Annotated in this window: 90 protein-coding genes and 4 pseudogenes (2 of these 94 cut by a window edge); 54 read left to right on the top strand and 40 right to left on the bottom strand. The window is 59.9% G+C overall.

Annotation, left to right across the window (positions count from 1 at the left end; translation table 11 throughout):
* From MUN79_RS04135 to MUN79_RS04075, 14 genes and pseudogenes are all read left to right on the top strand, one after another.
* Positions 1 to 1,052: the 3' portion of a cellulase family glycosylhydrolase gene (locus tag MUN79_RS04135; protein ID WP_244676525.1), read on the top strand. 976 nt of this gene lie to the left of the window's left edge; only the last 1,052 of its 2,028 coding nucleotides appear in the window; the start codon falls outside the window, past its left edge; it ends in the stop codon at positions 1,050 to 1,052.
* 62 nt (positions 1,053 to 1,114) lie between these two features.
* Positions 1,115 to 1,609, top strand: coding sequence for a hypothetical protein (locus tag MUN79_RS04130; RefSeq protein ID WP_244676524.1), 495 nt, complete (start codon positions 1,115 to 1,117; stop codon positions 1,607 to 1,609).
* Positions 1,610 to 1,613: 4 nt separating this feature from the next.
* Positions 1,614 to 3,362 carry a glycosyl hydrolase 53 family protein gene (locus tag MUN79_RS04125; protein ID WP_244676523.1) on the top strand — a complete coding sequence of 583 codons (1,749 nt, stop codon included), beginning with the start codon at positions 1,614 to 1,616 and terminating at the stop codon, positions 3,360 to 3,362.
* 149 nt (positions 3,363 to 3,511) lie between these two features.
* Positions 3,512 to 5,983 carry a beta-galactosidase GalB gene (galB, locus tag MUN79_RS04120; protein WP_244676522.1) on the top strand — a complete coding sequence of 824 codons (2,472 nt, stop codon included), beginning with the start codon at positions 3,512 to 3,514 and terminating at the stop codon, positions 5,981 to 5,983.
* A 225-nt stretch (positions 5,984 to 6,208) separates the two neighbouring features.
* On the top strand, positions 6,209 to 6,646 hold the full coding sequence (locus tag MUN79_RS04115; RefSeq protein WP_244676521.1) for a DUF983 domain-containing protein: 438 nt from the start codon (positions 6,209 to 6,211) through the stop codon (positions 6,644 to 6,646).
* Between the two features lie 91 nt (positions 6,647 to 6,737).
* Positions 6,738 to 8,081 (top strand): cytochrome ubiquinol oxidase subunit I, encoded by a 1,344-nt coding sequence (locus tag MUN79_RS04110; RefSeq protein ID WP_244676520.1) that lies wholly within the window; start codon positions 6,738 to 6,740, stop codon positions 8,079 to 8,081.
* Between the two features lie 11 nt (positions 8,082 to 8,092).
* Positions 8,093 to 9,136, top strand: a complete 1,044-nt coding sequence (locus tag MUN79_RS04105) for a cytochrome d ubiquinol oxidase subunit II (RefSeq protein ID WP_244676519.1) — start codon at positions 8,093 to 8,095, stop codon at positions 9,134 to 9,136.
* 98 nt (positions 9,137 to 9,234) lie between these two features.
* Positions 9,235 to 9,456 (top strand): annotated as a pseudogene (locus tag MUN79_RS31690) (AraC family ligand binding domain-containing protein); the annotation flags it as partial.
* Between the two features lie 17 nt (positions 9,457 to 9,473).
* The gene (locus MUN79_RS04100) at positions 9,474 to 10,100 is read left to right on the top strand and encodes an AraC family transcriptional regulator (RefSeq protein ID WP_244676518.1); all 627 of its coding nucleotides are present in this window, start codon (positions 9,474 to 9,476) and stop codon (positions 10,098 to 10,100) included.
* A gap of 143 nt (positions 10,101 to 10,243) precedes the next feature.
* Complete coding sequence (locus MUN79_RS04095; RefSeq protein WP_244676517.1) at positions 10,244 to 10,759, top strand: hypothetical protein; 516 nt, start codon at positions 10,244 to 10,246, stop codon at positions 10,757 to 10,759.
* A 339-nt stretch (positions 10,760 to 11,098) separates the two neighbouring features.
* Entirely contained in the window at positions 11,099 to 11,665 is a 567-nt protein-coding gene (locus MUN79_RS04090; RefSeq protein WP_244676516.1) for a biliverdin-producing heme oxygenase, read from the top strand.
* Positions 11,666 to 11,696: 31 nt separating this feature from the next.
* On the top strand, positions 11,697 to 13,961 hold the full coding sequence (locus MUN79_RS04085) for an ATP-binding protein (protein WP_311136748.1): 2,265 nt from the start codon (positions 11,697 to 11,699) through the stop codon (positions 13,959 to 13,961).
* Positions 13,962 to 14,408, top strand: coding sequence for a response regulator (locus MUN79_RS04080; RefSeq protein WP_244676514.1), 447 nt, complete (start codon positions 13,962 to 13,964; stop codon positions 14,406 to 14,408).
* Between the two features lie 12 nt (positions 14,409 to 14,420).
* The gene (locus MUN79_RS04075; protein ID WP_244676513.1) at positions 14,421 to 15,659 is read left to right on the top strand and encodes a sensor histidine kinase; all 1,239 of its coding nucleotides are present in this window, start codon (positions 14,421 to 14,423) and stop codon (positions 15,657 to 15,659) included.
* Between the two features lie 18 nt (positions 15,660 to 15,677).
* On the opposite strand, the gene MUN79_RS04070 is transcribed toward MUN79_RS04075, so the two are convergent.
* Together MUN79_RS04070 and MUN79_RS04065 are read right to left on the bottom strand one after the other, a co-directional pair.
* Positions 15,678 to 17,249: an ABC transporter permease/substrate-binding protein gene (locus MUN79_RS04070; protein WP_244676512.1), complete on the bottom strand. Its 1,572-nt coding sequence runs from the start codon at positions 17,247 to 17,249 to the stop codon at positions 15,678 to 15,680.
* The gene (locus MUN79_RS04065; RefSeq protein WP_311136651.1) at positions 17,237 to 18,193 is read right to left on the bottom strand and encodes an ABC transporter ATP-binding protein; all 957 of its coding nucleotides are present in this window, start codon (positions 18,191 to 18,193) and stop codon (positions 17,237 to 17,239) included. The genes MUN79_RS04070 and MUN79_RS04065 overlap by 13 nt, the downstream gene beginning before the upstream one ends.
* A gap of 69 nt (positions 18,194 to 18,262) precedes the next feature.
* Here MUN79_RS04065 and MUN79_RS04060 point away from each other — a divergent pair, with 69 nt between their 5' ends.
* Positions 18,263 to 18,784: a GNAT family N-acetyltransferase gene (locus tag MUN79_RS04060; RefSeq protein ID WP_244676511.1), complete on the top strand. Its 522-nt coding sequence runs from the start codon at positions 18,263 to 18,265 to the stop codon at positions 18,782 to 18,784.
* 12 nt (positions 18,785 to 18,796) lie between these two features.
* Here the strand turns inward: MUN79_RS04060 and MUN79_RS04055 are convergent, their stop codons facing one another.
* The 3 genes from MUN79_RS04055 to MUN79_RS04045 form a co-directional block, all read right to left on the bottom strand.
* Positions 18,797 to 20,869 carry a tetratricopeptide repeat-containing sensor histidine kinase gene (locus MUN79_RS04055; protein WP_244676510.1) on the bottom strand — a complete coding sequence of 691 codons (2,073 nt, stop codon included), beginning with the start codon at positions 20,867 to 20,869 and terminating at the stop codon, positions 18,797 to 18,799.
* A gap of 102 nt (positions 20,870 to 20,971) precedes the next feature.
* Positions 20,972 to 23,773, bottom strand: a complete 2,802-nt coding sequence (locus MUN79_RS04050; protein WP_244676509.1) for an outer membrane beta-barrel protein — start codon at positions 23,771 to 23,773, stop codon at positions 20,972 to 20,974.
* A gap of 9 nt (positions 23,774 to 23,782) precedes the next feature.
* Positions 23,783 to 24,565, bottom strand: coding sequence for a GLPGLI family protein (locus tag MUN79_RS04045; protein WP_244676508.1), 783 nt, complete (start codon positions 24,563 to 24,565; stop codon positions 23,783 to 23,785).
* Positions 24,566 to 24,708: 143 nt separating this feature from the next.
* On the opposite strand from MUN79_RS04045, the gene MUN79_RS04040 reads away from it, so the two are divergent.
* From MUN79_RS04040 to MUN79_RS04020, 5 genes are all read left to right on the top strand, one after another.
* Complete coding sequence (locus MUN79_RS04040) at positions 24,709 to 25,446, top strand: hypothetical protein (protein WP_244676507.1); 738 nt, start codon at positions 24,709 to 24,711, stop codon at positions 25,444 to 25,446.
* A complete protein-coding gene (locus MUN79_RS04035; protein WP_244676506.1) occupies positions 25,383 to 25,748 on the top strand; it encodes a histidine kinase dimerization/phospho-acceptor domain-containing protein in 366 nt (121 codons plus the stop codon). The genes MUN79_RS04040 and MUN79_RS04035 overlap by 64 nt, the downstream gene beginning before the upstream one ends.
* A complete protein-coding gene (locus MUN79_RS04030) occupies positions 25,652 to 26,155 on the top strand; it encodes a sensor histidine kinase (RefSeq protein WP_244676505.1) in 504 nt (167 codons plus the stop codon). Before MUN79_RS04035 ends, MUN79_RS04030 begins: the two co-directional genes overlap by 97 nt.
* Before the next feature lie 73 nt (positions 26,156 to 26,228).
* A complete protein-coding gene (locus MUN79_RS04025) occupies positions 26,229 to 26,906 on the top strand; it encodes a response regulator transcription factor (RefSeq protein ID WP_244676504.1) in 678 nt (225 codons plus the stop codon).
* 104 nt (positions 26,907 to 27,010) lie between these two features.
* The gene (locus MUN79_RS04020) at positions 27,011 to 28,519 is read left to right on the top strand and encodes a M28 family metallopeptidase (protein WP_244676503.1); all 1,509 of its coding nucleotides are present in this window, start codon (positions 27,011 to 27,013) and stop codon (positions 28,517 to 28,519) included.
* 74 nt (positions 28,520 to 28,593) lie between these two features.
* Here the strand turns inward: MUN79_RS04020 and MUN79_RS04015 are convergent, their stop codons facing one another.
* The 6 genes from MUN79_RS04015 to MUN79_RS03990 form a co-directional block, all read right to left on the bottom strand.
* Positions 28,594 to 31,767, bottom strand: a complete 3,174-nt coding sequence (locus MUN79_RS04015; protein WP_244676502.1) for an efflux RND transporter permease subunit — start codon at positions 31,765 to 31,767, stop codon at positions 28,594 to 28,596.
* 122 nt (positions 31,768 to 31,889) lie between these two features.
* The gene (locus MUN79_RS04010) at positions 31,890 to 32,993 is read right to left on the bottom strand and encodes an efflux RND transporter periplasmic adaptor subunit (protein WP_244676501.1); all 1,104 of its coding nucleotides are present in this window, start codon (positions 32,991 to 32,993) and stop codon (positions 31,890 to 31,892) included.
* A 32-nt stretch (positions 32,994 to 33,025) separates the two neighbouring features.
* A complete protein-coding gene (locus MUN79_RS04005; protein ID WP_244676500.1) occupies positions 33,026 to 34,306 on the bottom strand; it encodes a TolC family protein in 1,281 nt (426 codons plus the stop codon).
* A gap of 169 nt (positions 34,307 to 34,475) precedes the next feature.
* On the bottom strand, positions 34,476 to 34,772 hold the full coding sequence (locus tag MUN79_RS04000) for a sensor histidine kinase (protein ID WP_244676499.1): 297 nt from the start codon (positions 34,770 to 34,772) through the stop codon (positions 34,476 to 34,478).
* Between the two features lie 17 nt (positions 34,773 to 34,789).
* Positions 34,790 to 35,773 carry a histidine kinase dimerization/phospho-acceptor domain-containing protein gene (locus tag MUN79_RS03995; protein WP_244676498.1) on the bottom strand — a complete coding sequence of 328 codons (984 nt, stop codon included), beginning with the start codon at positions 35,771 to 35,773 and terminating at the stop codon, positions 34,790 to 34,792.
* Positions 35,774 to 35,914: 141 nt separating this feature from the next.
* Complete coding sequence (locus MUN79_RS03990) at positions 35,915 to 36,592, bottom strand: response regulator transcription factor (protein WP_244676497.1); 678 nt, start codon at positions 36,590 to 36,592, stop codon at positions 35,915 to 35,917.
* A gap of 669 nt (positions 36,593 to 37,261) precedes the next feature.
* On the opposite strand from MUN79_RS03990, the gene MUN79_RS03985 reads away from it, so the two are divergent.
* The 14 genes and pseudogenes from MUN79_RS03985 to MUN79_RS03920 all read left to right on the top strand — a co-directional run bounded on the left by MUN79_RS03985 (position 37,262) and on the right by MUN79_RS03920 (position 57,095).
* Complete coding sequence (locus MUN79_RS03985) at positions 37,262 to 39,421, top strand: family 16 glycosylhydrolase (protein WP_244676496.1); 2,160 nt, start codon at positions 37,262 to 37,264, stop codon at positions 39,419 to 39,421.
* Positions 39,388 to 41,013 (top strand): Ig-like domain-containing protein, encoded by a 1,626-nt coding sequence (locus tag MUN79_RS03980; protein WP_244676495.1) that lies wholly within the window; start codon positions 39,388 to 39,390, stop codon positions 41,011 to 41,013. The genes MUN79_RS03985 and MUN79_RS03980 overlap by 34 nt, the downstream gene beginning before the upstream one ends.
* Positions 40,995 to 41,477, top strand: a complete 483-nt coding sequence (locus tag MUN79_RS03975) for a T9SS type A sorting domain-containing protein (protein ID WP_244676494.1) — start codon at positions 40,995 to 40,997, stop codon at positions 41,475 to 41,477. Before MUN79_RS03980 ends, MUN79_RS03975 begins: the two co-directional genes overlap by 19 nt.
* Positions 41,478 to 41,625: 148 nt before the next feature.
* On the top strand, positions 41,626 to 43,491 hold the full coding sequence (locus tag MUN79_RS03970; protein ID WP_244676493.1) for a cellulase family glycosylhydrolase: 1,866 nt from the start codon (positions 41,626 to 41,628) through the stop codon (positions 43,489 to 43,491).
* Positions 43,492 to 43,609: 118 nt separating this feature from the next.
* The gene (locus MUN79_RS03965) at positions 43,610 to 45,637 is read left to right on the top strand and encodes a 7TM diverse intracellular signaling domain-containing protein (RefSeq protein ID WP_244676492.1); all 2,028 of its coding nucleotides are present in this window, start codon (positions 43,610 to 43,612) and stop codon (positions 45,635 to 45,637) included.
* A 288-nt stretch (positions 45,638 to 45,925) separates the two neighbouring features.
* Positions 45,926 to 47,880 (top strand): annotated as a pseudogene (locus MUN79_RS03960) (glycoside hydrolase family 3 protein); the annotation flags it as partial.
* A gap of 93 nt (positions 47,881 to 47,973) precedes the next feature.
* Complete coding sequence (locus MUN79_RS03955; RefSeq protein ID WP_244676490.1) at positions 47,974 to 48,486, top strand: fibronectin type III-like domain-contianing protein; 513 nt, start codon at positions 47,974 to 47,976, stop codon at positions 48,484 to 48,486.
* Entirely contained in the window at positions 48,483 to 49,145 is a 663-nt protein-coding gene (locus tag MUN79_RS03950) for a carboxypeptidase-like regulatory domain-containing protein (protein WP_244676489.1), read from the top strand. Before MUN79_RS03955 ends, MUN79_RS03950 begins: the two co-directional genes overlap by 4 nt.
* The gene (locus MUN79_RS03945) at positions 49,067 to 49,882 is read left to right on the top strand and encodes a TonB-dependent receptor plug domain-containing protein (protein ID WP_311136747.1); all 816 of its coding nucleotides are present in this window, start codon (positions 49,067 to 49,069) and stop codon (positions 49,880 to 49,882) included. Before MUN79_RS03950 ends, MUN79_RS03945 begins: the two co-directional genes overlap by 79 nt.
* Complete coding sequence (locus MUN79_RS03940; protein WP_244676487.1) at positions 49,816 to 51,666, top strand: SusC/RagA family TonB-linked outer membrane protein; 1,851 nt, start codon at positions 49,816 to 49,818, stop codon at positions 51,664 to 51,666. Before MUN79_RS03945 ends, MUN79_RS03940 begins: the two co-directional genes overlap by 67 nt.
* A 21-nt stretch (positions 51,667 to 51,687) precedes the next feature.
* Entirely contained in the window at positions 51,688 to 53,166 is a 1,479-nt protein-coding gene (locus MUN79_RS03935; protein ID WP_244676486.1) for a RagB/SusD family nutrient uptake outer membrane protein, read from the top strand.
* Between the two features lie 80 nt (positions 53,167 to 53,246).
* Positions 53,247 to 54,506: a PKD domain-containing protein gene (locus MUN79_RS03930; RefSeq protein ID WP_244676485.1), complete on the top strand. Its 1,260-nt coding sequence runs from the start codon at positions 53,247 to 53,249 to the stop codon at positions 54,504 to 54,506.
* Positions 54,507 to 54,707: 201 nt separating this feature from the next.
* A complete protein-coding gene (locus MUN79_RS03925; RefSeq protein WP_244676484.1) occupies positions 54,708 to 55,595 on the top strand; it encodes a glycoside hydrolase family 16 protein in 888 nt (295 codons plus the stop codon).
* A gap of 207 nt (positions 55,596 to 55,802) precedes the next feature.
* A complete protein-coding gene (locus tag MUN79_RS03920; RefSeq protein ID WP_244676483.1) occupies positions 55,803 to 57,095 on the top strand; it encodes a sugar MFS transporter in 1,293 nt (430 codons plus the stop codon).
* Between the two features lie 75 nt (positions 57,096 to 57,170).
* Here MUN79_RS03920 and galK read toward each other — a convergent pair whose 3' ends face one another.
* Entirely contained in the window at positions 57,171 to 58,328 is a 1,158-nt protein-coding gene (gene galK / locus MUN79_RS03915) for a galactokinase (RefSeq protein WP_244676482.1), read from the bottom strand.
* A gap of 641 nt (positions 58,329 to 58,969) precedes the next feature.
* On the opposite strand from galK, the gene MUN79_RS03910 reads away from it, so the two are divergent.
* Positions 58,970 to 60,571, top strand: a complete 1,602-nt coding sequence (locus MUN79_RS03910) for a family 43 glycosylhydrolase (protein ID WP_244676481.1) — start codon at positions 58,970 to 58,972, stop codon at positions 60,569 to 60,571.
* A gap of 89 nt (positions 60,572 to 60,660) precedes the next feature.
* Here the strand turns inward: MUN79_RS03910 and MUN79_RS03905 are convergent, their stop codons facing one another.
* Positions 60,661 to 62,289 carry a DUF5686 family C-terminal domain-containing protein gene (locus tag MUN79_RS03905; protein ID WP_262922984.1) on the bottom strand — a complete coding sequence of 543 codons (1,629 nt, stop codon included), beginning with the start codon at positions 62,287 to 62,289 and terminating at the stop codon, positions 60,661 to 60,663.
* Positions 62,235 to 63,164, bottom strand: a complete 930-nt coding sequence (locus tag MUN79_RS29835) for a DUF5686 and carboxypeptidase-like regulatory domain-containing protein (protein WP_262922983.1) — start codon at positions 63,162 to 63,164, stop codon at positions 62,235 to 62,237. The genes MUN79_RS03905 and MUN79_RS29835 overlap by 55 nt, the downstream gene beginning before the upstream one ends.
* Before the next feature lie 547 nt (positions 63,165 to 63,711).
* On the opposite strand from MUN79_RS29835, the gene MUN79_RS03900 reads away from it, so the two are divergent.
* The 3 genes from MUN79_RS03900 to MUN79_RS03890 all read left to right on the top strand — a co-directional run bounded on the left by MUN79_RS03900 (position 63,712) and on the right by MUN79_RS03890 (position 65,538).
* Positions 63,712 to 64,371, top strand: a complete 660-nt coding sequence (locus MUN79_RS03900) for a carboxypeptidase-like regulatory domain-containing protein (RefSeq protein WP_244676480.1) — start codon at positions 63,712 to 63,714, stop codon at positions 64,369 to 64,371.
* 330 nt (positions 64,372 to 64,701) lie between these two features.
* Positions 64,702 to 65,124: a roadblock/LC7 domain-containing protein gene (locus MUN79_RS03895; RefSeq protein WP_244676479.1), complete on the top strand. Its 423-nt coding sequence runs from the start codon at positions 64,702 to 64,704 to the stop codon at positions 65,122 to 65,124.
* 48 nt (positions 65,125 to 65,172) lie between these two features.
* Complete coding sequence (locus MUN79_RS03890) at positions 65,173 to 65,538, top strand: hypothetical protein (RefSeq protein ID WP_244676478.1); 366 nt, start codon at positions 65,173 to 65,175, stop codon at positions 65,536 to 65,538.
* 98 nt (positions 65,539 to 65,636) lie between these two features.
* Here MUN79_RS03890 and MUN79_RS03885 read toward each other — a convergent pair whose 3' ends face one another.
* The 4 genes from MUN79_RS03885 to MUN79_RS03875 all read right to left on the bottom strand — a co-directional run bounded on the left by MUN79_RS03885 (position 65,637) and on the right by MUN79_RS03875 (position 73,310).
* Positions 65,637 to 66,419 (bottom strand): NAD(P)/FAD-dependent oxidoreductase, encoded by a 783-nt coding sequence (locus MUN79_RS03885; RefSeq protein WP_244676477.1) that lies wholly within the window; start codon positions 66,417 to 66,419, stop codon positions 65,637 to 65,639.
* Entirely contained in the window at positions 66,311 to 66,601 is a 291-nt protein-coding gene (locus MUN79_RS31685) for an FAD-dependent oxidoreductase (protein WP_375378208.1), read from the bottom strand. The genes MUN79_RS03885 and MUN79_RS31685 overlap by 109 nt, the downstream gene beginning before the upstream one ends.
* 132 nt (positions 66,602 to 66,733) lie before the next feature.
* A complete protein-coding gene (locus MUN79_RS03880) occupies positions 66,734 to 69,925 on the bottom strand; it encodes a T9SS type A sorting domain-containing protein (protein WP_244676476.1) in 3,192 nt (1,063 codons plus the stop codon).
* Positions 69,926 to 70,562: 637 nt separating this feature from the next.
* Positions 70,563 to 73,310: a 4-alpha-glucanotransferase gene (locus MUN79_RS03875; RefSeq protein ID WP_244676475.1), complete on the bottom strand. Its 2,748-nt coding sequence runs from the start codon at positions 73,308 to 73,310 to the stop codon at positions 70,563 to 70,565.
* 378 nt (positions 73,311 to 73,688) lie between these two features.
* On the opposite strand from MUN79_RS03875, the gene MUN79_RS03870 reads away from it, so the two are divergent.
* The 3 genes from MUN79_RS03870 (at position 73,689) to MUN79_RS03860 (ending at position 81,192) form a co-directional block, all read left to right on the top strand.
* Positions 73,689 to 78,830, top strand: coding sequence for a translocation/assembly module TamB domain-containing protein (locus MUN79_RS03870; RefSeq protein WP_244676474.1), 5,142 nt, complete (start codon positions 73,689 to 73,691; stop codon positions 78,828 to 78,830).
* Between the two features lie 86 nt (positions 78,831 to 78,916).
* Positions 78,917 to 81,040 (top strand): translocation and assembly module lipoprotein TamL, encoded by a 2,124-nt coding sequence (gene tamL, locus MUN79_RS03865; protein ID WP_244678274.1) that lies wholly within the window; start codon positions 78,917 to 78,919, stop codon positions 81,038 to 81,040.
* Positions 81,041 to 81,051: 11 nt separating this feature from the next.
* On the top strand, positions 81,052 to 81,192 hold the full coding sequence (locus MUN79_RS03860; RefSeq protein ID WP_244676473.1) for a hypothetical protein: 141 nt from the start codon (positions 81,052 to 81,054) through the stop codon (positions 81,190 to 81,192).
* Here MUN79_RS03860 and MUN79_RS03855 read toward each other — a convergent pair.
* The 8 genes and pseudogenes from MUN79_RS03855 to MUN79_RS03820 form a co-directional block, all read right to left on the bottom strand.
* On the bottom strand, positions 81,189 to 81,779 hold the full coding sequence (locus MUN79_RS03855; RefSeq protein WP_244676472.1) for a hypothetical protein: 591 nt from the start codon (positions 81,777 to 81,779) through the stop codon (positions 81,189 to 81,191). The genes MUN79_RS03860 and MUN79_RS03855 overlap by 4 nt on opposite strands.
* Positions 81,780 to 82,014: 235 nt before the next feature.
* A pseudogene (locus MUN79_RS03850) lies at positions 82,015 to 84,577 on the bottom strand (FdhF/YdeP family oxidoreductase).
* A gap of 365 nt (positions 84,578 to 84,942) precedes the next feature.
* Positions 84,943 to 85,782 (bottom strand): helix-turn-helix domain-containing protein, encoded by an 840-nt coding sequence (locus MUN79_RS03845; RefSeq protein ID WP_244676471.1) that lies wholly within the window; start codon positions 85,780 to 85,782, stop codon positions 84,943 to 84,945.
* A 146-nt stretch (positions 85,783 to 85,928) separates the two neighbouring features.
* Complete coding sequence (locus MUN79_RS03840) at positions 85,929 to 86,246, bottom strand: hypothetical protein (protein WP_244676470.1); 318 nt, start codon at positions 86,244 to 86,246, stop codon at positions 85,929 to 85,931.
* The gene (locus MUN79_RS03835) at positions 86,237 to 86,800 is read right to left on the bottom strand and encodes a hypothetical protein (RefSeq protein WP_244676469.1); all 564 of its coding nucleotides are present in this window, start codon (positions 86,798 to 86,800) and stop codon (positions 86,237 to 86,239) included. The genes MUN79_RS03840 and MUN79_RS03835 overlap by 10 nt, the downstream gene beginning before the upstream one ends.
* Positions 86,801 to 87,135: 335 nt before the next feature.
* On the bottom strand, positions 87,136 to 87,678 hold the full coding sequence (locus MUN79_RS03830; protein WP_244676468.1) for a YbhB/YbcL family Raf kinase inhibitor-like protein: 543 nt from the start codon (positions 87,676 to 87,678) through the stop codon (positions 87,136 to 87,138).
* A gap of 377 nt (positions 87,679 to 88,055) precedes the next feature.
* Entirely contained in the window at positions 88,056 to 90,629 is a 2,574-nt protein-coding gene (locus MUN79_RS03825; RefSeq protein WP_244676467.1) for an FdhF/YdeP family oxidoreductase, read from the bottom strand.
* Positions 90,630 to 90,674: 45 nt separating this feature from the next.
* Positions 90,675 to 90,998, bottom strand: coding sequence for a DUF7009 family protein (locus MUN79_RS03820; RefSeq protein ID WP_244676466.1), 324 nt, complete (start codon positions 90,996 to 90,998; stop codon positions 90,675 to 90,677).
* A gap of 326 nt (positions 90,999 to 91,324) precedes the next feature.
* Here MUN79_RS03820 and MUN79_RS30605 point away from each other — a divergent pair, with 326 nt between their 5' ends.
* The 6 genes from MUN79_RS30605 to MUN79_RS03795 are packed head-to-tail and all read left to right on the top strand — an operon-like array spanning position 91,325 to position 98,455.
* Complete coding sequence (locus tag MUN79_RS30605; protein WP_311136650.1) at positions 91,325 to 93,754, top strand: TonB-dependent receptor; 2,430 nt, start codon at positions 91,325 to 91,327, stop codon at positions 93,752 to 93,754.
* Positions 93,721 to 94,875 carry a TonB-dependent receptor plug domain-containing protein gene (locus MUN79_RS30600; RefSeq protein WP_311136649.1) on the top strand — a complete coding sequence of 385 codons (1,155 nt, stop codon included), beginning with the start codon at positions 93,721 to 93,723 and terminating at the stop codon, positions 94,873 to 94,875. Before MUN79_RS30605 ends, MUN79_RS30600 begins: the two co-directional genes overlap by 34 nt.
* Positions 94,876 to 94,886: 11 nt before the next feature.
* Positions 94,887 to 95,552, top strand: a complete 666-nt coding sequence (locus MUN79_RS03810) for a DUF4249 domain-containing protein (protein WP_244676465.1) — start codon at positions 94,887 to 94,889, stop codon at positions 95,550 to 95,552.
* A complete protein-coding gene (locus tag MUN79_RS03805) occupies positions 95,453 to 96,022 on the top strand; it encodes a DUF4249 domain-containing protein (RefSeq protein ID WP_311136746.1) in 570 nt (189 codons plus the stop codon). The genes MUN79_RS03810 and MUN79_RS03805 overlap by 100 nt, the downstream gene beginning before the upstream one ends.
* Before the next feature lie 37 nt (positions 96,023 to 96,059).
* Entirely contained in the window at positions 96,060 to 97,619 is a 1,560-nt protein-coding gene (locus tag MUN79_RS03800; RefSeq protein WP_244676464.1) for a hypothetical protein, read from the top strand.
* Positions 97,574 to 98,455 carry a hypothetical protein gene (locus tag MUN79_RS03795; protein ID WP_244676463.1) on the top strand — a complete coding sequence of 294 codons (882 nt, stop codon included), beginning with the start codon at positions 97,574 to 97,576 and terminating at the stop codon, positions 98,453 to 98,455. The genes MUN79_RS03800 and MUN79_RS03795 overlap by 46 nt, the downstream gene beginning before the upstream one ends.
* Before the next feature lie 202 nt (positions 98,456 to 98,657).
* Here the strand turns inward: MUN79_RS03795 and fdhD are convergent, their stop codons facing one another.
* Entirely contained in the window at positions 98,658 to 99,527 is an 870-nt protein-coding gene (fdhD, locus tag MUN79_RS03790; protein ID WP_244676462.1) for a formate dehydrogenase accessory sulfurtransferase FdhD, read from the bottom strand.
* Between the two features lie 177 nt (positions 99,528 to 99,704).
* Between fdhD and moeB the strand changes: the two genes are divergently transcribed.
* Together moeB and MUN79_RS03780 are read left to right on the top strand one after the other, a co-directional pair.
* Complete coding sequence (moeB, locus tag MUN79_RS03785) at positions 99,705 to 100,814, top strand: molybdopterin-synthase adenylyltransferase MoeB (protein ID WP_244676461.1); 1,110 nt, start codon at positions 99,705 to 99,707, stop codon at positions 100,812 to 100,814.
* Positions 100,815 to 100,899: 85 nt separating this feature from the next.
* Positions 100,900 to 102,108 carry a putative sulfate/molybdate transporter gene (locus MUN79_RS03780; RefSeq protein ID WP_244676460.1) on the top strand — a complete coding sequence of 403 codons (1,209 nt, stop codon included), beginning with the start codon at positions 100,900 to 100,902 and terminating at the stop codon, positions 102,106 to 102,108.
* Between the two features lie 352 nt (positions 102,109 to 102,460).
* Here the strand turns inward: MUN79_RS03780 and MUN79_RS03775 are convergent, their stop codons facing one another.
* The 6 genes and pseudogenes from MUN79_RS03775 to moaA form a co-directional block, all read right to left on the bottom strand.
* Positions 102,461 to 103,159 (bottom strand): ClpP family protease, encoded by a 699-nt coding sequence (locus tag MUN79_RS03775; protein ID WP_262922982.1) that lies wholly within the window; start codon positions 103,157 to 103,159, stop codon positions 102,461 to 102,463.
* 89 nt (positions 103,160 to 103,248) lie between these two features.
* The gene (locus MUN79_RS03770) at positions 103,249 to 103,539 is read right to left on the bottom strand and encodes a hypothetical protein (RefSeq protein WP_244676459.1); all 291 of its coding nucleotides are present in this window, start codon (positions 103,537 to 103,539) and stop codon (positions 103,249 to 103,251) included.
* A gap of 4 nt (positions 103,540 to 103,543) precedes the next feature.
* Entirely contained in the window at positions 103,544 to 104,101 is a 558-nt protein-coding gene (locus tag MUN79_RS03765) for an RNA polymerase sigma factor (RefSeq protein ID WP_244676458.1), read from the bottom strand.
* Between the two features lie 102 nt (positions 104,102 to 104,203).
* Positions 104,204 to 105,076 carry an alpha/beta hydrolase gene (locus MUN79_RS03760; protein WP_244676457.1) on the bottom strand — a complete coding sequence of 291 codons (873 nt, stop codon included), beginning with the start codon at positions 105,074 to 105,076 and terminating at the stop codon, positions 104,204 to 104,206.
* Between the two features lie 273 nt (positions 105,077 to 105,349).
* Positions 105,350 to 106,888, bottom strand: a complete 1,539-nt coding sequence (locus tag MUN79_RS03755) for a hypothetical protein (protein ID WP_244676456.1) — start codon at positions 106,886 to 106,888, stop codon at positions 105,350 to 105,352.
* Between the two features lie 421 nt (positions 106,889 to 107,309).
* Positions 107,310 to 108,316, bottom strand: a pseudogene (moaA, locus tag MUN79_RS03750) (GTP 3',8-cyclase MoaA).
* A 130-nt stretch (positions 108,317 to 108,446) separates the two neighbouring features.
* Here moaA and MUN79_RS03745 point away from each other — a divergent pair.
* The 3 genes from MUN79_RS03745 (at position 108,447) to MUN79_RS03735 (ending at position 109,732) form a co-directional block, all read left to right on the top strand.
* Complete coding sequence (locus tag MUN79_RS03745; RefSeq protein ID WP_244676455.1) at positions 108,447 to 108,689, top strand: MoaD/ThiS family protein; 243 nt, start codon at positions 108,447 to 108,449, stop codon at positions 108,687 to 108,689.
* A 131-nt stretch (positions 108,690 to 108,820) separates the two neighbouring features.
* A complete protein-coding gene (locus MUN79_RS03740; RefSeq protein ID WP_244676454.1) occupies positions 108,821 to 109,237 on the top strand; it encodes a molybdenum cofactor biosynthesis protein MoaE in 417 nt (138 codons plus the stop codon).
* Between the two features lie 3 nt (positions 109,238 to 109,240).
* Complete coding sequence (locus tag MUN79_RS03735) at positions 109,241 to 109,732, top strand: DUF1905 domain-containing protein (protein ID WP_244676453.1); 492 nt, start codon at positions 109,241 to 109,243, stop codon at positions 109,730 to 109,732.
* Here MUN79_RS03735 and MUN79_RS03730 read toward each other — a convergent pair.
* Together MUN79_RS03730 and moaC are read right to left on the bottom strand one after the other, a co-directional pair.
* Complete coding sequence (locus tag MUN79_RS03730; protein ID WP_244676452.1) at positions 109,729 to 110,259, bottom strand: NTP transferase domain-containing protein; 531 nt, start codon at positions 110,257 to 110,259, stop codon at positions 109,729 to 109,731. The two genes, MUN79_RS03735 and MUN79_RS03730, sit on opposite strands and share 4 nt — an antisense overlap.
* 642 nt (positions 110,260 to 110,901) lie before the next feature.
* Entirely contained in the window at positions 110,902 to 111,393 is a 492-nt protein-coding gene (gene moaC / locus MUN79_RS03725) for a cyclic pyranopterin monophosphate synthase MoaC (RefSeq protein WP_244676451.1), read from the bottom strand.
* A gap of 156 nt (positions 111,394 to 111,549) precedes the next feature.
* Between moaC and MUN79_RS03720 the strand changes: the two genes are divergently transcribed.
* Positions 111,550 to 112,428 (top strand): molybdopterin molybdotransferase MoeA, encoded by an 879-nt coding sequence (locus MUN79_RS03720; protein WP_244676450.1) that lies wholly within the window; start codon positions 111,550 to 111,552, stop codon positions 112,426 to 112,428.
* On the top strand, positions 112,428 to 112,760 hold the full coding sequence (locus MUN79_RS03715) for a MoeA family protein (RefSeq protein WP_244676449.1): 333 nt from the start codon (positions 112,428 to 112,430) through the stop codon (positions 112,758 to 112,760). The genes MUN79_RS03720 and MUN79_RS03715 overlap by 1 nt, the downstream gene beginning before the upstream one ends.
* 210 nt (positions 112,761 to 112,970) lie before the next feature.
* Here MUN79_RS03715 and MUN79_RS03710 read toward each other — a convergent pair whose 3' ends face one another.
* The 5 genes from MUN79_RS03710 to MUN79_RS03695 form a co-directional block, all read right to left on the bottom strand.
* The gene (locus MUN79_RS03710; protein ID WP_244676448.1) at positions 112,971 to 113,426 is read right to left on the bottom strand and encodes a putative signal transducing protein; all 456 of its coding nucleotides are present in this window, start codon (positions 113,424 to 113,426) and stop codon (positions 112,971 to 112,973) included.
* A gap of 101 nt (positions 113,427 to 113,527) precedes the next feature.
* Complete coding sequence (locus MUN79_RS32245; RefSeq protein ID WP_445991693.1) at positions 113,528 to 113,614, bottom strand: MFS transporter small subunit; 87 nt, start codon at positions 113,612 to 113,614, stop codon at positions 113,528 to 113,530.
* Positions 113,615 to 113,706: 92 nt separating this feature from the next.
* Positions 113,707 to 114,882, bottom strand: coding sequence for an OFA family MFS transporter (locus tag MUN79_RS03705; protein WP_244676447.1), 1,176 nt, complete (start codon positions 114,880 to 114,882; stop codon positions 113,707 to 113,709).
* Entirely contained in the window at positions 114,831 to 115,106 is a 276-nt protein-coding gene (locus MUN79_RS03700; RefSeq protein ID WP_244676446.1) for a hypothetical protein, read from the bottom strand. The genes MUN79_RS03705 and MUN79_RS03700 overlap by 52 nt, the downstream gene beginning before the upstream one ends.
* A 133-nt stretch (positions 115,107 to 115,239) precedes the next feature.
* Positions 115,240 to 115,343 carry the end of an N-acetylmuramoyl-L-alanine amidase gene (locus MUN79_RS03695; protein ID WP_244676445.1) on the bottom strand. The gene runs 1,423 nt beyond the window's last position, so the window shows 104 of its 1,527 coding nt (coding positions 1,424-1,527); its start codon lies beyond the right edge, outside the window — the gene reads right to left on this strand; its stop codon occupies positions 115,240 to 115,242.

Genomic DNA, 115,343 nt, shown 5'->3' with positions numbered 1-115,343 from the left:
ACACCGAGTACCAGACGCACTACCTCAACCTAGCCTACACGCCGGCCAAAGCCCTGAGTTTGCTGATTGCCAGCAAGGTATTTCACCGGGTGGGTCGGGGGCAAACCTTCAGCCGCTACCCTGCCGACTCCGTGTTTGACGCCTTCTGCGTCAGCTATCGGCAGGGGCTCAGTGAGATGAACACCGAGGAGGAATTTTATTACACCTCATCTACACAATCGTTTGCTAAAAAAGCCTCGAAATTACGCCACGTTGCCGGCGCAGGTAGCTCACCCGTAGTGCAATACGGCGGCTCCGGGGCCTATTTCCTGGACCGGCTGGCTCCTGGGGTGTGGCGCCTGGAAGTGCTGCCCGACGCGGTGCCTATCCGGGACCCGTTTGAAACAGCTTCCCTGAAAAAGCCGGTCACCCAGATTCTGTGGAACGACCAGCCCTTACGCCTGCTGCTGCCGGAACTGGGCCGCCGCTTCAGCCTGCGCGGGCTCAACGAAGGCAATACTGCCCAGGCCCAGGCCCAGGATGGGCGCGTTACGGTGCGGCCGGGCGTGTACCTGCTGGCCGCGGCCGGCAAGAAGACCAGCTCCTGGACGGCCGATTCGCGGCTGGGCAGTTTGCGCCTGGGCGAATATGCGGCTCCCGCGCCCACGGCGCTAGGGCCTCAGGTGCGGCACACGCCTTTCGCGCAAGCCGCGGCCGGCCAGCCCCTGACCATCCGGGCCACCATGACCGGAATTGCGCCTACCGACAGCGTTTTTCTGATTGCCCAACACTACTACGGCCGCACCCAGGTCCTGCCCATGCGGCAGCCGGCCTACGCCACCGTGGAAGCTACCGTGCCAGCCGAACTGACCTACGCCGGGTTGCTGCGCTACTGGATTGTGCTGAAAAAAGCCGGGCAGCCGCTCACGTTTCCCGGCGGCTTCGGCGGCTCCCCGCGCGACTGGGACTATTTCCCCCGGGAGCATTGGGAAGTGCCCTTAGTAGCGCCTAAAACCCCCTTGTTCTTGTTTCAGGCCGCTACTGACAAAGAGCAGGGGAAGCCCGCAGCCTGAGCCGCAGCAGCTGGACCGACTACGTTACCACGGAAGCGGCCGGCGCCCTGGCCCTGCGCTTTGTGCAGGATGCCACCAAGAGCGGAGCTTCGGCCGCGGAAATCGGGCCGGCTGCCAGCCTGCGCGCCTACTACGGCGACAAGCTACTGGGTCGCCTCGGCGACCTGAGCGGCTTTACGGAAGTGGTGGTAAAGGCCCGGGCTAGCCAGCCAATAGGCGTGCAGGTGGTGCTAGCCAACCAAGATGCCGCCGCTTTTGCCGCCCCGGTGCCTCTTACCACCGAGCTGCGCGAGGTGCGGGTTCCGCTGAGCGCCCTGCAGCCTGGCGCCCTGCTGCTTAGTCCGCGGCCGTATCCGGGCTTCCTGCCGCTGCGCTTCCAGAGTGGGGGAAGGGCCCGCTGCGGCTGGCCGATACCGAGGTACTGCAGGTGCTCGTCGACGCGGCTTCGCCCTCGGCAGCAGCTCCGGTACAGGTTGATATCGAAGCCGTTTACCTCCAATAAGCTCTTGCCTGTCACTGGCGGCTATGGTCACGGAATTCACTATCTGAACAGCTAAGATCATGAAAAACAGACTTGTACTCTTTCTGCTAATTCTGCTGCTGTACGCTGGCTTCGGCGCGGCGGTACGGGCCCAAAATCCGGCCTTTGCCAAAGGGGCCGATGTAGGCTGGCTGACCGAAATGGAAGCCGCGGGCCGCCAGTTCTACAACTCGGCCGGCACGCCCCAGGATTTGCTGCAGATTCTGGACGACTACGATATGAATACCATCCGGCTGCGGGTGTGGGTAAACCCTGCGGGCGGCTGGAACGGCAAAAACGACGTGGTAGCCAAAGCCATCCGGGCCCGCAACCGGGGCTTCCGGCTGCTGATTGACTTTCACTACAGCGACAGTTGGGCCGACCCGGGCCAGCAGGCCAAGCCCGCCGCCTGGCGCAACCTGGGCTTTGCCGACCTGAAAACGGCCCTCTACAACCATACTTATGACGTGCTGGACTCCCTCAAGGACAACGGCATCGTGCCGGAGTGGGTGCAGGTAGGCAACGAAACCAACGACGGAATGCTGTGGCCCGATGGCCGGCGCACTACCAACCCGCAGAATTTTGCCGCTCTGATTGACCAGGGCTACGCGGCCGTGAAAGCCGTGAATCCGACTTCTAAAGTCATTGTGCACATTTCCAACGGATTCAATAGCAGCTTATTCCGCAGCGTATTCGACGGGCTTACCACGCATGGGGCCCGCTACGACGTCATCGGCATGTCGCTCTACCCAACCACCACCGACTGGCCCCTGCTGACGGCCCAGTGCCAGGCCAACATGAACGACCTGGTGACGCGCTACCCCGGCAAGGAAGTTATGCTGGTAGAAACCGGCATGCCAGCTGATGCCCCCATTCCAGCCCGGCAAATGCTGCTGGATTTGATGAGCAAGGTGCGGGCCGTGCCCGGCAACAAGGGCCTGGGCGTGCTGTACTGGGAGCCCCAGGCCTACAACTGGCAGGGCTACAGTCTGAGCGCCTGGAGCAACACCGGCCGGCCCACCGCGGCTATGGATGCTTTCCGCGACACGCCGCCTTCCGACGGGCTGGTGTATAACCCCAGTTTCGAATACACGGCCGTGACCCAGACGCCGGTGGGCTGGAGTACCGCGGGCCCCAACGCCACCGCTAATTTTACCCAGAGCTACGGCCGCACCAGCCCCTTGCAGCTCGTGCACTATCAGGCTACGGCCTACCAGGTGCGCACCTACCAGCTGCTGACGGCGGTACCCAACGGCACGTACACGCTGCGCGCCTGGGTGCAGAGCAGCGGCGGCCAGAAGCTGTGCCAGCTCTACGCTTCGGGTTTCGGGGGCGCTGAGCGCACGGCGGCCATTGTCGGCACCAGCGGCACCTGGCAGCAGCTGCAGGTGCCTGGGGTAGTGGTAACCAACGGGCAGTGCGAAATCGGGCTGCGCTCCGACGCCAATGCCAACGACTTCTGCTCCCTCGACGACGTGGAGTTTGTGCCCAACGCCGTGACCGCCGTAGGTCAAACTGCCGCTGCCAACGGCCTCGACGCGCGGATTTTCCCCAACCCCGTAAGCCAGCAGTGCACGATTAGCTACACGCTGGCCCAACCCGAAACCGTGCAGCTGGACCTCTACAGCCTCACCGGCCAGCACCTGCGCACGCTGCAGCCCGCCCGGCGCATGGCATCTGGTACCCATCGGCAAGCGGTGGAGCTGGGCAGCGCGGTGGCGTCGGGCGTATATCTGCTCAGCATCTCCCACGGCGGCCAGCACACCGTCCAGCGCCTCATCAAATACTAGCTGACGCAATGCTGTTTGCCTGGTTCCCCGCCGCGGGCTCTTCTCCAACTTAAGCTTATATCAGACGCTGAACCTCGGCTGCAAAATCACCTGGCCTAACCCATGCAGGCCGGTATAGTGCTTGCCAGTTCGCGTCCAATCCCCAACTCATGCGCTTTTTTCCTTCCTTTCTGTCCCTGCCGGGCCTGGCCCTGCTGCTCACCCTGACCAACCCGGCCGCGGCCCAGTCGCGGCAGGATATTCTGCTGACTTCCAACTGGAAATTCACCAAGGGCGACGTGGCCAACGCGGCCCAGCCCGGCTTTAAAGACGACAAGTGGCAAACCGTGAGCGTGCCCCACGACTGGGCCATCTACGGTCCGTTTAGCAGCACCAACGACTTGCAGCAAGTCAAAATTGAGCAGAACAACGAGAAGCAGGCCACTACCAAGGCCGGCCGCACCGGCGGGCTGCCCTTTATCGGCACGGGCTGGTACCGGCGACGGTTGGCGGTGCCGGGCTTCGGACCGGGCAAGCGCGCCGAGCTGGTTTTCGACGGAGCCATGAGCAATGCCCACGTGTTTGTGAACGGCAAGGAAGTAGGCTACTGGCCCTACGGCTACAACTCGTTTCACTTCGACATTACCTCGTTTCTCAATCCCAGCGGCGACAATACCCTGGCCGTGCGCCTGGAAAACCAGCCGGAAGCCTCGCGCTGGTACCCCGGGGCCGGGCTGTACCGCAACGTGCATCTGCTGGTCACCGACGAGGTACATATTCCGGTGTGGGGCACTTACATCACGACGCCCGACATCACCGCCGACTTTGCTAAAGTGAAGCTGCGCACCGAAGTGGCCGGGGGCTCGGTAACCCAGAATCTGCGCCTCGACACCGAAATCCGGGACGCGGCGGGCACGGTAGTAGCTACGCTGAGCACCGCCTTGGCTGCTACCGACGGGCAGCAGTTTGAGCAAAACCTGGTGGTGCCCCAGCCCCGGCTTTGGTCGCCGGAAACGCCGGTGCTCTACACGGCTTCCTCGAAGCTGTACGCCGGCTCGGCGCTGAAAGACGAGTACCAGACCCGCTTCGGCATCCGCTCCTTTACCTTCGAGGCCAACAAGGGCTTCTCCCTGAACGGGCAGCTGCGCCGCTTCCGGGGCGTGTGCAACCACCACGACCTGGGCCCGCTGGGTGCCGCCATCAACACGGCGGCCCTGCGCCGGCAGCTGACCTTGCTCAAAGACCTGGGCGCCGACGCCATCCGGACGACGCACAACATGCCGGCGCCCGAGCTGGTGAGTTTGGCCGACGAAATGGGCTTTATGCTGATTGTCGAGTCGTTTGACGAGTGGAAAAAGCCCAAGGTCAAGAACGGCTACAGCCAGTATTTCGACGAGTGGTCGGAGCGCGACGTGGTAAACATGGTGCACCGGGACCGGAATCATCCGTCGGTGATTATGTGGAGCATCGGCAACGAGGTGCCCGACCAGTGGGCCCCCGGCGGCACCAAGATTGCCAAGCGCCTGCAGGACATTGTGCACCGCGAAGACCCGACCCGGCCCGTCACGGCCGGCATGGACCAGTTCGACGCGGTAGTCAACAACGGCTTTGCGGCCTTGCTCGACGTGCCGGGCTTCAACTACAAGCCCCACCGCTACCCCGAAGCTTACACCAAGCTGCCTCAAGCTTTGATGCTGGGCTCCGAAACGGCTTCTACGGTCAGCTCCCGCGGGGTGTACAAGTTTCCGGTGGTCGTGGCCAAGGACAAGAAATACCCCGATAACCAGTCGTCGTCCTACGACCTGGAAGCCTGCAACTGGTCCCAGACGCCGGACGAGGAATTTGTGCAGCAGGATGCGCTGAACTACCTGATGGGCGAATTCGTCTGGACCGGCTTCGATTACCTCGGCGAGCCGACTCCGTATGATGAGTCCTGGCCTTCGCACAGCTCCTACTTCGGCATTATGGACCTGGCCGGCTTGCCCAAAGACCGGTTTTACCTGTACCGCTCCCGCTGGAATCCCACCGCGCCCACGCTCCACCTGCTGCCCCACTGGACCTGGCCCGGCCGCGAAGGCCAGACTACGCCGGTGTTCTGCTACACGAACTACCCTTCGGCCGAGCTGTTCGTGAACGGCGTGAGCCAGGGCCGGCAAACCAAGGGCCCGTCCGACAAGCCCCAAACCCGCTACCGCCTGATGTGGAGCGACGTGAAATACGCACCCGGCAGTCTGAAAGTGGTGGCCTACGACGCCCAGGGCAAAGCCGTGGGTGAGGAAGAAGTGCGCACCGCCGGCAAGCCCCACCACATCAAGCTGGTCACGGACCGCAGCAGCCTGGTCGCCGACGGGCAGGATTTGGCCTACGTGACGGTGCGGGTGGAAGACGCCCAGGGCAACCTTTGCCCCGAAGCCGCCAACGAAGTGCAGTTCAAGGTCAGCGGCGCGGGCAAGTTCCGGGCCGCGGCCAACGGCAATGCCGCCAGCCTGGAGCTGTTTCACGAGCCCCACATGAAGGCGTTTCAGGGCCAGCTGGTAGCCGTAGTGCAAGCCTCCGACAAAGCCGGCAACGTGCAGCTGCAAGCCACCGGCAAAGGGCTGAAAAGCGCGGCCGTGACCATTCAGACCGGCAGCGCGAAGTAGTCTGTAGCACAAGCTTTTCCGGAAACTTGAATAACCTAAGAAAGGCCGTTGGGAAACTCCCGGCGGCCTTTCTTAGGTTATAACAATACGCCCGGCGGCCTGCTGCTGTAGTTGCCGGGGCCCGGCGCATCGTTGATTTGTGCGGTAGATACGCGGGTTTGTGTCTTACTTGGCGTGCGTGCCGTAGGTAGTTTTGTAGTGTTATCTGACTTCAGCCTCCGCGTTATGAAACCCATAGATTCGTCCACCCTGGCCTTGCTCGATTTGCGCTGCCCGCGCTGCCACCAGGGCCAGCTGTTTTCCTATCCGGCCTACAAGCTGACCAAGTACGCCGTGATGCCCGAGCGGTGCCCGGTGTGCAGCGTGGCCTACGAGCCCGAGCCCGGCTTCTACTGGGGCGCCATGTTCGTGAGCTACGCCTTTTCGGTTGCCTGGTTTGCCATCGGCGGGGTAGCGGCGTACTACCTCTTCAACAACCCCTCGGTGTGGGTATACATGCTGCTGGTCACGGTGCTGGTGCTCCTGACGGCCCCGGCCACGCTGCGCTACTCCCGGGCCATTATGCTGTACTTGTTTGGCGGCATCAAGTACGACCCGAGTTATCAACGGCTCGAACCAGATTCTTCCCAACGAAACCGGGCCAACGCCCCCGCTGCTTTGTAACCGTAGCCCCGCTGTCAGAAATTCTGGCGGCGGGGCTTTTTCTTGTTATCGGCCGGCTACCTTGCCTGCTTTCCGGCCCAGCCCCACCAGTATGGATGATTTTCTTGCTGCCCGCTCCCAAATGGCCCTGTCGCTGGGCTTTCACATCATCTTTTCCTGCATCGGCATGGTCATGCCGTTTTTTATGGCTGTGGCCCACTACTACTGGCTCCGGACCCAGGACGTGACTTACAAAAACGTGACCCGGGCCTGGAGCAAAGGCGTAGCTATTTTCTTCGCCACCGGCGCCGTGTCGGGCACGGTGCTGTCGTTTGAGCTAGGCTTGCTCTGGCCCAAGTTCATGGAGCACGCCGGACCTATTTTCGGGATGCCGTTTTCCCTGGAAGGCACGGCTTTCTTTATCGAGGCCATTGCCCTGGGCTTTTTCCTGTACGGCTGGGACCGGTTCAACCCCTGGTTTCACTGGTTTACGGGCGTCGTGGTGGGCGTGAGTGGGCTGGCCTCGGGCATCTTGGTGGTGGCCGCCAACGCCTGGATGAACAGCCCCGCCGGCTTCGACTACGTGAACGGCCAATACCTCAATATTGACCCCATTGCGGCCATGTTCAACGACGCCTGGCTTTCCCAGGCCCTGCACATGACCCTGGCCGCCTTTGCCGCCACCGGGTTTGCCGTGGCCGGCGTGCACGCCCTGATGCTGCGCCGGGGCCGCAACCTGGCCTTTCACACCCGCGCCTTCCGCATTGCCGCCGCCTTCGGGGCCGTGGCCGCCCTGCTTCAGCCCCTGAGCGGCGACTTTTCGGCCAAGGACGTGGCCCGCCGCCAGCCCGCCAAGCTGGCGGCTATGGAAGCTCACTTTCACACCGAAAAGTCGGCCTCCCTGGTGCTGGGCGGTTTGCCTAACGAGGATAAGCAGCGCGTAGACTACGCCCTTAAGATTCCCGGGATGCTGAGCTTTCTGGCCCACGGCAACTTCGAGCAGGAAGTCACCGGCCTCGACCGGATTGCTCCGGAAAACCGGCCGCCGGTAGTTGTGCCCCACATTGCGTTTCAACTCATGGTGGGCCTGGGCACGCTGATGATGGGCATAGCGGCGGTGTACTTCCTGGCTTTGTGGCGCAAAAAGCAGTGGCTCACGAGCCGCTGGCTTTTGGGCTTGTTTGTGGCCGCCACGCCCGCCGGCTTCATTGCCGTGGAAGCGGGCTGGACGGTAACCGAAGTTGGCCGGCAGCCCTGGATTATCAACGGGGTGATGCGCACGGCCGACGCCGTAACGCCCATGCCGGGCATTGCCTACTCGTTTTACCTGTTTACGGCCGTGTATCTGTCCTTGAGCCTGGTCGTTATCTTCCTGCTCTACCGCCAGATCCGGATGGTACCCGAGCTGTATGACGTGCCCGCCGGTACCCCCGAACCCGAACCCGCCCACGCCTAGCTGCTGCCTGTATGGACTACGTCGTTATCACCTTTCTCTACCTGGCCATTCTGCTTTACCTGCTGCTAGGCGGCGCCGACTTTGGCGCGGGCATCATCGAGCTGTTCACGTCCCGAAAAAACCGCCGCGTAACCCACGAAACGCTCTACCAGGCCATTGGGCCCATCTGGGAAGCCAACCACATGTGGCTCATCATTGCCATTGTGATTCTGTTCGTGGGCTTTCCGCGCGTCTACAGCGTGATGTCGGTAAGCCTGCACATTCCGCTGCTGCTCTTGCTGCTGGGTATTATTGCCCGGGGCACGGCCTTCGTCTTCCGCCACTACGACGCGGTGCACGACCGGATGCAGGGCATTTACGCCACCATTTTCGTGTATTCCAGCCTGGTCACCCCGCTCTTCATCGGCATTCTGGCCGGCAGCGCCCTGGCCGGCTACGTGGACCCCGCCGCCCCCGATTTTCTCTCGGCTTACGTCTGGAGCTGGATGCACTGGTTTGGAGTGGCCGTGGGCGTGTTCACCGTAGCCCTGTGCGGCTACCTGGCCTCGGTGTATACCATAGGAGAAGCCACTACCGAAGCCGACCGGCAACGCTTTATCCGCAAAACCCGCCTACTCACGATTATGGCCTTTGCCGCCGGGGCCCTGGTATTCGTGGCTGCTTATTACGAAGGCTTGCCGCTGCTAACCTGGATTTTCGGTAACCCAGTGGGCATAGCGGCTATTGGGCTGGCTACCATTTCGCTGGGGTTGCTGTGGTACGTGCTGGGCCGGGACAGCCGCACCTGGCTGCCCCGGGTGCTGGCCGGCTTTCAGGTCACGATGATTCTGCTGGCCGTCGGGTACGCCCACTTCCCCGACTTCATCCGCCTGCGCAACGGGGAGCACCTGTCGTTGTTTGAGCAGTTGGCCCCGGCCAAAACCATTGCGGCCCTGGGCTGGGCCCTGCTGCTGGGTAGCCTGTTTATTCTGCCTGCCCTGGGCTACTTGTACTACAGCTTCCAGCATGTGTCGAGGCCGCAGAGCGCGGCACCCGAAGCCGCGCCGGTGCCGTAGGCCGAACTTTCGCGGCGACGTGGCTCCGCAAACACTCCGTGCGTAGCTTGCGGCCCAGCAGGTTTCGGGCCGGGAAAAGGCCGGGACTTGCTTCCCGCATGAAAGCTCCCAACCTGCCCGTTCTGGCCCTCGACGCGTTTCCGCACGCCGGCAACAATCATTGGTACTACATTCAGCAGCTGGAAACCCATGTGCAGCAGTTTCCGCACGTGAGTGAGCCTCACGCCCACAACTTCTACCTGCTGCTCTACATCACCCACGGACAGGGCACCCATACCATTGACCTGGTTACCCACGATATCCGGCCCGGCGGCCTTTTCTTTCTGGCCCGGGACAGGTGCACGCCTGGGCGCTGTCGGCCGAGGCCCGAGGCTTTATTCTGTTTTTTACCGCCGAATTCTACCTGCAGCACTACCCGGCCAGCCGCCTGGCCGAATATCCGTTTTTCGCGCCCGGACAGGCGCCGGTGGTGTACCTGGAACCCGCCGAAACGCAGATTATACCCCTGTTTGAGCGGATTTACGGGGAAGAGCAGGCCGCTGCCTCCCACCGCGACGAAGTGGTGGGTGCCTACGTGTACCTGATTCTGGAACTGGCCGCCCGGGCGTATCCACCGCAGGAACCGGCCCAGCTGCCCGCCTACGGTCTGCAGCAGGTGCGCGAGTTCGGACAGCTGCTCGACGAGCATTTCCGGCAGGAAAAATCGGTGCGCTACTACGCCGACCAGCTGGCCCTGACGGCTAACCACCTCAACGCCATCTGCCGCCGGGTGCTCAACAAAACCGCCAGTGACCTGATTCACGAGCGGGTGGTGGCCGAGGCCAAGCGCCAGCTTACCCACTCGGCCCAGTCGGTGGCGCAGGTAGCTGACGCCGTGGGCTTTGAGGATGCCTCCTACTTTGCCCGCTACTTCAAAAAGTACGTGGGCCAGACGCCGGAGGCTTTCCGGCAGGGTGGCAGGTAGGTTGTTTAATAGCCAACTCGCAGCTCATACAAATAGCAGGATTGTGAGGCCATATCTTTGTTATGATAAAAAAAGAAGTGGAGTATATCTTTTCGGAGTGAATTAGATAAATTCCGAATAGGTGGGCGTGAGAAAAAAATTGAATGATGGAAAAAGATTTTTGGGAGCAAATATTGGGCGAAAAATACGTCGTTAGAGATGTAGTCGATGCAAAAGAGAATATTTACATTTTCTTTGTTTCAAAAGAATATCACGAAAGTGGTGGCAATGATCAATTTTTATTGATTGGATCAGGGCCTTTGTGTTATAATAAAAGCACAAGAACTCATAAGATATTAGGCGTGGTAGACTATATAGAGAATCATTCGCACATAGATGAGATACAGAAATATTTCAAAGAAGAGCCTGTGCCAAGTTTGGATGAAATTATTAGGTCTGTCAAAGCAAGGCAGCATCTTAATTTTGATGAACTAGAATATGTGATGAATCACCTGGGAATTGATTATGAGTTTGTGGAAATACGGTCTAATGATCTTATTCATGAATATTTCAATTCGTCTAAGTCGGAGTATATTCTTTTGTTCAGAAAATTTCTAGACGAAGCTGGACTAGCTTACGAAGTTGTTAACAATAATAGTCTTGTGTTTAAAAATAATTAGATCTAGCCTTCGGTATTTAACTTTTGCTGCATACGAAAGTAGGGCGCCGAGGTGTCGATTTTAACAAAATGGATAGTACTCAGTAAACCTTTGTTCGTGTTGTGGAAGATAAAAGTAATGTGCCTAATCATAACTTTAAAATAGTGTCAAAGCAATGGTAATTAAATAAAATAGAATGTTCTAGAATAACGGATTGCTAAATAATACGGGCTTGTTTTAAATATATCAGCTAGATTTTTCATTAAAAATCAACCGTAGCAAGGAAATGTCTTGAACTCACTTGGGCGGGAATTCCGTTGTCCTTGCTTTATCTTTACCTTCTATACCTGCCCGTACTGCATGCCCACTACCCTTCACCGCCCGGCTATTCTAGAGCAATTACGTACCGAAACCCGGCCGTACCACGATGCGCTGGAACAGAATAAGTTCAACCAGATGCTGCAGCAAGGTACGGTTACTGAGGCCGTTACCCGGCGGTTTCTGGCCAAGCTCTACGGCTTCCTGGTGCCTTACGAAGCCCGCCTGCGCCAGCTGGAGCTGGGCCCCGAGTGGCAGGTAGAGCAGCGGCTGCGGGCCCACCTCATCCCCCAGGACCTAGGTGTGGCCGCGGCCGAGTTGCCGCTGTGCCTGGCTATGCCCGAGCTTGGCACCCGAGCTCAACTGTTGGGCGCTATGTACGTATTGGAAGGCTCCACGCTCGGCGGGCAGGTATTAGCCCGCCAGCTGGCCAAGGCCGGAATAGAAAGCCGGACGTATTTTATGGGTAATGGTGACCAGACCGGCCCGCTATGGAAAAGTTTCTGCCAGCTGCTGGCTGAGGCCGCTACCGAAGATAATCAAGCGCAAATCGTGGCTTCGGCTGCCTCAACGTTTCAAACCCTGCACGCGTGGATCGAGAAACTGTAATCTACAGCGACGAGAGTCTGCTTAACTCCCCATTACGCTGACCAACTGCGACCGGGAGCCTATTCACATTCCTGGCTCGGTGCAGCCCTACGGCTTTCTGCTGTGCCTGTTGCCCGAAACCCGGCAGGTGGTGCACGCCAGCGAAAACACGCTGGCCCTCATTGGCGTGGCCGCCGAAGACCTCGTGGGCCGGGGCCTCGACCAAGTGCTGGGCGCCGCTACCATTGCCGAAATCGAGAAGCTGCTGCCTACGCTTACCGAAACGACCCGGCTGCTGGGTGCCCGCCTAGAGCAAGTAGCCGGGCAGCCGTTCTACAAAATCATCCTGCACTGCTACGACCAGTTGCTATGGCTGGAATTTGAGCCGGTGGAGGAAACGGCAGCCACGGGCGTCGACTTGTCTTCCCTCAACCAGAGTCTGGGCCAGATGATGGGGGCCTCCTCGGTGCTGGAGTTCTGCCAGTTGGCTGTGGAGCAGGTCCGCGAAATCACGGGCTTCGACCGGGTGTTGATGTACAAGTTTGCCGAAGACGCCAGCGGCGAAGTAGTGGCCGAAGCCAAGCGCGACGACCTGGAGCCCTTTATGGGCCTGCACTACCCCGCCACCGATATTCCGCAGCAGGCCCGGGCCCTGTACCTCAAAAACTGGCTGCGCTTTATTCCCAACGTGAATTACGAGCCGGCCAAGCTCGTGCCCGTGCTGCATCCGCAGGCCAACCGCCCGCCCGACATGACCTACGCCGTGCTGCGCAGCGTGTCGCCGATTCACCTGGAATACATGCGCAACATGGGCGTGGCCGCTACCATGACCATTTCCATCATTCAGGAAGGCGTGCTCTGGGGCCTCATTACCTGCCACCACATGGTGCCCCGCCTGGTGAGCTACGAGCTGCGCGAGCTGTGCCTGTTCCTGGGCAAAACCTTCTCGGCCCTGCTCAAAACCAAGCAGCAGCAGGACGAGCAGGCCTACCGCCTGCACATCCGCGACACCCAGGTGCGCCTGTTTGAGCTGGTCGGCCGGCACAGCAATTTCGTGGAAGGCCTCTACCAGCGCATGCCCACCATCCGCGACGCCTTTAGCTGCGGCGGGGCGGCCATCTGCTTCGAGGGCGACATTATCATGCTTGGCACTACGCCCAGCCAGGAGCAGATCAAAGAGCTAACCGAGTGGCTGAAGGCCAACGTGACGGACGACGTGTTCTACACCGATTCCTACGTGAAGCACAACCCGGAGGGCCTGGCCATTCGTGGGGTAGCCAGCGGCTTTATTGCCATTTCGCTGGCCCAGGAAGCCGGCGATTATATCATCTGGTTCCGCCCCGAGCAGATTCAGACCGTAACCTGGGCGGGTAAGGCGCAGAAAGCGGAAGTGCTGCAGGACGGGCAGCTCAAACTCTCGCCCCGGCAGTCGTTTGAGGCCTGGGCCCAAACGGTAGTCAATACCTCGGCTCCGTGGCAGCCCCTGGAAGTGGAGGCTGCCCAGGAAATTCGGCTGCACCTCTCGGATGTACGTCTGAAAGTGTTCAACGAGCTGCAAACCCGCGCTGCCAGTCTGGTGCGCCTCAATTCGCAGCTGGAGCGCAGCAACGACGAGCTGGATTCCTTTGCCTACGTGGCCTCCCACGACCTGAAAGAGCCCCTGCGCGGCATTCACAACTACTCCATCTTTCTGCTCGAAGATTACGCCGATAAGCTTGATGCTGAAGGCGTTGGTCGGCTCGAAACCCTGGTGCGCCTCAGCCAGCGCATGGAGTCTTTGATTGAGTCCTTGCTCCAGCTTTCCCGCGTGGGCCGCCAGGAAATGACCATCGAAGAGACCAACGTGCAGGAACTGGTGGAGGAAGTAGTTGACCTGCTGCACCCACGCTTCGAGCAAACCAGCACCCACGTCACCATCGTCGATGCGCTGCCCACCTTCCGCTGCGACCGAATCCGGGTACGGGAAGTGTTCAATAACCTGCTCACCAACGCGATGCGCTACAGCAACAATGCTGAGAAGCAGATTCGCGTGGGTTTGGCTCCCGAAGGTATTCTGGGACCGAAAGGAACAGGACGAAGGGAGGATTTTTATGTGTTTTATGTTCAGGACAACGGTATCGGTATCGATCCGAAGCATCATGAAGCCATCTTCAAGATTTTCAAGCGTTTGCACCCCCAGGAAAAGTACGGTGGGGGTACGGGCGCGGGCCTTGCAATAGCCCGGAAAATGGTGGAGAAGCAGGACGGTGAGCTCTGGGTCGACTCGGTGCTGGGCAATGGCGCCACATTCTATTTTTCCATCTCAAAGCACCTGTAAGTGATAGCCTCAACTCACAAGCCCATCTTGGTGGTGGAAGACAGCGTGGAAGACTTCACGGCTCTGGGCCGGGCCTTTCGCAAGCATGCCCTGCCCAACCAGCTGTTGCGCTGCGAAGACGGCGACCAGGCGCTGGAGTACCTGCAGGGCTATGGCAAGCACGCCGACTGGCCGCCCCAGCTGCCCGTGTTTGTGCTGCTGGACCTGAACCTGCCCGGCACAGACGGACGCACCGTGCTCGAAACCTTGAAGCGCGACCCTCGTTTGCAGTCAATTCCAGTGATTATCTTCAGCACCTCCACCAACAGTCGGGATATCGAAGATTGCTACCGGCTGGGGGCCAACAGCTACCTGACCAAACCCATTGAGTACGCGGCCCTGGAAGAAAAAACCCGACTATTGGTGCGCTACTGGCTCAATACCTCAGAATTACCCTCGACCAATTAGGTTATTGCTCGCGTGAAAAAAATCTTACTCGTTGACGACAACGAGCATGACCGGATGTTGTATAAGCGCTATCTGGGCAAGCAGATAGGGCATGAGCGGTTGGAAATAGTTGAGGCTACCTCGGGCGAGGAAGGCATTGCCCTGTTTCGGCGGGAACGGCCCGACTGTGTTCTGCTCGACCATAACCTGCTCGACACCGACGGCCTGACTCTGCTGCAGGATCTGAAGCAGTTTACCCCGGTCGATACCCTGTGCGTGGTCATGATTACGGGCGGCGGTAGCGAGGAGCTGGCCGTGCGCGCCCTCAATACCGGCGCCCTGGATTACCTGGTCAAGCAGCGCTTCGATCAGGAGCTGCTGTGCAAAACGGTGATGCACGCCATTGAGAAAAACGAGTGGCGCCAGTATGTGGCCCGCTACCACGGGCAACTGCAAACCGTGAATCAGCAGCTGCGCGAGTCGTTGGAGGAGCTTACCGAAGCCCGGCAGCAGGTGCAGCTTACAAACGCCCGGCTGCTGGCGGCCAATCAGGAAGTGGAGGCCCGCAACAAAGAGTTGGCCCGTACCAACCGCGACCTGGACAACTTTGTGTACGCCGCTTCCCACGACCTGAAGCAGCCCATCAACAACCTGCGGGGCCTGTTTGACGAGCTACGCCGCTCCGCCACCTTCGACGACCCCGAGGAAGCCGAAGTGCTGCGCCTGGTCGACGACTCCCTGCGCGACCTGACTACCACCGTTACTGATTTGTCGGCCGTGGTGCAGGTAGACCGCGCCCCGGGCGAGCAGGACACCGAGCCCGTGGCCCTGGCCGACCTCACCGCCGACGTGCTCCAAACCCTGCGCCCCCAGCTGCTCGACGCCCAGGGCACCGTGCGCACCGAATTTGAAGTTCTGCCCGAGGTAGTAGCTGTGCGCACTAGCTTACGGACCGTGCTCCTGAACCTATTGGCCAACGCAGTAAAGTACCGCCACCCGGAGCGCCCCCCGCAGATTTGGGTGCGCAGCCGTCTGGTAGAAGGCCAGGCCGTAGTGGAAGTGCAGGACAACGGCCTGGGCATCGACCTGGAGCGGGACGGCGCGGAGCTGTTTCACCTGTTTCGGCGCTTCCACCCCGAGGCCGGGGAAGGCACCGGCGTAGGCTTGTTCCTGGTAAACCGCTTGGTGCAGGCCCAGGGAGGTCATATAGCCGTAGAAAGTGAGCTGGGCGTGGGTACCACGTTCCGCATCTTTCTGAATCAACCGGCTTAGGGCGAAAAATGGCACCAGTCAGGGCTGCAGGTAGCGGCTGAGCTGCGAAATAGAGCTGATACCCAGCTCCCGGGCCTGCTGCTTCCGCATCAGCAGTGCATAGGTGTTGTTGAAGCCCAGCGGGGCCAGCCACTCCAGGCCGTAGCGCCGCCGAAACTCCTGCTGAACGTAGCGAAACACCGCCGGCGGCTGGCCCCCAAGCGAGTCAAGCACGGCGGGGGAGGGCTGCAGCAGCACCAGTAAGCCCGTGCCGGTGTACTCCGGGTACATGTCGATGGCGCCGGTACGCAGGGCTTCGAAGCAGATAGTGGTGCCGCCGAGCCCGGTTTTGGTTTCCACGGCTAGCTCCGTGTTGCCCCGAATAAGGGCCGCGTACATTTCCAGCAGAATATACTGTTCGGCAAAAATCTTGGAGCCCAGCCGCACTACCGGGGCCCCGGCCGGCAACGTGCGGGGCTCCCGCCACAACCCCCGCCGCCGCAGAAACGCTTGGGCTACAGCCCGCGGCTCCTGGTGCAGGTAGTCCACGCGGTAATTGAGGTTAGTCATTACCGAGTCCGAAATCTGCCCGGCCAGCTGGGCCAGTACGGCGCCAAGCTCCGGATGCTGCCGCAGCATGGCCGGCCGAATCACCGGGGCAGCATAGTAGGGCGGAAACACGCGCCTATCGTCCTGCAGCACCTGCAAGTGGTAAGCCCGGATGCGGCCATCGGTCGAGTAGCCGTCAATCAGGTCGACATCGTGGTGGCGGGCGGCTTCATACACCAGGGCCGGAGCCAGCACCACGCTGGGCAGGCGGCGCAGCCGGTAGGCGCTCTGCAAACCCGGCAGTCCGTCGGCCCGGCCCACAAACTCGGGACTGAAGCCCGCCAACAGCTTGCCCGCCGCCCGAGGCAGCAGATACAGGGCACCCAACAGCGGTAGCAAAACCAGCAGTACGGCGCCCACGCGCACCAGTCGCCGGGTGCTCAGCCGCTGCAAGCCCGCCAGGGCGGCATCAAAAGCCAGTGCCAACGCCGCGGCCGGCAGGGCCCCAGCCAGAATCATGACCGGGTTATTCAGCGCAATGCCGCCGAAGATAAACTCGCCCAGACCACCGGCCGCCACGTAGGCCGCCAGCGTAGCTACGCCCACGTTGATAACCGTGGCAGTACGAATACCGGCAAACAGCACCGGCAAGGCCAGCGGCAATTCCACCCGGCGCAGCACCTGTGCGTCGGTCAGGCCCAGGCCGCGGGCTGCTTCCACCGCCGCCGGACTCACGCCCTGAATACCGGTCAGCGTATTGCGGATGATGGGCAGCAAGGAGTACAGAAACAGCGCAAAAATGGCGGGCCGGGGCCCGATGCCCAGCAGTGGAATCAGGAAGCCGAGCAACGCAATGCTGGGCACGGTTTGCAGGGCTCCGGCCACTCCCAGCACGGCCGGGGCCCAGCGTGGCCGGCGGGTGAGCAGCAACCCCAGCGGCACGCCCAGCACCACGGCCAGCAGCAGGGAAGCCGCCGTCAGGCCAATGTGCTGCAGGGTTTGCTCGCCCAGCTTGCCGGCCTGGGTGTGCCAGAAAGAAAGCAGCTCGGTTAGCGTTTCCATGCGGTTTCGGTGTGTTGGAGGGCCTGTCCGAAAGCTGCCATCAGCTGGGCCAAGCTGAAAGGGTAGGAGCTTGGCTGGCCTGCAGTTAAGTGTTCCAGAGCTTCGTGCACGGTGGTTTCGGCCGCAGCCTGTGGTAGGCTTACGGCGGGTTCCAGATAGGGCTGCACGTCGGCCAGGGTAAACACGCGCAGCTGCAGAGCCAGGCGTTCAGCCGCAAAAAACTGGCGCACGAAGTCATTGGCGGGTTGTAGCAGCAGCTCGCGGGGTGTGCCCAGCTGCTGCACCTGGCCCTGATTGAGTAGTAGTATCCGGTCGGCCAGTTCAAAGGCTTCGGTTACGTCGTGGGTCACGAGCACCACGGTTTTATGGCGCAGCTCCTCCAGCTCCCGAAACTCCCGCCGGATGCTGGCCCGGGTGATGGGGTCGAGGGCCCCGAAAGGCTCATCCAGCAGAATAATGGGCGGGTCGGCGGCCAGGGCCCGGGCCAGGCCCACGCGCTGCTGCTGCCCGCCCGAAAGCTGGTGCGGATACTGCCGGGCGTAGCGTTCGGGCGGCAGGTGCAGGCGGGTCAGCAAGGCGTCAGTGCGTTGTTCTACCGCCGCTGCCGCTTGGCCCAGCAGCCGAGGCACCACCGCAATATTCTCAGCTACGGTATAATGCGGCAGCAAGCCGACCTGCTGAATGACGTAGCCCAGGCCCCGCCGTAGCTCGGCCGCGGGCTGGGTGCGCACGTCGCGCCCGTTGATTTCGATATGGCCTGCATCGGGCTCTACCAGGCGGTTAAGCATCTTGAGCAGGGTTGTCTTGCCGCAGCCGCTGGGCCCGAGCAGAACCAGGGTTTCGCCGGCGGCCAGCTCAAACGACACGTTCTGCACCACGGCGTGGGGCCCGTACTGCTTATACACCTGAGTTACGCGAATAGTAGGGGCAAGAGCAGATGACATGCGGAAGGGCGTAATCGGGAAAAACAGGCGGAAGTCGAGGCTACAACCGTCAAGGTATACTTTTGTGCTATGAACCCGACCCTGACTACCGCGCCGGCTGCGGCCAGCGACATTCCCGCCCTGGTTTCCTTTGTCAATAGCGTGTACCGCGGCGAAAACTCCAAGCAAGGCTGGACCACCGAGGCCCACCTGCTCGACGGCCCGCGTATCGATGCCGAATCCTTGGCGGAAATGCTGGTAGCCGAGGGTGCTACCCTGCTCATGAGCCGCAACGAGGTCGGGGAGCTGGTCGGCTCGGTATACCTGCAGAAACAAGCCGATGTCATGTACCTGGGCATGCTCTCAGTGGATGCCACGCGGCAAGGTGGGGGCATTGGCAAATTTCTGCTCGGAGCCGCCGACGACTACGCCCGCCGCCAGAAGTGTAGCCGTATGAAAATCACGGTAATAGCGGTGCGCCACGAGCTGCTGGCCTGGTATGAGCGGCACGGCTACCACCGCACCGGCGCCACCGTGCCCTTTCCCGACAATCCCCGGTTCGGCATTCCCCGGCAGCCGCTGGAGCTTCTGGTTCTGGAAAAAGAGCTGTAGAATAGGTTGGGTCTAGCTGATGGCCAGCGGCGCAGCGGAGTTGGCAAAACTGGGCTGAACGGTCAGGGGCAAGGTGATGACAAACTCGGTATACTCGCCCGGCTCGGTTTCCACCGTGAGCGTGCCGCCGTGACCTTTGGTTATCAAGTCGTGGCTCAGGGCCAGGCCCAGGCTGGTGCCTGCCTCGGGAGCTGTGGTCGAGAAAAACCGTTCGAATACCTTGGGCAGCAGCTCCGGCGGAATCCCCATGCCATTGTCGCGCACCCGGATTTCGATGTGGCTGCCAGCATTGCGCGTACTGACGGCCACCTGCGGGATGTAGCCCTCCTGACCCATCCGCTGGCGCTGCTGCACGGCCTGAAAGGCATTAGTAAACAGGCTGATAAGAACCCGGCCCAGGTCGTGGCGGATAATGGAGAGGTTGCCCACGGCTGGGTCCAGGGTAGGCAGCAGCGCCGAGTAGAAAGAGCGGCTCTTGGCCCGGGTGTCGTGGTAAGTCAGCCGGAGGTAATCTTCCACGAAGGCGTTGACGTCGGTAGGCTGGTGCGGGCCGGGGCTGGTGCTCGAATATTCCAGCATACCGCCCACAATGGACGCCGCCCGCTGGCTGGAGCGCACAATGTTGTGCTGGTATTGGCTTAGCGCCTGCAGGTTATCGGCTACGGTGTCGGGCTCGGCCACGGCTCCGAGGCGCACCAGTTCCCGGCGCAGATTTTCCACCAGATCGGCACTGACGCCAGCCAGGTCCCGCACATTATTGACGGGCGTCTGAATCTCGTGGGCCACGCCGGCCATCAACTCGCCCAGGGAGGCCATTTTTTCGCGCAGCACCAGCTGGCTTTGGGTAAGCTTGAGCTCGTGCAGCATCCGGCCCAGACTGTCGCGCTGGTTGGTAATTTCCTGATTTAAAGCCGATAATCGGGTATTAGCCCGCTGTTGCAGGCGGTTGTTGCGCCACAGCAGCAGGGCCACCAGTAGGAGGCTACCCAGCACGCCGGCCAGAATATAGAGCCGGTTGCGGGCCTCAAACTGAGCATGCTCCAGTTCCAGCTCCCGCAGGCGCTGCTGCTCGGCAAAGCCAATGGCGTCGAGCTGCTTGATTCGCTGCGGATTGTAAAGGCTGTCTTCGGCCTGCAGCATAATGCGCATGTACTTGAGCGTGCTGTCGGTGCGTTGCCGGGCCTGAAAAGCCTCGGTGAGCAGCTCGCTGGTGCGCACTACCCCGATGATAAACGGCAGCGACTGCGCCAGCATCAGGGACTTACGAGCGTAGAACACGCTGGAATCGAGCTGCTGCCGGCTGTAGTAAAGCTCGGCCATGTATTGGTAGGCCCGGCAGGCGCTACGCCGGTCATTCTCAGGAAAGGCGGCCTGGGCGCTGCGCCGGTAGTAAGCCAGACCCTCAGCGGGCTGGCCCCGGGAGGCGCGGAGCAGACCTATTTCCCGCAGCACATACGGCAGCGGGTTGCCCCAGCAGCTCTGGTTGACGGTTTTGGAGCTTCGGGTCAGCTCGTAGGCACGGTTCAGGAAATACTGGGCCGAATCAAGCTGCCCCCGGCCCTCGTAGCTGGCGCCCAGGTTGGTAAGCACGCTGATGAGTTGGGAATCGTCGCCGAATCCTTGCTCGTAAATCCTTTTAGCACGAAAATAATACGACAGGGCCGGGCGGTAGTCTTCCAGGGCGTGGTAGAGCAAGCCCATCTGGTTGAGGGTACGAGCCATGGCTTCCAGGTCGTGGCTTTGTTCGTGGAGCTGCAGGGCCTGCAAGTCGATGCGCAGGGCCTGGGGCAGGTTGCCCCGCTCTCCCATCAGAATGCCCAGGCGGGACAAGCAGCGTCCTTCGCCTTTGGCATACTCAATCTTGCGGGCCAGTTGCAGGCCCTGCCGGGCATACCATAGCACCGAGTCGAAGCGGGAGTAACGGTAGGTGGCGCTCAGGTCGGCCAGTAGCAGTACGCGGGTTGTGTCGTGCCGGGCCCCGGCCAGCGCTGCCCGTAGTCCCGCCGTCTGCGGACTTTGGGCCTGAGCCAGCGTGCCGAATAAGGTCCAGAAGCTGAAAAATAGTATGGGAAGTAGTTTCCGCATGTGTAAAAGTAAGAAACAACTATTAGCCAAACAGTATATTGTTTGGCTAACAGGTTCTTTCCTCTCACAATCAGCGAATACCGGGCCGGGAATCCACTGCCGCTACACCCCGAATTTGCGCAGAGTATATGTGAAGCTCAGCAGCACGTAGCGCGTGAGCACCCGGCTGCGCACGTCTTCCAGGTAGGTGTCCGTCACGTTGCGTACCACGCTGCGGTTCTGGTTCAGGATGTCGTACACCTGCAGCTTTAGCTCGCCCTGCTGGTTGGTTAAGAATTGCTTGGCCAGGCCCATGTTCCACAAGCCCACGCGCTGGTTATAGCCAGCGGCCCGGCCTGAGTTGTTCACAAACCACACGTCGGAAGTCAATACCACGTGGCCCGGCAGCTGGTAAAACCCATCGGCCGTGAGCGTCTGGGTGAAGTAGGCCGTATTCTGCTCGGGCAAGAGGGAATAGCGGGCATTCTGATAAGTCAGGTTGGCGCTGAAGCCGAATTCCAGCCGGTCGTTGTAAGTAGAGTTGAGGCTTAGGCCCTGGCCCAGGCTCCAGGTGCGGGCCACGTTCGGCGCATCGTTGACGAAGCTGCGGCCCCGGGTCAGGCTGCCGTTGGTGGTTAGGTTCAGGTTTACTTTGTGCGTTGCCAGCCGCTGCCCCCAGGCCAGAAAGCCATTCAGGACCCGGTAGCCGTCGGCATTCACGGGCCGGGTGGTTTGCACGCCGGCGGCGCTGAAATACGTGGAGGTTACAATCCGGTCCTGCACCTGGGCCGCGTCGAGGCGGGCAAACAGGCTGCGGTTAGTACGGGCATTGAATTGCGAAAAGGAGCCTACCAGGGCGTGCACGTACTCGGGCCGCAGCGCGGGGTTGCCCACCTGAATAGTGAGCGGGTTGGAGTTGTCGGCTACGGGCTGCAGCTGAGTGGCCGTGGGCGCGTTCAGCCGGGTGCGGTAGTTGAGGCGCAGCGTGCGGCTCTGGCTGCCGTTGTAGCTAAGCAGGGCGTTGGGCAGCAAGTGCTGAAAGCGGCGGCTGAGCACGGAGTCGGCCGTCTGGTTCTGCACCCGCAGGCCCGACTGTTGGGCATCGAGGCCCAGGCTGTAGGTGTAACGCAGGCGGCGCGTTTGCAGCAGCAGGCCGGCCCTGTTGGCCACAAACTGGCTGGTAAACTGATTGCTCAGCAGCGGGTTCAGGGCGTCGTAGCGGCCGGTAGCTTCGCGGTAGTCCAGCACGGTTCGGTTGGCGCGGTCCTGAGTAGCCGTCAGGTTGTAGTGGCTTTCCAGCTTGCGCGTTAAGGACAGCGGCTCGGTCCACGACAGGTTCAGCACATTGGTCAGGCCAGCCGTGCTTTCCCCGATCTGCTGGTCAAGGCTGCGGTTGCGGGCCGTTCCGTCTTCGGCATACAGCGTGTTGGCAGCCTGGTTGAGCGTTTGCTCGCGCTGGTCGTTGAGGGTCGTGTTCAGGTTCAGGGAAAAGGTGCGGCCCGTGGTTTGAAACCGGCGCATGAGCAGCAGGTTGTTGGCCCCGTTCCAGCCGGGCGTGCGGCTGGTGTAGCGCACCTGGCCCTGATTGAGCAGCTGCCCGGCGCGGGCGGTCTGCTGCTCGCTGCGGCGCTCCTGCTCCAGCCGCTGCCACGAGCCAAACGGCGTGAGGCGCACCGTGGTCAGGGAGTCGAAGGTGTAGTCGAGGCGCAGGTTGAAGCGGTGGCCGGGCGTGGTTTCGCGCGAATACAGATGCTGGTCGGTCAGCAGAGGGGCCGCCGCTTCGCCGGCCTGGTCGGGTCCGGCCGTGGCGTTCTGGCGCCGGCTCTGCTGGTCGGTTACCACGTTCGTGCGGCTGCCCAGGTAGCTGGTCGCCACCTCGGCCCGCTTGCCCCAGGCGTCGCGGTAGTTGAGCCCCACCGCCCCCGATTCCAGTATGTTATCAGGCTGCTCGTTGTCGGAGCTGGCGGCGCGGCTGCCTCCTCCCACCCGGACGCGGGCCGTGCCCCCGCCCGGCCCGTTGGCCGGCGGCCCCACAGAAACCGTGGCCGGGCCGCCATTGTCGGAAAAGCCCTGCTGGTTGATGTTATTGGCCATGCCCAGCGCCGAAATCTGCCGGCCGTTGTTGAAGCGGTTGATGCCCAGGCGGGTCTGGTAGCGGCCGTTGGTGCCTGCGCCCGCGCTGTTAGTGCCAAAGTAGCCCCGGCGCTTGTCGCGCTTGGTTACTAGGTTCAGGGTGCGCTGCTGGTTGCCGTCGTCGATGCCCGAAAAGGCGGCCTGGTCGCTGCGCTGGCTGTAGAGCTGCACCTGGTCGATGATGTCGGCGGGCAGGTTGCGGGTCGCCATTTTGGGGTCGTCGCCGAAGAAGGGCTTGCCATCGACCAGCACCCGGCTCACGGCCTGGCCCTGGGCCCGGATGTTGCCGGCCCGGTCGACTTCCACGCCCGGCAGCTTCTTAAGTAAAGCCTCCACGGCAGCGTTGGGCTGGGTTTTGAAAGCCCGGGCGCTAAAAGCCAGCGTGTCGCCCTGCACCGCCACCGGGGCCCGTTCCTGCTCCACTACCACCTCGCCCAGCGTGTGCGACTGGGCCCGTAGCGGCAGCACGCCCAGCGTTACGGTAGGGCTGCCTTCGGCCACGCGCACTGGCACGAGCCGGCTTTTGTAGCCCAGAAACGTGATGAGGACCAGATACTGACCCGGGGCTACGTTGCGCAGCCCAAACTGCCCGTCGCCGTCGGTGATAGTGAAGGTCAGGTACGAAGAGTCGCGGGCGGCCAGCAGCGACACCGACGCCTCGCGCAGCACCTTGCCGCTTACCGAGTCGACGACGGTACCGGTGATAGTGCCTTTGCCGGTCGGCGCTTTCTGGGCGCGGGCGGCCGGGCTGCCCAGGAGTCCGACCAGCAGGAGAAGCAGGAAAAAGCGCATTGCCGGAGCCTAGTTACCGCGCTGCTCCTGGTCGAAGAGGCGCTGCCGGAAGTCGGCCCGGGCTTTTTCGCGCAGGTCCTGCAGTTGGGCCGCCGTTACCAGCTGAGCCTCAGCGGTAGGCTTTACTTCGGCCTCGGCCACGGCTTTCAGATTCACCTTGGTGGCCCGGTACTGTTCCCGGGCTCCTTCCAGGGCCAGCACCACGCCTTTCTCGGGCAGTAGTTCTTTTACCGGCGAGTAGGTGAAGGGCAGCTCGGTGGTGTACCACACGGTGTAGGTTTCCTGCTTGAAGGGCACGGTGGCTTTGCGGCAGGTGTAGCCGGCAATTTTCTTGGTTTGGTCGGTCGTTTGCCAGCCGGGAGCTTTGCTGAAGGGCGCGTCGGTACGGTAGCTGGTCGTGACCTCACCTTTTTTGATGGTCAACACCGTGGTGAGCTTGTTTTCGGCCAGGTTCACGTACACCGCTTCCTCGTAGGGCCGGCCCAGGTTGGTGACCTGCGGGGCCGCGCCGGGGCCGCCTTCCACCACGGTGCGCATGGCCGCGTTCTGGCGTTCTTCCTTGGCAAAGCCTCCGGCGAAGCTCAGCGTCATGGGAAAGCTGCGCACGTCGGAAATGTCGGCGGGGAAATCGGGGCTGCCGGGCTTTACTGCCTGCCCGTTGATTACCACCCGCATTTGCGAAGGGTCCACCTTCTGGGTTACTTCGAACTGAATGAGGCCCGCCGTTTGGGCCTGGGCGCGGGTCAGCAGCAGCAAGGTGCTGGCGCTAAGTAGGAGGAAAAGCTTTTTCATGGGAAATGAGCAGATAGTTGATGGCTCAAACCTCCGGCTTTGGCGTGTTAAGCACTGTTATAGAATGTTAAACAGTGTTAACGGGCCACCAAAACCCCTCGGGACCAGCTATTTTCGTCCTCGACCTTTAGCCCTCCCGCCCCATGAAACGGCGCATCCGCTCCATCTTCTGGCTTATGACGCTCTGCATTCTGGGCATCAACGGCTTCCAGGCGTACTGGCTCTACAACACCTACCAGCTCACCAACTCCCAGCTGGAGCGCACCGCGCGCGAGGCGCTGCGCACCGTGCTGCTGCAGCAGCAGTTGCGTCAGGCCCGGGAGCTGCTGCCCGCCGGTGCCGGCAAAAAGCCCGTGCGCGTATTTGTGCGCCAGCTCGGCGAAGGTGGCCCCGACCAGCTAGAGCTGACTACTACCCGCCAAACCACCACTGCTGACGGCCAGCTGCAAACTGTGAGCGTGCAACGGGAGCTACGCCGCCGCCCCGGCCCGCTGCCCGCCGCCGACACGCTGGCCCGCAACCTGACCCAGCTACTGCTCCACGACTGGTCGGATAAGCGCCCCGTAAACCTGGCCGAGCTTACCCGGGCCTACCGGACCGAGCTGCGCCTGCGCCAGGCCGACGCGCCCTTCACCCTCGACACGCTCACCATTCGCCCCCAGCTCGCCCGAAGAGGGGGCGTACAAATAGTGCGGTTTGTACAGCCGCCTCAGTCGCCAAACAGGGCCTTCAGCACGCCGCCGATGCTGCTCAACCCCGTGCGCGACCAGTACGTGCAGGCCTCGTTTGGGGCCCCACTTCCTATGTGCTACGCCGCATGGGCGGGCTGCTGGCTGGCTCGGTGCTGCTGCTGGGCCTCACCACGGGCTGCTTTGGGCTGATGCTGACTACTATTCTCAAGCAGAAAAAGCTGTCGGAAGTCAAGAACGACTTCATCAACAACATGACCCACGAGCTGAAAACGCCCCTGGCGACGGTGTCGGCGGCGGTGGAGGCCCTGCAGCACTTCGGGCCCTGCACGACCCGCAGAAAACCGAGCAGTACCTGGCCATTTCCCGGCAGGAGCTCCAGCGCCTGTCCGACCTGGTGGAGAAGGTGCTCACCATTGCCGTGGAAGAGCGCCAGACCCTGGAGTTGCACCCCGAGCCGGTGCAGCCCGCCGAGTTGGTGCAGGAGCTGGTAGCCCGGCATCAGCTGAAGGCCCCCAAGCCGGTGCGCTTTCAGGTGAGCCTGCCCGCCACCGGCCCCGTGCGCTTCGACCGGCTGCACGTGGGCAACGTCATCAGCAACCTTATCGACAACGCCATCAAGTACTCCGGCGAGCAGGTTACCATCGGTATCCGGGGCGAGGCGGAAAACGGCGGCTGGCGCCTCACCGTTACCGACGACGGTATCGGCATTCCGCGGTCCTACCAGGAAGCAATTTTCGACCGGTTCTTCCGGGTGCCGACCGGTAACCTGCACGCCGTGAAGGGTTTCGGTCTGGGGCTTTACTACGTGCGTCAGGTAGTGGAGCGCCACGGGGGCCAGATTCAGGTGCGCAGTGAGCCGGAGCAGGGCAGCGAATTTTCCTTCTGGCTTCCGGCCTAAGGCACGACAACTCTCCTGCTTATCTTATAGGAGGGAAACCAGATTTCTACTGATTAAGTAACCTGCTCCGGAAATGCCTACCGTTCTGCTCATTGAAGACGAAGCCGCCTTGGGGCTTATTGTGAAAGACAGCCTGGAGGTGCGCGGCTTCCGGGTAGAATACGCCGCCGATGGGGAAGAAGGTCTGCGCCTGTTTCAGGCCGGCCCGCCCGACATTGTGGTGGCCGACGTGATGATGCCCAAGCTCGACGGGTTTGCGCTGGCCCGCCAGATTCGGACCCAGAACCAGACCGTGCCCATCATCTTCCTGACGGCCCGCTCCCAAACCGCCGACGTGGTGCACGGCTTCGAGCTGGGCGGCAACGACTACCTGAAAAAGCCCTTCAGCATGGACGAGCTCATCGTGCGCATCCATGCCCTGCTGAGCCGGCAGCCCGCCGCAGCCCCGGCACCGGTCGGCCCGCTGCCCATCGGCCGTTACCGCTTCGACTATCCCAAGCAGAAACTCTGCCTGGACGGCCACAGCGCCGACCTCTCCAACCGGGAGGCTGAGTTGCTCAAGCGCCTCTACGACCAGCGCAACCAGGTGCTGGAGCGCACCACCGTGCTGCGGGAGCTCTGGGGCGACGACAGTTTCTTTAATGGCCGCAGCCTCGACGTGTTTATTACCCGCCTGCGCCGCTACGTCAAGGATGACCCCCAGGTCCAAATTCTCAATATCCGCGGCATCGGCTACAAGCTTATCGTCTGAGCGGGGAGCAGTGGTCGGAACAAGCCTGGGTTGCGTACAACACTTTGGCGGTAGTAGCTTGCCGCTGCCTGCCTGGTCAGGCTCCACTTTCTGTCTGCTGCTCCGTGAAAAAACTTTCCTCGCCGTTGGCTGTGCCGGCGCAAATCCTGACCGCCCTGCTGCTGGTAGGCAGCCTGTTTGCCGGTTGTGCCCGCCTGCCCATTGCCGCCACTGCCCCACCCGCCTTCGACGCCATTCAGGAAGCCGAATTGCGCAAAGACCTCTTTGAGCTGGCCAGCGACAGTCTGCGGGGCCGCCGTGCCGGCACTGCCGATGAACTGCGGGCCGCCGTGTGGGTGGCTGAGCGGGCCCGGCAGCTTGGCCTGGAGCCCGCCGGCGACGACGGAACCTACTTTCAGTTTTACCCGCTGCGCCGGCTTACCGTGGCCGCTACCACCCAGGTGCGCATCAACGGGCAGCCCCTGGCCTTGTGGCAGGACGCCTGGGTGACGGCGCCCATCGAATCCCGCCTGGATGCCCCCGTCACCTGGCTCAACTCCTTGGCCGACACGGCCCGGGGAAGTCTGCGGGGCAAGGTGGTGGCCATGACGCTGCTGCCTCCCCGGCCGCTGCCCGCGCCCAAAATGAGCCTCTGGGGCTTCCGCTACATTCTGGCCGCCCTGAATCAGCAAACCACGGTGCTGCGACGGCAAGGAGTGGCCGCCATTGTGCTCGTGGCCGATAACACCGCCGAGCCGCAGCTGGGGTTTGTGGGGCACCGCTATAAGGATGGAGTTTACCAGCTGCCGGCCATGGCGACAGCCGCACCCACCGTGCCTGTGCTGTTGGTGCGGCAGGCCGCTGGGGCTCCGCTTAAGTCGGGCAAGGCCCAGCTCAAAGCCGAGCTCGATGCCAACACCTTCCTTTATCCGTCCGTGAACGTCATTGCCCGGGCTCCCGGGGCTGATGCCGCCCTGCGGCAGGAAAGCGTGCTGTTTAGCGGCCACCACGACCACGACGGCGTCGGGGACCCGGTAGAAGGCGACTCTATCTGGAACGGGGCCGACGACAATGCCACAGTGAGCGTGGCTATGCTGGCCATTGCCCGGGCCTGGAAACAGCGGCCCGGCCAACGCTCGGCGCTGTTTGTGTGGCACGGGGCCGAGGAGCGTGGTCTGCTGGGCTCGCGCTGGTACGCCGAACACCCCACCGTGCCCAAGTCGTCCATCGTAGCCGTGCTCAATGGCGACATGATCGGGCGCAACGCCCCCGATTCGGCAGCGCTGCTCGGCTCTACCGGTCCGCACCGCAACTCTACACCCCTGGTTGACATGGCGCTGAAAGCCAATGAGCAGTTCGCCAAGTTTACCATCGACACCTCCTGGGACGACCCCAAGCACCCCGAGGGCTGGTACTTTCGCAGCGACCATGTGCCCTACGTGCGGGCCGGCATTCCGGCCCTGTTCTTCACCACGCTGCTGCACCCCGACTACCACACGCCCAAGGACGAGGCTTCGCGCATCGACATCACCAAGCTGGCCCGCATGACGCGCTGGATGTACGCCACAGGCTGGGCCGTATCGAACACTGTCCAGCGGGTAACGGTAGACCCCGGGGCTAAGCTGGAGCGGTAAGGCTTCCTGGCCAGACTATAGACAACGAAAAAGGCCGACAGAGCAAATCTGTCGGCCTTTTTGATGATACTATACTACTGACAACTGCTAGTGGTGCAGCGCCAGCTCGGGCTCCGGTACTGTCTCGGGTTCCTGGGGGCCGTATTTGCTGTGCTCGGCGCGGTAAGCCCGCTCGAAAATGAGGGGAAGATAAACAGCGTCAGGATCGTGCCGGTAATCAGGCCGCCGATAACGACGATGGCCAGCGGCTTGGAGGTTTCGGAGCCGATGCCGGTGCTGAGCGCGGCCGGCAGCAGGCCGATAGTGGCCATCAGGGCCGTCATGACCACGGGCCTCACCCGGCTCGTCACGCCGTCCTGCAGGCTGGCGTCGAGGCTCATCTTGCGGAGCATATTTTGTTTGAAGACGGTGATGAGAATGACCCCGTTCTGAATGCAGATACCGAACAACGCAATGAAACCGATGCCGGCCGAAATCGAGAAATTGGTGTGGGTGAGCAGCAGCGAGGCGATGCCGCCGATGATGGCAAAGGGCACGTTCAGCAGCACCAGTCCGGCGTCCTTGAGGTTGCCGAAGAGAATGAACAGGATGAAGAAAATGAGGCCGAGCGAGATGGGCACCACCTGCATGAGGCGCTCGGTGGCACGGCGCTGGTTTTCGAAGTCGCCGGTCCACTTCATGGAGTAGCCTTTGGGCAAGTTCACCACCTGATTCACCTTTTTCTGGGCTTCCTCGATGGTCGAGCCCATGTCGCGGCCCCGGATGCTGAACTTGACGGCCGAAAACCGTTTGTTGTCGTCGCGGTAAATCAGGGAGGGGCCGTTGACGGGACCGATGTGGGAGATTTCCGAAATCGGGACCATTTTGCCCGACTGGGTAGGCACCATCAGGCGGCTGATTTCGGCCGGGGTCTGGCGGTATTGCTTCTCGTAGCGCACCCGCACCGGGAATTTTCGCTCGCCCTCGTAGAGCTGGGTGGCCTGCTTGCCGCCCACGGCCATTTCGAGCACGGCGTTGGCATCGGCCTTGTTCACGCCGTAGCTGGCCATGAGCTGCTCATCCAGTTCCACGTGCAGCTCGGGCTGCCCAATGTTGCGCAGCAAACCCAGGTCGTCGACGCCGTTGATGCTTTTCAGGACGTTGTAGACCTCGCCGGCCTTGTTTTCCATCAACTGCAGGTCGGTGCCGTAAATCTTGACGGCAATGGAGCCTTTCACGCCCGAAGCGGCTTCCTCCACGTTGTCCATGATGGGTTGGGAGAAGTTGAAGTTGACGCCGGGGAAGCGGGCCAGCTGGCCTTTCATGTTCTCGATAAGCTGCTCGCGGTAAGCGGCATGCTTCATCTTGTCCTGCACTTCCTTGGTGTGCTTGATCTGGACCAGGAACTCGTTGTTGTAGAAGCCTGTCGGGTCGGTGCCGTCGTTGGGGCGGCCGGTCTGGCTGACCACGTCCGACACCTCAGAATAGGACAGAAACACCTGGCGCATCTCGTTGCAAAGCTTGTTCGACTCATCCAGCCCGATGCTCAGCGGCAACTGGGCCCGCACGTAAATCGAGCCTTCGTTGAGCTCGGGCAAGAACTCCGAGCCCAGCAGCCGGAAAGCACCCAGGCCTCCGGCTACCACCACCGCCGCCAGCAGCAGGCTAAAGGTTTTGTGGCCATACGTCAGGCGGAAGAAGCGTTGGGCCCCACGATTGATGCCGCGAACGAAGAAGTTGTCTTTTTCCCGCACGTCTTTCTTCAGCAGAATGCTCGTCAGTACCGGCACCAGCGTGAGGGTGAAGATCAGGGCGCCGAGCAAGGCAAAGCCCAGGGTCCAGGCCAGGGGGGAGAACATCTTGCCTTCTACCTTTTCAAAGGAGAAAATCGGCAGCAAAGCGGTGATGATGATGGCCTTGGAAAAGAAAATGGCCTTGCCCATGTCGCGGCCGGTTTTCTTGATCAAGCCCAGCTTGGCCAGGTTGTTAAACTTCGGCATGCCCACCTTGTGCGCCCGGTGGTCGAGGGCCACGAAGAGTCCTTCCACCATGACCACGGCCCCGTCGATGATGATGCCGAAGTCGATGGCGCCCATGCTGAGCAGGTTGGCAGACATACCCTTGAGTCGCAGGCAGATGAAGGCAAACAGCAAAGCCAGCGGAATAATGACCGACACAATGACCGTGGTGCGCCAGTCGGCCATGAACAGGAACACGATGACGGTGACGAGCACAATGCCTTCGAGCAGGTTGTGGAGCACGGTTTCGGTGCTGAAGTCAATAAGCTGCTGCCGGTCGTAGAAGGTCTTGATCTGCACGTCGCGGGGCAGAATCTTCTCGTTGAGCTCCTGCACCTTGGCCTGCAGGCTGGCAATAACCTCGGACGGGTTTTCGCCCTTGCGCATCACCACGATGCCTTCCACCATGTCGTCGTTCAGGCCCCGGCCCACCTTGCCCAGCCGCGGCAAGGCCGATTCCTGCACCTCCGCCACGCTCTTTATCAGAATCGGGGCCCCGTGGACGTTCTTGATGACCGTATTGTTGATGTCGCCGATGTTGTTGAGCAGCCCGATGCCGCGCACCACGAAGTTCTGTTGGCCCTGCTGAATCACGTCGCCGCCCACGTTGATGTTGGAGCGCTGAATAGCCTCGTACACGTCGAGGGGCGTGATGCCGAAGGTTTGGAGCTTGGTGGGGTTCACGCTGATTTCGTAGCTTTTTACCTCGCCGCCAAAGCTGTTCACGTCGGCCACGCCGGGCACGGCTTTCAGATTGCGCTCCACCACCCAGTCCTGAATGGTTTTCAGCTCCCGGGCCGTTTTGCCGGGGCTTTCCAGGGTGTAGCGGTAAATTTCGCCGGTAGGCCCGTAGGGCGGCTGCACTTCCGGGTCGAGGCCGTCCGGCAAATCGACGCCGGCCAGCAGGTTGTTGACTTGCTGCCGGGCGAAAAAGTCTTCTACGCCGTCGTCGAATATGACCTTGACCACCGACAGGCCGAAGAGGGAGGTGGAACGTACACTCGTTTTCTTCTGCACCGGGTTGAGCCCGATTTCAATGGGCGCCGTCACGAACTTCTCAACCTCCTCGGCCGAGCGGCCGGGCCACTGGGTAATGATGGTGATTTCGGTGTTCGTCACGTCGGGAAAGGCCTCGATGGGCGTGTGGCGGTAGCTCACCACCCCGGCCACGATGGTCAAGATGGTCATCAGAAAGACGAACCCGCGGTTTTTAAGCGAAAAGGCGATGATGCCTTGAATGAACTTATTCATAGATCAGGACAGAGAGGTGGAAAGCCGGGAGCCGATGGGCGCAAGGGCTCCTGCACGGCACGGCAGTAGCCGTCAGCCCTGCGCGGGCGAGTACTGGCGGTGGGCTGCTGCCTGCTTAAAGGTTAGTTGTTCAGCTCGTTGTAGACGAGGAGCTGGTTTTTGGCGATAATCACGTCGCCGGCTTGCACGCCCGAGGTCAGGTAGCTGACCTCGCCCACGGTTTTATCCACCTTCACCTCACGGGTTTCTACCTGCTGGCGGTTTTTGTAGACCATCACGTAGTTTCGGTCCTTATCGAAGATGACGGCCTGGGCCGGTACGGCCAGCATCTTCCGGTTTTCGGTGTTCAGCACTTTGATCTGGGCGTACATCTCGGGCTTGAGCAGGTAGCCGGGATTGGCGAGCTTCACGCGCACCTTCATCACCTTCGAGTCGGGGTCGAGCACGTTGAAACCCTTGTCGATTTTGCCCGTGAAGTGCTGGTCGGGGTAGGAGAGGGTGGTCACGTCGGCGGCGTAGCCTTCCTTGACCTTGGCAATGTCCGACTCGAACACGTTGGCCATAATCCAGACCTCGTCGAGGTTGGCGATGGTGAAGAAGTTGCTGACGTTGTCGTCGTTGTACTGCATGTTCTCCGTTACATTCTTCTCCGTGATAAAGCCCGAAATCGGGGCCTTGATGGTGTACTTGCCGTCGGCCGAAACGCCGTAGACGCCCAGCTGCTTGCGCGACTTGCCCACATTGCCCTGGGCCTTCTGCAACTCCTTGCGGGCCAGGGTCACGTCGCGCTCCGAGGCCAGGCCAGCCTGATACTGGTCTTCGAGCACCTCCAGATTTTTGCGGGCAATGTCGAGGTCGGTGCCGGCGGCGCTGCCTTGGTTTTGCAGGTCGGCAATTTCGCCCGAGCGAATAATGGCCAGCACCTGCCCTTTCTGCACGTAGTCGCCGAGTTCCACGCGCAGGTCTTCCACCACGCCGCCTACCAGCGGAAATACCTTGGCGGTTTTGTCGCCGTCGGTGGCAATCTGGCCCGAAAGCGTCAGCTCGTTGCGGACCGGCTCGGCGCGCACCGTGTCCGTCTTCAGCTCGCGCAGCATGGTATCCGACAACGAAAAGCCTGCTTCCGGCTTGGGTTGAACTTCGGCTTCGGATTGGGAGCAGCCGGTCAGCGCAAGGCTCAGGGCAAGGGGCAGGAGAGGGGCAAAGCGGTTCATAGGAGTTGGCATGAAATGTCGGTTAGAAGAAATCAGGAGGCAGGCTATTCGGCTTTGAACACCGGCCGGCCCACGGCAAAGTTGAGCTGCTCGAAGGCCCGCACCCGGCTGGCCCGCAGGTTGTTGAGCTGCACGAGGTTGTTTTTGTAGCTCTCGTAGAAGTCCAGAAACTCCACGGTGGTCAGGTTGCGCTTGGCGTAGCTCTGCTCGATGCCGCCGATGAGCCGGTCAAAGTCGCCGGTGTCGCGGCTGGAGCTTTGGTAGAGCTGGTCGGTTTGGCGGGCCAGCTGGTAGGCCTGGCGCACGTCGGTTTGCACCACGAGCTGCTGCTGGTCGGCCTGGGCCTTGCTGCCCTCAATGAGGGCCCGGGCGGTGCGGATATTGCCCTGGTTGCGGTTGAACAGGGGCACGGCCAGCCCTACGGTCACGGCGTTGTAGTTCTGGATATAGTTACCGGCCCGGTCGTAGGCGTAGCCCAGGGCCAGGTCCGGAGTAGCCAGGGCGCGCTGCAGGCGCAGGTTTCGGGCTTGCTGCTCGGCATAGGCCTGACGGGCTTTCAGGTCGGCGCGCTGCACCAGGGCCGAATCGGTGAGTTGCTGCTCGGTATAGGCGCCCAGCGTCAGGCTGCGCAGGGCATTCGGGGCCGCCACCGGCCGGTAGTAAGTGCCCGAGTCGTCGCGCAGCAGCACATGGAAATCAGCCTGCTGCCGGGCAAGGTCGGCCAGCAGGGCTTGCTTTTCGTTCTGAAGCTGAAACAGGAAGGCTTTGAGGCGAATCACCTCCTTCAGGGCAATGTTGCCTTTGTCGTACTGGCTCTGGTACTGGGCCACAGTGCGCTGGAACGTACTGATTTCCAGGTCGTACACCCCGATGGTCTGCTGCTTGAAGTACAGATCATAGAAGGTAGTACGCAGCTGGTAGCGCAGATTGCGCTGCAGGTCTTCAAAGGTGAACTGCTCGACCAGAGCGTTTTGCTGGGCCACGCCCGCGGCGGCTTTGCGGCGGCCGGCCAGCGCAAAAAGCTGCTGCACCTGCACGGTGGTGTTGCCGGTGCGCGTCACGTCCAGCACCTTGCGGGTCTGGGGGTTGTAGGTGTTCTGCTCGACGCTGACCGTGGGGTTGTCCCAGAGGCGGGCCTGCACAATCTGAGCCTCGGCCGCCGTGACGTTGTAGCGCTGGGCCAGCAGGGCCAGGTTGTTTTGCACGAAGCGCTGCTCGGCCTGGGGTAGGGTCAGCTGAGTTGTGTCGGGGGCGGCAACCGGCCCGGCGGCGTAGGTGGCGCTGGTCAGCAGCAGAGCCGGCAGCAGAGAGAGGAGGCGTTGCATATCCTGGTTAGGAAGATTGATATGCAAGAGTACGCCGGCCGTATTAGGCCCGAATTAGAGGGGCATTAGAAACAGGTTAGAAGCCAAATATTTTACCGAAAAGCCGATTATTACCCGTTTAGGGGCGGTTTTTACAGCAAATAAAATCGAGTGGCAACCGAAAAGCCGATTAGCGCCCTGGTGAAAATACTGCTTCGGCTACCGTTCCGGCTCCCAGCCGGGACCGAATGAGCAGCTTGCCCCCGTGCAGCTCGATAATGCGCCGGGCCAGGGGCAGTCCCACGCCGTGACCTACCACAGACCGCGCGTTGTCGGCGCGAAAGAAAGGCTGAAAGATGTGACTCATATCGGTGGGCGCAATACCGATTCCCCGGTCCTCAATACGGATATGGACCTGAGCACCCTCATAGCCGAAACGCACGAGCACCAGCTGGTTGTCGGAATACTTTAGCGCGTTGTCGAGCAAGTTGGTCAGGGCCCGGCTTAGCAGCTGACGGTTGCCCCTGAGTTCCAGCTGCTCGGGCGTTGGGGCAGTTCGCCCATCGTAATCTGGACCCGGCGGCGCACTGCCGGGGGCAAGGCTTCCCGGGCCTCCCAGAGCAGCTCGTCAAGCCGGATTTCCTCGCCTGACCCCGCGGCACCTTCGGTTTGGGTAAGCTCCAGCAGGTTATTGAGCAAGGACTTAAGGTGTTGCAGCTCCTGCAGCACGGAAGTCAGCGCCTCCCGGTAGGCGGCCGGCTCCCGGTCCCGGTTAAGCAGCACCTGAATTTCGCCGATAGTGGCCGTCAGGGGAGTACGCAGCTCGTGGGAGGCGTTGCTGACGAAGGTGCGCTGACCTTGGAAGCCTTCCTCCAGCCGCTCGAGCATTCTATTAAAGGTGCGGGCTAGGCGGGTTATTTCGTCCTGCTCACTGCGGCTCAGGCCTTGCTCATCCACGCGCAGGTGTAAGTCGTGGGCCGTAATCCGGTCTACCTGGTCGTTGACGGCCGCAATGGGCGCAAGGGCCCGGCCGGCAAATACCCGTCCGGCCACGTAAATAACGGCCAGGCTACCCGCGAAGATACAGGCTAGAATAGTGGTCAAGTGTTCCAGCCGCTTGCGGCCTGACAGGTTTTCGGCTGCCGCCACAATAATATACTCGCCCTGATTGTCGCGGTAGAAAATACCTACTGCCTGCCGCGGCCCAATATCGAAGTACACTTCCTTCTCGGTCAGGATGCGGGCCAGAATATGGTCGGGAATATTGATGCGGCGGTCCTGCTCAATAAAGCGGGGCTGCAGCCGGGCATCATAAATCTGTAGCACCTCGCCCACCAGGGTGCGGAGGTAACGGCGCTGAAACTCCCGAAAGGCCTCGGCCCGCAGCTCATCCTGTTCCAGAAACACGTAGCCCGTCACTTCGGCCCGGTCGCGCAGGCGCTGGTGAAACTCCTCGTGCGTGTAGTCGGCCTGCAGAATATATACCACCCCATAGCCGCCAGCAAAATCACGGCAACAATTCCCAAAAATAGCCAGGTCAGGCGGTTGCGGATTGTCACGGTTTATGGCGCCAAGGTGAAGAGTGTGCTACAAAGATGAATGGGTTCCGGCCGGGCCCTAGTGAATAGTCTATGCTTCCTCGCGCATCACGTAGCCCATTCCTACCACGGTATGAATTAGCTTTGAGTCGAAGCCTTTGTCGATTTTGTTGCGCAAGTAGTTGACGTACACGTCAATAACGTTGGAGCCGGAATCGAGGGAGTCTTCCCAGGAGTTCTCCGCAATTTCGGCCCGGCTCAGGACCCGGCCCTTGTGCCGCATAAACAACTCGAGTAAACCAAACTCCCGAGCTGTAAGCTTGATGGGCTGCCCACTGCGGGTAACGGTTTTGGCGGCAGTATCCAGGATTAGGTCAGCCAAAGTAAGCGTGGCCCCTTTGGATTCGTGGCCGCGTCGGCGGGTCAGGGCCCGCACCCGGGCCAAGAGTTCCGAAAAGTCGAAGGGCTTGACGAGGTAGTCATCGGCGCCCCCATCGAAGCCTTGCAGCTTGTCGGTGGTAGTGCCCAGAGCCGTGAGCATCAGGATGGGAACCTGCTGGTCCTGGGCCCGGATAGCTTGCAAGACCTCCAAGCCGCTGAAGTGGGGAAGAATGACATCCAGAATAATCAACTCGTAAGCGTGAGACAATGCCAGCTGCCGGCCGAAACGACCGTCGTAGGCTACTTCAACCTCATAGTTCTCCTCTTCCAGGCCGCGCCGGATGAAGGCGGAAACTTTCGGCTCGTCTTCCACGAGTAGGATTTTCATGAGTCCAAGGTACTATAGGTGCCGGATAATCTCTTGTTACCTAAGGTCAAAACAGAATCCAGATATAAGGAACAGGAAAAGTGAAAGCCACGGACCACGCTACTGCAGTTCCAAACAATTACTGCCAAGAAGGAAGGAAATTGGAGGGCACGAAAAATTAATTGCATAAAAATCAGGCGAAACAGGGAGGAATTTCATTGTTTTTTATCTGGGGCAGGAAGCAAAGACAGAACCGGGTGGAAAGAAGCAAGAAGGGACTTTGCGTGTGCTATAAGTGTATAGGTTACGTGTGATGCAAGTTTAAAAACGTCGTTTAAAGGCAAAAGAGAGGGTTTTTAGGTTTGCATTTCCCAAACAACGTCTGAATATTTGACCTCCCGCAAACGTTTGTGGCACCTTGTTCCGCAAGGATCAGTCAGAGCCGGCTTAAGACTTAACTCCCGAATCTGACGCTCTAAGGTGTTCGAGCTTTTGCACTCTGCTCTGTTTACCTCCGCTCTGCTTTCTACCCTTGTCTCATCCCACCTATTGCTGCTATGGCCCGCCCGGGCTACGGTCTCAATGCTGATTCCCCACCAATCCAGCTTAAGCAATATGAGAACTCAACTCTACGCACAACGGGCGGCGCACGACGCCCCGACTTTATGGGGCCGAAGTGTCCGACAGCTTATGCTGACGGCCCTATGCCTGTTTGGCACTCCAGCCGCAGTGTGGGCTCAGTGCAACCAACTCGTGTGGGCCGATGAATTCAATACGCCCGGTGACCTGAGTAAGTGGCAGGTGTACGAGGGCGACGGCTGCAACGTGGGCAACTGCAACTTCGGCAATGCCGAGCTGCAAGCCTACCGGGCCGCCAATGCAACCGTCACGGGCGGCTTTCTGAACATCGCCACCCGGTACGAAAACACGGTAGTTGGCGGCCGCACCTACAATTATACCTCCGCCAAGCTGCAGTCGAAAACGGCCAGCGGCGCCCTGCAAACCTTCAAGTACGGCAAGATTGAAGCCCGCATGAAGCTGCCTTCGGCCCAGGGTATTTGGCCCGCCTTCTGGATGCTGGCCGACCCCGGCAACTGGCCCTACACCGGCGAGATTGACATCATGGAGGCCAAGCACAAGAATCCGAAGTCGGTGGCGGGTACCATTCACTACGACGCGGGCGGCTGGCACTTCACGGGTCGGGAGTACAGCGGTACGGTTGACTTGTCGGCTGATTTTCACGTGTATACCATCGAGTGGGGCCCCGACCAGATCAAGTGGTTTGTGGACGGCACGCTCTACCACACGGCCTCGCCCGCTACAACTTTCGGCAACGCCTGGCCTTTCAACACCAACAACTACTACCTGATTCTGAATACGGCTGTGGGAGGCCCCGGCACGCCGTTCACCGGCAACACGGCTCCTAATCCCGCTGATTACCCCAGCACCACCCAGGTGGATTACGTGCGGGTGTATACCGGTCCTTCGAACTATGCCGTGTACGGCGACGGACAGGTGTTCCAGGGTGAGCAGGGCAAAACCTACCGCCTCGACCCCATTGCCGGCGCGACTTATAGCTGGACGGTACCGGCCGGCGCCACCATTACCAGCGGGCAGGGCACCAGCTCTATCCAGGTAAACTGGGGGACTACTGGCGGCGACGTAACGGCTAGTGTGGCAGTAAATGGCTGTGCGGCTACGACTTACACCAAGGTCGTAACGGTAAGCACCCCTTTGCAGCTCGACCGGGTGTATGAAGACTACGAAGCTAACCGTGCCCTGACCTACGGCACCATGACCGGGGTGCTGACCCAGACCACTGCCAACCCGGCCCCGGCCGCCCCAAACACGTCTTCCACAGTCGGCAGGTACGTACGTAATGGCTCTGAGCAGTACGACGTGCTGTACGTGCGCGGCCTGACCGTAAGCAATGCCGCCGACTTTGCCGCCGGCCGCCGCAAGGTGTACATGGACGTGTATTCCACTGCGCCGGTAGGCAGCAAGATTACCATGCAGTTTGAAAACAGCCGCACCGTACTGGCTACCAACTACCCCACCGGCCGGCAAAGCTCCTACTACGCTACTACCAGTCGGCAAAACGCCTGGGAAACGCTAGAGTTTGATTTTGAGAAGGTTATCGACGCCGGCACCAGCGTGTATGACATCGACAACGTGGTGTTCCTGTTTCAGCCGGGCGTTACCTCGGGCGCTACGTTCTACCTGGATAACATCCTGGTCAAGAAGAAGCCCGACGCGCCGGTTGTAGCCACCGACGTTCTGGAAAACTACGACGGCACCAGCCGGATTACCTTCGACGCTACGCTAACCAATGGCGCTTACACGCCGGCGGTGGCCAACCCCAGTGCCACCGCGCCCAACACCTCGGCTAAAGTGGCCCGGTACGTGCGCAACTCGGTGGAACAGTATGATGTTCTGTTTTTTACGGCCGGCACGCCGGGCAGTGTAATTGAGGATGCCAGCTTGTTTAAGGACCAAACCAACCAGATTCTGGTGGACGTCTACACCTCAGCGCCCGTAGGAACGCCGGTGGTGCTGAACCTGCAGAACAAGGCTGCCGCTGCTGGCACGTACCCGGCCGGCCGCAACAGCAGCTACGAGGCCCGCACTACCAAACAGAACGGTTGGGAAACCCTGGCCTTTTCCTATACCTCGTCGCCCGACGCGGGCACGGCCAACGTGAGCATCGACCAGCTAGCTTTCCTGTTTGCCAACAATTCCCGCACCAGCGACACGTATTATGTCGACAACATCCGGGTGGCGAAGTATGCGGCACCCCAACTTACACGGCCGGAACCATGTTTGAGGACTACGAGGCCACGCACAACCTGACCTTCCTCAGCGCCGACGGTACCTACACGCCCACGGTGGCTAACCCGGCCGCTGTAGCCCCCAACACCTCTGCCCGGGTGGGCCGCTACGCCCGCAACGCCACGGCTACGTATGACGTGCTTTCCTTCCGCACCGGTGCCATCAAAGACGGCAGCGCTTATAAGAAGGGCGACAAGGTGTTTGCCATTGACCTGTACACAACGGCGCCCGTCGGCACGGTCGTTTCCTGCCAGCTGGAAAATGTGGCCCAGTCGAATACCGGCAACTACCCCACCGGCCGCCACAGCATCTATCAGGCTGCCGTGAAGCAAACCAACGCCTGGCACACGCTCACCTTCACTTTCGCCAGCGCCCCGGACCTGGGCACGGCCGACATCGACGTGGACAAGCTCGTGTTCCTGTTTGCTCCCAACTCGACGACCAGCGCTACTTACCACATCGACAACATCCGCAGCCTGGTCAAGACTGGCACCCCGCCGCCTACCAACGCTGCGCCGTCGGTTAGCCTGACTTCGCCAGCCGGTGGAGCCACGTTTACGGCCCCGGGCAGCATTACCATCAGTGCCAACGCCGCTGATTCCGATGGCACCGTGGCCAAAGTAGAGTTTTACAACGGCAGCACGCTTCTGAATACGGATACGAGCAGCCCCTACAGCTACACCTGGACGGGCGTGGCAGCTGGTACTTACTCGATTACGGCCAAAGCCACCGACAATGCCGGGGCTTCCACGACTTCCTCGGCCGTGAGCGTAACGGTAAACGCAGCCGGCAACACGGCTCCTACGGTCAGCATTACGGCCCCAGCCAACGGCAGCAGCTTCACGGCTCCGGCCAGCGTGACGATTACCGCCAACGCCGCCGACGCCGACGGGGCGGTGAGCAAAGTCGAGTTCTTCCAGGGCACCACTAAGTTGGGCGAAGACCTGACGGCTCCCTATAGCTTCAGCTGGACCGGAGCTACTGCCGGCTCATATTCCCTGACGGCCAAAGCCACCGACAACGCCGGGGCCGTTACCACCTCGACAGCTGTGAGCATCACTGTAGCCGGGGCCCCGAGCGGAACCAACTTGGCCTTGAACAAGCCCACTACGACGTCCTCTACCGAAGCGCCTGAGTTTGGCGGCGCCCTGGCCGTGGACGGCAACGCTACTACCCGCTGGGCCAGCGCCTGGGCCGATCCGCAGTGGATTTACGTGGACCTCGGTGCCCGCTACAACGTGAGCCGGGTAAAGTTGAGCTGGGAAGCTGCCCACGGCAAAGACTACCTGGTGCAGGTTTCCAACGACGCGGCTTCCTGGACTACCGTGAAAACTGTAACCGGCAATACCACGCTGACTAATGACCACACCGGCCTAAGCGGCGCCGGGCGTTACGTGCGCATCTATGGTACTGCCCGCGGCACTACCTATGGCTACTCGCTCTACGAGCTGGAAGTGTACGGCACGCCGGCCAGCACCAGCAGCACGGTGTGCGGCGGTACGGTGGCCAACGGCGACTACCGCTATGAGGTCAGCACCACCAACGGGACTGTAAGCTGGAAGTTTGTGCCGCTTACTCCATTGCGGGCAGCAATATGGCGCTGCTGTATGTGAAAGTGGGCACCGGCGGCTACGCAGGGTATAACATGACAGCATCGGGCTCCGACTTCGTGTTTTCCCAGCCCCAGATGGCCGGTGCAGCCCTGTCGTTCTACTTCACTTACCGGGTAGGAACCAGCGGCACCGAGCGTAACTCCAGCGCCACCCCGCACAGCTATACTGTGGGTACTACCTGCGCGCCGGCCCAGGCGACCTTGGCTGCCACCACTACGAAAGGCAGCGTGCTGAGCGCCGCTTACCCCAACCCGGTGACTAAAGCTCTGACCGTAGAGCTACGCGGCGCCTCGGCTCACCGCCTGACCGTGACGGATGTGCATGGGGCTACGGTTCGCACCCTGACGGCCGCCGCGGGGGCCTCCACCGCTACCCTGGACCTGAGCACGCTGCCCGGCGGCGTGTACTTCCTGACCGTGCAGAGCGGCAGTGGGGTAGAGGTGCAAAAAATCATGAAGAATTAAGCGCATGCCCAGCCTGATGACTACCGCTGGCAGTGCTTCACAATAGTAAATGGGAGAGGTGAAGACCCTGGGTGGGCTTCACCGAAACGGGGCGGGATCTTCCCGTCCCGTTTCTATTTCCGGCACTTCGACCCCCTACTTTTACTTTATGAACACTCTTAATTGGCAGCGGCTGCGTAGCCGGCTTTCTCAGCTCGCCCTTTCTCTCGCCCTGCTGAACGTTGGGCAAGCTCACGCCCAGAACCTGACCATGCTCCGCGCCCAGGGCGGTAAGACCGTGGATGCCCGCGGTAAGGAGATTGTGCTGCGGGGTTTCAATGTGGGCGGCTGGCTGCTGCAGGAAAGCTACATTCTCAAAACCGACACCCTCGACTCCCAGGCCCGCATCCGGGGTGGCTTGCTGCGCACCATGTCGGATAAGGAACTGGAAGATTTCTACGCCGATTACCGGGCCAAATTCGTGACCAAGGCCGACATCGACTTCGTGGCGGCTCAGGGCTTCAACTGCGTCCGGCTGCCGTTTCACTACGACCTGTTTCTGACCCGGGAGCAACGTCTGGAGCGTAATAAGGTGAGCCGCAGCCGCCGCAACCTGGATGCCTACGTGCAGAGCCTGACCCAGTGGTACGACCAGGACCGGCTCTTTACCGACTCGCAGAACCTCGACGGTTTCCGCATCATCGACCAGGTGCTGAACTGGTGCGCGGCCCGCAACATGTACGTCATTCTGGACCTGCACGCGGCACCCGGCGGCCAGGGCTTCGACCGCAACATCAACGACAACTTCCTGCCCCTGGACCTGTGGAAGCGCAAAGACGCCAAAGGCCGCCTGATTTACCAGGACATCACGGTGCGGCTCTGGGAAAAGCTGGCGGCCCGATACCAGAAAGACCCGCGGGTGGCCATGTACGACTTTATTAACGAGCCGCATAAAGTCAATGCCGAGAATGGGTTGTCTAACGACAATGCGGAAATCAACGGACTCTACAGCCGCCTGATCAACGCCGTGCGCCGCCAGGGCGACCAGCACTTGGTGTTGCTCGAAGGCAACGGTTACGGTAACGAGTACACTAACCTCACGCCCGACAAGCTCCAGGTTCAGGACCGGACGAACCTCGTCTACAACGCCCACCGCTACTGGTGCCCCAACGACCCCGCCGCCACCGACCCCAACCCGAACCAGATCAACCTGCTGGCTAACCTGGCCGCTTTCCGCGACAAATGGCAGGTACCTGTATGGGTGGGGGAAACGGGCGAAAATTCCAACGAGTGGTTTGCCGGGGCCGTGCAAGGGCTTAATAACCAAAATATTGGCTGGTGTCACTGGAACCTGAAGCGGGTGGAGGGCGTCACAAGCCTGCTGCGGGTGCGCAACTACGGTAGCATCCTCACGCCGGAAGGCCGCGCCGCACTGCTGCGCAATATCCAGTTCAAGGAGTGCGTACCCAACCGCGACGTTATTGCGGCCCTCACCGGCCCCGCTACAGCCCGCGTGCCTTACACTGCCCTGCGCATCCCCGGCACCATTCACGCCACCGACTACGACATGGGCCGCAATGGCATTGCGTACCAGGATGCCTACGCCGAGCGAATCGACTACCGCAAGGAGGCACCCACCAACAACGGCAGCGTATACCGCAACGACGGTATCGACATCCAGATCAACTCCGACAAGCTTTCCAACGGATTCGCCATCAGTGACATGGCTGCCGGTGAATGGATCAACTACACCGTCACCGTAGCTAAAGCCGGCACTTACACGCTGCAGGCCCGGGTGAAAAATGATACCAGCGCCCCGGCCAAGCTCACCGTCAAGCTGGATGCGGCCGTGGTCGGCACGCTGACAGTTCCCCAAGCGGCGGCGGCCTCATCTTGGACTACCATTTCTGTGCCTACCACTGCTTTGCCAGTTGGCAAGCATACCCTGCAGCTCTATGTGGAGCAGCCGGGCGCCAGCGTGAGCTGGCTGCAATTCAACCCAACTACCACCCCAACCACCCAGGGCGGGCAATAACCCGCGCTCAGCCAGCCGCTGCTTTCTTGACCTCTGCGTGCCAGTAGCTGGTCAAAAGCAACTTCCAATTTCGGCGCTACTGGCAGCCCTGCGTTGGTTTCCTTAAATTGGGAGCTACATGAGGCCCTACATCTGCAAATTCCCCCGACTTCAGGCTGCTGGTCTTCCCATCTGGCAATTTTTAGGCTACCTGAGCCTGCTCTTTTTCTGCTTCGCCACGGCCGCCCGAGCGGCTCCGCACGAAGATACGCTGCGCATTCACGCTGGTATCAATGAGCTGTATGTCAAACCGGTATACTATAGCGTGCTCGAGGACCCTTCGGGTAGGCTCACCATTCAGGATGTGCTTAGCCCGCAGTGGAATAGCCGTTTCCAGTCGGGCGACGTGACCTCCGGTGGCAAGCAGGCCGGCAACATTGAGAACACCGAGTCGGCCTACTGGCTGCGCATCAGCGTGCATACTGATGATTACGATGAGCATCACTGGTACCTAGAGATGTTCGACTCCCACATCAATGACCTGACGTTCTATGGGGCCGGTCCGAGCGGGCAGTACACCGGGGTACGCACCGGCGCCGACTTTCCCTTTTCCACCCGGCCTTACGCTTACAAGAACTTCCTGTTCAGCCTGCACCTGAAACCAGGGCAGACCCACACCTACTACCTGCGGCTAAAATCAAGCTCGAAGACTAGCTTTCTGGGCCGTCTACGCAATGAGGCCATGCTCTCGTCGCACTTCCAGAGCGAGTACGGTATGCTCGGCGGCTTTTATGGTGTGCTGCTGATTATGGTGGTGTATAACCTGTTCATTTTCTTGTTCATAGGCGAGCAGACTTACTTGCGCTACGTGGCCTATGTGCTGAGCTGTAGCCTGCTGTTCTTGTCTGAAGACGGCTTGGGCTTTGAGTATATCTGGCCCACGCTGCCCTGGCTCAACCAGATAGTAAATGCCGGAGCTCCTATTCTGCTTTTGCTCACCTTTGGGTACTATGCCCGTCACTTTCTGGACGCGCCCCAGCGCCTGCCCCGCTTCGACCCTATTCTGCGCCTGGTGGTACTGTTCAGTGCTGGCCTGCTGCTGCTGGATACCATTTTTATTCAGTCGGGCTTCAGCTTCTGGCTGTATCTGCTGCCCTATGGTATGCTGTACTATGCTGCTATTCAGGTATATCGACAAGGATTCAGGCCAGCCCGCATCTTCTTGCTGGCCCAGGCTGGGGTAGTTATCAGTCTCATATTCCTCATTACCCGCAAGCTGGGCGTCGACTTCTTCAACAACGCCTTTACCGTGTATAGCATGAACGTGGCCTTCGTTTTTGAGGTGGCGGTGCTATCGTATGCCCTCGGAGAAAAAATCAAGAGCATCAAGGATGCCACCATCCGGGCCCAGGAAAAGCTGGTAAAGCAGCTGCGCAAGAAGCACTTAGCCCAGGACCGGCTCGTGGAACAGCTGCACCAGAATCAAAGTCTGAAGGATCAGCTCAACTCTGAGCTGGAAGCACAGGTAGCGAGGCGCACCGAGGAACTGCGGCGGCAGAGTGAGACCATTGTAGCGCAAAACCGGGAGTTGCTTCAGGCAAACGGTTTGTTGGCTTTGCAGTCAGCTGCTATTGAGAAGCTTAATGCTGACCTACAGCGTGACCTGCAGGAAGCCCAAACGGCAAGGGTCTTGTCTAAAGAAGTAGATTTTGGTGAGTTTAGCCAGATTTACCCTGATAAAGACGCCTGCCTGAGCTACTTAGCCGATTTGAAGTGGGCGCATGGGTACCGCTGCCGCAAGTGTGGACACGAGAAGTATTGTGATGCCCGCGAAGCCCACGCCCGCCGCTGCACCAAATGCCGTTACGTGGAATCGGCTACGGCTTATACCATGCTGCAGAAGTGTAAATTCTCGATTATCAAGGCTTTCTACGCTGTCTTCCTGATTTACACGCACAAGGGCAATTATTCGTCCCAGGAGCTCTCCCGAGTTCTGGAGCTACGCCAGGGTACTTGCTGGAGCTTTAGCCAGAAAGTATTGGAGGCCATGCGCCGCCGCCGACAAGCTCCTGACTATGATGAAAATGAAGGATGGACTCACATCTTGCTTGATGCTACCACAACCGTAGAGGAAGATCAAGCAGTGGCAGAAACAGAGCGTTCTTAAGTAGCCGCAAACGTTTGCAGCACAAATCAGCCTAGTAGCCAAAAATATTTTCGGAAAAAGAGGCCCTGACGCCTCTTTTTTCATTGTTTTTTAGCCGCAAGTACAATTTAGGTGCAAAATGGGGCCTAGCTTCTATTTAGCCTGTATTACTGGGGTTGTGTGTGTGTGGTAAGTGTATAATCACGATGTGAAGTAGGTGAAAAAACCCTGTTTATTGAGCGTATAAAGGGTTTTTGCTATTGCATTTGCCGAACAAGTAAAGATATCTTTGGGTATTCCCCCATCAAAATGACTACTTCTCACTCTGCATCGGTAGCTTCCGCCGGAGCTGTTAAGAGCCCTTCTTTTGTCTTTAAGACACTGCCGGCTCATGCTGCTCGCGTGCTTCTGCTTGGTACCATGATATGCGCTTCAAGCGCCTGTCAACGTGCCAGCATGCAAACGATTCCGGCCGCTACGGTTGCTTCTAATGTAGCTTCTTCTTCTGTGGTCGGTAGCGCGCTACCACGCGCTGTGGTGAGTGAGCGAGTAGCGGCGCTACTGGCCCAGATGACGCTGGAGGAAAAAATTGGGCAGATGACGCAGCTGGCCAACACGGTTATTAATACGACCGGTGTGCAGCGCGACATTACCCTTGACTCGGCTAAGCTGGTGCCCCTGATTCGGGAGTACCATGTGGGCTCTTTCCTGAACGGGGAAGCAGTACCGGCGGCACAGTGGGTGAAGTACTCGGCGGCTCTGCAACGAATTGCCATGCGCGAGTCGCGCCTGCACATTCCCATTATCTACGGCATCGACCATATGCACGGGGCCAGCTATGTGTCGGGCACGGCTATTTTCCCGCACAACCTGAACCTGGGTGCCTCCTTCAACCCTGAGTTTGCCCGGCAAACTGCACGTGCCACAGTGCTAGAGTCGGCTGACTTGGGGCACCACTGGGTATTCGCCCCCGTGCTCGATCTGGGCGTGAATACCTACTGGCCGCGCGTGTACGAAACGTATGGTGAAGATCCGCTGGTGGCTTCGGTAATGGGCGCAGCCTATGTAAAGGAGTTGCAGGAGAACAAAGAAATAGCTCCTTACAAGGTAGCGGGGTGCGGCAAGCACTTTTTAGGCTACTCTGACCCGCGCAACGGCTGGGACCGGACCAACGCCATGATTTCGGACCAGCGAATTCAGGAGTTTTTCCGCCCCTCGTTTCAGGCGGCCATGGATGCCGGCCTGAAAACTATTATGATTAACAGCGGCCTGATCAACGGCGAGCCGGTGCATGCTTCCAAAGCCATACTGACCGACCTGCTGCGCACTCAGATGGGCTTTAAAGGGGTAGCCGTTACCGACTGGGAGGATATCATCCGCTTGGTACGGGTGCAGAAAACGGCGGCCAACGAGAAGGAAGCCACCTTTATGGCCATTGATGCCGGGGTAGATATGGCCATGACACCTTATACGACTAATTTCTGCCGCTATGTAAAGGAATTGGTGCAGGAAGGTCGGCTAACTGAAGAACGCATAAACCTTTCAGCAGGGCGCGTGCTTCAGCTCAAGGATGAACTGGGGTTGTTCGAAAACCCTATGCCCCGCACCGACCGCCTCAACCGCGTGGGTGACCCGGCTTTAAAGCAGCTGGCCCTGGATGCAGCCCGCGAATCGGTGGTGCTGCTTAAAAACGAGAACAAGACGCTGCCCCTGGCTTCGGCTTCTGTGAAGCGCCTGCTGGTAGTCGGCCCCTCGGCTGATTCACGCGCCAACCTGGCCGGTGGCTGGACGCTGGCCTGGCAGGGCCGCCCCGAAGCGGAGTACCCCAAAGAAGTACTGACAATTTACGCCGCTCTGAAAAAGGAATTTCCCGGGGCCCAGGTTGAAACCATACCGTATCAGAATGCCGCTGGTAAACTCAGCCTCGCAGGCATTGCTACCGCTGCCCGTAAGGCTGATGCCGTAATCGTAGCCATTGGGGAGCGTCCTTATACCGAAGGCCTGGGCAACACCAGCGACCTGACGCTACCCGAGGAGCAGCAACAGCTGGTGCGCACGGCCCAGGCGGGCGGTAAGCCCACGGTGGTGGTAGTTATCGGGGGCGGCCCAGTATTATCCGGGCCGTAGCTGAGAAGTCATCGGCCATTATCTGGGGCGGGCTGCCGGGCTTTGGCGGTGGACAGGCCATTGCCGAAATCATCAGCGGCAAAGTAAATCCTAGCGCGAAGCTGTCCTTTACCTATCCGCAGTTTGCTGGCCATATTTCGCCTTACCACCACGACAACAACGAAAACTCGCTCGACCTGAGCGACTTTGGTGCTGGCTTCGAGAATCGGGGCCCTAAGTTCAAACCCGCCATGCTTACCGAGTACGGCGAAGGCCTGAGCTACAGCTCCTTCCGCTACAGCAACCTGCGGCTCAGCGACTCAGTGCTCAGCGGCAGCGGCACCATGCGGGCCACTGTGCAGGTAACCAACACGAGCAAGCGGGCTGGCAAGGAAGCGGTGCTCTGGTTCCTGACCGATGAAGTAGGGCGCATTACCCGTCCGGTGCGCCTGCTCAAGCACTTTGAGAAGCGCGAGTTCCAGCCCGGCGAAAGCCGCGACATGGTCTTTGAGATTCAGCCCCAGAAACATTTGAGCTACCCCAATGCCCAGGGCCAGGCTCAGCTGGAAGACGGCTATTTCACCTTGCGCGTGGGCGACCAGGCCCGCCGCTTCCGCTACGCGGGGCCGGCTGCCTCTACCTCGGCCCCGATGGGCAGAAGAGCTCCGGCTCCCAACCTTAGAATTGTTGGCCCCGGCTGGCGTGTGCTTGACCTGGGTGCTTTAGTAAATTTTGCTCTCCACCTCCAATTCCTACCCTCATGAATTCAAGTAATTACCCGTATTTCCTGCGGCGGGCCCTGTTACTGGCAACTCTTGGGTTGCCGGTGCTGGCAGCCCCGGCTCTGGCCGGTTCCTCCGCCCTGCCGCTTCCCACCGCCGGACGCCCCTCACTGGCTGATATCCAGGTATCGGGTCGGGTGACCCAAAGCACCGGTGAGCCACTACCCGGCGTGACAGTGCTGGTGAAAGGCACGACCATCGGTACCTCGACCAACTCGGATGGTACTTTCGTGCTGAGCGTGCCCGAAAACAGCACGCTGGTATTCAGCTACGTGGGCTATCTGCGTCAGGAGGTGCCAGTTACAAGCGCTAACAGCAGCAACTTCGCTGTGACGCTCGCCGACGACCTCAAAGCCCTGAGTGAAGTAGTCGTAGTGGGCTACGGTACCCAGGAGCGGGCCAGCGTAACGGGCGCCGTATCCTCAGTTTCGGCCCGCGAAATTGCTAGCCAGCCCGTAGCTGATGCTACCCAGGCCCTGCAGGGCCGGGCAGCGGGGGTTACGGTAACTTCCAACGGCGGCGCGCCCGGCGGCGCGGCGGGTACTTCTATCCGCGTACGGGCATCACCTCGGCCGGCAACAACAACCCCCTATATGTCGTCGACGGTTTCCCACTGCCCGAGGGCGGCGAGAACCAGCTAAATGCTATTAGCCCCAACGACATCGAGACGATTGACATCCTGAAGGATGCTTCGGCTACGGCTATTTACGGGGTGCGGGCTGCCAACGGTGTAGTTATCATTACCACCAAGCGGGGCAAGGCCGGCGTATCGACTATCAACCTCGATGCCTACCGTGGCGTGCAGCAGGTATGGCGCAAGCTGGACCTGCTCACGGCCAAGGAATACGCTATTATCAACAACGAAAACCGCATTGCCGGTGGCGAGCGAATCGTCGTAGACCGGTTGCGTAACCCTGATGCCCTGGGTGAAGGCACCGACTGGCAGGACGAGGTATTCCGCCGCGCTGCCATTCAGAACTACGCCCTGTCGGCTACCGGCGGCAGCGACAAGGCCCGCTTTGCCGTGTCGGGTAGCTACTTCCAGCAGGATGGTACCGTAATCGGCTCCACCTTCGAGCGTTACACGCTGCGGGCCAACGGCGACCTGCAGCTGAACAAAATTCTCAAGGTCGGCAGCAATATCTCCCTGACCCACCTGCGGGACCGGCAGATTACCTCGGGCGGTGGTACCGAGGGCTCGCGCAACGGCGAATACGGCACGATTCAGCAGGCCATCCGGATTCCGTCCATCATCCCGGTGTACCGCCCGACGGCTACTACTATGAGCCCCGTGGCGCCCAGGACAACTTCGTGGAGGAAAACCCACTGGCCTCGGCTACGATCAGCAACCAGAAGTTTGTGCGCAACCGCGGCCTGACGACCTTCTTTGCCGAGCTGGAGCCTCTCAAGGGCCTGCGCTGGCGCACCAACGTAGGTGCCGACCTGATTTTCGATAACTACAACGCCTTCCGCCCCGGGGTACCGGAGCTGAAAGTAGGCGACGAAACTTACTCAACGCGCTATGGCCAGGCTACAGCCGGCGGCTCGGCTACGGCCAACTACAACTCGAGCTACCTGATCGAGAACACGCTGAACTACGACCACGTGTTTGCCAGCCGCCACCAGGTTACGGTGCTGCTGGGTCAGTCGGGACAGATTATCGACAAGCAGGATGTGGGCGCCTACCGCACGGGCTACCTGCGCAACGACCTGCAGACGATCAACTCCGGTCCGGTAAACACCCAGATTTCTAACTCTGGTACTCTGGAGCCCCGGCAGAAGCTGGCCAGCTACTTTGGTCGTCTGAACTACGAGTTCGATGGTAAGTACCTGTTCCAGGCCATCATGCGCTACGACGGTGTGAGCAATTTCGAGCCCGGCAAGAAGTTCGGTTTCTTCCCCGGCGTATCGGCCGGCTGGCGCATCTCGGAAGAGGAGTTTATGAAAGGCAACCGCGCCATCAGCAACCTGAAGCTGCGCGCTGGCTATGGTAAAGTAGGTAACCCTAACAACGCTGGCCGCTTTGCCTATCTGTTTGCCGTGAATTCCGGCATTCAGTATCCCTTTGGCCCCAACGGCACCATTCAGACTGGTGCGGCTCCAACTCGCTTGCCTAACTACGACCTGCGCTGGGAAACCAACAACCAGGCAAACATTGGTTTGGACTTCGGCTTCCTGGACAACCGCTTCGAGGCTACCATCGACCTGTACAACCGCAGCTCGCCCAACCTGATTGCCCCCGTGCCAGTGTCGCTGGTGTCGGGTACGTTTGAGCCCGTAAACCGCAACGCGGCTTCGGCTTACAACCGCGGTATTGACTTCTCTTTCACCTCCCGCAACGTGCGGGGCGCCGGTTCGGACCTGAACTGGACTACTACCCTGAACGTGTCGGCTTACAAGACGGAACTCGAGTCGCTGGGTGAAGGCAAGCCCTACGACGGTCTGAGCGTACTGAGCGGCGTAATCGTGCGCTACGATCAGGGCCAGGCGTTTGGTGCCTTCTATGGTCTGGTGGCCGACGGCCTTTTCCAGACCCCGGAAGAAGTGAAAAACCACGCCGTGCAGCAAGCCGGCGCCAACCCAGCCAAGAGCACGGCGGCCGGTGACATCCGCTTTAAGGACCTCAACAACGACGGCGTTATCAATGCCAGCGACCGGACCTTCATCGGCAATCCGAACCCCGACTTCACGTATGGTGTTAACAACACGCTGACCTGGAAAGGCTTTGACCTGAACATATTCCTGCAAGGCTCGCAGGGCAACGACATCTACAACCAGAACCGCTACATCCTGGAAAGCGCCCTGTATGGCAACAGCAACGGCAGCCGCCGGGTGCTGGGCCGCTGGACCGGCGAAGGCACCAGCAACGACGTGCCCCGCGCCGTAGCCGGTGACCCCAACGGTAACCTGCGCGTGAGCAGCTACTACGTGGAAGACGGTTCGTACATGCGTATCAAAACCCTGACTCTGGGCTACAGCCTGCCCGCTGGCCTGATGAGCCGCCTTGCAGCCAAGCAGCTGCGCGTGTACGTCAGCGGCCAGAACCTGCTGACCCTGACCAAGTACAGCGGCTTCGATCCTGAAGTTGGCTCCCGCGGCGTCGATCTGGGCGTGTACCCCCAGTCGCGCGTGTTCCTGGCCGGCCTCAACATCGGTTTCTAATCTCCTAACTACCCTCCCACGATGTCTACCTTCACGAAATATTCCGGCAGCGCCCTGCTCCTGACGCTGGGCCTGCTCACCAGTTGCGGTGAGAAGTTCCTGGAAGAAGCGCCTACCGACCAGGTAACCGACGCTAACTTTTACAAAACAACCACGGACGCCATTCAGGCTACCAACGCTGTTTACAGCGAACTAAGCAAGGCCGGCCAGTACAATTCCGCCCTCTGGGGTATCGGGGATATCGGCTCCGATCTGTCGACTACCGGCGGCGGTGGCGGCGGCGATGGCCTGGAGCAACAGCAGCTCGACAACTTCAACATTCCCACGACCAACGTTCTGACCACGCGCCTGTGGGGCAGCTGCTACGTCGGTATTGGCCGCGCCAACATCGTGCTGGAAAAGGTGCCGGGCATGAGCATTGACCCCGCCATCCAGACACGCAGCATCGGCGAAGCTGAGTTTCTGCGGGCCAAGTACTACTTCGACCTGGTGCGGGCTTTCGGCGACGTGCCCCTGCTCACCAAGCCGCCTAAAACGACGGCCGAGGTGAACGTTCCTCGCACCCCCGTTTCCCAGGTCTACGCCCAGATTGAAGCCGACCTGCTCGACGCCATGAACAAGCTGCCCGCTTCCTACAGCGGTGAGGATATCGGGCGGGCTACCAAGTGGTCGGCGGCAGCGCTGCTGGCCAAGGTGTATCTGACCGAAGGCAAAATGTCGGAGGCGGCCACCCAGGCCCGCAACATCATCAGCTCCAGCGGCAAGTCATTGTGGGCTAACTACGGCGACAACTTCAAGGTAGCCAACGAGAACGGCAAGGAGTCGATGTTTGAAGTGCAGTACATTGCGGGCCGCAACCAGTGGACCCAGGATGGACTGGGCTGGAGCGGCAACGAGTTCATGGGCCCCCGCGGCCAGGGTATCGTACCCCAGGGCGGCTACGGCTTCAACATTCCGGAGCCCGACTTCGTGGAAGGCTACGAGACCGGCGACACACGCCGGGAGGTGACCATCTGGATGCCCGGCGACAAGTATCCTGACGGCCGCGTGCAGCCCAGCTCCCTGCCAGGCTCGCCGAACGGCTACGGGGTGAAAAAGTGGTTTATAGGTAAAGTCAACACCAACGTTTGGGACTCGGAGCTGAACATTCCGGTGATGCGCCTGGCGGAGGTATACCTGATTTTGGCGGAGGCTGTTGGCCCGAATGCCGAAGGCCTGAACGCCATCAACACGGTACGCCGCCGCGCTTTTGGTGGGGCTACCAACCGCGACATTGCCGCCGGCATCAGTGCCGAGGACTTCAAGCGGGCCGTGTGGCGGGAGCGTAAGTACGAGCTGGCCTTCGAAATGGACCGTTGGTTTGATATGAAGCGCACCGGTGAGCTGCTCACCTCGCCCCAGCTCAAGGCCAAGGGCGTGAAGCCTCATAACGTGCTGCTGCCCATTCCGCAGTCGGAGCGCGACGTGAACTCTGGTCTGAGCCAGAATCCCGGCTATTAATCAACTGCCGGCCTGCCCGCCGCAGTGGCTGGGGCAGGCCGCGCAGGATGCCTCCCACCGAAAATTTCCACTGACTTCCCATGAAAAATATATTCCGTTTGGCCACGCTGAGTTTGCTGGCAGCCCCGTTGCTGCTGGCTTCCTGCGAGAAAGACGCCAAAGATTTTGAGCTGGAGGGCGCCGTGCCCCAGGCCAACTTTACCTTCCAGGCTAATACCACCGAGTTTCCTACCGTCGTTGATTTCACCAGCACGTCCAAGGACGGCTTCGTGTACCAGTGGAACTTTGGCGACAACTCCATCGGGAGCGGCGAAAAAGCCCAGCACACTTACCCCCGGCCCGGCAAATACGAAGTGGAACTGCTGACCTCAGGCCGCGGCGGCACGGGCATTTCCTCGAAGCAGACCGTGACCATCCCCGATGCCTGCACCATATCGGCTTTCAGCAACCTTGTGGGCTGCACCGCGGGTGGGGTTAAGGTGTGGTCTTTGTCGAATGCGCCCGGCGCCGTTGTCAAGCAGGACGCGGGCGGCAACCAGATTTCGTCCTCGACTACTTTGGAAGCCTGCCAGCTCGACGACCAGTTCTCGTTTAGCAACGCCTACACGCTCAACTACGAAAGTGCCGGCAAGACCTACCAGAACGGTGCCTGTGGCAGCTCGCGCAACAACACGGGCAGCTTCGTGTTCCGGCCCAACAACGGCAACCCCCAGATTATCCTGAAGGGCAACAAGTCCTTTATCGGCCTGGCCGACTCGGTGGTAAACAAGACCTACGATATTCTGGAAGCTACCGACACCAAGCTGCGCCTGCGCGGCACCAACCCCGACGGCACCCGCACCATCGTGACGCTGATGCCCTATGACGCCACGGCTCCCTACAAGCAGCTGCTGACTGGTGGCTCGTCGAGAACCTGGATGCTGGATAACCAGGCCGATGCGCCCATCACCGTTGGTACCGAAGCCAACCCGCTGGAGTACTTCGCCGGTGTGAAGCCCGGTGAGCTGCCCGCTTGCCAGTCGGATGATGAATACACCTTCTCCGTCAACAATACGCTCAGCTACAACGCCAAGGCTGAAACCTTCTCGGCCGGTGCTGGCTACGTCTGCAAATCTCCCGAAACCGGTACTTCACCCTTCGTCTTCGGTCCGGCTGCCGGCGCAGGCCTGGCCCAGTTTATCCTCTCGCGGCCCGGGGCCTTTATTGGTGCTACCGATGCTTCGCCCACGGAGCAGGTATACCGCATTCTGGAAATCACCGATAAAAAGATGACGGTTCGGGCCGGCAGCGGCCTGAATGGCGGCACCGTGTTTACCATCAAAATGGTTGTAAAGCCCTAAGTAGGGGAGAGGTGAATTTTTACCAGGCTCCTTTGTTGAGCGCACGGTACCTTTAAGGAAACCTGCCCGGAGCCGACCCCCGCTGGCTCCGGGCTTGGAGCCTCCCGCAAAAGAATGGCCCCGGAAAGGGCGCAAGTACAGTTACGATGATTGCCAACCAACCGGGCACCGGTGCCCGGCGGTAGTTCTTACCCTGAGTTCATGAAATTCCCCTCCCTGTCCATCCAGCGCAGCACCCAGTTTGGCCTCAGCGTTCTGCTGACTTTGAGCCTGCTGGGCTGTACCGAAACCAAAACCAAGAACGTACCCGCGCCAGTGGTAATACCACCCACGCCGGTTGTTAACGAGGAAGCCAAGGACTACGGCCAGTATACCAATCTGGTGTGGAGCGACGAGTTTGACGGCGGTGCCCTGGATCAAAGCAAGTGGGTATATGAGCTGGGCGGTGGCGGCTGGGGCAACAACGAACTGCAGGCCTACACCAACTCGAACGACAACGTGTACCTGAGCGGGGGCAACCTCTTCATTCAGGCTCGCCGGCAGCAGTCGGGTAACAATGCCTATACCTCGGGCCGCCTGATTACCAAGGGCAAGCAAAGCTTTCAGTACGGCCGCATCGACGTGCGAGCCAAGCTGCCCAAAGGCAAAGGTATTTGGCCGGCCATCTGGATGCTGGGTACCGACATCGACAAGAACAACTGGCCCAAGTGCGGAGAAATTGACATTATGGAACTGCGCGGCAGCCAGCCCCAGGAGTTTCTGTCGACCATGCACTATGCTAACAATGCGGGCAACCGTGAGTACAAGGGCAAAACCCAGGTCCTGGGCTACGACATCACCGACGAATTCCACGTCTTCAGCGTGGTGCGCAGCAAGGATATGCTTCGCTTCTATCTGGACGGAGCCTCGCAGCCCTACTACACCTTCACCCCGGGTGACGTCAACGGCAACCCGTGGCCCTTCAACAACCCGTTCTTCGTGATTTTGAACGTGGCCGTAGGTGGTATGTTCGACGGCGACCCAACGCCCAACACGACCTTCCCGCAGCAGATGCAGGTCGACTACGTGCGCTACTACCAGTACAAGTAAGAACTGCCCGAAGGTCGGCAACTGCGCCGTGAGCCGCGCCTTCAGCATCGTTTACTAAGTTTCCCCGCAAGTACCACGCCCGCCTGCTCATGCAGACAGGCGCCGTGGCTCAGAGGCCGGTTCCGCAATGGTTAGGAGAGCGGACCGGCCTCTTTTTGTGTTATAAACGCCTCCTATTAGCTTCTCGAACCCCTCATTCACTTTGCTATGGCTCTTGTTGCTCCTTCCTCTGTAGGTGCGTCTGCCGCTACCGAAGCCGACCAGCCGACGCCGCGCTACACGTCGGCGCTGGCCTCGCTGACGGTGCTGTTCTTCATGATGGGCTTTATCACCTGTCTCAATGACATCCTGATTCCCTACCTCAAGGGCCTCTTCACGCTCAGCTACGCCAAGGTCAACCTGGTCAACTTCTGCTTCTTCGGCGCCTACCTGGTCATGGGCGTGCCCGCCGGCTGGCTCGTCAAGCGCCTGGGCTACAAGGGCGGCATGCTCGTGGGCTTCCTCATTGCCGCCGCCGGCTGCTGCCTGTTCTTCCCCGCCGCCGAGAGCCGCACCTTTGCCCTGTTCCTGGGCGCCCTGTTCGTGCTGGCCACCGGCGTGGTGACCCTGCAGGTGGCTGGCAACCCCTACGTGGCCATCCTGGGCCCGCCGCACACGGCCTCCTCCCGGCTCACGCTCACGCAGGCCTTCAACTCGCTGGCCACCACCATTGCCCCCGTGCTGGGCGCGCGCCTGATTCTCTCCCACCTGCCCGACCTGAGCCAGCTCACCCCGGCCCAGACGGCGGCCCTGGACATCACGTCGGTGCAGTACCTCTACCTGGGCATTGCCGCCGTACTGGTGCTCATCAGCCTGCTGCTGGCCTTCCTCAAGCTGCCCCAGATTGCCCATGCCCCGGCCCCGGCCGGCGACACGCAGCGGGCCTGGCATTTCCGCCACCTGGTGCTGGGCCTGGTGGGCATCTTTGCCTACGTGGGGGCCGAGGTGGCCATTGGCTCGCACATCGTCAGCTACCTGGGCCAGCCCGAAGTGATGGGCATGGCCGCCCGCGACGCGGGCGAGCAGGTGGCCTTCTACTGGGGGGCGGCCATGCTGGGCCGCTTTGCCGGCATTTTCGTGCTGCGGGCCGTGCGGCCCGGGCGGGTGCTGGCCGTCACGGCCGTGGGCGCGGTGCTGCTCGTGCTCCTCTCCATCAACACCAGCGGGGCCGTGGCCATGTGGAGCTTGCTGGCCGTGGGCTTGATGAATGCGGTGATGTTCCCGGTCATCTTCACGCTGGCCGTAGCCGGGCTGGGGCGGCACACGGAGGATGCCTCGGGCCTGCTCTCGGCCGCCATCGTGGGCGGGGCCCTTATTCCGCCGCTCTTCGGCCTGCTTGCCGACAGCCAGAGCGGGGGCGGCGGGGTGCATGCCTTACGTCTGGCCTTTCTGCTGCCCGTGCTCTGCTACCTCTACATCCTCTGGTATGGCTTGAAGGGTAGCCGCCCTGCTGTTAGCTGATTCAAACTTTGTACTACACCAAAAAGCCGCCCGTCGAGTAGTTCTCGGCGGGCGGCTTTTCCTTTATTAGCGGAATTACTTGTCCGTAAACAGCCCGACGCCGTCCACGATAGTCGCCTCGTAGGTTTCCAACGGCAGGCCCAGCTGCTGCTGATACTGCGTCTTCATATGCTGCACGAAGTCGGCTACCTGCTCCGTGGCTACCAGATTGATGGTACAGCCGCCGAAGCCGCCGCCCATCATGCGGGAGCCGTACACACCCGGCGTCGTCTGGGCGATTTCTACCAATACATCAAGCTCCTTGCAGCTCACTTCGTACTTTTCACTTAGTCCGGCGTGCGAGGCGTACATCTGCTGACCCACGCCGCTCAGATCATTTTGCGTCAACAGGCGGCAGGTTTCTATTACGCGCTGGTTTTCCTCCACCACGTAGCTGCAGCGCCGGTATACCACCGGGCCCAGCTCGTCGCGGTGGGCCTCCAGCTGTTCCAGCGTCACGTCGCGCAGCGTCTGAACCTCGGGATAATGCCGCCGCAGCACGGCCACGCCCTGCTCGCACTCCTGGCGGCGGGTGTTGTACTCCGAGCTAGCCAAGCTGTGCTTCACGCCCGAATTGCACAGCACGATACGGCAGGCAGTGGTGTCAAAGGGGAAGTATTCATAGTCTAGGGAGCGGCAGTCCAGGCGCACTACCTGCCCGGCTTGGCCAAACACGCTGGCAAACTGATCCATCAAGCCGCACATCACCTTGGCGTACTCGTGCTCCGCGGCCTGCCCCAGCTTAGCTATCTGCATGGGCTCCAGCTGAGCCTGCAGCAGCGTATTAAGGGCAAACAGCATTCCGCACTCCACGGCTGCCGACGACGACAAGCCCGCCCCGGCCGGAACCGTACCCCCGAAGACACAGTCGAAACCCGGTACCTGCACTCCGCGCTGCTGAAGCTGGGCCACTACGCCCAGCAGGTAGTTGGCCCATTGAGTTTCGCTGGGCGCCACGGCGTCGACGGCCACTTCCTCCGACTGGTTCAGGTCGTAGGCGTGCAGCCGGATGGTGTGCTGCTGATTCAGGGCTACGGCGAAGTACATTTCCTTGTCGATGGCCGCGGGCAGCACGTAGCCGGCGTTGTAGTCGGTGTGTTCCCCAATCAGGTTGATGCGGCCGGGGGCGCGCACCAGCAAAGGGTCGGTGCCGAAGCGCTGGTGAAAAGCAGCGGCAATATCGTGGGCTAGCATAAGCGGGAAGGTAGCTATGAGGGTGGCTGAGAAAGCAGAGCGCCGGGTAGAACCAAACGGCCGGCTATTTTACGAACCCTGGCCGACTTTAGCCGAAGCCGCCCACCACGTAGTTTGCGGTTGAGCTCCGAAAAGAGTGATGTACAACATCTTGGCCTTGTCCGGCGCCCTTTGCTAGGTCCCTCGCTGGATATTCTTTGCTGGCTTCAGGGAATTATTATTTAAATCATATTTATGCCGAAATCTTAACCTGCCTTTTAGCAAGTATGGCCCGAATTATGCTGCATGCCGAGGGTACTGCTGCGCGGGTTCTAACAAAGGATTTGCCATGAATTGAACCAGTTTTCACTGCTTTTGCGTTGCGAGGACTCTTTGCTAAAAGCCGTTTTTGAAAAAAGGCCAAACCAAAAAAGCCTACTGGGTTGTATCAAAAAAATACACTTGTTTGCTTGCGAATAAAAGTAAAGTAGTACCTTTCGGATTGTTGCGTTAAGCTGGTTTCAGAAATCCCCCCTTTGTTGCCTTTTTAAAGAGCAAATCCCGAAAGTGCCGGCGAGTTGCGTAGCGTTTTGGTACTAGCCCCGTGGCTGGCTCCGCCCCCGAAAACCTCTGTTCGTTTCCCACTCTTTCTTCTTCCTATTGTGTCGTTCGACTTCGAAAGCGCACCTTCCTTCGACTTGGTGCCCACTGTAGATTCCTCGACTGATTACGCCGCCGTTGACGCGCCGTTGGTCGATTCTACCCCCACTGTGGCTCCTCCCGTCGAGGCGAAGCCTACCAACTACGCCAACATCGTCTTGCCCGGCGACTTCCCGGACCCGACCATTGCCAAAATCGGCAATACGTACTGGGCCAGTGCTACGTCGGCTGAGTGGGGCCCTGTGTTTCCTATGTTCAAGTCCGACAACCTGGTCGACTGGGAGCTGGTGACGCACGTGTTTCCCGGCCAGCTGCCCGATTGGTGCGACGCTAACTTCTGGGCTCCGGAGATTTTCTACGAGGGCGGCAAAACCTTCATCTACTACACGGCCCGCAAGAAAAACGGCCCGCTGTGCGTAGCCGTAGCCAGTGCCGACCAGCCCGAAGGCCCCTACACCGACCACGGTCCCTTGGTAGGCCAGCGCCTAGGCTCCATCGACGGCTTCCCCGTGCGCGACGAGCACGGCGACCTGTACCTGGTGTGGAAAGAGGACGGCAATAGTAAGAAAAAGCCCACGCCCATCTGGGCCCAGCGCATCAATGAAAAGCGCATGGGTTTGGTCGGCAAGAAGGTGGAGCTGTTCCGCAATACCGAGAAGTGGGAAGGCTGTCTGGTGGAAGGCTCGGCCATCGTGCGCCACGACGAGTACTTCTACATGTTCTACGCCGGCAACGGCTGCTGCGGCAAGTGCTGCAACTACGCCACTGGCGTGGCCCGGGCTAAGAGCCTGCTGGGGCCCTGGGAGAAGTGCCCCCAGAACCCGATTCTCGATAAGAACAAAACCTGGAAGTGCCCCGGTCACGGCACCGTAGCCGAATACGAAGGCCGCTGGTTCCTGCTCCACCACGCGTATTACACCGACAGCCACGAGTTTGTGGGCCGCCAGGGCATCCTGAGCGAGTTTACCTGGAATGCCGAAGGCTGGCCCGAATTCGACGGCCGCAGCCCCCAGGCCGCCCCGCTGCCCGACCTGAGCGTGCTCAACGTGACCGACAACTTCACTAGCAACCAGTTGGCTCAAACCTGGCAGTGGCCGGTGGGTGAGCAGCCCGAAGCCGGCGTCAGCGACGGGCAGCTGCTGCTCACGGCCAGCCCGGTAGGCCTGGGTGCCATGGTAGCCCAGCGCACGTTTGCGGCCACCTACAAGGCCGTTACCACCCTGGATTTTGCCAACCTCGCGCCCGGTACCTTTGCCGGTATCGGTGCCATCGGCGACCATGCCAACACGCTGTCTTTGATGGCCGGCGACCAAAGCCTGCAGCTCTGGCACGTGAAGGGTGGCAAACAGGAGTGCCTGACCAAGATTGCGGTAGAGAGCTGCAAAAACCTGTCGTTGCGCCTGGAGGTATGGGGCGGGCAGCGCTACCGCTTCAGCTACAGCGCCGACGGCCTCACCTGGATTGCCATGCCCACCGAAAGCTTTGCTATCAACGGTACGTACCTGCCGCCATGGGACCGGGGTATCCGTATTGCGCTGCTGGCCCAGGGCCCGGCCACTTCCACTGTGGCTTTCAACCACTTTTCCCTGCGCAACAAGCGCTAGGAAGTAGGCCAACTACGTAAGTGAACGCCCGGCAACCATTGGTTGTCGGGGCGTTGGGGTATGTGGCGGAGCCGGAAGCGAAAAGGTTGTTACAGTCTAAACTGCAGGCTGAGCTTGACGCCGAAGTTGCGGGCCTCGGGCAAATCACGGTAGGTCAGGCGGTGGATAAAGTCGACCCGGGCAACTTTGAAGATGTTTTCCACGCCGTAGCCCACCTCGGCATACGGCCCATGATCCAGCGCCCGGAAGGTTTGCAGCGGCTCATCCGTGTCGGGGTGGCGCGGCGGGGTCAGGCTGCGGTTGGCCTCGCTTACGCCCCCAAACAACACATTGCCGGTAGCCAGCAGGCGCCAGTTGAGCTTACGGAGCAGCGGCAAGCTGTTTACCAGCAAACCCTCGAAGTGGTCCTCGACCCGCACAGAAGCATACCGGTCGCTGACAAACTCGAAGTAGCGCATCAGGTTAAACGCCGACGCATTATAAAACGGCGACTGGTTGCCCATGTGCGTTTTAAGGATAGGGTAGGGCACCGTGCTGGGAATATAGCCGGCTTCTACCCGATAGTCGGCGCGGCCGAAGATGCCAACCTGCACGCTTTGAGTGGTAATGAAGGCAAACTTTTGGTACTTGAAGTCGCTGCCAAGCAGGTGATTGGCGCCCAAGGTGTAGCGAAAGATGAAGACCGGCCACCGCATCAGGCCAATGGCCCGACGCCGGTTTTCGGTTTCCACCAGCACTTCGTCGTGCGCGTAGCGCGACTCCAAGATTAGCTCCGACAAGGTGATGTTGGCGGCCGTGGGCGCGCCGGGCACCCGGCGGTCGGTGTTGTAGTAGGCAAAATTATACAGCGGCGTAAAGCGCTGGTGGCGCACAATAACCTTCTGAATGAAGCCCCGCACAATATCCGTTTGCAGGGAAAGGCCCGATACGTCGCGCATCAGTGGGCGGCTTCCGCGGATACGGCCGATGCGGGCTGCGGCATCAAACAGTGGGTTTTCCTGCCCAAACTCATTGTCGAGCAAAGCTACCTGGTCGAGGTCGTGGCGGTATTCGGCCCCGAGCACCGTCCAGTGCTGCCGCTCGATGATGCGGTTAACGCGCATGCCGTACTTAAGCCGTCCGTCGCCGAAGCCGTAGGCCGCGTAGGCCCGCACCAGCCAGTCGCGGCTCAGCTCGGGTGTGGTCCGGAAGCCGAAGCGCAGCCGGTGGCCCTCAATATCGTTGAAGCCGTAGGTCGACAGGATGGGGCCCAGTTCGAGGCGGCCCACACGCTTGTAACCGTTCACCAGCACATCGGCTAGGTCCAGCACCGAGCGCACGCTAGGTAGCTCCCGCACCGAGTCGAGCACGGCCAAGGAAGTCTGGTCGGCCAGGCTCAGCGAGTCGGGGCGGTTTTTATCGAAGTAGTCTTTGGGCAGCTGGCTGGCATTGGGTGCCGTGTCGAGGGCATTATCGTAGAAAGCTATGTTCCGCTCGTGGTTGCGCTCAAAGTTGGAGTTGATGGTATTGAAATTCGCCATTATCCCGGCCTGGTTGTCGGAGGGCTTAATGGCAACCGTCACGCGCGTTACTTTGGGCAGGCCGGCGCCTTCCGCGGGCGGGGTCAGTTCCTGGTAAATTCGGATTTCGCTAACGAAGTTGATGTTAGCCTCCGGGCTTTTGGTCAAGTTGAGCTTGCGCAGGGCGTAAGTATCGGCCGTAATCCAGATGGTACCCACGAAGGCCAGGTCTTGGGGCGGCGGGGCTTCACGGCTAATTGATAGCACCAATCCTGGCCCACGAACATGGAATCCTGTAGCTCATACTCATAGGCCAGCTTCCACCCCTCGGCAATGGGCGAGATGAAATCCTTGCCCATGATATTCTGCCAGTTGGGGTAGAAGTTGTAATCCTGGAACGAGGAGCCCAGAATCTGGGAAGCCACCGAGCCTTCCCGGGGCCCGATGCCGCGCATCTGCCGCTGCCGGATTTCCTCCCGCCGCCGAATCGGGTGGTTCTTCACGTACAGGCGGGACTGCAGCTCCGAGGCAAAAAACGGCAGATTTTTGCCTGGCCCGGCGGGGGCGCCCTTGCTCATGCTGTCGGACAGGGCCAGCATATCGCGCACCACCTTGCGCTTGGCCAGGCGGTCGGGCAGGTCGGTTATCGTAGTTTGAATCCGGTTGTAGCTGTCGTACTCAAAGGCCTGCAGCTGGCGCTTGTCGTTCTGGTTTTTGTGGGCCTGCACCCGCCGCAGAATCACGTAGGCGGGGTTCTCGGTGGGCCGCACTGTTACTTCACCGAGCGTAACGGCCCCCGCACCCAGGGCGAAGTTCACCGTTTGCTGGGTTTGCTGCGTGACGGCCTTTTTCAGGGCCTTAAAGCCCAGCGCGGAGGCCGCCAGCGTATCGATGGGTTGAGTAACAGTAAGCTGGTAGCGTCCTTCCGCGTCGGCCGTCATGCCGCTGGTAGTTCCCGGCACAAACAGAGAGGCAAAAGGAACGGGCTGCCCCGTAGCGGCCTCCGTAATTCGGCCGGTAAATACTATGCGCTGCGCCTGGGCGGGTAAGGCCACGACTACTAATAGGATAAACAGCGCGTACGTATGCTTCATAAACTACACTGGAGGCGAATCGGGCAATAGAGTGAGAAAGGTCAGCTATGAGGGTTACCCAATATAGTACAAGTAGTCGGCAGAAGTAATGCAATTATTGACGAAATAATTGCTCCTTCCTATTGCGTTCCGGCAGTGCACACCACAAGGTTCCCTTAAGATAGGGCCTTTACCACTCACTTGGGGTATGGCTTTCCCGAATTCTTAGGATTCCGGTTAGCTAAGTAAGCCTCTATCATGACCATACCCCGGTAAAATGCCTGTAAACTGGTGTTTTACTGTCGAGCTTGTACTTATCCGGTATTGAAAACTAGGCTTTTTGTTTGGCTTTTGAGAGAAAAAATAGCCCAGAACTTTCATCGCCCATAAATGCACCTTTATATATAAAATAATAACCTTTATCGAATACCATTGGTATTAGGATTATTTAGAGTGAATCTTGGCCTATCGTTAGTCAAAAGCTGACGTATATCCGCTCTCGTTTACACACCTTTATCTTACAACAATGGCTTTAACCGCTTACCCATTCCACCCTGTCACAGGGGAATTGCTTCCTACCTATCGAGATGCCTACCTGCGGGGAGACCTGTCGGTGAGCAATGCGGAGCTAGTTGACGCGTATCTCAAGGCTAATCCTAACGCTGGTGATGAGGCGCTAAAACGTTTTCACACGATGCGTGCCAGTGGCCACAGCGTACGTCCTGTAGGCTGGCTGCAGCACCAGTTTCACCTGATGCGCACCGAGCCCGTGCGTTTCCGTCGCCGGGCCGGCTCTATCGTGCTGGTAGGTGCTTTAATCAGCGGCGCCGTGCTGGCCGGAACCAACCTGCCTACTGAGGAGCGTATTGGCGTACCTACGACAACTATTGCTGCGCCCAGCGAAGAAATGATTTCGGTGGCTGCTGAAGCGGCTGCTGCCAAGAAAATGGCTGTGGTAAGCGGCCGAATTTTGGACGAGAATGGTCGTCCACTGATTGGAGCCACTGTTTTGGATAAGACCAGTGGCCGTGGCGTAACGACCAACGCACAGGGAACCTACTCGATGCTGGTGCCCGCCAACCAGACTTCCCAGCTGCAGTTTGGCTACGGTGGCTACACCGAAGATGAGGTACAGGTAAAAGGCCGCAGCGTGCAGAACGTGACCCTGCTGCCCCGCACCGACGACGCAGTAGCGAAGGTGCAGAAGCGCCGCTGGTGGCGTTTCTAAAGTTCTTTAGGTCAGTAACTATCTGATCAAAAGAACTTTATTTATTGGTTAAGTCGAGTAAGAAAGAAAGCTGATAACAAAATCTCTCTTGGTTTGTATCAGCTACCAAACTTGGTTGCACTAAGCTCTTTAGAAGGCCGCCACTCTGGCTTTCTAAAGAGTTTTTTGGGCTATAGGCCGTACCCAAGTGTTTTGACCTTACTTTTCAGCTGCCAATGCCCAGTTGGCCGCGACTTGCCAATTTAGAACTCTTTACCCCGCACGAAGTCCTGGGCATTCCGTTAGTAGCCCTTATAGGCTGCCGGAGCCCAGCGCTTCGATTTTCACCCAATGAATATTCCGTTCTTCAATCGTCTTCAGTTAAAGAAAGTCACTGTAGGGGTAGCCGATGAAAGCGGGATGCGCGCTCAAAAAGTACTGGAAGGCCTGCTGGCAGATATTCCGGATCTACTCATGAGCTGCGTCGTCGACACGAACTCAGGCAAGGTACTAGCCTTTTATACGACCAACAGCGCCTACAACCCCAACCATATCAGCCTGCGGCATGCCAAGCTGCTACGCACGATGGAAGAGGCGGTGGCGACCAAAATCTGGGCGGGTGGGCCGCTGACGGATGTGTCGGTCATCTTGGAAGACCAGCTTCACCACATACGCCCCCTGAACGACGGGAAATGGTATTGCTTTCTGGCCGTGCGTATGGCCGATGCAAACCTGGGAATTGCCAAAGAAATCATGCGCCGTCACACGGTCTAACATAACTTTTCAACATAAACACTCTTTACTTCACACGCTCATTTTAACATGCCTAGTCCCAAACAAACCGTTCAAGATATCCTGGCCGAGCTCCCAACGCTGCTGGCTGTTGCTGTCGTAGAAACTGAAACCGGCATGCCGCTGGCTTCGCACGCTAACATTGCCGACTTCGATATCGAAACGGCTGCCGCATACAATACGGAAGTAGTAAAGGCAAAACTGAAGGCAATTCAGGCCTTGAAGCTCAACCAGAAAGTGCAGGACATTCTGCTGACCCTCACCGACCAGCTGCACCTGCTGAAGCTTTCGAGCGACGGAGGCATGTTCATCTATCTGGCCGTTAACTCGCGTGATACGAACCTGGCCCAGGCTCGTCAAATCATGAAGGCACACTCGGTTGGCCTGTTGAACTAGTCAACTAGCGCAATTAGCTATAAAGAAGCCCGTCGGTACAGCACCGGCGGGCTTTTTCTGTAGTAGCAGGTTGTCGCAGCTAAAGACCCAAATGCTACTTAGGGCACTCCTCCCGGGTCAGGGCTTCGTGCATGGCAATAGCTGCCTGGGTTCCTTCGGCAGCAGCCAGTATGGCTTTCTGGGGCCGGGGGTGATGTCGCCGGCGGCATACAGCCCCTGACGCTGGTTTGCACGTGCTTGTCAATCCAGATGGCGCCCTTGCTGGTGAGGCGGCAGCCCAACTGCTCGGCGAAGCTGGCGCGCTGGTGCTGGTGCGGATGCACGAAAATGGCGTGCCGGGCCAGCTTTTCCCCATTCTCAAACACGATATAGCGCAGCTCCCCGTTAGGCTTGCCTTCCAGGTGGCTGATGGGCTCTTCGTTTATCCGGATTTTCTGTTGGCGCAGCCGGCGGCGGGCATTTTCGCTCAGGTGGCCCGGCCCGTCGGTGCATACTATTACGTCCGTGGCCCAGCGGCTTATCAGCAGGGCCATACCCGTCACCATTTTGCCGCGGCCGTACACAGCCAGCGCCTGCCCGCGCACTTCCCAGCCGTGGCAGTAAGGGCAGTGCAGCACGCCATGGCCCCACAGGTCGCGCATGCCGGGCACGGGCGGCAGCTCATCCTCCACCCCCGTAGCCAACAGTACTTTGCGGGCCGTCACGGTAAAGGTCCGCCCCGATTCGCCTTCTGCCTGCAGCTCGAAATGGTCTGGGGCGGTAGCAAGCTGCGTCACGCGGGCGGGGCGTACTTCCACCGTCGTATACGGCCGGAGCTGTTCCAGACCGATACGCAGCAGCTCGGCCGGCTTGATTCCGTCGCGGGTAAAAAAGCTCTGCACGCCTGGCGAGGGCGAGTTGCGGGGGCGCCCCCGTCGCACACCAGCACCCGGCGCAGGCAGCGGCCCAGGGTCAGTGCCGCACTCAAGCCCGCACTGCCCGCCCCAATAATGATAACATCGTAGTCGGTGGCGGATAGGGTGGCAGGACGGCGGCGGGGCAAGGAAGCAGATAGGTGTGGCATACGCTCAGAAGTGTAGCTTCTCTATACCCCAAAACCGGCCTTTCGGTTGGTGTCGAGCCTGCAGCAGCTGGGGATAGGACACAAAAAAGCCTCTCCTTGCGGAGAGGCTTTTTCAAGGAATGCTGGCGAAGCTTAGTTCTTCACCAGGCGCTTCGTGATTTTCACGTTGTTGCCGCGAATCACAACCAGGTAAGAGCCTGGCTTGAGGCTGCGCACGGCGAACGAGTGCTGCGTGCCACCCGCGTAGGTATCCGAAGCCAGCGTGCGGCCGGTAACGTCCACAATCGATACCTGGTAGCTGCCGGCGGGCAGGCTGCTCAGGTCGAGCTGGGTGTCATTAACAGCTGGGTTCGGGTACAGCGCGGCCGTAACTTCTTTCACGCCACCAAATAGTACAGTGCGTACCGGGCCGGCCAGAACTTCCGTGCCGTCGGTGTCGACCTGCTTGAGGCGGTAGTAAATCGTGCCCAGGTTTTTGGCGCCGATGCCGGCGTCGGTGAAGCTGTAGCTTTGGGCTTTCTGGGTAGTGACAGCACCTTTTACCGTTCCAATAGAGGTGAAGTCCAGGCCGCCATAGGCGCGCTCTACGATGAAGTACGCGTTGTTTTTCTCCGAGGCCGTAGCCCAAGTCAACCGGGCGCTCTGCCCTACGGCCGTGGCCGTGAAGGTGGTGAGCTCTACGGGCAGGGGCACCTGTACCGTATTGGTCCGGAAGCTGGCTTCCGTGCCGCCAGCGGGTCTTGGAGCAGCAGAAGAGCTGCCGCCGTAAGCCGGATCATATATGTCGACCAAGCCGTTGAAGTTGTCGTCGTGGTAATAAGCGCTGCCCGGCTCTAAGAAATTAGGAATGCCATTGCCGTTATCGTCCTGCAGGAAGGCTGAGAGGGTGGTTTCACCATAGCCGTTGCCTTTAGTCGAAATGGCATAGTAGTTTCCTTTGCTGGGGTTATTGGTGCTGAACAAACGAGCCAAAGCTACAATCTCATCACCTGCTTTACCATCGCCGTCTACATCAAAGCCTTCAGTCCAGTCGGCTGTCTGCAAGTAGATTGCCTGACCCGACTTGCCGGCATTATCGCCGTCGGAGTCGGTATCAAACATATCGGGCGTACCATCGTTATCGGTATCGGTCCGGGTAGTAATGGAGTTGCCATTGGTTGCGTTGCCATCGTAGGCATCCCGGATACCGTCTCTGTCAGTGTCCGTGTTGAAATTGGCTTGGGCTTTACGAGTGGCGTAAATTGCCGTAGTCAGAGCTTCTATCTCGTCGGAAATACCGTCGTTGTCTGAATCAAGGTCCAGGAAGTTGTAGTTCGATACCGTCTGGCTGTTGGCCGTGAAGGAGTCGGCGTCGCTGTCAACCATTGTATAACGTACCGTATTGGTCTCAGTACCTCCCGTGCTGGCGTTGCCTACAACAGTGCCACGGTTCTCAACCGCGTTTGGTAAGCCATTGGTGCCTACAGCGTTTGCAAGAGTGCCCAGTGTATTTGTAAAACGTCCCAGTGCGGCTGAGTAACCGCTGGTAGTGCCAGTAGCAGTACCGGTACCAGCCCAGGTAAGGGCAGTGAGGCCAGCTTCAAAGGAGTCCGTTAACCCGTCGTTATCCGAGTCTAGATCAAACTGGTTCGGAATTCCGTCCATGTCTGTATCAAAGATATCGTTGACACCGTCGTTGTCCAGGTCTCTGAACGCCCCGAAAATTGGGTGTACATAGTCTACGTCCAGGTAGCGAATAGGCGAGGCTGCATCGGCAAAGGCGCTAGGGTCAACGCTAGTGGTGCCAGACATAGCTTCTACAGTGTCGGGAATACCGTCGTTGTCGTCGTCGATATCAACGTTATCCGTGATGCCGTCACCGTCGTTGTCGCAGACGTTCACGGTGGTGTAGGTGAGGTTGTTGGCTGCGCTTACAAAGCCGTAAGTCCACGTATTTACCGTTGCAGCGTTACCGGGAGTGCCCGTGCCACCGTTGCCCCAGCCGTGTGCCGGGCTAATGGTGCCGTTCAAACTACTGGTACCCAGCGCGGCAATGTTAGTGTCATCCCAGTACAACGCATCGGCGCCAGCCGCCGAGGGCCGAACGTTACGGACCACAAAGCCGCCCTCGTTGTTTTCCGCGTCGTACAGAGGGAAATTGACGGGGGCTCCCCGGTTTGTAAAGTTGTAGTTGATGGTCTGACCTGCTGGTACGCGCGTGCCGTTTACCAAGCCGTCCCAGATGACGGTAGCCGATGAGCCAGCGACTACATCAGTCGTCAGCGTGCGGGTGTTGCCGCCGTAGGTGATATTGATATCAAAGCGGCCGGTTTCGGAAGAGGAGGTGGTAAAGGCTACCTCCGTATTGCCACTGCGGCAGTAAGGCTGTGGGGTGATAGATGCTGTAGGAACGGTAGCGCTGGGCCATATGGTCGGGTCCGGGTCGTTCACGAAGCTAGGATACTGTGCGTAGGCGGTATTATTAACCTGACTTTTGCGCCGATCGGCTACGGTAGTACGGCCAGTAGCAGCTGTGGAGCCAAACTCATTTGTAACGAAGAAGAAGGCATAGGGGCGCAGGCCCGCCAGCTCAATGGCCTTTACATAGTAGCTGTTAGCAGTAGCACGGCTTTCTACCAGGGGGTAGAGCGTGAATTTGCTAGACAGTAAGTTCGCTGGTGCCAAAGAGGAGAACGACCAGGCTTTGCTGAACAGACGCCCGTTCTTAACCTGGTTGTCGGTGCCCGTTACGGTAAAGTCCCACAGATTGTAGGTGCTGAAGATGCGGTTACCGGTAGCCGTTGCTCCGTTCGTAAAAGCCGTATTTTTCGTTCTGAGGTCGTTGAAGCCCGGCTGGCTTCCAGCGTCAGTGAATTCGCCTACCTGGGTAAACTCAATGAAGAAGTCTTGGGCAGTACCAGTGTTGTTGGTGTATGTAAGCGGATCGTACCCACCGGCAGCGGGCAATGGGCCAGCGGCTGCCTGGGCGTAGTCATCAATAACGCCTGGCTGGTTTGTGTTCAGCAAGTAGCTGGTAGTGGCATTGCGCGTAAGCGTATTCTGCTTAACAATAGTGCCCTCACCGGTGCCATAGCGCAACGTCAAAACCAGGTCCTTATAGTTACTGGTGGTAAAGTTCACGTCGTTGGCTCTTTGTACCCCATACGACAGCTTCTCGCCAGGCTGCAGACGAATGAAGAGCCGATAGTCCGGGCTGAAGGGTGCACCCAAGGGGCTTACCCAGCTAGCTGGCTTGAGAAAGCCGTAGGATATGTCTACCCCACCCGACTCGGAGTCGGAGTTATGCACCAGGTAGCCGCACCGGTCATTATCAGCAGCGGTCAAGGCCAAGTTATTGGTGCCCGGAGTCAGGTTTTTGGACCCTTCAGCCCAAGCAGGGGAATACCCTCCTAGTAGCCCGGCTAGCAGCGAAAGTGCTAATCGTAAGGTTGTTTTCATGTAGTAAAGAGGAATTGTGAAAATGCTGATAAAATGCAGGCCTTGCTGACTGAAAAAAGCAACACAGTCACTGTGTTTTTGACAAAGCTCAAAAAGTCAAGGCGTTGGAAGTTGATGGCAGTTGGCTAGGTATTAAACCCAGTTTGTACACTTACAAGCTTAGTTGAACTAAGCAAAGCTTACGAAACGTGAATAGCGCCGGATTTAGGAAAGAAGCTGACACAGGTGAGTTTCGCGCTACAAACATAAAGTCCAATACTGCTAAGGTCTGAAATTTTTGCTAAGTATCCTGATTAACTCGCTGAATGAGGGTATGTGCTTGCTGAATGACCTAAAGTGCCAACTTAGATAAAATCCTATATAGCCGTTTAAAATCAAACTGGACTTCGCCCTGCAGTTCGTCAATAGGCTTTCTCCTTTTGCCACTAATTCGGGAGCCGGCGGGCACAAAAAAACGGTTTCATCATGACGATGAAACCGTTCTGATATAGCCCCGGAAACAAGCCCAGGCGGGCCGAAACCATTAGTATACCTGCAGGCGGTGGCTCTTGATAACCAGCTGCTGAACCTCGTGGTTGAAGCCCACTTCCTGCACCAGATCTTCCAGGTTGAGGTGGAGGCGATACTTCCAGAAGTGGGTCGGGTTGCTGGGTACGTTGATCTGCTCGTCGAGCGGGTTGGCGCGGCGCAGATCGGCATCCATGGCCAGCAAATCCTGCAGCGGAAACACGGCCCACATGGCCGGGGAGTGCAGGTGCTGAGCCGTAATTTCGCGGGCCACCCAGGGCTCACAGTAGTACGGAGCTGCCTCGCCCCAGTGGCCCAGGGTGTTTTCGAAGAAGCGCTGGGTCCGGATAGGGTCTTCTTCCCACCAGCCGCGCACGGTGCTCATATCGTGGGAACCGGGGCTTACCACCGACAGGTAGGGCGCCGCGTTGGGGTGGCCAAACTCTACGCTAGGGTCGGAGGGCATGCGCTGGATGTTGAGGCCCAGAATACCCAGCGCCTTCATCACGCCCGGCACCGACTCGGGCACCATGCCCAGGTCTTCGCCGCAGATGAGCATGTTGGTGGCGTAGCGCACAGCCGGCAGCTTCACCATGCCCTGGTCGCGCCAGAACTCCTCATGCCGACGGTAGAAAAAGTCGTTGTAGAGGTCGTGGAGGCGGTGACGGCTCGGCTCATCCAACTCCCGAAACGAGTAGGTTTTGGGCAGCGTGATGCGCGGGTGGTAGAAGTCGGCCTGCTCGGCGGGCACAAACAGTACCTCGTTGACCAGCTTGTAGAGGCTGGTGCGCAGCCACACGTAGTGCTCTGAATTGTGTGGGTCGGCGGCCAGCTTCTGCTCAAACAAAGCCTCAATCTGGCGCTGGGTGCGCACCGTCTCCTTCAGGTGAAACACGCCGAAGCTGGCCTCGTCCAGGAATTCGTTTTTCACCGCCTCGGCCTGCTCCTTGAAGATGTCGGTCAGGATGTGCCAGCGGATGTAGGGCTCACACAGGCGGCCGTGGTCGAACCAGCCCAGGCGCTGCTCGATTTCGTGGCGGTGCAGGGGCAGAGCAGGGGAGAAGTGACCCAGCAAGCCTTCCACAGAGTGACCAGGCATTTCCCAGATGCGGAAAAAGCCCAGAATATGGTCGATGCGCAGCGCGTCGAAGTAGCGGGCCAGGTGACTCATGCGCTGCTTCCACCACAGGTAGCCATCCTCAGCCATCCGTTCCCAGTTGTAGGTCGGAAAGCGCCAGTTCTGGCCGGTGGTCGAGAAGTCGTCCGGCGGAGCGCCGGCCTGCTGGTCCATGTGGTAGAGCTCGGGCTGGGTCCAGGCGTCGGCCGAGTGGCGGTAAATACCGATAGGCAGGTCGCCTTTCATCACTACGCCGCTCTGGCGGGCATACTCCACGGCCTCACGCAACTGCTTATCGAGGTGGAACTGAGTAAAGAAGTGCAGGCCAAACTCGTCGAAGTCGGGCTGGGTTTCGGCCGTCAGCTCATCCAGATTCTGGGGCGTTTGAAACTCGGCGGGCCACTGCGAGAAGTCGGCGGTGTGGAACCGGTCCCGGAGCGCGGAGAAGGCCGCGTAGGGCACTAGCCAGCTTTTCTGCTCCTCGCGGAAAGCCTGAAACTCGGGGTCGGCCAGGAAGGCGGCTTTCTCCTGCTGGTACAGCGTCTTGATAAACTGCCACTTGGCCTTCATTACCGGCTCGTAGTCCACGAAGTCGAGCTCGTTGAACTCGTCGCGCAGCTTCTCGAGCTCCTGACGGTCGGCAGCTTCCCGGAACTCGGCAATTTCATCCAGGTTCAGGTACTGCGGGTGCAGGGCAAACACCGAAATGGCCGCGTAGGGGTAGGAATCAACCCAGGTGTGCGTAGCCGTAGTGTCATTGATGGGCAGAATCTGCACCATCTTCAGGCCGGTGCTGGCCGCCCAGTCGATGAGCAGCTTCAAATCGGGGAACTCGCCCACGCCCAGGCCGCGGCGGCTGCGCAGGGCAAACACGGGCAGGGCTACGCCCGCCCCGCGCCAATGGCCGGTAGGGTAGCGGAAGCCTTCATCGGCCCGCACTCGCAGCGTTTTGCGGTCGGCCGAGGGCGAAATCACCCGGTCGTCGCCGGCTTCCAGGTGCAAGATTTTCTTTTCCCGCGGGTCCCAGATGCCATACTTATACTGCGTGGTGCGCTCGGGGTGTTCCAGAGCCACATCCGCAGTCCAGGTCGGGTAGCTGGTGTCGGAAAGCAGAACGGCCTTGCGGGCATCCCAGGCGCCCAGGGCCGGGTCGGAGCCGAGCACGCAGAGCAGATGGTCGGAATCGACGCGGGGCGCTACCAGCTGGAAGCGCACAACGGAATCGGCCAAGCGGGCGGCGGGCTTGGTGGCCGCGGCGGCTTTACTGGCAGGCCGGGCCGGGCGGCGCATCAGGGCCTGGGTAAAGGCGGCGGTGTGCAGTTCATTTTCGGGCTGGGCCGCGGCCCGCCAGTAGTCTTCCTGCACGATGCGGCTAAACTGCCGGCCGTCGTACTCTACCCGGCGGTTGGCACCCCACTCCCAGTCTTCGTTGCCGGTGCGCTCGTCCAGCAGAATGTACTTGTACTCTACCGTGCCGGCCTGGTCGTCGGGCAGGCTGATTTCGTGGCTCCAGATGCCGGAAGCCGGGCTGTAATGCAGGTTCAGGGCCTGGGCCAGGTTCCAGGAACCCAGGCTGGGTTCGGAGCCGCATACTACCAGCCGCTGGCCCCAGGTAGTGTGGAAGGGCAGGGTAAAACGAAGAATCATGGGAGGGTGGAAATCGAATTGGAGGCGAAAGATAATAGAGTGGCGGAGTAAGTTTTCACTCTCCGGGAGTAATTGATTAGTTGCGTAGTTAATTACGCTCCTAAGCAGGTGCTTGCAGCTGGTTAATTCTCATAAATACAGGAATTTAAGGCTTATAGGGGTTTGGGAAGAGTTCGGCTGATTTTCAGATAATTTTCTTTATCTGAAAAAGTATATGTTATAGGGCTGGGCTTTCGGTAAACACCGCCGACCCGTGGCAGATAAAAGCCAACCCCGGGGCGCTTTTTTCGTTGGGACGGGCGGACCTTATACTCTTTTTGCGCCATCAACTCTCTACCTACTTACGCCCGCCGCGCCCTATATGCCATTCTAGGGTTAGTGGCCTTTGTGCTACTGCTGGTAATTGTGGCCGTGGTGGCTTTGCAATTTCCCGCGACGCAGGACTTCGTGGCCCGCAAGGCCGAGGGCTACCTGCGGGATAAGCTGGGCACGGAAGTCCGCATCGGAAAATTCCGCACCGACTTCCGCAATGCCATTTCCTTCGACAACGTCTATCTGGAAGACCAGCAGCGGGATACCCTGCTGTCCGTGGGCCACCTGGGCGTAAACCTGGATTTGTGGGCTTTGACCAAGTCGCAGATCAACGTGAAGTCATTGGAGCTCAACGATGGTACGCTGCACATCAAGCGCACCGAGCCCGACAGCGTGTCGAACTACGACTTCATCGTGGCCGCCTTTGCCACCGGCGACACTACGACTACTGCCCCCGTAGACTCCACCGGCGGCTTTAAGTATAATATCGGCGACCTGCACCTGTCCAACATCTTCCTGACCTACCAGGACCAGGTCGACGGCAACGACATCCGTACCAAAGTAGGCGACCTAGCCGTCACGATGGATGAAGTAGACGTGGACAAGTCGATTTACCGCATCAACACGGCCGCGCTGAAGAATACCAGCATCGGGATTGTGCAAAGCAAGGTGCCGCCGGATACCCCTTCGGAGCCCCTGACAACGACCCTGGGGCTGAATAGCGCCGCGCTGAACAACGTGAGCCTGGTGTACCGCAACAACGTGGCGGCTCAGTTTATCAGCACCCGCATTGGGGAGGCGGAAGCCACGGCCGAAAACATTGATTTGATTCGTTCCCGCGTGGATTTGAACACGTTGCGGCTGCGCAATACCTCGTTTGCCTACGCCCAGAACGAAAACGTGCCGGTAGAGCAGCGGGTGGTAAACCCGGCCGAAGCCGTGCGCGACCTGAACGAATCGGTGGAAAAAGCCACGGGCTCGGCTACCAGCTGGGTTGTGACCTTGAAAAAGTCCGACATCAGCGGGGTGGATGTAGCTTTCGACAACTTCAACCAGCCCAAGCTGCGCAGCCGCGTGCCCGGCATGGACTACAACCACCTCAAGTTCACGGACCTGGTGCTCAACACGGAGAACCTGTCGTACTCCGAAAATAGCACCACCGGCCGTATCGTGAACCTGGCCGGCAAGGAGAAAAGCGGCTTTCAGGTGCAGAGCGCCACGGCCGACGTGGTCTTCGACTCGGTGCAGACCCGCCTGGATAACCTCGACCTGCAAACGCCCCACACCCGCATCCGCCAGACCCTGGCCATGCGCTACAAGAGTCTCGACGCGCTGGCCGACACCAAGCAGCTGCCCAACCTAGGCATCGAAGGTGACCTGCGCAACGTACGCCTGGGCTTCCGCGACATCCTGTATTTAGCTCCCGACCTGGCAGGAACGGCCCCGTTCAATACCGGCCCGAGTCAGTCGGTGCTTGTGAGCGGCCGTGTGAGTGGGCGTGTGGGTGACATGCGGATTCAAAACCTGGAGTTTGTGGGCTTCCGCAACACGGTAGTGCGGGCCAGCGGCCGGATTGTGGGCTTGCCCGAAACGGACCGTCGCCTGTACACCGACCTGAACATTGCCCAGTTCACGACTTCCGACGCCGATATTAAGAGCCTGCTGCCCAAGGGCACGATTCCGGCCGAGTACCGCCTGCCCGGCCGCATGACGGTGGCCGGCACGTTTAAAGGTCGGCCCACGGCCCAGATTTTCGATGCCAACCTGCGGGCCACCACTTCCTTCGGCAACGCCACGGCCAAAGTGGACATGGGCGAAGGCCCGAAAGGAGCTGAGCCCATCAATGCCACCTTCACCACCCAGGGCCTCGACGTGGGCAAGTTTCTGCGCGACCCTACTATTGGGAAAATCACTGCCTCGGGCCGCCTCAACGCCCGCGGCCTCGACCCGGCTCAGATGCGGGGCAAGCTGGTCGCCAACGTGCAGAGCGCCCAGTACAATGGCTACAACTACCGCGGTATTACAGCCAACGTGGACATTGACCGGCAAATTTACAAGGTGGATGCCCGCAGCAGCCAGGACCCCAACCTGAACCTGGACCTGCTGGCTACCGTGAACCTGCGCGACGCCAACAACCCGACTTACACCGTGGACCGCCTCAACCTGCGCGGAGCCAACCTCACCGCCCTAGGCTTCTACACCGGCGGCGACTTGCGCATTCAGGGCGACTTGTCGGCCAACATCAGCGGCTCGGACTTGAACTCCCTCAACGGCACGTTCTCGGGTCGGCGGGTAGTCATTGTGAAGGATAATCAGCCCTTTGCGCTGGATTCGCTCAGCGGCCGGATTCTGCAGCGGCCCGGCCGCACCGAGGTTGACTTTGCCTCCAACGTGCTGGATGCCACCTTGCGCGGCAACACCCGCCTGGGTGACCTGGCCCTGGAGCTCCAGCGCCACATCGACCGATACTTCGACCTGCCCGGGGTGCGCTACACGGCGTCCAATGTGTACCGGCAGTTCACCTTCGACGCCAACCTGAAAAACCCGAAGATTGCCACCCAGCTGGTGCCGGGCCTCAAGCAACTGTCACCTTTCAAGCTGACCGGCAGCTACGACAGCCGCGCCGCCAACCTGACGGTGAACAGCCGCATTCCGCTGATTGTGTACGACGCCTACCGCCTGGATTCGTTGCGGCTGAATGTGTCGTCGGACCCGCAGAAGCTGGACTATGCGCTACGCCTGCGGCAGGCCAGCCAGGATACTTCCCTGCGCTTGCCCAACCCCAGCCTGACCGGCAGCATTGCCAACAACAAGGTGGGCACCAACCTGCGCATTGCCGAATCCGACAGTGTGCAGCGCCTCAATGTGGCCGGGGTACTACAGGTCTTCAACCAGGGCGGCGCCTACGCCTTCAGCTTCGGACCTAACCTGGTACTCGACAACCAGAAGTGGGAGGTAGCGCCCGACAACGAGGTGCGCTACACCACGGCTACCGGCGCTATTTTCGCCCGGAACGTGCGCCTCAGTCAGGGCAACCAGGTCTTGGCTTTGCAAACCCTGCCCGGCGCTCAGTATCCGTTGCAGGCAACCATTACCAACTTCGACCTGAACGGCCTGGCCAAAGCCGGCGGCATGCCCGACTCCATGGTGGCCGGCACTATCAACGGGCAGGCCGTGGCCTTCAGCATTGGTCAGCCCCGGCAGGCCTTTACGGCTGATCTGGCTTTGACCAGCTTTGCCTACAACAAGGCCCTAGTAGGCGACGTGACCCTGAAAGCCACCAACCCAACCCCGGACCGCTTCAACGTGGACGCCCGCCTGACCAACGCCACCGGCACCGACGTGCGGGCCGTGGGCTACTACCTGGCCACGCCGCCCAGTCCCATCCAGTTTGCCATTACCGTCAACCGCCTCGATATTAAAACCGCCGAGGTCTTCTCGGCCGGGCAGCTGCGCGAGTCGGTGGGCGGCATTACCGGCAATCTGGCCGTGAGCGGCACCGTGAGCCAGCCCGTTATCCGGGGCGCCATTACGACCACGCCGGATGCGGGCTTTACCGTGAGTCAGCTGGGCGCACCTTACCGCCTGCCCAGCCAGACGGTGAACTTCAGTGAGCAGGGCCTGACCTTCGACAACTTCACGGTGCTCGACTCGGTGGGCAACAAGGCTGTGGCCTCGGGCACGGTATTTACCCGCAACTACATTGACGATTACCGCTTCAACCTGAACGTGGTGACCGACAAGTTCCTGGCCATTCAAAGCTCCCAGCGCGATAACCCACTGTTCTACGGCAAGCTGGTAGTGGATTCCGATACCAGGATTACCGGCAACATGCTGCTGCCTGTGGTGCGCACCCGAGCCATAGTGGCTGAGGGTTCCGACCTGAAAGTAGCCGTGCCCAACGACGAAGCCGGCCAGGTGTCAGGTGAGGGCATCGTGCAGTTCGTAGACCTAAGTGCGCCCATTGATACCGCCCTAGCCCGGCAGATAGCCCAGGACACAGTGAAAACCGCCTCCGGCTACGACATTACCGCCACCGTGACGGTAAACGACAATACGCCCTTCACCATCATTATCGACCAGGCCTCGGGCGACAATCTGCAGGTGCGGGCCGCCGGTACGCTCCGGACAGCCATTGACCCCAGCGGCACGATTACGCTCAACGGCCGCCTCGACGTGACCGAGGGCAAGTACGCTATGTCGCTCTACGACCTGGCTTCCCGCGAATTCGATATTGCCAAGGGTAGCACCATTTCCTGGACCGGCGACCCATACAATGCTCAGCTGAACGTATCGGCCATTTACAACGTGAAGGCACCGCCAGCCGAGCTGCTGGCGGCCCAAGGCCTGGCCGATGAAACCCTGCAGGCTGTGGGCCGCAACCAACTGCCCTTCCAGGTATATCTGAACGTAACCGGTGAGTTGCTCAAGCCCGTTATTGGCTTCGACATCAAACTGCCGGAAAGTGCCCGCAGTGAGTTGCGCGGCCCGATTGAGGCCCGCCTGGCCCAGCTGCGCCAGCCCAGCGACGAAACCGAGCTAAACAAGCAGGTATTCTCGCTGCTGGTGTTGAACCGCTTTATGTCGCAGGATCCGTTTAAGTCGAGCAGCGGCAGCCTGGTGGCCAACCAGCTGCGGGGCTCGGCCAGCCAGGTGCTCACCCAGCAGCTCAACAATCTGACGGGCAGCTACCTGTCTAACCTGGGCGTGGAGCTGGGCGTCAATTCCTACGCCGACTACTCTTCGGGCGCCGAGAAAACCCGCACCGACCTGAACGTGGCCGTGCGCCGGCAGCTGCTCAACAACCGCCTCACGGTGCGCCTCGGAACCGATGTACCCCTGGGCGGTGGCAGCCAGGCTTCTACCGGTCAGAATAGCGGCGGGGTAAGCAGCTTTGCCGGCGACGTGAGCGTGGAGTACAACGTGCTGGCTAACGGCCGGATCCGACTGCGGGCTTTCCGCAACAATGCGTACGGCGACATCGACGGGCAATTTGTGCGCACCGGCGCCTCCCTCATCTTCCAGCGCGACTACCGCGACTTGGCCGACCTGTTCAAGGGTATCGACGACGTGGTGAAGGAAGAGGTGAAGCAGGAGCGCCGGCAGCGGCGGCGGGAAAAGAAAACCGCCCCCGACTCTACCCAGACCCCGGGCGTGCTCACCCGCCGCGACTCTGTGCGCGCCTCGAAAGCCACCACCCGCCGCTAAGTTTTCAGTTTAAGCAGTTTTACACCTAGTCTTTTTCCGTGTCAGTAGCTCGCCGCCTTTCCGTTGTTTCTGTTCCCTGTTTGCGTGTGCTGGCCGTGGCGGGCGTTCTGCTGGCCAGTGGCTGCTCGGGTACGAAATTCCTGCCCGAAGGCGCCAAGCTCTATACCGGCAGCACGGTCAAGATTAAGTCGGAAGCAGCGGTACCGAATGAGGCGGCGCTGCAAACCGAGCTGGAAAGCGTTATTGCTCCCAAGCCCAACGCCTCCATTCTGGGGCTGCGGCCCAAGCTCTACTTCTGGCACATGGGTCAGGGCAAAACCAAGGGCCTGGGGCACTGGCTGGCCAATAAGTACGGGGAGCGGCCCGTGCTGCTGAGCGAAGTAGACACCACTCGGGTAAAGGGCCTGATGGTAAACCGCCTCAACAACAACGGATACTTCAAGCCCAGCGTGAGCAGCAAAATTCAGGTAAAGGAAAGCACCGCCTCCGTTGATTACACCGCCGTGGTGGGCAAGCCTTACACCATCAAGGAAATTCACTTCCCGGAGCGTGACACGCTTATTGACCGCGCCATCCGGGCCACTGAGTCGGCCTCCCTGCTCAAGGCGGGCGACCCGTACAACCTGCAAACTTTCATCAATGAGCGGGCCCGCATCGACGGAGTACTCAAGAACCAGGGCTTCTACTTCTTCACGCCCGACTACCTGCTGTTTCAGGTAGACAGTACCCTGGATAATCAGGTGAACGTGTACCTGAAGATCAAGGCTACTACGCCGCCCCGGGCCGCCAAGCCTTATATCCTGAACAACATCACGCTGAATACCAGCTATAACCTCTCCGATACTACTCAGAGCGACAAGCCCATTATGTTCCAGGGCTACCGCTACGTACCCGACGAGAAGGTGTTCAAGGCTAAGGCCATTACCAACGCCGTATTCCTGTACCCCGACAGCCTGTACCGCCGTCGCCGCTCCGACCAGACCCTGAGCCGCCTGATGAGCCTGGGTACGTTCAAATTCGTGGATATGCGCTTCCGGCCCGCCCGCGCCAAGGCCGACTCGGCCGGCTACGGCTTCCTGAACTCCTTCGTGCGTATGACTCAGGTGCCCAAGCAGTCGTTGCGGGCCGAAGTGCTGCTGGTAAGCAAGTCCAATGGCTTTACCGGGCCGGGCTTCCAGGTGCAGTACCGTAACCGCTCGGCCCTGCGCGGGGCTGAACAATTGCTGGTGAACCTGACCGGCACCTTCGAAAACCAGACCCAGGCCGAAACCAACACTATCGGCATTACTTCCTATGAGCTCGGCATCGACGCCCAGCTGCTGGTACCCCGCCTCATTACGCCGCCCTTCAATATTCGCCTGATTAACTCCGACTTTCAGCCTCGCACCAGCTTTGGGGCTGGTTACCGCTACGTGCAACGGGTGGGGGCATTCCGGGAAGACGTGTTTAACCTCAACTACGGCTATACCTGGAAAACCAAGCTCACCAACGAGCAGGAATTGCGCCCCATCGACTTGCAGTATATCCGCCTGGCCGACTCAACCGAGCAGTTTAGCAAATTATTAAAAGCTAGCCCCTTCCTAGCCAACAGCTTCCGCCAGCAGTTTATTCTGGGTAGCAGCTACCGGTATACCTACAACCAGCAGGCTCTGGAGCAGCGCCGCAACCAGGTCTATTTCAGCGGAGGGCTGGAGGTGTCGGGTAATTTGGCTTACCTGGTCAGTAACCTGATAGGGCAGTCCAAGACCATTAACCCAACCGATCAAAGAGCTGCTTACACGTTGATTGGGCAGGAGTTTTCGCAGTACACCAAAGTAGACCTGGAGTTTCGCAACTACTTCCGTACCAGTACCAACCCTACCAGTGGCAACAAAATAGCAACCCGCTTACTGATTGGGGCAGGTATTCCTTATCTGAACTCCAACGTGATGCCTTACCTGAAGCAGTATGGCATCGGGGGGCCCAATAGCGTGCGGGCCTTCCGGGCCCGGGGTATTGGGCCGGGCACTTACCGGCCCACCACCACCGAGAAAAGCAACACCTCGTTCTACGACCAGGTGGGCGACATGCGGCTGGAGGCGAATGCCGAATACCGCCAAGACTTGTTTCCCTACGTGAAAGGTGCCCTATTCGTGGACGCAGGCAATATCTGGCTGATAAACGACGACCCTACTCGGCCCGGGGTAAGTTCAACCCCAGCAGCTTCCTGAAGGAGCTAGCCGTGGGTGCCGGTGCCGGTATCCGCATCGACGTACAGTTCTTCGTTATTCGCTTCGACGTGGCCATGCCTGTGCGCGTGCCCAACGGCGAAAAGCCCGGCACCACGCCCACCTATAACATTGCCATCGGCTATCCTTTCTAAGCCCGGCCAGCCGCCAGCCGCTGGTGAAACGCCCCAACTTCCTCGGGCTGAAAGTTGCTCAGCTCCAAGGTTCCGCCCTGATTGAAAGCTGTTTGGATTCCCAATACTTCCGACTCCGCTAGCTGCCCGCCGCTTTGCAGAAAAGCGCGGTACACCGTCTGGTCCAGGAAAGTAGGCAGGCGGTTTTCGGGCAGTCCTTCGCTGAGCAGACTGGCAAAGTCCAGGCCTTCTTGCTTGGTGTAGGTACCCTGCCATGGGTCGAGCAGGCCGATGGGCGCATCAGTGCCTTCCTCGGTGGTGCGCTCGGCTACCAGCAGCGCCCCGTAGGCATTGCGGCCGATAACGACCCGCTCCACCTCGGGCTCCAGGATAAAAGCCCAGGCGTCGAGGATAGGGTTCAGCTGCGGCAGTTCAGCCCCAAACAAGTACAGAAACCGGTCCTGGTACCAGCCCGCGCCCACTTCGTCGTACATCATCCGCCACAGGCTCTTGTCGAACTTATCGGCGAAGAAGTCGCCGGGCGGTACGGCGGGCTCGGGCCGACCGAAGTGGGAGGTGAAGATGGAGATTTCGGAGTCAGAGGACATAGCAGCGCGCAGTAGAGAAAACAAGATTACGAAGAGAATGGCAGTTGGGTAGTATCCTTCGGGTCATTGTGAGGTGTAGCCTTGGCAATCCGTCCTATGAAAGTGCGGCGTGTTCTAAAGTAAAAAGCCCTTTCTCGTTGCTACGGGAAAGGGCTTTCTAGTAAAAGCAGTGTCATACTTCGCCGAGGACGGATTGCCACGGCTCCGCCTCGCAAGGACACGAGGCAGGAAGCTACTATGCTTCCTGGGTGGCGGCTACCCGGGCTTCCAGGTACTCCTGGGTGCTGTTCACGGCCAGGGTGGGCACCACCGTTACCACCACGTACTTCGAGGTAGGCGTGTTACTGACCTTGGCTACCGAGCCTACCGGCACCAGCGGGTTGGCCTCGGGGAAGTAGGCGGCTACGTTGCCTTTAGGGATGTCGTAGGGTACGGCAATGAACTTCTCTACCGTGCGCTTTTCGCCCTTGAAGTGACTGGTAATGTCAATCAAGCCCTTGGCCTTGATGCCGCGGGAGGCCATGTCTTGCACGTTCATAAACAGCACCCGCCGCTCGCCATACACGCCGCGGTACCGGTCGTTGTAGTCGTAGATAGTGGTATTGAACTGGTCGTGTGAGCGGATGGTCATCAGCACCAGCTGGTCGGGCTCCAGGGTGTGCTTCTCAAAGTCGGTAGTGCTGAAGTTGGCCTTGCCGTTCTTGGTCGTGAATTTCCGTTCCCGGGGACCGTTGGGCAGATAGAATCCGCCGGGACGGCGCAGCTTCTCGTTGAAGGCTTCGAAACCCGGAATAACGCGGCTGATATGGTCCCGGATGACGTCGTAATTCTCGGTCATGGCTACCCAGTCGGCAATGTTGATTTTGGTGCCCAGCGTAGCAATAGCCACGCCGCAGAGGATGGCCACTTCGCTCATCATCTGGCCTTCCAAGGGGATAAGCACGCCCTTATTCTGGCTGACCACGCCCATCGAATTCTCGCAGGAGGTCATCTGGTGGCCGCTTTTCTGCATGTCCACGTCGGCGTGGGTGAAGCAGGGCAGCAGCAGGCTGGTTTCGCCGGTGGTCAGGTGGCCGCGGTTGAGCTTGGTGCCCACGAATACCGTGAGTTTCTGCTTGCGCATGCCCTCGGCAATGATTTCGGTGTCGGGGCCGGCAGCCAACAGGTTGCCGCCCAGGCTGAAGAATACCTTGGTTTTGCCCTTGTACATGGCCTTGATGGCTTCCACCGTGTCGTAGCCGTGCTCGTAGGGCGGCTGGAAGTTGAATTCCTTAGCTAAGGAATCCTGGAACTCCCGAGTCGGCTGTTCCCACACGCCCATGGTCCGGTCGCCCTGCACGTTGGAGTGGCCCCGCACCGGGCAGGTGCCCGCCCCGGCCTTGCCGATGGCGCCCTTCATCAGGTGCAGGTTCACGATTTCCTGGATGGTTTGCACGCCCTGCCGCTGCTGGGTTACGCCCATGGCCCAGCAGGTAATAATTTTCTGCTTGGTAGCCAGCATGTTGGCTGCTTCCAGGAGCTGGGCCCGGGAAATGCCGCTGACTTCCTCAATGTCTTCCCAACTCGTGTTGCGGATGTTCTGCTCAAACGACTCGAAGCCGGTGGTGTACTTGTCGATGAAGGGCCGGTCGACGACCCGGCCGGGGTTGCGGTCCTCGGCCTCGAAGAGGTGCTTCATGATGCCGCGCAGCACGCCCATGTCCCCATCCACGCGCACCTGCAGAAACAGGTCCGTAATCTGGGTTCCGTCGCCCATCAAAGCGCCCAGAGCCTTGAATGGGTTCATGAAGTCCTGGGGGTTCTTGAAGTGGTTGAGGCCGGCTTCAATCAGCGGGTTGATGCTGATAATCTTGGCTCCGTTGCGCTTGGCCTTTTGCAGAGCCGTGAGCATGCGTGGGTGGTTGGTACCCGGGTTCTGGCCAATAATCAGGATGACTTCGGCCTCGTGAATGTCGTTGAGCGTCACGGAGCCTTTGCCCAGGCCCAGCGTGGGACTCAGGGCGGCCCCGCTGCTTTCGTGGCACATGTTGGAGCAGTCGGGCAGGTTGTTGGTACCAAGCATCTTGGCAAAGAGCTGGAACAGGAAAGCCGGCTCGTTGGGTACCTTGCCCGAGGTGTAGAAAACTGCCTCGTGGGGCGAATCCAGCGCGTTCAGGTTGTCGGCAATGAGCTGGAAGGCGGCGGGCCACTCGATGGGGAGTAGTGGTTGTCGCCGGGGCGCTTTACCAGCGGGTGCGTCAGGCGGCCGGCGTTGTTCTGGTCCCGGTCCGTCATCTTCGAAAGCTCCGCCAGGCTGTAGCGGGCAAAGAACTCGGGACCGGCGGCTTTGTCGTCGGCATCAGAAGCGGTGGCCTTGGCGCCGTTTTCGCAGAATTCGGCTACCGAGCGGTGATTGTCGGGGTCGGGCCAGGCGCAGGAGGAGCAGTCGAAACCGTCCTTTTGGTTCATGCTCATCAGGCCCCGGGTGCCCCGGTTCACGCCGCCTTCGCTCCAGCTGAACTGCATGGACTTGATAACGGCCGTAACGCCGGCCGCTACCTTGGCCTGCTCTTCCAGGCGCAGACCGGTGAAGGCGTCCGGCGGCTGGGCCAGAATCGGGTGCTTGTACTTGGCATTGGCTACGTCGGGGGCGGGTATCACGCTTTCGTCTCGTTCGGCTTGGGGGTCGGGGCGGTAGTGGTCGTTGGTGGGCGCTTCGCCCTGGTCGGGCCGTTCCCCGCTCTTGGGGCGTTGGCTTCGGCGCCTTGCTGTTCGGTTTTGCCAGCTTTATTCGGGTCTTCGGCGGGGGACTTTTCCATGGTAGCAGAACAATTGAAATGGGAAAAGGATAAGCCCGCCGAGCAATTCTCCGGCGGCCAACTCCATTCTGCTCACCCGAAACTGACGGGAATATGCCGAGTCAGAGGTGCCAACAAGACCAGACTTCAGGCTGAACAGTACTAGAAGTCAGACGCAGAAGCTCTGGCTCAGGTTGCCGGAAGGGCACGGATTAGCCCGCTGCTTTACTATATGTAAAAGCCAAAGAGCATGACACGCTCTTCAGGGTAGCAATACGCCTGGTAGGATTTCTTCTGTAGTGCAGCATGGCAGCTCCTACCTCCTGTTGGTACAGCAACCTCGTTGCCACCGCTTGCTGCGGGGCTGGCCTGGCAACTACTTCTGGCTAAGAAGCGTGCTGCATTTGAAATTTCTTGGGCGTAAGCCCATACACCTGCTTGAAAGAATGAATAAAGCTCGACATGCTTTCGTAGCCGGCTTGGTCATACACGTCACTGGCTTTGAGCGTACCCTGCCGCAACAGCTGCGCCGCTATGGCTAGGCGTTGCTGGGTTAACCACTTGTTGGGTGGAGTGCCGTAGAGCCGAGCGAAACGCCGCTTGAAGGTTGATAGGCTCATGTGGCATAAAAAGGCAAGTTCCTCCACCGTGATAGGCACGGGCAGTTCGGCTTCTACCACGGCGCGTATCCGTTGGTTTTCGGCCACCTCGTGCACGCTGGCCCGGAGTAGCTGCAAGGCGGCAGGCTGCTGTTGGCTTACATACAGCAGCAGTTCTTCGAGCTTGAGTTGCTGAAAGCCCAGGCTTAATTCTGGACCAGCGCTAAGCAACAGGGTTAACGACTGGACAAAGTTGGTCAGAAAGCCGTCTGGCTCGAATACCTGAAAAGGGTAGTTTACCGGCGCTGTTCCCTCCCCTGGCTTTAAGTCCGGATACTTAGTAAAAAAGCTGGTGAGTGCCTCATCGGAGAAAAACAGCAGCACGCTTCTATAGGTATCGTCTGCACCAGTCAGCTTTTCACTGGTCAGGCAATTGCCAGCCGGCAAGAGCAGAAACTGGCCGGGCGTTATGCGCTTCGTAGCCGTCGGATACGTTACTACCTTCTCTCCCTCCAGTAGAAAGCTGAACAGGTGATAACGCATCGTAACTTTTGTTCGCACGCTGCTCAGCGCCGTAGTGTAGGGCACCAGATACGTTGCTGGCAGAGCCCCAGTGGAACGGGGCATAATATCATCGGGTAGCAAAACCTGTTGCATGGGAACAAATTGGAATCCGGCCGGCGAGAGAGTGCGCAATCTATACCGCTTATCTTGTACCGTTCCTACTTACGCAGGAACATTCCTGACGAGATGTTCGCGGGGCGAGCCCACGCTTAAAAGGATACTTTACCCACTGAAAAAGTCGTCGGTGGAGGAGTAGCCATTATCGCCGAGAGGTTGGCGTACAACACGTAGCTATCGGCTCCGTTGCGCCGGGCCAGCGTGGTTGGGCCAGGTCCTGAAGTAACGAACGTGCCCGCTAGCGTGGCCGATGCCCACTTGGTGCTGGTCGTCAAACGATAGACCTTATTCTGCGTGCCAGCCACGACTTGCAGCGTGTTGTCGTCCTGCAGCAATAGGCCATCGGCACCGCGCAGATCGACGCCCGGGACAGTAAGAAGCGTAAAATTCGCGGGGTTGCTTAGGGGCACCCTGAAGAGGGCCCCTTCATCGGTTTTGGCAACGAGCAAATAGCCCCCGTCGCATCCGCGTGAAATACTACGCCATTCAACCCAAAGGCTCCTGGAGCTGCTGCCAACCGAGCGTCGTCCAAGAAAACCGAGGCGACGCCCTGCGCGGTTACCTTATAAATCACCGGCGCGAAACTGTCGGTCACGTAGGCATTGCCTTGCCCATCTACCGCAATGTCGTTGGCAAAGTGCCCGGAAGCACTCGGGCGTAAGGCCCCTAGATCCGCCGTAAAGTTAACGGTACCCTTGTCACGGTCAAGGCTCACGAGTTTGGCTACATCACCCGTTACGGCGTTGGACGAGGCGACTAAGACCCGGGTGCGGGCTTCATCCAGATGCAAGCCGACGGCCGAGGCAATACCGGTAGCCTGACCGGCGGCCAGGATGCTATACGTGTTATCGTCCTTTACCCGGCCAACGTTGCCCGTGGTAAGGGAGCTTACCAGGAAGGCCTGGTTGGTCGCATCATACTGCACTCCTTCCGGAAAGAGGCCGGGAGCCGTAAACGTAATCATGGCTGGCAGGGCAGGGGCTGTGTCACCCGTCTCCTCCTTCGAACAGGAAGCCAGACAGATTGCATACGTCCCGAGCAGAACGCCGGCGAAGGAGCGGCGAGCCAGGCGGTACGGGAAGGAGGCAGGAAGAAGATTGAATTGCATGGTAAATCGAAAAGTAAGAAGTTGGGGTGCTGGAGAAGTGGCGGAGCTTTTTGCCCCCGGGAAGTAAAAACCACGGCTGCTTTTTTAGAAGGAGAAAGCAGCCGTGGCTACGCTACCTGACTATGTCGCCACGCGTAGTGGGCGCTGTCCTATAGGCAGTAAACAATTTCTCGGGTGGCCAAAGCCGGTGGTTATTTCCGCTGCCCGTACAGCAGCAACGAGGCCTTGCCCAGGGTGATGCTGTTACAGTTGAAGGCGACAAAGGCAGGAGTGGCATTCTTATCTAGCTCCAGCTTTTTGCTGAGCGCGAGCACCGTAATCAGGTAGCGGTGGGCCGGGCCCGGGGTAGGAGCGGCTCCCACGTACCCGGGCTGGCCGAAGTCGGTGTTGCTCTGGATGGCCCCAGCGGGAGCCAGGTTTTTGCTCAGGTCGCCGGCGCCCGACTTCAGTTCCGTCACCGTAGCGGGGATGTTGAAGATAACCCAGTGCCAGAATCCACTGCCCGTGGGTGCATCCAGGTCGAAGATGGTGACGGCAAAGCTCTGCGTACCGGCCGGCGCATGTTCCCAGGTCAGGGCCGGCGACTGATTTTCGCCCGTAAAGCCCATCCCGTTTAAAAACTGCTTGTTGGTTAGTTGCCCGCCTAGTTCGGGGCTTTTCAAGGTGAATGTTTGGGCAAAGGCACTAGTGCTTAGCAGTGCGGAAGTAGCTAGAGTGGCTGCAACATTTTTCATACGAAGGTTTTGTGCGGTTGAAGAACTGAATGAACAGCACAAAAGTATCGGGCACCGGCAGGCCAAATTGTCGCAGGAAATCCAAAAAGTATCGCAAAACGTCCATAGTTTGCTTCCGACCTATTCTAGGTTCTGCAGGGAATAGTTAGCTGAGAAATCTGCTAATCTTAGATCATGTTTGCTTGGATCACCATGTTCGTATTCAGGCACATCAGAATCCTTTTATACTTACAGACAAACCGCATTTCTAAGTCAGTTGTGTCATTTCAGACCCAAACTGGTTTTGCTTCCCGCCTGCTGCGTATCCTCCTGGATTTGGAAAGCTTATAATACAACCAAGCCCGGCCGTAGACACGGCCGGGCTTGGTTGTTGGTACTTAAGGTGTAATGTGTTTAGGCCGGCACAGCCACCTGCTGCCCCGCCGGAATCTGGGTGCCGATGGGTAGCTCCACCGGGCCACGGTCACGATGACGAACTTGGAGGTCGGCGTATTGCTCTTGTACGCCACCGAGCCGATGGGCACCAGCACGTTGCCCTCGGGGAAGTACACGGCGCAGTTGCCCTTGGGAATGTCGTAGGGAATGGCAATGAACTTCTCAGCGTGGCGCTGCTGGCCCTCGAAGTGGCTGGTAATGTTGACCAGGCCCTTTTCCCGGATGCCCCGCTCGGCCATGTCCTCGGGGTGGAGGAAGATGACGCGCCGCTCGTTGTGCACACCGCGGTACCGGTCGTTGTAGTCGTAGATGGTGGTGTTGAACTGGTCGTGTGAGCGAATGGTCATCAGCACCAGCTGCCCGGGCTCCAGCACGTGTTTTTCCAGGGGCGTGCTGGTGAAGTTGGCCTTGGCGTTTTCAGTAGTGAAGTTTCGTTCCCGCGGACCGTTGGGCAAGTAGAAGCCGCCGGGGTGGCGCACCTTGGTGTTGAAGTCCTCGAAGCCGGGAATGGTGCGGGCCACGTACTCCCGAATCAGGTCGTAGTTCTCGGTGCAACCTACCCAATCCACGGTGCTTTTCTCGCCCAGGGTGGCCAGGGCAATGCCGCACACAATGGCTACTTCGCTGAGCATCTGGTCGGAAATGGGCTCCAATACGCCCTTACTCATGCTGACCACGCCCATCGAGTTTTCGCAGGTCATAAACTGCTGCCCCGACTTCTGCATGTCGATGTCGATGCGGGTTTTGCAGGGCAGCAGCAGGGCCATTTCGCCGTTGACAAGGTGGCTGCGGTTGAGCTTGGGCGTGACGTGCACCGAGAGGCGGAGCTTGCGCATGCCCTCGGCCACAAACTCGGTGTCGGAGCAGGCCGAGAGCATGTTGCCGCCCATGGCCATAAACACTTTCACCCGGCCGTCGTGCAGGGCCTTCACGGCTTCCACCACGTCGAAGCCGTACTCCCGCGGCGGCTCGAAGCTGAACTCCTTGGCCAGCGCATCGAGGAAGGTGTCGGTGGGCCGCTCCCAGATGCCCATGGTCCGGTCGCCCTGCACGTTGGAGTGGCCCCGCACCGGGCACAATCCCGCGCCGGGGATGCCCACGGCACCTTTCATGAAGTGCATGTTCACGATTTCCTGAATCGTGTACACCCCGTTTTTCTGCTGGGTCAGGCCCATGGCCCAGCAGGTAATAATCTTCTTGTGGCGGGCAATCAGATTGGCCGCTTCCTGAATCTGGGCCCGGGTAATGCCGCTGGCTTCCTCAATATCGGCCCAACTGGTGTTGTTCAGTGTCTCGACCAGCTCGGGGTAGCCGGTCGTGTATTCCTGGATAAAGCCCTGGTCGAGCACCTGACCGGGGTTCAGTTGCTCGGCCTCCAGCAGGCACTTCATCAGCCCGCGCATCACCAGTTGGTCGGAGTTGATGCGCACCTGTAGATAAATGTCAGTGATGGGCGTACCGTCGCCGAGCAGCACGCCCAACGCCTTGAGCGGGTTCATGAAGTCCTGAGGGTTCTTGAAGTGCAGCAGGCCAGCCTCGTGCAAAGGGTTGATGCTGATAATCTTGGCTCCGTTCTTCTTGGCCTTTTGCAGGGCCGTGAGCATGCGCGGGTGGTTGGTGCCCGGATTCTGCCCGATGATGAGGATGACTTCCGCCTCGTACATGTCGTTGAGCGTGACCGAGCCCTTACCCAGGCCCGTCGTGTTGCTCAGGGCCGCGCCGCTGCTTTCGTGGCACATATTGGAGCAGTCGGGCAGGTTGTTAGTGCCAAACTGCCGCACGAAGAGCTGGTACAGATAGGCCGGCTCGTTGGGCACCTTGCCCGAGGTGTAGAAAATGGCCTCGTTCGGCGACTTCAGCGCGTTCAGCTCTTGGCCGACCAGCTCAAAGGCCTCGGGCCAGGAAATGGGCGTGTAGTGCGTAGCGCCCGGCCGCAGCACCATGGGGTGGGTGAGGCGGCCGGCGTTGTTGAGGTCCCGGTCCGTCATGTGCGACAAGTCCACCAGGCTGTGCTTGGCAAAGAAGTCCGGCCCCACCGGGTCCGACTGGGCATCGGAGGTGGTGGCCTTGGCGCCGTTTTCGCAAAACTCGGCCACGGAGCGGTGGTCGTCCGGGTCGGGCCAGGCGCAGGAGGAGCAGTCGAAGCCGTCCTTCTGGTTCATCTTCAACAGGGCGTGGGTACCGCGCACGGGCCCTTCATAGTCCATGGCAAAGGCGCCCGACTTGAGTACGGCCGTAATGCCAGCTGCAACCTTGGCCGGCTTGGTGAGCTTCAGGCCGGTGAATTCTTCCGGCGGCTGGGCCAGAATCGGGTATTTGTGCTTGGCCCCGAGCGTGTCGGGGGCTTCCATCACCCGGTCGTCGAGGGTTTCGCGCTCGGGCGAGGTGCTCCAGTTGTCGCTGGTGGGCGCGGTGCCCTGGTCGGGCCGCTCGCCGCTTTTAGGGGCATTGGCTTCGGCACCTTGCTGCTCGGTTTTGCCGGCTTGGTTGGGGTCGTAGGCGGGAGATTTATCCATGACGCGGATAGGAAATAGCAATAATGAGGGGAGGGCCCGTCTGCGTTAGTGGCGGCAGTCCAGGTCTTTTTCAACTAAGATTTTCAGGGGCTGGTCGCCGGCCATCATCAGCGTGGCCGACAAGCCGTTCTGGTCGGTGCTGGTCCAGTGGTTGGCCAGCGCGGCGGGCACTTTTACGGTAATAGCGCCCGCGCCGTGGGTGATGCGGAATTCTTCATTTTCGGCCCGCTCCAGGGCATAGGTCAGGCTGTCGTGGGCGGTAGGGCCCAGAGGCAAGGCAACAGCCACACGGCCGGTTTCGGCAAATTGCTGCACTTCAGATTCGGACAGGCGAAGGCGCAGCGAATTGTCTTCGAGACGGAGTTTCATGAACGGGGAATAGGTACGGAGGTAACTTAATTACGCAGCTTTAGCAGTTCGGGTAGAGCTTCAGGACGGCTTTTCCCCACTTTATTTTGCCAAGCGCCACCGTGAAAAACCGCACGGTCGAGGTTCTGAGCGGCGTTTGTACTGCTGCCGCCCTAAGCCGGGGCAGCACCAAGCAACCCCAGAAAGCCCGGCTGCCTCGTGCTAGTAGCCTGCCAGTTTTTATATTCTTTGGATTATATGTCGATAAAGTTGGGCGCCATTTTAGAAAGGCCGGCCGAAATCGTAGCTTGAAGCCCTATTAAGCTAAGACGCATAAAATAAGTTAGATGCAACCAACTATTTACGGGCTGTTCATCGGTGCCGGTATACTGCTAGCGGGTGCGGCCCGGGCCCAGTCCGCCAGCACCGATTCCCTGGCTACAACCGGCAGCCTGCGCCGGCACTACTCGGCCGCCGTGGGCTCCGATTCTCGCCTTTACAACGGCCCGGAATACGTGAACTACGTGAAGCGCTTCGTGACGGGCCACCAGTATTTTGAAACCAACCAGCTGCGGCCGGCCACTGTAGAATACGCCGGCTCTACCTACGCCGACGTGCCGCTGCGCTACGACATTGTGCAGGATGAGCTGGTGCTGAATGCTCCCAAGGGCATCCTGGAAATGCTGCTCATCAAGGATAAAGTGACCCGGTTCACCGTGGCCGGACACTCCTTTATTCACCTCACGGCGGGCTCCGCGGAGGCTTTGCCCGAGCGGCCCGGCTTCTACGAGCTGCTGGTAGACGGGCCGGTGCAGCTGCTGGCCCTGCGCCGCAAAGACCTGCAGGAACGAGCATCGGCCGGGGGGCTGGAAGGGGAAATAACCGAGAAGGACGCCTTCTTTCTGCGCCAGAACAACCTTTACTCCAAAGCCAGCAAAGCCCAAAGCGTACTGGCGTTGCTGCCGGAGCATAAAGCTGCGCTTCGCGACTATATCCGAGCCCAAAAGCTGAAGTTTAACGCGGCTGCCCGGGAAGAGTCCCTGGTGGCCCTGGTGCGCTACGCCGCCACGCTAGCCCCGCCCCGCAGCCGTAGCGCCGGGGCTGGCTACCTGCTTTATCTGTTGACAATCATACGCTTGTGCATGAAATATCTTTACCGGCTAATTCTGCTTATAGGTTTAAGCACCGTTGGCTTCAAGAGCTACGGGCAAACGGCGGAGCCCGCCGTGAGCGGCAGCTTCCAGGGCGTGAGCCTGGAGCAGTTTGTACGCCAGCTCGAAGACCAGACCCGCTACCGGTTCTTCTTCGACACGGCCGCGGTGCAGCGCGTGACCGTGACTTTGCAGGCCCAGGCCCAACCCTTGAGCAGCGTGCTGCAACAGGCCTTGGGAGCCACTGAGCTGCGCTTTGTCATTGATGAGGAACACAACGTCTTTATCACGCCCCGGCAGCCCGTGGCCACTGAGCTGCCCACCGACTATTTCCGGCCCGGGGCCGTGGCTGCCGCGCCTACCGGCGATACGCCGGCGACCAGCCAGCCGGTACGGGCTGCCAACGTGGCCCGGCTCTACGAAATAGGTCGGCCGGGTGCGGCTAACAGCGCGGGCAAGGCCACGCTGGCGGGCCACATTCGCGAGGCCAGGTCGGGGGAGCCGGTGCCGGGCGCCTCAGTCTACATCGAGACGCCGGCCATCGGGGTTTCCACCGACCAGTTTGGCTACTACGCCCTGACGCTGCCCGTGGGGCGGCACACGCTCAACATCCGTGGCATCGGCATCAAGAACACCCGGCGGCAGGTGCAGCTAAATGCCGACGGCAAGCTGGACGTGGAAGTGGAGGAAGATATTACCAACCTGAAAGAGGTGGTGATTGAGGCCGAGAAAGACAAAAACGTGGCCGGCATGCAGATGGGGATGGAAAAGCTCGACATCAAGACCATCCGGCAGGTGCCCACGGCCTTTGGCGAAGCCGACATTCTGCGCGTAGTCCTAACGTTGCCCGGCGTGAAGGCCATCGGGGAGGGCAGCACCGGCCTGAGTGTGCGCGGCGGCTCCACCGACCAGAACCTGATTTTGTTCAACGACGCGACGGTGTATAATCCGTCCCACCTGTTCGGCTTCTTTTCGGCCTTCAACCCCGACATTCTCAAAACCGTGGAGCTCTACAAAAGCGGCATCCCGGCCCGGTTTGGGGGCCGGTTGTCGTCGGTGCTCGACATCGCCACCCGCGACGGCAACAAGAAGAAGCTCAGCGGCTCGGGCGGCATCGGGGCCCTGACCAGCCGCCTCACGCTGGAAGGTCCCATTATCAAAGACAAAAGCTCCTTCCTGATTGGGGGCCGCACCTCGTATTCGGACTGGCTGCTGAAGCTGCTGCCCAACCGCGACCTGAAGGAAAGTTCGGCCTCGTTTTATGACCTGAGCGCCCACGTCAGCCACGAGCTCAACGACAAAAACACGCTCTACGCCACCGGCTACTACAGCCGGGACCGGTTTAAGCTGGCCTCCGATACTTCCTACGCCTACCAAAACCAGAACGGCAGCCTGAAGTGGAAGCACATCTTCGGCAACAAGCTCTACGGCGTGCTGACCGGCACTTACACCAACTACCAGTACCGGATTGCCAGTGAGAAAAACGCCGTCAATGCCTCGGAGCTGACCTTCGGCATCCGGCAGCTCGGCGCTCAGGCCGACTTCAGCTACTTTCACAATACCAAGCACACCATCGACTTCGGGCCAGTACGTTGCGCTACCGCGTGGCTCCGGGCAAGCTGGTAGCCAAGGGCGCCGAATCGTTGGTGGTAGGAGAGCAGCTAGCGGCGGAGCAGGCCCAGGAAAGTGCCCTGTATGTGTCCGACAAAATAGACGTGACGCCGCGGCTGGCCCTGGTGCTGGGGCTGCGCTACTCATTTTACCAGGCCCTGGGTCCGCGCGACGTAAACCAGTACGGGGCGGGCCTGCCGCGCACGACCGGCAACATTACCGACACGGTGCGCTACGGGGCGGGTTCTACCATTGCTACTTATCACGGGCCTGAATACCGGGCTTCGCTGAAATACGCCTTGTCGGACAACTCCTCGGTGAAAGCCAGCTACAACCGCACTCGGCAGTATATCAGTCAGTTGTCGAATACGGCTTCGTTGTCGCCGACCGATACCTGGAAGCTGAGTGACGCCTACATCCGGCCCCAGGTGGGCGACCAGGTCTCAGTGGGCTACTACCGCAACTTCCGCCGCAACACGATTGAAACCTCGGTAGAAACTTACTACAAGCGGATGCACGACTTCGTGGACTATAAAAGCGGGGCCAAGCTGCTGCTGAATCACCACCTGGAAACCGACCTGATCAATGCCGAAGGCAAGGCCTACGGGGTGGAATTCTCGATCCGGAAGTCAACGGGCAAAATCAATGGCTGGCTTAATTACACCTACTCCCGCTCTCTGGTGCGGGCCAACGCCGGCACACCCGCCGAGCAGGTCAACCGCGGCGAGTACTACCCCAGCAATTTCGACAAGCCCCACGACGTGACCCTGGCCGGCAACTACCGCTTCAGCCGGCGCTTCAGCACCTCGCTCAACTTCAACTACAGCACCGGCCGCCCCATCACCCTGCCCCTGGCCCGCTACTACGTCGACGATGTGCCCCGCGTGTTCTACTCCGACCGCAACGCCTACCGCGTACCCGACTACTACCGCGTCGATTTTGCCATGAACATCGAGGGCGGGCACAAAGCCAAAAAGCTGGCCCACAGCTCCTGGACGCTGTCGGTGTACAACCTCACGGGCCGCCGCAACCCGTACTCGGTCTACTTCAAGTCGGAAGGCGGGCAGATCCGGGGCTACCAGCTCTCCATTTTCGGCCAGCCCATTCCCACCGTGACTTACAACTTCAAATTCTAGTGCCCTATTCCATGCCGCGTCTGCAATCCTGCCTGTTATGGCTCGTGCTGCTGCTAGCCCTGCCCGGCTGCGTCGACCCGTTTGAGCCGGACGTTATCAATGCGCCCCAGAATTACCTGGTAGTGGCGGGCTCCATCAACCTCAGTGGCGTAACGACTATTCGACTTTCGCGCACCCAGAACGTGGCCAGCGCGGCCGCTCCGGTGGTAGAAACCAAGGCCACAGTTTCCATTCAGGACGATGCCGGCACGCCTTACCCGCTCACCGAGCCGGCGCCGGGCACTTACACTTCCGCGAGTTTGGCGCTGAGCCCAGCCCGCAAGTACCGGGTGCGGGTGCGCACCGCGGCGGGCCGCGAATATGCCTCCGAACTGGTGACGGGTAAGGCGACGCCGCCCATCGGCGGGGTGACGTGGGCGCTGGAGCCCCGGGGCTTGCAGGTGTATGTGAACAGCCGCGACGCTAGCAATAACACGCGCTATTACCGCTGGACCTACACCGAAACCTGGGAATTTCAGTCGGCTTACCGGTCTATTATCGAGTACGTTAACGGTAGCATGCGCCCCGGACGGAAGACATCTTCACGTGCTGGGGCACCGCCGGCTCCACGGCCATACAGCTCAGCTCCACGGCCCGACTCAGTCAGGATGTCGTATCCGACTTTCCGCTGCTGCTGATGCCGGCCAACTCAACCAAGCTGCGGTTTAAATACAGCCTGCTGGTGCGGCAATTTGCCCAGACGCCCGAGGAGTACGCCTACTGGGAGCAGCTCAAGGCTACCACCGAAAACCTGGGCAGCCTCTTCGACCCCGCCCCCACCCAGCTGACCGGCAACGTGCGCTGCCTGACCGACGAGTCGGAGCCCGTCATTGGGTACGTGGGAGCCAGCACCGTCACCGAGAAGCGGATATTCATTAGCAGCTCGGATTTGCCGCCCACCAATTTTCTCAACGGGTACAGCTGCCTGCCGCCCGATACCGTCCTGCTCAGAGACGTGTCGGCCTACTTTAGCAGCCCCGCCGTGCTGCCGGTATATGGGGTTTATTCGCCAATGGGCGGCCTGCTGCTGGGGTATGCCGGCGCTCCGGCCGACTGCGTGGATTGCCGGCGCCGAGGCACCAACAAGCGGCCCGACTTCTGGCAGTAGTGCCGGCTTCTTTTCTACCTGTATACTTAGCCGTTCCGTGACTTTCGCCCCGACATTTCTTGCCCGCCTGCTGCCCGCTCTGCTGGCGTTGTGCAGCAGCCCGGTTTTGGCCCAGCTCGACTCTTTGCCCCAGCTGGGCCGCAGCCTGGCCCGCTACAGCCAGCGCCTGCCCCCGGAAAAGCTGTTTGCCCACCTGGACCGGCCCAGCTACGTGAGTGGCGAAACGCTGTGGTTTAAGCTCTATGCCGTGGATGGCCGGAGCCACCGGCCGCTGGCGGCCAGCACCGTGGCCTATGTGGAAGTGCTGGATGCCGAGCAGCGGCCCGTATTACAAGCCAAAATTGCCTTGCGCCGCGCCACTGGCCAGGGCTCCTTCGTGCTGCCGGCAGCCCTGGCCTCCGGCACCTACACGGTGCGGGCCTACACGAGCTGGATGAAGAACTTTGGGCCCGAATTCTACTTTCATTGCCCGGTTACCATCGTCAATACCCGCACGCCGCTGGGGCTGCCCGCGGCCCCGGCGGCCCTAAGCTACGACCCGCAGTTTTTTCCCGAAGGCGGCTACCTGGTGCAGGGTATCAGCAGCAAAGTGGGCTTCAAGATAACCGACCGCCAGGGCCGGGGAGTGGCCGCCGAGGGCAACGTGCTGGATGCCAGTGGCAAGAGCGTGGGCAGTTTCCAGACGCTGCGGTTTGGTCTGGGCAGCTTTTCGTTTACGCCCATGGCGGCGGGCTCCGCTTACCGGGCCGTCATCCGGCTGAGGAGCGGGCAAACCATTACCAGCCCATTGCCGGCGGTGCGGGAGCAGGGCTACGTGCTCCGGCTGGAAGAGGCCGGGCCGGAGCAGCTGCGCGTAGTAGTGCAAACCAGTGGGGCAGCCTTGGCCAGTGAAAGTCTGTACCTACTGGGCCACACCCGCCAGCAGGTGGCCGTAGCGGCCGGTACTCCGCTCAGCCAGGGGCAGGCCGTCTTTGTGGTGGAAAAAGCCAAGCTCGCGGCCGGGGTTACCCACTTCACCTTGTTCAACAGCCGGCGGCAGCCGGTGTGCGAGCGGCTCTACTTCCGGGCCTCAACTACCACCCTGGCCCTTACCGCCCAGCCCGATAAAAGTCAGTACGCCAGCCGCCAGAAGGTGAGCCTGCAGCTAAGCACGGGCGAAACGGTTCCGGCAAACGTGTCGGTGGCCGTGTACCAGCTCGACTCTTTGTCGCAGGCCGGCGGACCCGACGCGGCCAGCTACCTGTGGCTGACTTCCGATTTGAAGGGCGCGGTGGAAAACCCTGAGTATTACTGCTCCACCCATTCCGCGGAAGCGGCTCAGGCGGCCGACAACCTGATGCTGACCCAAGGCTGGAGCCGTTTCCGCTGGGCCGACGTGCTGGCCGCTCAGCCCGCGCCGCCGGCTTATCTGCCCGAGCTAAACGGGCATTTGGTGCGCGGGCGGGTAACCGACAGTCGCACGGGGGCCCGGCTCCGGGCATCTCTATCTACCTGGCGGCGCCCAGCCGGGCCATTCAGCTGTACAATTCAGTTAGTCGGGCCGATGGCAGCGTGCAGTTCGAAACGGCCGACTGGTACGGTACCCGGCAGCTGGTAGCCCAGCCCAACCCCACGCGCGACAGTGTGTACCGGGTGGAAATCCTCAATCCTTTCTCCGAGCAGTACGCTCCCGGCCGGCCGGTCCGACTCACGCTTTCCGAGCAGCTGGCGGCCAGCCTGCGGCGGCGCCACGTGCAGGCCCAGGTGCAGCAGCAGTTTGCCAGCGGCCCGCCGGTGCGCTACCAGTTGCCGCGCATCGACAGTCTGGCGTTTTATGGCAAGCCCAATGAGCGGTACATGCTCGATGCCTACACCCGCTTCAAGGTGATGGAGGAAGTGATGCGCGAGTACGTGCCCGGCGTGTTTGTGCGCCTGCGCAAAGACGGCTTTCACTTCCTGCTGCCCAATGCCAACGCCCACGACGCCCTGGAAAACCCGCTGGTGCTGCTCGACGGCATGCCCGTGTTCGACACCAACAAAATCATGGCCTTCGACCCGCTGAAGGTGCAGAAGCTCGACGTCGTGACCAAGCGCTACTTCGTGGGGGCTTTTTTCTACAACGGCATCGTGAGCTACACCACCTATAAGGGCGACCTGGCCGGCTTTCCACTCGATACCCACGTGCTGCTCCAGGAATACGAGGGCCTGCAGGGGCAGCGCGAGTTCTACGCGCCCCGCTACGAGACGCCCCAGCAGCAGCAAAGCCGCCGGCCCGACTTCCGCAACCTGCTCTACTGGAATCCGGACGTAACTATCCGTCCGGGAGCCAGCCCCACGCTTACCTTTTTCACTTCCGACCAAGTGGGCCGGTACCGGATAGTAGTGCAGGGCCTCAGCCAGAGCGGCCAGGCCGGCAGCACCAGCGCTACGTTTGAAGTAAAAGCCGCTTTGTAGAAAGCCTGCCCCCTTCGGAAGTGGTCCGCAGGTCTTCCGCAGGGGTCTGAATAGGTTCCGAACCTACCCATTGGGCTTCTGAAGTCACCCGGAGGACTTTCGAAGCTATACCTAGAGTTTCCGAACCCCTCCAGACCCCTTCCCAAGTCCTCCGGGTAGGTTCGGAAGCTACCCGGAGGACTTCGGAAGCCCTCCGTCGGGCCTACTCCGGACGGGCCTGCAGGCGCCACTCGCCGCAGTACACGTTGTAGCGGCCCTGGCGCACGAAGCCGCAGAGCGTCATGCCAAAATCCCGGGCGGCCTGCACGGCCAAAGAGCTAGGCGCCCCCACGGCGGCCAGTACCGGAATGCCGGCCACGGCCGCCTTCTGCACCAGCTCAAACGAGGCCCGCCCGCTTACCAGCAAAATCGTGCGGTGCAGGGGCAGCCACTCCTGCAGCAGCGCCGCCCCGATTACCTTGTCTAGGGCGTTGTGCCGGCCCACGTCTTCGCGCAGCAGCAGCAGCTCGCCTTCGGGCGAAAACAGAGCCGCCGCGTGCAGGCCGCCGGTTTGCTCAAACAGCGCCTGGGCCGCCCGCTGCCGGGCCGGCAGCTCATGAATCACGGTGGGCGACACGTACGGGCCATTGGTAGGCAGCACCGGGCAGGCAGCCGCGTGCACCGCGTCGATGCTGGTTTTGCCGCACACCCCGCAGCTGGAAGAGGTGTAGAAGTGCCGCTCCAGGCGCGGCATCGACACGTCGACATGCTCAGCCAGCTCGGCCCGCACCACGTTTTCCCGCTCCTCCTCCTTGGTCACGTCGGGGCAGTAGCGGATGCCGGCCAGCTGCTCCCGACGCTGAATAATGCCCTCGGTGAGCAAGAAGCCGGCGGCCAGCTCCATGTCGTGGCCGGGGGTGCGCATGGTAATGGCTAGGGTGCGGTGCTCCCGCTGCCCGGCCGCCCCAAAACCGAGGCGGATTTCCAGGGGCTCTTCGGCGGCTACCACATCAGAAGCTTCGGTCAGCTCGGCGCCCGTCACCTTGTGCACCGTGAGGTAGTCGTAGCTGGTAGGCGGCAGGAAGGTTTCCACGGTAGAGTTGCTAGTTGGGAAGTAGGAATGGGGCAGTCGAGGGCCACCGCTCTTTACGGATGCGTGGCCGGGGAAAGGTTAACTTTTAAGCGAAGCTGTAAGTTTAAAGCCAGAACGAAATGGCGGGCGGCCCTGCCTACCCCTCGTCTTATCTGGTACTTCTTATTTATTCTTCCCGTGCTTACTCCCGACGAACGCCAACGCTACCAACGCCACCTGCAGCTGCCCGAAATAGGGGAGGCCGGGCAGGAAAAGCTCAAGGCTGCCCGGGTGCTGGTGGTGGGAGCCGGCGGCCTGGGCTGCCCCATTCTGCAGTACCTGGCCGCCGCCGGCGTGGGCACGCTGGGCATTGCCGACGGCGACCAGGTGGAAATGAGCAACCTGCAGCGCCAGGTACTCTTTGGCCCCGCCGATTTGGGTCAGTACAAAGCGGAAGCTGCCGCCCGGGCCGTGCAGCGCATCAACCCGCTGGTCAACTGCGAGGTAACGCCCCGCCGCGTGGATGTAGCCTCCGTGCGCGAGCTGGTGGCCCAGTACGATGTGGTGGTGGACGGTTCCGACAACTTTCCGACCCGCTACCTGCTCAACGACGCCTGCGTGAGCCTAGGCAAGCCCCTGGTTTCGGGCGCCATTTATAAATTCGAGGGTCAGGTGTCGGTGTTCAACTACCAAGGCGGGCCCACCTACCGCTGCCTGTTCCCGCAGCCACCGTCGGCTGCCGAGGCGCCCAACTGCTCAGTTATCGGAGTGCTGGGCGTGCTGCCGGGCCTCGTTGGCTGCGCTCAGGCCACCGAAACGCTGAAAGTAATTCTGGGCCTGGGTGAAATCCTGACTGGCCGGCTCTGGCTGTTCGATGCCCTCACGTTCCAGACCCGCACCCTGCGCTTTGCCCGCCAGCCCGAGCGGGCCGCCATCAACCTCGACTCCGCCGACCCGGCCGACTACGCTGAGCTCTGCCAAGCCCCCATTGCCAGCGTGACGCCCGCCGAGCTAGACGAGCTGCTCAGCTCCGAGACGCCGCCGTTTCTGCTGGATGTGCGCGAGCTGGAGGAATACGCCGTCAGTCACCTGCCCAGCGCCGCCCTGATTCCGCTCGGCAGCCTACCCCAGCGCGTGGCCGAGCTGCCCCGCCACCACCCCATTGTGGTGTACTGCCGCAGCGGCCGGCGCAGCGCCCAGGCCATAGCCCAACTGCAGCAGGACCACGGCTTTGACAACCTGACCAACCTTACCGGTGGTATTCAGGCCTGGGCTGAGCAGCTCGACCCGGCCATGCCCACGGCCTGATTGTAGCGCAACCGACCGCGCGAACTTTGCCGTTTGTGCATCCCCGCGCCAGTACCAACGATTGTCGTTCAGCTCTGCGAGCCTTGTGGTTCGCGCTAGTAGTACCTGCCTTGCCCACGCTCCATTCCCCTCCGACACTTCGCCTCTCACCGCGCCCACCCGCCGCATCCGCTTCGACCGGAACGAGCTGGCGGGGGCTTTCGGGGACTTGGGCACCGACTTGCCCCTGCTTATCGGCGTCATTGCGGCCTCGGGCGTGGATAGTGCCGGACTGCTCATCGTATTCGGGCTGCTGCAGATGTTTTCGGGCTTCTGGTACGGCATGCCCATGCCGGTGCAGCCGCTCAAGGCCTTTGCCGCCCTGGTTATTGCCCAGAAAATTCCCGGCCGCATCATCTTCGGTGGGGGGCTGGCCATTGGCCTAAGCATGCTGCTCTTGTCCGTCACCGGCCTGATTGACGCCCTGGCCAAGCTGATTCCCAAGCCCGTGGTGCGCGGCATTCAGTTTGGGCTGGCCTTGCAGCTTTCCACCCTGGCCCTGAAGGAATACGTGCCCGCCGACGGCCTGCCGGGTTACGCCCTGGCCGCCGCGGCCTTTACCGTCACGGTGCTGCTGCTCGGCAACCGGCGCTGGCCGGCTTCCCTGCTGGTTATTACGCTAGGAATCATCTATGCCCTGGCTTTCAAGCTCGACCTAACTACTGCCCAGCAGGCTCTGGGCCTGCACCTGCCCACCTGGCACGTGCCGCAGCAGGCCGATATTCTGACCGGCGCCGTATTACTGGCCCTGCCCCAGATTCCCTTGTCGCTCGGCAACTCCATTCTGGCCACCCGGCAGGTGATTCACGACCATTACCCCGAAAAGCAGGTTACGGTGCGGCAAATCAGCTTTACCTACGGGCTAATGAATCTGGTAGCGCCGTTTTTTGGGGGCTTTCCGGTATGTCACGGCTCGGGCGGCATGGTGGGTCACTACGCGTTTGGGGCCCGGACCGGGGGCTCGGTTATTCTCTACGGCGGGCTGTTTCTGGTGCTGGGCCTGTTTTTCAGCCAGGGTTTCGCCGACATCGTCCAGATTTTTCCCTTGCCTATTCTAGGCGTGCTGCTGCTCTTCGAAGCCCTGACCCTGGCCGCCCTGCTCCGCGACCTGACCAGCTCCAAGCCGGACCTGCTGGTGGCCTTGCTGGTGGGTGTGCTTTGCAGCGGCCTGCCCTACGGCTACCTCGTGGGCCTGGTGGTAGGTACGGCCGTGTACTACGCCATGCGCCGCGGCTGGGCGGGTTTGGGCAAGTAAAAAGCCTATGAACACAACCGCGCTACCCCAATTTTGGCAAGTAACCCATATAGAAGCTGGCCCACAGCCTTTTCCGGGTTACGTACATATGGAAGAAAATATGGTGTTTGATTTTCGGTTCGCAAATGAGCCACCATCCGACGCCAATTCTCCCAGTAGATGGACCCGCTACCACAAGCAAATCAGGCACTCCGGAAATGCAGAGGCCTTACATTTGGTCATTCAAAGCCTTAATCCCCAGTGCCTAATTCTGGAGCTTCATTTATTGGTTTCAAGTCAGTCAATGCATATATCCACTCTGACTTTGGCTCCGAAAAATGATCTGACATGAGCGGTGCTACCTAGGTTGAACCTAGGAATTTTTCCTTTCCAGCACTTCGTCAATCAGGCCGTATTCCCGAGCCTCATCGGCCCGCATCCAGTAGTCCCGGTCCGAGTCGTCGTGGATTTGCTGGTAGGTTTTGCCGGAACGCTCGGCGTAGATGCTGTAGAGCTCCTGCCGCAGCTTCACCACTTCCCGGGCCGTAATTTCAATGTCGGCTGAAGGGCCCTGCACCCCACCCGAAGGCTGGTGAATCATGACCCGGGCGTGGGGTAAGGCCGAGCGTTTGCCGATGGCCCCGCCAGTCAGCAGAAAGGCGCCCATGGAGGCAGCCAGGCCGGTGCAAATGGTGGCCACGTCGGGATTCACGTACTGCATCGTGTCGAAGATGCCCAGGCCGGCGTACACCGAGCCGCCCGGGGAGTTGATATAGAGCAAAATGTCCTTCTTGGCATCCACCGACTCCAGAAACAAGAGCTGGGCGGTGATGATGTTGGCAATATTGTCGTCGACGGCCTGCCCCAGAAAGATAATCCGGTCCATGATCAGGCGCGAAAACACGTCTATTTCGGCAAAGCGCGTCGGCCGCTCCTCAATGACGGAGCGCGTCATGCCCGTGACCTGGGGATAAAACCGGCCTTCGATGTGGTGCTGGTACCGGTCGATGCTAGAGCCGGATAAGCCCTGGCCCTGCACGGCAAATTTTCGGAATTCCTGGGAGTGTAACATGGCAATTGACGGGTAAAAAATGGACCTAGGAAGCCTGGCTGCCTTGATTGCAAGGCAGAGCAGCGGGAATAAATCGGGGAAAGAAAGGGTTAGCGGCGGGGCCGCTTCAGCGCCCGGCGCAGGTGTTCGGTGGCGGTTTGCAGCCAGCTGCGCCGCCGGGTCTGCCGCTCGAAGCGGCTGTGAATCAGTTCCAGCTCCCGGCGCAGCTGTTGGCGGCCGGCTTCGTGCAGGGCCTGATAAAGCTGCTGCTGGGTGGCCGCGTCGGCGGCCAGGTCGGGGTCGGTGAGCAGCTGCACCTGCCACTGGGCCGCTTCGGCGGCTGTGGGGCAACCCAGCAGGTGGTGCTCAATGAGCTGTAGGCGTTCCAGGACGGGGCGCATAGCGTTACTGGGCTAAGGCGTTGGCCACTACCGCCCGCACCGACTTGCGCAGCCGCTCCAGGCACTTGAATTTCTGCACTGTGGCCGAGCGGATGTTGCCGTAGTTCAGAGTTCCGGCAATCTGCTCCAGGGGCTGCTGGAAGTAGTAAAAAGCCAGCAATAAGCTTTTGCACCGCTCCCCGAGCTGCTCCACATAGTCGAGCACCGGCAGCGAATCATGGCCTTCTGCGCTGGGCTCGGCTTCTTCCTGCACCTGGGTGTGCTCTTCACTTAGGTCGGTAAGGGGCAGCTGCCCGCGCCGGCTGAGCTCCCGCCGCCACAGGTTGCGGCTAATGCCTACTAAATAGGTACTTACGGAGGAGGACAGCACGAACGAGTCGGCCACGGCCTTCTCGTAAAAAATTACCAGGGTATCCTGAAACACGTCTTTGGCATCCTGGGCCGAGCCGCCGTGCTGCTGCACGTGGCGGCGCACCAATGGGAACGTCCGTTGGTAAATCTGCGTCAGGGTTTGTTCCCGATTGGTGCGCAGAGCCTGCCGAAGAGATGCCGAAGTATGCATAAGTGAAAGCCGGACCGGTGAGTGAAGAAGTGCCGCTCTGGTAGTTAATCCGCTTTTGGGGCAACTATCACCCCAAGGCCGCCGAAAATATTTCGTAGCTGTCTACTGTCCGCCCAGAATCCGGCGAATATGCGCCTGGTACTCAGGGTTGCTGGTCATGCCGTTGTGGCCTGCCCCGGCCAGGGTAATAAACTGATCCTGCGGCTTGAGCAGCGCCTTGAGCTGCATGGTGGTCTGGTAGTCGATGACCTCGTCGTGCTCCCCGTGGAAGATGACGATGGGACATTTTACTTGGGGCAGCACCGCATCGGTACCCAGCGGGTAGCGCACGATAAAGCCCGGCACGAAGGGGTAATGCTGCCGCGCCGTGGCCCGCATGCTGAAGTAGGGCGCCTGCAGCAGCAGGAGCCTAGGGTTTTGCTGGGCTGCCAGCCAGGCCGCCGCGCCCGTGCCCAGGGAGTAGCCCAGCACGATAGTGCGCTCTTCAGGAAACTCGGGCAGCAGCTGTTGGTAAGCTGTTTGCACGTCGCTCAGGAACTGCTCCTGGCTGCTGATGGTCCCCCCGCTTTTGCCGTAGCCGCGGTAGTCGAGCATAAACACGCTGTAGCCCAGGCGGGTGTAGAGCGTGGCCGCGTCGCCCCAGCTGTCGAGAGCCCCGGCGTTGCCGTGGAGGTAGAAAATAAGGCCCGGGCCGAGTCGGCAGGGAAGAGCAGGCCGTGCAGGCGGGTGCCGTCGGAGGCCTTTATCCAGCGCTCCTCGACGGGCTGAGCGAAGCTGAAGCGGTAGTCGGCCGGCAGCTTGGTGGGAAAGAACAGCAGCCGCTCCTGCTTGAAATACAGCACCACCAGCACCGCCACGTACAGCAGCGCCACAAACCCAACAATTCCGAACAAGACTTTCATAGCAGCCTAAGAATACGAACTTCCCCAGATTCCGCCGCTTTTCCTTCCCATCGTTGCAAGCAAGGCAAAGCAATTCGTCCTCTGAGATATGCTGAATGCTCTTCCTTTGCTGAAAGGCTGCTGGCGTACGACCTGCGCCAGCCCGGCGGGTCCGTGGGGCACAGATTGGAGTAGCTGTTTTGCTGGTGAGCAGGCGCCGGAGTAAGGCCCTGGAACGTTTAGTTGCCCGGTTAAAATCAAAAAAATGTAATGCTTGGGTTTATTGCTGGCGGGTCAATGCAAAAGCCCCAGGCCAAAATCTGGGGCTTTTGCATTGGCGCGGGCTCTGCTGAAAAGGCTTACTTCGCTACTGCTTGGTAAACCCGAAGGGAGTTGTCACACGGATACCAAATTCATTACGTTGAAAAGTTTTAGTCCGGTCCTCGGGCAAGATAGCTGGGTCCATCTTTTCCGCTGTGTTTGATATGTCACGCAATTCAAAGTATAACTCAATATTAAAATTTACTTTGGTGTTTTCTTTATTTTTCAGAGTGGTTATAAAGCCCATTCCAGCGTTTTGTGTTGCTCTATGACGCTTAATGTCATTAAGCCTCCATTTGTCAAAAGGGTGTTGTAAAAGAAAATACGGATGTAGGTTAATGCGGCTAATTGTATCCATTGGAATTACCCAATCAAACCGAATATCGTGATACTTGCTTGGTTTATACTGCGTGATTTTATAAGCAGTGACTTTTTCAAGAATTTCACGGCTCCTTTGAAAAGTGTCTATTTTTGTTTTGCTGGAAATATCCATTCCTTGCAAGGAAGCAATATTGTTTGATTTAGTAGCAGCATATTCCAACCGCATCAATCCGTTCCATTTCTTATAGCCAGGGTGTCTAGAATCAACAAATCTGTTGAATGCAAAAGCAAGGCGTCCATTGAACCTTGTTTTCTCAATCACTTGCTTAGAATACGTTGCATTTTCGTCATAAAGATAAAATTTTTGCTGTTTGCCACCGGGCAAAATATCTATCCACATTAGCTCGACAGTTGACCAACGCGCTTTAAGGTCAACCTTTAAAACGGAGTCCTTCCTCGCTTTTTCGATCTTCTTCTTGTCGATACTACTTTGAAGGGCGGCTAATTTAAGCAGCAAGTCTTTTTCATAAATTTTCTTAGCCACGTAGCTGTTTAGTTGTGACGCCTCCATTTCATCTTCTGTTACAGAATCTTCACGGAGTGAATCAGTGATTTCTTTTATTTGCGCCTGTACTTGCTTTATCAAAGCATTTAGCTGTTGTTTCTCTAGTAACTCCCGGTCCGTCAACGTACGATAGTGCGCTTCCACCTCTGTGCGTGCTTTGGCTATAGCTTCTCTGTCTCTTCCATACGACCAAAATGCATCGTATACAACAAATGAATAACCAAGCTTCAATTCAACATTGCTATTTACTTTGTTGTTCTGAAACAAAGAAACGGTGTTCTCTACTATTGAAACATTTGCGTTTCCGGAGAAAAAGCCGGTCAAACGGTCCTTTTCTCGAACTTTACCTAATATATTAGAGGTGTTTTTGCTAAACGTAGGAATAAACCCATTTAGGGTTACACTGGGTTTGATAATATTTATTGATAAGTAATTGCCTATAGCTGTTACATTACGGTCACCCGTTAATATGTGAGTAACCTTTTGGTTATACACTGTCGCAAAGTTTGCACTTGTAACCAGCCCATCTTCGTTCCTGTCACTGGTCCCACCCGAGGCACCGCCACTACTGACAGGCCTACTTGCTGACTGAGCTACTGCTGATTGGCTATTACTGGTTAGGGCATCTTGTCCAAACGTGCTGGTTGATCCCATTAAAAGGAGTGCGGCAAGAGAAATGGCTTGTTGAATGAGCTTCATGACTACTGTCTGTGTGAAGGAGCAATCGACGTCCCGACCTGCAACAAAAAATCAGTGCCACCACTGAGTTTTAATCAAGCATATTGTGGACAGCACAATATTGTGTTTTTCCACATACCTCAAATAATGCTATTGAATAGCAATACGTTATAATAATAACGTCGGGCTGCTGTTTATGCGGCAAGTACTTGTCCTGTAAGCACTATTGCCTTTTTGATGTACCTAGTGGGCGATAGTAGTACGGGCCGAAATCAGCGGGCCCATCATGCTTCGACGAACATGACGGGCCCGCTGATTTTGAAGAGTTAGGGTTTGCAAAAGGCTTCCTTTGAACGTCCTACTATGCTTGTTGGTACGTAGCCTAAGTCTAAAATTCCAACCACAGCCCGAAGTAGCAGAACGAAATTTGCCACTTCACCTCTTATCCTCCAATCGTGCTCATCGACTCAAAGCTGAGTTGATGCACAGGGCGCTGGCGTTCGGCTTCGAAACCGTTGGCTGCCCGATGGCGGAAGGCGTTGGCTAAGGCGGCCGTTACGTCGGCATCAGGGGCGCCGGTGCGCAGCAGGGCCCGCACGTCGAGCACGCCCTGGTCGTAGAGGCAGGTTTTCAGGCCGCCTTCGGCCGTGAGGCGCAGGCGGTTGCAGGTGCCGCAGAAGGTGCGCGAGTAAGCCGCAATAATGCCCAGGCGCCCTGGTGACCCGCCGCGGTATAGTGCGAGGCCGTGTCGCCGGGCTTGGTGGCAATGGGCGTAAGCAAACCCAGGTGCTGTTCCAGGTGCTCCCGGATGCGCACGTGGCTCCACGGAATCTGGATGGCGCCGTGGCTGCCGCCGTTGAAGGGCATTTCCTCAATAAACCGTACGTCCACAGGCAGGTCGCGGGTGAGTTCGGCCAGGGGCACGAGGTCCTCGATGTTCTGCCCATCCATCACTACGGCGTTGATTTTGACCTTGATACCGGCCGCTAGCAGAGCATAAAACGTGTCGAGCACGCGCGGCAGCTCGTCGCGGCGGGTGATGCGGGCAAACCGGGCCCGGTCGAGCGTGTCCAGGCTCAGGTTCACGGTGCGGATGCCCAGGCGGGCCAGCTCCGGAATATGGGGCGCAGTCAGCACGCCGTTGGTCGTCAGGCTGATGTCGTCGATGCCGTTGATTTCGCTCAGGCGGCCGATGAAGGGCACTAAGTCGCGGCGCACGAAAGGCTCACCGCCGGTGAGGCGTACTTTGCGCACGCCCAGGCCAGCCAGCAGGGCCACTACCCGCTCCATTTCCTCGTAGGTCAGCAGCTCCTGCTTGGGCAAATACTGGATACCTTCCTCGGGCATGCAGTAAAAGCAGCGCAAATTGCAGCGGTCCGTGACGGCCAGGCGCAGGTATTCCAGCGGCCGGCCGTGGTTATCGAATAGAACAGGAGAAACAACGGACATAGACCAGCGAGAATACAACTAACTACTCAACGCAGACCGCGCTGAAAGGGATTCAGAACAAAAAACCGGAAACGGGCTTTTCTGTTCCGCCGCCGGCCGCGTATACTGCCTCCGGAGTATAGACAAACAAATGAAACTGAAAATTGCGCTTTTTGGCATCGCCAAAGAAATAGTAGGCAGCTCCTCGCTCGACCTCGACACGCCCGCCACCCAGTCGGTGGCCGGCCTGATGGGTCAGCTGCGGACCCAATATCCGGCTTTGAGTGAGTTAAGCAGCCTGGCCATAGCCGTCAACAGCGAGTATGCTGCCGATGAGTATCAGCTGCAGGAGCGCGACGAAGTAGCCCTGATTCCGCCCGTAAGTGGAGGATAGAGGCACAGGGCATCAACAAAAACATCTGTCATCCTGAGCAGAGCGAAGGACCTTATACCAGTTGAACAACTTGTTTCAACGTGATAAGGTCCTTCGCAGGCTCAGGATGACAGCGAAAATAACAGCACTTTATGCACATCTACCTTACCGACCAGCCCATCGACGTGGCCGCCGTGCTGGCGTCCGTGCAGGACGATGGGGCCGGGGCCGTCAATACCTTTATCGGGACGGTCCGTAACCAAAGCACCGGCCGCCGCGTGGTGCGCCTCGACTACGAAGCCTACGACGCCATGGCTATCCGGCAGATGGAGCACGTGGCCGAGCAAGCCCTGGAAAAGTGGCCTATGCTGCGGCAAGTAGCCGTAACGCACCGCAAAGGCCGCCTCGACATCGGCGACGTGGCCGTGGTGGTAGCCGTATCTACGCCCCACCGCGCCGACTCCTTTGCCGCCTGCCAGTACATCATCGACACCATCAAGCAGGTGGTGCCCATCTGGAAAAAAGAGGAGTACGAAGACGGCTCCGTGTGGGTAGCGGCCCACCCCTAACCTATGGAAGAATCGGCCCCGTTTTTGGCTTGCATTGAGCTCATTGGCGTCAACCCGTACGTGCTGGTGCCCGACCCGCTTCTGCAGGCATTGTTTGCCGCGGCGGGCAAAAGCACGGGCCCAATTCCGGTGCAGCTCACTATCGACGGGCACGCGTTTCCCCAAACCCTGGTAAAATACGCCGGGCAGTGGCGGCTCTACCTCAACGGCCCGATGCGGCAGGCCGCTGGCAAGCAGGTCGGCGACACGGCCACCTTCACCCTGCGCCACGACCCGCAGCCCCGGGAGCTGACCATGCACCCGCGGCTAAGTCAGGTCCTGGCCGAAAACGAAGCTGCCGCGGCGGTGTTCCACAGCCTGCCCGCCTCCCGACGCCTGGAAATCGTGCGCTATATTTCCTTTCTGAAAAGCGAGGAAAGTGTAGAGCGGAACGTGCACCGGGCTATCCGCTTCCTGCTGGGGCAGGAACGGTTCATCGGCCGCGACAAACCTTAGCGCAACTCGTTATGGGCGGCGGCAGCTTCTTCGGGTGTATTCACGTTGCGCAACTCCCGCGGGTCCGGGGCCACCAGCAGCTCGATGTCGGAGTTGATCAGCGCCTTGCGGGGGCAGGAGTAGCCCAGGCCCAGAAACCGCAGCAGCGTGCCGTAGCCGCGGGGTTCCCAGATGGTAATCAGGGGCTCGGGAAACTCGTTTTCGGGGCTTTGGAAGGCCGTAGCCATCTTGGCCCCGTTGCGGTGCTGCACTAGGTGCTGCAAGCTGGTTTCCGACAAAAACGGCAGGTCGCAGGCTACTACCAGCCAGGCTGCGTTGGGGTCGAGCTGAAAGGCCGAGAGGATGCCGCCCATAGGGCCCAGGTCCAGAAACCGGTCGGGGAGGGGCAGCAGGCCGGCGGGCAGGTCGGCCACCTGGTCGGGGCGGCAGGAAACGTGAACGTCGGTGCATACCTGGGCCAGCAGCTGGGCGGCGTACGCGCGCTGCTCCAGGCCGTGGTAGTTGAGGCGGCCCTTGTCAGTTTGCATCCTTTGGCTCTGGCCCCGGCCAGCACCAGGCCCCGCAAGGGCGGCAGGCTGCGTTGCCACCACTGCCGGATGAATTCGGCAATTGCTTCAGTATCAGCTAGGGACAGCTGCGGAATCGAAGGCTGACCGGCAAAGTGAGTTTGCAATACCGCCGGCAGCTCAGTTACGCCTTCGGGCAGCAACACCAGCTGCACATCGGTGAGCCGGTCGAGCTTCTTGTCCAGGGGCTTGGCCGGGTCCAGGATGATGATTTGCTGCTTGGCTCGGAAGTGGTTGCCGTTCACCAAGACCAGGCTTTGGTGAAACAGCAGTTCTTTCTGGGCAAAGCTGTCCAGCTCCCGGCGCTGGTCTACGCGGCGGAAGTGAATCTTGTCGGTTAGCTCGGCGCTGGCCCCGGCCTGCATGATGGGGCTGGCTCCGCCCGCGCCGCCGCTGTCGGCTTCGTCGCCGGCGGCGTGGTCGGCATCCACGTAGCCCACGCTCAGCTGCGGAGCCAGGTGAGGCAACAGCCGGGTTACCAGCTCCTTGATTTTGCCGCAGGGTGCGCCCAGAATAGCCAGCTCCTGCCGGCCAAACTCGCCCACAGCGGGGCGGGTGAGGGCCGCGTGCTTGGTGCGGGCCTTGGGCGCGTTGGGCATGGGGTTAGTCGACATGGTGAAAGTCGCTTTTGCCGCCGGTTTTGTCCAGCAGGCGGGTTTCCTGAATCACGATGTCGTGCGAAAGGGCCTTGCACATGTCGTACACGGTCAGGGCGGCCACCGAGGCGCCGGTCAGGGCCTCCATTTCCACCCCGGTTTTGCTTGTTACGGTGGCGGTGCAGATGATGTGAATAGCTTCCTCACTGACCACTTCAATCTGCACCTGGCAGTCGTCGAGGCCCAGCGGGTGACAGAGCGGAATCAAATCGGCGGTTTTCTTGGCGGCCATAATACCGGCCAGAATAGCCGTTTGAAATACTGGGCCCTTGCGGGTAGGCAGGTCGCCCTGCTGTACCAGACTCAGAATTTCGCGGCCCAGCAGCACGCGGCTGCGGGCCCGGGCCACGCGGCGGCTTGGGGTTTTGGCGCCCACGTCGACCATGGCTGGCTGGCCGGCGGCGTTGAGGTGGGTCAGGGAGCGGGAAGAATCAGACATGACGATGAAAAGGTAACTGCTTACAAAGCTGCAGCGCAGCCGAAAGTTGCAACAAACTGCCCGAACCAGCCGGCAAGCTCGGCCGGGCTTACATCTATTCGGGTGTATTTTGCGTTGTTGTCCTTCCTCGCGCTCCTAACGTATTTTCCCCGCAAGATGATTTCTGTCGAAGAAGCAATGCGCCGGGTGCTGGCCACGGCCCGGCCCCTGCCCGCCGAAACCATCCCGCTGACCCAGGCCGTGGGCCGCGTGCTGCAGGAGCCCCTGCACGCCGACCGCGACTTTCCGCCCTTTCACCGCGTGGCCATGGACGGCATTGCCCTGGCTTTCGAAAATGTGGCGGCGGGGCAGACGACTTTCCCCATCAGCGCTACCCAACTAGCCGGCATGCCGCCCCAGCCGCTGACCAATGCCCAAACGGCCGTCGAAATTATGACCGGGGCCGCCCTGCCGCCCGGCACCGATACGGTGGTGCGCTACGAGGATCTACAGTTTCACGAAACGAATGGGCAGCGCGTGGCCGCTTTGCAAATACCGCCGCCCAACGCCGGCCACAACGTGCACCACCGGGCCGCCGACCGCGAAGCCGGCGACCTGCTGCTGCCCAGCGGGGTGAAGCTGAGTCCGGCCGAAATTGCGGTGGCGGCTACTATTGGGGCCAGCACGCTGCAGGTAGCCCGGCGGCTGCGGGTGGCCGTAGTGAGCACCGGCGACGAGCTGGTGGAACTGACTCAGATGCCCTTGCCCCACCAGATCCGGCGCTCCAATGCTTATATGGTACAGGCTGCTCTGCACGAAGCCGGGGCCGAGAGTGAGGCATTTCACTTCAACGACGACCAGGAAGCCTTGCGCCGAGGCTTGCCGCCGCTGCTCGATGCTTTCGATGCCCTGGTGCTAAGCGGGGGCGTATCGAAAGGCCAGGCCGACTTTTTGCCTAGCATGCTGCAGGAGCTGGGCGTCACCCAAATTTTTCACGAAGTGCAGCAGCGGCCGGGCAAGCCCTTCTGGTTTGGCGAAAAAGCCGGGGCGCAGTAGTGTTTGCCCTGCCCGGCAACCCGGTTTCGACCTTCGTCAACTTCTACCAGTACGTGCGGCCCTGGCTGCAGCGCTGCCAGCAGCCCCACTACAAACAGCCCCGGCCTACGGCCCTGCTAGCCACCGATTTCAGCTTCACGCCCCGCATTGCCTACTTCCTGCCCGTACGCCTAGAACTCTCGCCCTACGGTCACCTGCTGGGTCATCCCCAGAAAATTGGCGGCTCCGGCGACCTAGCCTCCCTGCTGCACTGCGACGGTTTTCTGCGCCTGCCCGCCGAGCCCACCGAGTTCAAAGCCGGCGACGCTTTTCCGTTGGTTCGGTTTCGGTGAAGCAGTAAACGAATTGTCATTGCGAGGAAGCATGACGAAGCAATCCGTCCTCTACGCAGCTAGTCCCGCTCTTTTACCAGAAAGCCCTTTCTTGTTGAATACAGGAAAGGGCTTTTCAGTTTAGGAAGCGCAGTACATTTTAGAGGACGGATTGCTTCGTTCCTCGCAATGACACGAGTTTTTAACTCACCACTTCACCATCTCACCATCTCACAAATTCTCCACCTCCGAGCGTTTGAACTCGTGGCGGCAGTGAAAGCAATGGTAGCGTTTGCCGCGCAGCGGATAGCCCAGCAGCACCGAGAGCATCAGCATGGGGAAGCTGTAGGTATTGCGCGTAGCGGGCCCAAAGGCGACGTCGGTGGAGTCGCAGCGGGGGCAGTGCACGATGTCGGGCTGGGGCTCATCCTCGGCTCGGGAGGCCGTCATCGGCACGGTTTCGTAGCGCAGAATCTCGACGGCGGCGGCCACGTCCTGCTCCCGCACGTGCAGGCGCACGCCGCCCGAAGCCGGCCCGTAGAGCCGGTTGAGCGACACCAGATTTTCGTTGGTCAGAAAGCAGGGAATCTGCTCGGCTTCGAGGCGGCTTTTGGCCAGGTGGGCCGTGATGGGGTCAGCAAAGGACTCAAGCACCACAATGTGGTCCTCGGCGGGCTCAAAGGTCATGGGGGAAAGGCTACAAGTCAGAGAGTAAGTAACAAACAAAAGAGCATTCGGCGGCGGGCCGGATGCTCTTTTTATTTTGACTAAAGCCTCTGGGAATCAGTTTACTTGAACAGCGCCAGCGCCTTGATAAAGGTTTGCGACACGCCCCAGGCCAGCGGAATGCCCACGTAGAGCCAGGCCAGTACCACGGAACCCCCACGGCGGGTTTGGTAGGCGCGGCGGCAGAAGAGGTTGGTTTCGAATCCATGTTAAAAGAAAGTAACAGGTGAGAAAATCAGGCTTAGTGGCCGCCGGCCTCGGGCGTCACGTCGCCCTTTTCGTAGTACTGGTCTTTTACGGCCGTTACGGCCAGGTTGGCCAGCAGGCCCAGCACCAGTACGCCGGCCATGGTGTAGAACACGTTTTGGTAAGCCGCCGCCCCGGTCAGGCCCTTGGCCTTGGCACCCTCGTGCAGACTGTGCACAATGAGCGGGCCTAGCACGCCCGCCGTGCTCCAGGCCGTAAGCAGGCGGCCGTGAATGGCACCCACCTGGTACTTGCCAAACAAATCGGACAGGTACGCCGGAATGGTAGCAAAGCCGCCGCCGTACATGCTGATAATCACGCAGGCCACCACCACAAACAAGGTGAGCTGCAGGCTGCGGCCCAAGCTTGGAATCAGAGCGTAGAGGGCAATGCCGAGGCCGAAATAAATGGCGTAAGTCATCTTACGGCCCAGCTTGTCGGAAGCCGACGACCAGAAGAAGCGGCCCAGCAGGTTGAACAGGCTCAGCAAACCCACAAAGCCCGCGGCGGCCGCCGCCGTAACGCCCCGGCCCGCGCCCATGGCCGAGTCGGAGAAGGTTTCCTGAATCAAGGGCGAGGCCGTTTCGAGTACCCCGATGCCGGCCGTCACGTTGGCGAGCAGCACCACCCACAACAGCCAGAACTGCGGGGTCTTGATGGCGTTGTCGGCCGATACGTTGCGGGTCGTAATCAGGTCGTTGTGCTCGGTGCTGGGCACGTAGCCCTCCGGCTTCCAGTCGTCGGCCGGCACCCGGATGGTCCAGACCCCGAACTGCATGAAAACCAGGTAAATCAGGCCCATCACGATAAACGTGGGCGCCACGCCCATCGGGGCCGAGTCTTTAAAGTGGGCCATCAGGTTGTTGGCCAGCGGGGAGCCAATCATGGCCCCACCCCCAAAGCCCATAATGGCCATGCCCGTAGCCACGCCCTTGCGGTCCGGAAACCACTTGATAAGCGTGCTGACCGGCGAAATGTAGCCGATGCCCAGCCCGATGCCGCCAATGACGCCGTAGCCCAGGTAGAGCAGCCAGATATTGTGCAGATGCACGCCCAAAGAGCCCAGCAGAAAGCCGCCGCCGAAGCACAAAGACGCGGCCAGCATGGCCTTGCGCGGTCCTACCCGCTCCAGCCATTTGCCAAACACGGCCGCCGAGAGGCCAAGCAGCACAATGGCAATGGAAAACGTCCAGCCAATCTGGCCCGGCGTCCAGTCGTCGGGGCGGGCTGGTCCACGTTGCCGCTAATGAGGGCGCCCAGGGGTTTGTTGAACACGCTGAAGGCGTAGGCCTGCCCGATGGCCAGGTGAATAGCCAGCGCGGCGGGCGGCACGAGCCAGCGGTTGTAGCCCGGCGGCGCAATGGTGCGGCTGCGGTCCAGAAAAGAATCGGCCATGAAGGTTGTGGTTGAGGTTGTGAGGTTGAGGATAGAAAAGAGCGGGAAAAGGTTGGTAAGTCCTAGCCGGGCGCTGCCGAAAGCAGTATGGGCCGGGCCAGGTTCTTAGTAAGACGGGATATTCTGGTATTGTTTAATTCTGGGCGGGCTCGTGCAGCAGCCAGCCCCGCGGACCTTTGGCCTGGGTGCCTTTCAGGAAAGTCTCCACGCCGGCCCTTATCCGCTCGGCCAGCTGCT

This window comes from Hymenobacter cellulosilyticus (assembly GCF_022919215.1).
Classification (GTDB): Bacteria; Bacteroidota; Bacteroidia; order Cytophagales; family Hymenobacteraceae; genus Hymenobacter; species Hymenobacter cellulosilyticus.
The sequence above is the reverse complement of the archived record's forward strand: the minus strand, read 5'-3'. Positions and strand labels throughout refer to the sequence as shown.

Bases quoted from the DNA above. Each gene is read 5' to 3' on its own strand.
- MUN79_RS04035 (WP_244676506.1), top strand. From the start codon at position 25,383: ATGGGCGGGCTGCTGGCTGGCTCGGTGCTGCTGCTGGGCCTCACCACG.
- MUN79_RS04015 (WP_244676502.1), bottom strand. From the start codon at position 31,767: ATGAATAAGTTCATTCAAGGCATCATCGCCTTTTCGCTTAAAAACCGC.
- MUN79_RS03835 (WP_244676469.1), bottom strand. From the start codon at position 86,800: ATGATTACGTTTACGGCTCCCGGCCTCTTTCCGGAAGGAGTGCAGTAT.
- MUN79_RS03820 (WP_244676466.1), bottom strand. From the start codon at position 90,998: ATGAAACTCCGTCTCGAAGACAATTCGCTGCGCCTTCGCCTGTCCGAA.
- MUN79_RS03810 (WP_244676465.1), top strand. From the start codon at position 94,887: ATGCCGCGTCTGCAATCCTGCCTGTTATGGCTCGTGCTGCTGCTAGCC.
- MUN79_RS04070 (WP_244676512.1), bottom strand. From the start codon at position 17,249: ATGGAAACGCTAACCGAGCTGCTTTCTTTCTGGCACACCCAGGCCGGC.
- MUN79_RS03990 (WP_244676497.1), bottom strand. From the start codon at position 36,592: ATGAAAATCCTACTCGTGGAAGACGAGCCGAAAGTTTCCGCCTTCATC.
- MUN79_RS03975 (WP_244676494.1), top strand. From the start codon at position 40,995: ATGGCGCTGCTGTATGTGAAAGTGGGCACCGGCGGCTACGCAGGGTAT.
- MUN79_RS03720 (WP_244676450.1), top strand. From the start codon at position 111,550: ATGATTTCTGTCGAAGAAGCAATGCGCCGGGTGCTGGCCACGGCCCGG.
- MUN79_RS03855 (WP_244676472.1), bottom strand. From the start codon at position 81,779: ATGTCCTCTGACTCCGAAATCTCCATCTTCACCTCCCACTTCGGTCGG.
- MUN79_RS04040 (WP_244676507.1), top strand. From the start codon at position 24,709: ATGAAACGGCGCATCCGCTCCATCTTCTGGCTTATGACGCTCTGCATT.
- MUN79_RS03895 (WP_244676479.1), top strand. From the start codon at position 64,702: ATGAATATTCCGTTCTTCAATCGTCTTCAGTTAAAGAAAGTCACTGTA.
- MUN79_RS04125 (WP_244676523.1), top strand. From the start codon at position 1,614: ATGAAAAACAGACTTGTACTCTTTCTGCTAATTCTGCTGCTGTACGCT.
- MUN79_RS04065 (WP_311136651.1), bottom strand. From the start codon at position 18,193: ATGTCATCTGCTCTTGCCCCTACTATTCGCGTAACTCAGGTGTATAAG.
- MUN79_RS03765 (WP_244676458.1), bottom strand. From the start codon at position 104,101: ATGCATACTTCGGCATCTCTTCGGCAGGCTCTGCGCACCAATCGGGAA.
- MUN79_RS03985 (WP_244676496.1), top strand. From the start codon at position 37,262: ATGCTGACGGCCCTATGCCTGTTTGGCACTCCAGCCGCAGTGTGGGCT.
- MUN79_RS04025 (WP_244676504.1), top strand. From the start codon at position 26,229: ATGCCTACCGTTCTGCTCATTGAAGACGAAGCCGCCTTGGGGCTTATT.
- MUN79_RS04110 (WP_244676520.1), top strand. From the start codon at position 6,738: ATGGATGATTTTCTTGCTGCCCGCTCCCAAATGGCCCTGTCGCTGGGC.
- MUN79_RS04045 (WP_244676508.1), bottom strand. From the start codon at position 24,565: ATGAAAAAGCTTTTCCTCCTACTTAGCGCCAGCACCTTGCTGCTGCTG.
- MUN79_RS04050 (WP_244676509.1), bottom strand. From the start codon at position 23,773: ATGCGCTTTTTCCTGCTTCTCCTGCTGGTCGGACTCCTGGGCAGCCCG.
- MUN79_RS03925 (WP_244676484.1), top strand. From the start codon at position 54,708: ATGAAATTCCCCTCCCTGTCCATCCAGCGCAGCACCCAGTTTGGCCTC.
- MUN79_RS03955 (WP_244676490.1), top strand. From the start codon at position 47,974: ATGCTTACCGAGTACGGCGAAGGCCTGAGCTACAGCTCCTTCCGCTAC.
- MUN79_RS29835 (WP_262922983.1), bottom strand. From the start codon at position 63,164: ATGAAGCATACGTACGCGCTGTTTATCCTATTAGTAGTCGTGGCCTTA.
- MUN79_RS03965 (WP_244676492.1), top strand. From the start codon at position 43,610: ATGAGGCCCTACATCTGCAAATTCCCCCGACTTCAGGCTGCTGGTCTT.
- MUN79_RS03755 (WP_244676456.1), bottom strand. From the start codon at position 106,888: ATGAAGCTCATTCAACAAGCCATTTCTCTTGCCGCACTCCTTTTAATG.
- MUN79_RS03980 (WP_244676495.1), top strand. From the start codon at position 39,388: ATGTTTGAGGACTACGAGGCCACGCACAACCTGACCTTCCTCAGCGCC.
- MUN79_RS03830 (WP_244676468.1), bottom strand. From the start codon at position 87,678: ATGAAAAATGTTGCAGCCACTCTAGCTACTTCCGCACTGCTAAGCACT.
- galB (WP_244676522.1), top strand. From the start codon at position 3,512: ATGCGCTTTTTTCCTTCCTTTCTGTCCCTGCCGGGCCTGGCCCTGCTG.
- MUN79_RS04010 (WP_244676501.1), bottom strand. From the start codon at position 32,993: ATGCCAACTCCTATGAACCGCTTTGCCCCTCTCCTGCCCCTTGCCCTG.
- MUN79_RS31685 (WP_375378208.1), bottom strand. From the start codon at position 66,601: ATGCCACACCTATCTGCTTCCTTGCCCCGCCGCCGTCCTGCCACCCTA.
- MUN79_RS03970 (WP_244676493.1), top strand. From the start codon at position 41,626: ATGAACACTCTTAATTGGCAGCGGCTGCGTAGCCGGCTTTCTCAGCTC.
- MUN79_RS03845 (WP_244676471.1), bottom strand. From the start codon at position 85,782: ATGCCCCGTTCCACTGGGGCTCTGCCAGCAACGTATCTGGTGCCCTAC.
- galK (WP_244676482.1), bottom strand. From the start codon at position 58,328: ATGCTAGCCCACGATATTGCCGCTGCTTTTCACCAGCGCTTCGGCACC.
- MUN79_RS04005 (WP_244676500.1), bottom strand. From the start codon at position 34,306: ATGCAACGCCTCCTCTCTCTGCTGCCGGCTCTGCTGCTGACCAGCGCC.
- MUN79_RS03730 (WP_244676452.1), bottom strand. From the start codon at position 110,259: ATGCAAACTGACAAGGGCCGCCTCAACTACCACGGCCTGGAGCAGCGC.
- MUN79_RS03770 (WP_244676459.1), bottom strand. From the start codon at position 103,539: ATGCGCCCCGTCCTGGAACGCCTACAGCTCATTGAGCACCACCTGCTG.
- MUN79_RS04115 (WP_244676521.1), top strand. From the start codon at position 6,209: ATGAAACCCATAGATTCGTCCACCCTGGCCTTGCTCGATTTGCGCTGC.
- MUN79_RS03775 (WP_262922982.1), bottom strand. From the start codon at position 103,159: ATGTTACACTCCCAGGAATTCCGAAAATTTGCCGTGCAGGGCCAGGGC.
- MUN79_RS04095 (WP_244676517.1), top strand. From the start codon at position 10,244: ATGATGGAAAAAGATTTTTGGGAGCAAATATTGGGCGAAAAATACGTC.
- MUN79_RS03950 (WP_244676489.1), top strand. From the start codon at position 48,483: ATGAATTCAAGTAATTACCCGTATTTCCTGCGGCGGGCCCTGTTACTG.
- MUN79_RS03875 (WP_244676475.1), bottom strand. From the start codon at position 73,310: ATGATTCTTCGTTTTACCCTGCCCTTCCACACTACCTGGGGCCAGCGG.
- MUN79_RS03825 (WP_244676467.1), bottom strand. From the start codon at position 90,629: ATGGATAAATCTCCCGCCTACGACCCCAACCAAGCCGGCAAAACCGAG.
- MUN79_RS03735 (WP_244676453.1), top strand. From the start codon at position 109,241: ATGGAAGAATCGGCCCCGTTTTTGGCTTGCATTGAGCTCATTGGCGTC.
- MUN79_RS03920 (WP_244676483.1), top strand. From the start codon at position 55,803: ATGGCTCTTGTTGCTCCTTCCTCTGTAGGTGCGTCTGCCGCTACCGAA.
- MUN79_RS03700 (WP_244676446.1), bottom strand. From the start codon at position 115,106: ATGGCCGATTCTTTTCTGGACCGCAGCCGCACCATTGCGCCGCCGGGC.
- MUN79_RS30605 (WP_311136650.1), top strand. From the start codon at position 91,325: ATGCAACCAACTATTTACGGGCTGTTCATCGGTGCCGGTATACTGCTA.
- MUN79_RS03930 (WP_244676485.1), top strand. From the start codon at position 53,247: ATGAAAAATATATTCCGTTTGGCCACGCTGAGTTTGCTGGCAGCCCCG.
- MUN79_RS03710 (WP_244676448.1), bottom strand. From the start codon at position 113,426: ATGACCTTTGAGCCCGCCGAGGACCACATTGTGGTGCTTGAGTCCTTT.
- MUN79_RS04105 (WP_244676519.1), top strand. From the start codon at position 8,093: ATGGACTACGTCGTTATCACCTTTCTCTACCTGGCCATTCTGCTTTAC.
- moaC (WP_244676451.1), bottom strand. From the start codon at position 111,393: ATGTCTGATTCTTCCCGCTCCCTGACCCACCTCAACGCCGCCGGCCAG.
- MUN79_RS03935 (WP_244676486.1), top strand. From the start codon at position 51,688: ATGTCTACCTTCACGAAATATTCCGGCAGCGCCCTGCTCCTGACGCTG.
- MUN79_RS03890 (WP_244676478.1), top strand. From the start codon at position 65,173: ATGCCTAGTCCCAAACAAACCGTTCAAGATATCCTGGCCGAGCTCCCA.
- MUN79_RS04055 (WP_244676510.1), bottom strand. From the start codon at position 20,869: ATGCGGAAACTACTTCCCATACTATTTTTCAGCTTCTGGACCTTATTC.
- MUN79_RS04060 (WP_244676511.1), top strand. From the start codon at position 18,263: ATGAACCCGACCCTGACTACCGCGCCGGCTGCGGCCAGCGACATTCCC.
- MUN79_RS03745 (WP_244676455.1), top strand. From the start codon at position 108,447: ATGAAACTGAAAATTGCGCTTTTTGGCATCGCCAAAGAAATAGTAGGC.
- MUN79_RS04090 (WP_244676516.1), top strand. From the start codon at position 11,099: ATGCCCACTACCCTTCACCGCCCGGCTATTCTAGAGCAATTACGTACC.
- MUN79_RS03740 (WP_244676454.1), top strand. From the start codon at position 108,821: ATGCACATCTACCTTACCGACCAGCCCATCGACGTGGCCGCCGTGCTG.